The sequence below is a fragment of the Rhodococcus sp. IEGM 1366 genome, assembly GCF_033142425.1.
GTDB lineage: Bacteria > Actinomycetota > Actinomycetes > Mycobacteriales > Mycobacteriaceae > Rhodococcus_F > Rhodococcus_F globerula.
Genome location: NZ_JAWLRZ010000008.1, coordinates 393163 through 506258 on the forward strand (window position 1 = coordinate 393163; position 113096 = coordinate 506258).

The following is a 113096-nucleotide window of genomic DNA, read 5'->3' on the forward strand; positions in this document are numbered from 1 at the left end:
GCAAGGTGAGGAGTGGATCGATGACCGAACAGGTACTAGTCGACGCGAGTGTGGGGCTCGGATTCCAGCGGTACATCCAGTCGGTGGCCGAGGGCGTCGGCGCAGGAATCGAGCAATGGTGCTGCCGGGGTGAGCATCCGATGGAGGCGTACATCGCCCTCGATCGAGAGGTGCCACGTTTCCCCGGCCGGGAAGTTGCATTGCTGTGGGAGGAAACATGTGGTTGGGCGTTGGCAGTGGAAACCCGATCGGGTGAGGATCTGATCGTTCTCGGATACTTCGGGGACGACGCAGTGCCCACTGCGGACGTGGTCGCGGCATTCGGCGCGAGCGTCGGCACTCCTGACGCCCGGATGCGTCGACGCGCGTCGTGGACCAACGATCGTCCGCTGGCAGATTCCGATCGGACTGCGCGCCTGCTCCGTCAATACGGTCACGACGCGAACTGATGGAATCCGCTAACTCACTACGTTCAGATCAACTAGTTCACTACGTTCAGAACAACTAATTCACTACGTTCAGTGCCGGATCCAGGACCGGCGCTGACGCCGCCTCTGTGTCCAGATCATCCATCAGTCGGAACACGATGTGCCCGCCGATTGCGCCGCCGACACCGATGGCGCTCAGCCCGACCAGTGAAAGCAACCGCGCTAGTAGCGGCGGCGGGGAATCGTTGCTGCGCAAGAAGTACGACACCAGGAAAGCGTCGATGCCTACCGCATTGCTCGCGGCGTGGACGAGCCCGACCCGGCGCGCGATCGTGTCGCGTTCAGACCAATCGAGCCAGCCCGTGATGAGGGCGGGCGGTGTTGTGACCAGTCCGAGAAGGATCAGGTTGCGCACTGTTTTCGGGTCCCGCACAACATAATCGAACACAACGGATGCAGTCCACGCTCCGATGGGGACGGCCACCAGTGCGGGATGTAGCGGGTGCTCGACCGGTGATCCACGAAGGATCGACGCAACTTTGCGCGTAGCCGGTGAGCGTGAGGTCGCGTCGAGGATTCTGCGTTGAAGCCCTGTGGACGGACCGTCCAGTTGGTCGGCGGATTCGATTCTGCGGAAAAGGTTTCCGATATTCATGTAATTCGGCTACCCCAGGTGCCGCCGGGGAAACCCGCTTGTCGGGCTGTGTGCTCAGGCGTACGGTCGAATCGAAAGAGATCCGATCCGAGGAGCCAACATGAAGCTCAATCTCTTTGCGGCCTGGGCGTCGTACTTCCTGGTTCTAGTCACTGTGGTCTGTCTGGGCGGATTCCTCTTCGCAGCCGGATCAGGCAACGCCGGCTGGGCGCTGGTTTCGGGGTTGGCGGCAGCGGTGTCCATAGGCCTCATGATCGCGCTGTACAGCGGAACCGTTCGGCACGATCACAAGGTGCATCGGGAAACGCCCCACTTGTTCTGACTCTCCATCAGGCTGTCCTGATTATCCATCAGGACTCGGCGAGTCGAGCCTTCTCGATCTCGACGTCGAAATCGGCTGGTGGCCATGACAGGTCGAGGCTCTCGAATGCGTCGATCAACAGTTCGGTGACGGCGATGCGGCTGTACCACTTGCGATCACACGGCACGACGTACCACGGGGCGTGCTCGGTGGACGTCTTGTCGAGCATCGCCTGATAGGCCTCTTGATATGCGGGCCACAGTTTCCGTTCGGTCACGTCGCCCGGGTTGTACTTCCAGTACTTCTCCGGCCGGTCGAGTCGCTCCTGCAGACGTTTCTTCTGCTCGTCGAGCGATACGAACATCGCGACCTTGACGATGGTGGTGCCGGCGTCGACCAGTTCCTTTTCGAACTGATTGATCTCGTCGTAACGTGCTCCCCAGACATCCGGCGGCACCAGATCGTGAACTCGCACCACAAGAACGTCCTCGTAGTGCGAGCGGTCGAACACCCCGAGATAACCGCCGCGGGGGAGTTGCTTCTTGATCCGCCACAGGTAGTGGTGCTGCTTTTCCTCGTCTGTCGGAACACCGAAGGACGCGTGGTCGACACCCTGTGGATCGACGTGCCCCACGACGTGGCGGACCATTCCGCCCTTGCCCGAGGTGTCCATTCCCTGCAGGACGAGGAGGACTGACCGCGAGTCACCCGAGCGACCGTTGGCGTACAACAGTTCCTGCAAGCCAGACAGCACGGCGCCGCGTTCTTCGAGGAGACGCTCGCCGTCAGCTTTCTTCCCGGTGAATCCCGGAGTGCTGTTGCGGTCGAGACCTTCGAGATCGAAGCCAGGCTGTGATCGAAGGATCGTCACGGCCGGTGTTTCCCACAGCGAGTCGTCTGTCATACCCGGAGACTGTGCCACAGCCGAGGTGGCCTCCGTGGGAACTTCAGGCTCAGTCGTTTTCGGGAGCGATCAGCGGATGCGGCATGGATTTGAACTTGGCCGGCGAACCCTTGACGGCGGCGATACCGGTGATGCCGCCCCACGTCATCATCGTCAAGTAGTCGATCAAGGATTCAGCGGACATCGACTTGTTGGAGATCCACCAGTGCGTCGCCAACTGAATACCGCCGACGATGCCGTACGCCCACGGCAGAGATCCGCCGGAATCCATTTCCATCTCGCGCAGGCGATTGCCCAGCACCGTGGACAGGAGTTCGGCGATCATTCGCTCCGACTCGGCGACGACGTCACGACTTGCGCCGGCTCCGTTTGCCATGACATAGAGGTAGATCGCCGGGTCCGACGCGACAGTCTCGACATACGCGGTGATCGTTGCGTGTGTCAGTTCGAAATCGTCGAGTTCGTCGCTGATTGCCTGATAGATGCGCGGCGCGAGAATTGTCTCGACGTACCGCATCATCGTGGCCGTCGTCAGGTCGCTCTTATCGGTGAAGTAGCGATAGAGAACAGTCTTGGACACGCCGATTTCGGACGCGATCTCATCCATACCGATTTCACGGCCACGCGCCCGGATCGCTGCGATGGTGCCGTCGACAAGCTCCTCACGTCTGGCGATCTTGTGTTCGCGCCAGCGTCGTTTGCGTCCGTCGGACTTCTCGGGCTTCGTGTCAGCGACAACTGGGCCGTCTACCTGCTCGTTGTCCTGCACAGCGTTCTTAGCCACGGGGTATCTCATATCTGTGGTGCGATCCACGTCCGAGCGGTCTCATTCCGTTTCAGCTTAGTGTCCGGGGAATTACGGTGGGCACGCACCTGCGGCTTCGACGCACCAGCGACAAGCTTTCGGCACAATGGCAAGGGTGCAGCAATTGAGCCCTAACGCTTTCGACTCGACTTTCGGCGACGACGCCAAGCGTCGGGACCTCCGCAAGATGAAGTTCTTCGCGACCGGTCTCCTCGGTTTCGCGACGGTCGTCTATCTGTTCTGTCGATGGCAGGAATCACGAGGCGCGGGCGAGTGGGTCGGGTACGTGAGGGCTGCGTCCGAGGCAGGAATGGTCGGCGCGCTGGCGGACTGGTTTGCCGTCACGGCGCTGTTCCGTCACCCGATGGGCATACCGATTCCGCACACGGCGATCATCAAACGCAAGAAAGACCAGCTCGGGGCCAGTTTGAGTTCGTTTGTCGGTCAGAACTTCCTGGCCCCGGACGTTGTGTCCGCGAAGGTGCAGCAGGCACAGATCCCGCTGCGGCTCGGGACGTGGATGGCAGAGCGAGACAACGCTGCGCGTGTTGCAGCGGAGACGTCGACGATCCTGCGGGGACTGGTAGAAGTGCTGCGCGACGAGGACATCGCGCAGGTCATCGACCACACGATCGTCAAGCGGTTGGCAGAACCGATGTGGGGCCCGCCGATCGGCCGGGTACTCGGTGAGCTTCTGAAGGAGAACAAGCAACTGCCGATCATCGAACTGCTGGCCGAACGCGCTCATCAGTGGGCGCTCGGCAGTCAGGAGACCATCGACCGGGTGATCGTCCGGGACTCTCCCGCGTGGTCGCCGAAATTTGTCGATGCGATGCTCGGCGAGAAGATCTACAAGGAACTGGTCGAGTTCACGTGGAAGGTGCGGGCAAATCCCGAGCACGAGGTTCGGCTGGCGGCCAATCGCTTCCTGATCGATTTTGCGGACGATCTCCAGAACGATCCGGAGACGATCAAAAAAGCCGAGGGCATCAAGGCCGAGATCATGGGGCGCGAGGAAGTCACCGGACTCGCGTCGGCGACGTGGAAGGTCGCGAAGCGGCTGATCATGGAATCGGTCGACGATCCCAACAGCACCCTTCGGGCCAAGGTCGCCGAGAACGTCGTCGGATTGGGCATCCGCCTGCGCGACGACGAGTCGATGCGAGGGAAGGTCGACGGGTGGCTGGCCGCCGGTACGACGTACATCGCGGAGAACTACACCGACGAGATCACCGGTGTCATCAGCGACACCGTCGAGCGCTGGGACGCCGAAGAAGCAAGTCGCAAGATCGAGCTTCAGGTCGGTCGTGATCTTCAGTTCATCCGCATCAACGGCACGGTGGTCGGCGCGATAGCCGGTCTGTTCATCTACACGGTGTCGACGCTGATCTTCGGCTAGTAGTCGGCCCTCGAATGTGACGTGCACCCCAGTGCTAGCAGTAGTGCTTGCAATAGTTAGCACCCTCTCCTACTCTGGGAAATGTCCACAGGAAAGGGAAGACGCAATGTCTGCGAAGTCGACGAACTCCGATGAAGGAGAACGTGAATCATCCGGTGCCGCAGCCGGAGCCAGCGACTTGGCAGCGCGCGTCGTCAGCTCTGCGGCACACGACATCGGGGGATTCATTCGTGCGCAGCGCGAAGCCGCACAAGTCTCGATGCGCCAACTTGCACAGCTCGCCGGTGTAAGCAATCCGTACCTCAGCCAGATCGAACGAGGACTACGGAAACCGTCTGCCGACGTGCTCGCGCAAATAGCAAAAGGGCTCCGAGTGTCTTCGGAAGTCCTCTACGTCCAGGCCGGATATCTCGAACAACGGCCACATAGTCCGATCCGTGACGCCGTGCTCGCAGATACCTCCATCAGCGAGCGACAGAAACAAGTGCTGCTCGAGATCTACGACTCGTTCTGTCGGGAGAACGATTCGACGCGGCCCGCTGCAGTAGCCCAGAGCGCAGCCCCCACCACAATTCCGGACTCAGACCTCCCAGAAGGAGAACAACATGACCGATAAGACCGCCATCGACAACGTCAAGACCTCGATCTACGCCGCAGTCGGCGCCGGCGACCTCGTCGTCCAGGCCGTTGCCGACGTTGTTGCCCAGGTTCGTGAGCGCGCCGAGACCAGCCAGGACGAGGTCACCGGCCGCGTCGACGGTGCACGCGAAAAGTTCGCCGCAGTGCAGGGCGACGTCGTGGAAAGCGTTGAGGCTCTTCGTGAGCGTCTCGCCGGCCTGCCGTCCGAGCTGCCCGAGGAGCTTGCCGAGCTGCGCGAGAAGTTTGCACCCGACGAGCTCCGCAAGGTCGCCGAGGCATACCTCAAGGTTGCGGGCGATCTGTACAACTCGCTGGCAGAGCGCGGCGAAGATGCAGTTGAGCGCATCCGCAAGCAGCCGGCCGTCGAAGAGGGCATCGCCGCCGCGGAGTCCGCTCTCGGTGACGCTGTCGAGCTGACCGAAGACGCACTCGGAACCGTTGCCCGTCAGACGCGCGCCGTGGGCGAGCAAGCTGCCAAGCTGGCCGGCCGCGCTGCCGGACGCATCTCCGACACCGCCGAAGAGGTTGGCGAGAAGATCTCCGACGCCGGCGAGAAGATCGCCGATGTGGGCGACGAAGCTGCGCTCAAGGTCCTCGACCTCGGCGACCAGGCAGACGAGGCTTCCAAGGAAGCTGCAGCTCGCGTGACCGCTGCCGCATCCGATGTCCAGGAGCGCGCAACGGCCGCTGCCAAGAAGGCTGAACCCGCCAAGGCTGCACCGGCCAAGGCTGCGCCGGCGAAGGCTGCTCCCGCGAAGGCTGCTGCCGCACCAGTGAAGGCTGCTCCGGCCAAGACCGCTGCACCGACGAAGGCTGCACCGACCAAGAAGGCTTGATCGGCCGGCTCGACAAGTGAGAAGGCTCCTGCGCTCTCGGGTGCAGGAGCCTTCTGTTCGTGATGTCGGACTACGGAAACTAGGATGTAAGACGTGGTAGCTGTGGATGGCATTATCGGCCTGATTTTTCTCGCACTGAAGTTGCTTGCCTTGGCAGGTGCTGTCTTCGCGATCGTGCATGCCGTGCGGCAGCGCCCCGACGCGTTCACCGCAGTCAACAAGCTGACCAAGCCGATCTGGCTTGGCATCCTTGTCGTCGCGGCTTTGGTGCTGTTGGTGACGTCTCCGGTGGGAATGCTGGGCATCATCGCGGTAGTCGCAATCTGCGTCTATCTCGTTGACGTGCGGCCTCGCGTGGACGACATCCAGCGCGGTCCGCGCTGGTAGCGCGTTTTTCGCAGTTCGTCCCCACCGGGGTGGCACTATGCGGTGCTATTGTGGGTTAACGGCAGTCACACATAGATTGCCGGTCCTCGTGGGGAGTGAACTGCGATGTCTGTCGAGCATGGCCGATCGACGAACGATCGGCGCCCATCCCGACTGACGCGTGCCGGTGACCGCCAGGAAACAGCGTCCAAGCTCCTTGCCTCGGCTGCCCGCACGTCCTACGACCCGTTGATCGAAATCGACTGGGAAGCTCCCGTCCCCGACGACCTGTACGGGATGAGCCCCGAATGGTGCAGCCTCTACGGCACGCCGATGTGGGACGAGATGACGCAGCAACAACGCATCACGCTCACCATCCACGAGGCCGCCAGCATCGCCGGCACCGGCATCTGGTTCGAAATGATCCTCATGCAGATGCTCGTCCGCGACATCTACTTCCACGATCCTTCCACGGCGCACGTGCAATTTGCGCTCACCGAAATCGCCGACGAATGCCGGCACTCCACGATGTTTGCGCGCTCCGCAGCCAAATTCGGCGTCCCGTCCTACCGCCCGAAGACCTGGATCCGCACCGCCGCGCGCCCGTTCAAGGCCACGGCTACCGGATCCCTGGCATACGGCGGAACACTCTTCGCCGAAGAAATCCTCGACATGATGCAACGCGAATTCATGCGAGACACCCGAGTGCAACCGCTCACCCGAACCGTCAGCAGAATCCACGTGGTCGAAGAAGCCCGCCACATCAGATTCGCCCGCGAGGAAACCGTCCGACGAGCAGCCAACATCACCCGGTTCCAGCAAGCCCGCGTCCGGTTCGTCCTTGCCGTCACCGCTTACTTCGTGGTCACCAGCCTCGTGAACAAGAACGTTTACGCAGCCGCCGGACTCGACGCCGAAGCGGCAATCCACGCCGCGAAGAACAATGTCCACTACCACGACATGGTGCGTCGAGGATGCGCGAATACCGTCGAATTTCTTACCGAGGTCGGCCTGATCGGCGGCCCGTCAACGATGTTGCTGCGCCGAGCGCACATCATCTGACACCCATCATCCGTATCGATTTTCTTTCGAATTCAGTCAGGAGTACATGCATGTCCAGCAGTTCGCGAACCACCACACTCCGGGTATTGGCCGGAGTTGCCGGAGCCGGAGCGTTTGCGGCAGCCGTCGCCGCTATCCGTCGTCGTAGCTCCACCAGAGGGCTCACTCTCGTTGCCGACGTCGAACCGAACGCACTCTTGAAGACCCCGACGTTCAAAGCGGACATCAGCGAACTGACCACCGAAGACGGCGCGATCATCAACATCCGGGCATACGGCCCCGTCGACGGTGATCCCATTGTTCTCAGTCACGGCTGGACCTGCTCAACCGAATTCTGGTACCCACAGGTCAACGCGCTGGCCGGCGAGTACCGGGTCATCACGTACGACCAGCGCGGACACGGACGCAGTACTGTCGGCACCCTTCCGCTTGGGCCCGACGTACTCGCCGACGATCTCTCGGCAGTGCTCGGAGCGACCGTCCGTGAAGACAAGAAAGCCGTCATCGTCGGACACAGCATGGGCGGCATGAGCATCATCGCGTGGGCCGGAAAGCACCCCGGCGACGTCAAGAAGTACGCGTCGGCGGTAATGCTGGCCAGCACGGCAAGTGACCGTCTGATTGCCGAAACCACCGTGATTCCGCTGCCGGAACGCTTCCCGCGGGTGCCGGTTCCGGTCGGCCGCGCCATCCTCAGCTCGCCCGTGCCATTCGTGTCCTCGGGCGCGATGACCAAGGCGATCCAGTACGTCTCGATGTCGCCCAACGCAACCAAAGCCGAAGTTCAGTTCTGTGAGAACATCGTTCGAGAGTGCAAGCCGCGCATCCGCGGCGGTTGGGGAGCGGCCCTGAGCACTCTCGACATTCACGAGGGACTCGACAATCTCGAAGTGCCGACCACCGTGCTCGTCGGATCACTCGACCGACTCACGCCACCCGTCCACGCACGCAAACTCGCGCAGGTGCTCGACGAAGCAGGCAACCTCGAACGGCTGATCGTGATTCCCGGTGTCGGTCACATGTCGTCCATCGAGAGCATCGACGAATTCGACCGCGAGATCGTGCGGTTGCGCAATCTCTAGCTGAACACCACAGTCTTGCGGCCGTGCACCAACACCCGATCTTCGAGGTGCCAGCGCAAACCGCGGGAAAGAACAAGCTTTTCGATATCGCGACCCTGGCGGACCATGTCGGCAACATCGTCGGCATGGTCGACGCGGATCACGTCCTGCTCGATGATCGGGCCGGCATCAAGTTCCGCGGTGACGTAGTGGCATGTCGCACCGATCAGCTTCACACCCCGAGCAAAAGCCTGGTGGTACGGGCGGGCCCCGATGAACGACGGCAAGAAGCTGTGATGGATGTTGATCGCGCGGCCCGCCCAGTGCTCGCACAGTGACTGCGGCAGAACTTGCATGAACCGAGCCAGGACAACCGCGTCCGGGTCATGGGCGTCGACCAGGGCGCGCACCTTCTCGAAGGACGGTCCGCGTTCGGCCGGGTCCTTGGGGAAGGGAACGTGGTGGAAGTCGATCCCGTGGCGCTCGGTCACGCTGCGCAAATCCTCGTGGTTTCCGATGACGGCGCTGATTTCGGCTGGGAGTTCGCCGCCGGCCGCGCGTCCGAGGAGGTCGTGAAGGCAGTGACCTTCTTTGCTCACCAGCAGGACGATTTTCTTGGGAGCCCCCGAATCGTGCAACGTCCACTCGGTTTCGGGTCCGATCTCGGCGGCAACGGCCTTGAAACGCTCACGCAGTTCCTCGATGCTGATACTCACCGACGATGCCCGCACTGCCTGACGAGTGAAGAACCAACCGGTGTCCGCGTCAGCGTGATACGCCGCTTCGACGATCCAGCCACCGACATCGGTGAGGAAAGACGAAATGCGCGCGACGATGCCCGTCGTGTCCGGGCAGCCGAGGGAGAGTACGTAGCGTCGATCATCAGTCGAGGGTGCAGCGGTCATACCGCCTAGTCTCTCAGGTGTCGCAGTGCCGCTCGACGCATGGTCGTATGCCAAGCTTTCTTTCATGGCCCACGCTGCGCTCACTCGTTCACAGGTTGCCGCAATGGTCGACCACACCCTGCTCAAACCCGAAGCCACGGCCGCTGACGTCACGGCGTTGATCGACGAGGCCCGGGAATTGGGCGTTCTCGCTGTGTGCGTCTCACCGTCGATGCTGCCGATCCGGGCCGACGGTCTGATCACCGCCGCTGTGGTCGGCTTTCCGTCCGGCAAGCATCACTCCTTGGTGAAGGGTGCCGAGGCTCGTCTTGCTGTTGATCAAGGTGCCCGCGAGATCGACATGGTCATCGATGTCGGGGCAGCACTCGCCGGTGACTACAACGCTGTGCTTGCCGATGTACTCACCGTCCGTGAAGCCATGGGCGAGCACGCGGTGCTGAAGGTGATCCTCGAGACTGCGGCACTGCCCGACGAAGCGATAGTCGAATGCTGCCGCGCGGCAGTACATGCGGGCGCGAACTTCGTGAAAACTTCCACAGGTTTCCATCCCGCCGGCGGGGCAAGCGTCGAGGCTGTTGCGTTGATGGCCAAAACCGTCGGGCCGTCGGTGGGAGTCAAAGCCAGCGGTGGAATCCGCACGACGCAGGCAGCACTCGACATGATCGCTGCCGGTGCCACCCGCCTCGGGCTTTCGGGAACCCGTGCTGTGCTCGACGGTCTGGGGGAGTAGCACTGGATTACCCGATTCGGAAGTGATTCAGACCTGATTCAAAACGGTGGCGGGTCGTTGCCGTAGTCGACGGGTTTGTGGGGCACCTGCTTTCGGGGCACATGTTTTCGGGGTGTGGAGATCGGGAAGGTTTGCCGCCGTTTGCGTTCCGCATTCTTCGCCGCCCGGTTTTGAATCTTGACGCGGCGGTGTTTGCGTTCACTTCGGATGCGGGCAGCTTTGTTTTCCAGCCGAGTTCGTCGCGGTTTGCCGCCTTCCGGTGGCGGTGGTTCCTGCATCCCCGCGAGTAGTCCGGCATCTCTGGTGCGGTAGCAATGGCCTGTCTGCGAGGTCAGGGTGACGCTGCGATCCGGGTTCGGATCGAGCTGCCACTTCCCGGAGTGCTTGAGGCGGTGGTGGTTGCGGCAGAACGCGTTCAGATTCGACGCGACCGTCTTCCCACCCTTGGCGGGGTTGGTGTGGTTGAACGGATCGTTGTGATCGAGGTCGCAATTCCAGGCCGGGACATCGCAGTGCGGCCATTGACAGCTGCCCGCGAAGACCCGCAGCCACGTGTCGAGTGCCGCCCGGGGGCGGTAGACCAACGCCGAAGCCGGCTCAGGTGTCGGTTCAGGTTCAGCATCTGCCGGGACTCGCACTTCCCGAACGTCTGCGTCTTTCGCGATGTCGCGGGCATGCTCAGCACTGATCACCCCGTACCCGTCGAGATGCGCAGGTTCATCCGATCCTGCGTGCAGTGCGGAATCGTGTATCACCACATGCACGAGTGGCCGGCGAATGATGACAACACCGCTACGGTCCTGCGGGCAATCACCGCGGTCGCAGTCGCACACCAACACCGTCGAACCACTCACCAGAGCGCCCAACGCGTCGGCTCTGCGCTGCTCGTACGTGCGGGAATCATGGCGGCACACCGACATCGCCAATTCCCGCAACCGGCCGTCGAAGGCGCGGGCTTGCTCCGCCGGGATACTGCCGAGGATGCGGGCCATGCCGTCCTCGGCGGCGCTGACTCCGACAAACCTGTCGGCGAGGGCGCGGCGTCGTCGTTCTCGCATGCCTTCCGGATCGACGCGGGCGACGATCCGGTCGATCGCCGCGGTCAACCGGCGACCCGTCAACCCGGTACCGCCGTCCACGGGTGGAGCGAGCACCTGCTCGAGCAGCAAGCGTTCGACCTCGTCGATCAGCTCGTCGCTGACATTCGCGGTCGCGGACTCGATCAACGTGACCCGGTAGAAGTCGAGTTCGCCGCGGGCCATCGCGGCCCGTGTGCGATGCAACCGCGTCTTCAAAGCGAAACCCAACCCGATGAGCTTCCCGGCAGCGGCACGGCCCATCGTCAGGACTGCGCCGACCTCGGATTCGGCCAACTCGTGCGCCGACGACGTCCACGTACCGCCCTCGACATGCTCGGCACTACGACGGGTGAAAAACTCCGCCACCACCGCCAGCTTCCGCTCGACCAACATCGCTTCACACGAATGCAACTGGGCCATCAAATCAACCAGGGCGCAATCAGTTTCGGTACCACTCAGCTGTGCCGAGATACCGAAACTCCCCACCCCCGGATCGAACATTCCCCAACCGTAATCGAAATTCTGTTCGAATAGAACGGTTATTCGAAATCAGTCGGAAAAGTCCGATAACAGGTAGAGATCAGGTGAGAATTCCGCAGCTGTCAGGGACTGCGGATGCATTCTGGGCCGAGGCATTGGCAACGGGCATCGCGTAGGCGCCGCCCTCGAGTGAAATCTCGATCGCGTCATCGGTAACGGTGAGCTCGGTGGGCTTCATGTCCAACGGGTAGGTCTGCAGGCTGTCGGTCAGAGTCTGGACGATGCCGTCGACCAGGTCGGTCGGAAGTCCGAATCCCAGGATCTCGGCGCCGACGGTTTGTACGTCGACAACTCCGTTCGAGATAGTCGGCTTGACCGTGAGCTTCGCGAGACCTGCCGGTCCGACGTCGAAGGCCAAAGTTCCCGCGGCGGAATCAGCCGTGACACCGGTGACAAGTCCGCCGAAGGTCTGTTCCTGGAGGGTGGCCAGGATTCCGGCAGTGGACCAGGTGACATCGGCGCTCGAGCTTTCGATGGTTCCGCTGTTTCCGTCGGACGGTTGGAGATTGATGTCGTTGACCTTTGCGTGGACCTGCATTCCCGTTGCCGGCCCGAATGACGAATCGTCACTGTCGATGGTGATGTACGGGACCTTCTTGTCGATGGCCTGAAGCAGGACAGGCTTCCAGCTCAAGCCCACGTCTACCTGCGAGCCGAGTTCACTCTGAAACTGGTCGGCCATGCAGCTTTTGACTTGATTGCGAACGTAGAGTTCTCCGCCGACAAGCGCTGCGACCAGTACAGCGATCACGACGAGCAGGATGATGAGCACACGATTGCGCGGGGGCGCGTTGTTTGCTGCGACAGTCATCTCAGGGATTCTTCCCGACGACTCTGAACGAACTCTGTGAATACGCGCCCATCCGATACTGTGATCTGAAACACAGAATGCCGTAGCCTGGCGGAAAAGCGCTCCAGACGGTCACCGGAGGTGGTCATGGCTCCAGACTATGAAGCACTCGAATTGTTGGCACTGCGCCAATGTGGGTTTGTTGCGACTGATCAGGCCGCCGCCCTGGGTTTTTCCGGCAGTGACTGGGACTGGCTCTTGGAATCCGGAACCTGGATTTCGGAGTGTCCGGGGCTGTTCCGACTGGATCGGGTGCGCCGCACCGCGATGGACGAGTTTGCCAAATGGTGTACGTGGTTTGCCGGCCGAGCAACCGTTTCGCACTACAGCGCTGCCGAACTTCACGGTCTCGGCCACTTGCAACCACGGTTCCTGCACTTGTCCGTCGGAGTGCCCGTTTCGGCGCCGACTCGTCAGCTTGCTCTGCACCGATGCTTGCTCGCGGAATCGGAATGCGAGCAGTTCGGAGCCATTCGAATTACGACGCCGGTGCGTACTGTCCTCGACATTGCGTCGGGTGGCATTTCCCAGGACCTGCTCAACGAAGTGGTGTCCGACGGCGTCGCGATCGGTCGACTCGACGCCCATGAGTTGTACCGCTCGTGCGAGAACGCCGCCGTCGACGTGGCTGTTCGCGTGGAATTGGCGCTCACCGCAAGCCTGTAGTCGTAACCGACCTTGTGCCAAATGCACCAATTTGGCGAAAAGGGTAGTTGCGTTACAGGCAAAGGGATAACGTCACGGCATCAAAGCAGATGGACACTTGTCCTAGACACCTGTACTGGACGCCTGTCTGCTCCGTCGTCGAGAGGGATGTCTGTGAGTGGTGTTCGCCGTGTTGTCGGTGGTTTGAGTGTTTTTGCTGTTGCTGCGGGTTTCGTGGCGGTTGCGGGTGTCGGGGTTGCGGGGGCTGCTCCGGTGACGGCTGAGTTCAATTCGAGTGGTTACAAAATCACTCGAACAATCAGTGACGGGACGCCGTCCGAAGGTGATGTGATCACCTCCACCACGGTATTCAAGCGGACCGACTTTGTGGTCAATTATCTGTACGCGGTTCGGGATTTTCATCCGTCGTGCATGACGTATGTCGAGGGTTCGGCGAAGGTGAACGGGAAGGCGTACGCGCCGGAGACTCCGGTGAGCACTGACTCGGTGCGCGTGAGCGCGAGCATCACCGATTGGCCGTTGTATCAGAACAATACGAAGTCGTTCGAGTTTCAGTATCGCGTCGGCGCAGGGTGTGAGCGCGGTAATGATTTGGCGAGCACCGTGCATTTCGACGGTTCGGCTTGGGTGAATGACACGACAAACGGTCGTGGTCCGTCGATCAATGTTCGGAAGAACGTGTCGTCGACTGTCGTGTCGCCGGTGAGCGGTGCCCAGGTGGGTCAACCGGTGACGTTGAGCGCGACGGTGACCGGTGGTGCCGACGGTGATTCGGTGGAGTTCTTCGACGCCGGTTCCAAGATCGGCGCCGGCACGCTCGCCAATGGTGTTGCCACACTTGACTGGACACCGACCACTCGTGGGAATCACTCGATTACCGCGAAGTTCGCCGGCACCGCGCGAGCTGTCGAGTCGACATCGGCGGCGCTGAACGTGAACGTCTCGCAGGCTGATTCTCCGTCGACCACCGCGCTGGCGCCGATCTCGGGCGCTCAGGTGGGTAAGTCGACCACCCTCAAGGCGACGGTGTCCGCGCCGGGAACGGGTGGGACGGTGACGTTCAAGGTCGGTACGACGGTTCTGGCTTCGGTCCCGGTCGCCGGCAATGGCGAAGCCACTTACGCCTGGGTTCCGACGGTTGCGGGCGCGCAGACGGTTGAAGCTGTGTTCGCGGGCCGATCCGGTGTCACCGGGTCGAGCACCACAGCGAGTACGACAGTTGCCGAGCAACCAGTCGGAACGACAAATTCCACAACAGTTCTCAGCGCTGGAGCGGGTCAAGTCGGTGTTGCGCAGACCGTTTCGGCTCAGATCAACCCGGCGAACGCCGGTGGCACAGTCACCTTCAAGGACGGTGAGTCGGTCATCGGCACAGCAACGGTCGATTCTTCCGGCAAGGCCGGCATTTCGTGGACGCCGGCAACTCAGGGCCAGCGCGTCGTAACGGCCGAGTACTCGGGCGCCGGAACAGTGACGGCTTCGGCCGATCAGGTCTCCGTTCAGATCGCAGCACCCGTCGACGGCGGAGGGCCCGGTACCGGCGGAACAGGTTCGCTCGGCAACCTCGGAAACATCTTCGGCTCCTAAGGCATTCGACACCTGGTGATGCCCCGTCCGCGTGAAGCGGTGGGGCATCACCCATATCGCTCGCTTCTCGAGAAGGAAAATCTATGTCTGTTGGTTCTGCACGCCGTGTTGTCGGTGGTGTGAGTGTGTTTGCTGTTGCTGCGGGCTTCGTCGCGGCTGCCGGTGTCAGTGTCGCGGGGGCTGCTCCGGTGACGGCGGAGGGAAATGTGCACGGTTACCAGGTTGTGCGCACGATTTCGAACGGAACGCCCAGTGTGGGGGAGACGATTACCGTGAAGTCGGTACTGACTCGAACTGGTTCCCTCGAATACTTGCAGCAGGTCAAGGATGTTCATCCGGATTGTCTTACCTATGTGACGGATTCGGCCAAGGTTGACGGTTCGGTGATCGGCCGTGACAAGGTCGAGGTTGCTGCCGACTACGCGAAGATCTCTGGCAGTTGGGCGGTTTACTGGGATGGTGGTCTGATCAATCCGAAGTACCGAACGGTTGAGTTCAGTTATACGGTCGGTGCGGGTTGTGCTCGTGGTGTGGATTTGACGACTGAGTTGCATGTGAGTGGGACTTTGGGGTCGGGGCAGCTCAAGGGTGTCGGTCCGTCGATCAGCGTCGCGAAGAACGTGTCGACGACGACGCTGTCCCCGGCCAATGGCGTGCAGTTGGGGCAGTCAGTTCCGCTGAAGGCGACGGTTACCGGTGGCGGCGACGGTGATTCGGTGGAATTCTTCGACGCCGGTTCCACGATCGGCACTGGCACGCTCGCCAATGGTGTTGCCACACTTACCTGGACGCCGACCGGCGTCCGCACACACACCGTGACGGCCAAGTACCTCGGCAACACGAAGGTGGCAACCTCGACGTCGTCGGCAGTCGACGTCGTTGTGTCCGAAGCGGACAAGTCCACGGCAACCACGATCACCGGCCCAACGACTGCGGACGCAGGTGAGTCCGTGACTCTCGAGGCTTCGGTCTCGCCTGTGCCGGTGGGCGGCACGGTGCAGTTCAAGGACGGCACAACCGATCTCGGTAGTGCAGTTACCGTCGACGCCAACGGCAAGGCCTCGCTGACGGATTCCTATGCAGCCGGTGAGCATTCGATCGTGGCGGTGTACTCCGGTTCCGGTCTTTACCAGACCTCGACGTCGACGCCGCATACCTTGACGGTCGCTCCCGTCGTGGTCGAGCAGAGCACCACGACCACCCTCGTCGGTCCGTCGAGCGCTTCGACAGGAGAGGAATTGTCGTTTACTGCCACGGTGTCGACCGGCGCTGCGGGCGGCACGGTGCAGTTCAGGGAAGGGGCCAGAGATATGAGCTCGCCGATTCCCGTAGACGCCTTGGGTAAAGCCACGATCACACCGACGTTCAACGACGCCGGTGAATACAACATCACCGCAGTGTTCTCCGGTTCGGGGAACTTCCTGGGTTCGACCTCGAGCGTTCAGACTGTGAAGGTCGCCGCGCCGGCTCCCGTCGATCAGCAGACCCAGACGGTCTTGACTGTTCCCGCGAACGCAAAAACCGGTACGGCAGTGGGTCTTTCCGTGACGGTCACGCCGGCTCCGTCAGGTGGCACGGTGCAGTTCAAGGATGGTTCGGGCACTCTCGGCCTGCCCGTGGTGGTTGTCGACGGCAAGGCGTCGATGCTGCATGAGTTCGGCAGCGTCGGTACTCACGACATCACGGCGGTGTACTCGGGTGCGAGCGGATTCCTCACGTCTACCTCGGTCGTGCAAGCGATTTCGGTCACGGCTCCGGCCGCAGAAGATCAGGAAACGTCCATCACCGTGAGCGCTCCGGCGTCCGCCACGAAGGGCGCAAAGGTAGATCTGGCTGCTGCCGTTGTACCTACGCTCAACGGCGGGACGGTCCAGTTCATGGACGGCGCCACCACGATCGGCGGACCGGTTGCGGTAGTGAACGGTAAGGCGACACTCTCGCATGCCTTCACCGAGGTCGGCGATCGTCGGATCACCGCGGTGTTCAGCGGAACTGACGGATACCTCGGTTCCGAGACGCAGGCCGGCGTCACCGTCAAGGTCACGGCAGAGCCCGGCACCGGCGCTCCGACCGGTTCGCTCGGAGACCTGGGCGCAATCTTCGGTTCCTAGCTCGAAGCAGCATTGACGAAAGGCCCCGCCGCGGAGAACACCTCCGCGGCGGGGCGATTCGTGTCTGTGAGATCAGGGGTTCGGGGCTACAACGTGCCAGGGCACGGTCAGGATGCAGTCACGCACGCGTCGCCGCGCCGGTTGAACCGGAATGCCCTGCCCACGAAGTATTTCCAGTGCCGCAGCCCAGCGGTGTCTGGGGCCGAACGACGCGTGGGGCGCCGCAGTGGCCCATGCGCGATCCGCGGCCGTGAGTAGCGCGTGAATCGGTTCTCCCGGAACATTGCGGTGAATGAGGGCCTTGGGCAACCGTTCTGCGATGTCCGACGGTTTCTCGATGTCGAAGGGATCCCACGCCAAGGTGAGGCTCAGGGGTCGGTGCGCATCGAGCAGCACCCAGGCGCACCGACGCCCCAGCTCGTCGCACGTCCCGTCGAGGATCAAACCGCCAGGCGCCAAACCGGACTGAATGTGCGACCACGCCGATTCCACCGCGTCTTCGGGGTACTGGCGCAAAACGTTGAAAGCGCGAACGAAAATCGGTGACAGGCCGGCCAACTCGAACCCGCCGCGCGCGAAACTGACTCCGTTGCGGCTTTCCACCACGCGGGCGGGGTCGATTTCGAGTCCGATGACCCGGCGGTCGCGTCGTACCGCGGTGAGGCGGTCGGCCATCTCGAACGTCGTGTCGGGGCGGGCGCCGTAGCCGAGATCGACGATCAGTGGGTCGGCAGCGTCGTGCAGTGCCCGTTGAACGGCCCGGTTGTGCACGAGCCAGCGGTCGCTGCGCCGCAGACGGTTGATGCCGGTTGTGCCGCGTGTGATGACACCCTCGATCTTCGGGGGTGGAGCAGTCCTCACCGGGGGTCAGCGAGCGGCGAGCCAGGTCGCGGTGACCTGAGCTTCGGTGCGGAACAGGTCGACAAGATTGGTGAGCATCAGCTCTTCCAACTTCCCGCCGACAAAGGGGATGTGCACTTTGGCTTCCGACGACGTCCGCAAGGTGCATCCTGTTTCGGTGCCGAACAGTTCCATGGTTCCGGTGAGACTGCCCGGTCCGGCCGGGATGGAGGCCTCGTAGGTTCCGGTTACCGTGTCACCGAACGGGCTGTACGACTCGGTGCGCGTGATGATCAGATCGTTGCGCATGACGGTCTGCGCGATATCGGGTAGATCGGTGCGGGGCAGGACGTGGTGCAGGACGAGTTCGATTCCGGAATCGCTGACCTCGAAATGTTCCACCCGATTTTCGGAATGCTTGCGCATCTCTTCGACCCGGGCGTCCCAGTATCCGCGATCGGTCAGTGCTTCGTAGACCTGTTCGGGGGAGTGCTGGTAGCGGGCGGAGTAGTCGATGCGTCGAGCCATGATCGCAAACGATACCGGCTACCTGCTGTTACAGAAAAAACCTACCCCGCCCGCAATGCCCTATTTTGCGATCCAGTCCCGCGTGAAGTCCTGCTCCGCCTCGATCAGACGGGTGACCTCGTCGACGATCGCGCTTTCGATCTTGCCGCCGAAAATCGGGATCTTGACCTCGACCTCACCGGTGGCACTCAAGGTGCAACCCGTGTCGTCTCCGCTGAGCACCTGGGTGCCCTCGATGCGGGCAGGGACGCCGTCGACGTGCGCCGAGAAGGTTCCCGTCGCGGTTCCGCCGTTGAGCGGTGCGATGGTCTCGCTGCGCTTGATGACGATGTCACCCTTGATGAAGTTGGAGACCATGGAGGGAAGGTGCTCGGCCGGAATGACCTGCGACATGGTGACTGCGACGGTTTCGTCCCGGACAGTCAGTTCGTCGATGGTGGCGCCAGGGCCACCTACTGCGGCGATACGGTCACGCCAGTACTGCTCCGACGTCACCGCCTCATGGACCTTGGCGACGGGGACGGTGTACTTCGATGAATGCTCGATGCGACGGCTCACGATTGTGGAGGCTACCGTTTACCGATGTGTGGGACGTAACCATTGGCCAACGCGTCGTAGATTCCGGCGCTTTCGTGTCCGAGAACATTGACCTGTCCGGATTGACGACGCTCCGGGTAGGAGGACCTGCGCGGCTGCTCGCGGAATGCCCGACGACGCAGTCTCTGGTCGACGTCGTTCGGCTTCTCGATCGTGAAAACGTGCCGACGCTGATCTTGGCGGGCGGGTCGAATCTCGTCATTTCGGACGAGGGTTTCGACGGAGTTGTGGTTCGTGTGGCGAACACCACGGTGACCCTCGACACGGATCGTGTTGTCGCCGAGGCCGGCGCCGTGTGGGACGAGGTGGTCGGTCAATCCGTCGCCGCGGAATTTGGCGGACTCGAAGCCCTGTCGGGAATCCCTGGTTCGACGGGCGCAACCCCGGTGCAGAATGTCGGCGCATACGGCGTCGAGGTGGGCTCGCGACTTCGGCGGGTCCAGTTGCTCGATCGCCGCACCGGAGAGGTGTCCTGGGTCGATCCGTCGACTCTGCAACTCGGCTACCGCTCGAGCGTCCTCAAGCATTCGGACGCAGCGCTGGTTCTGGCGGTCGAACTCGACGCGACAACGGATGGACTGAGCGCGCCCCTGGCTTACCGGGAACTGTTCACGGCACTCGATGCTCAGGAAGGTGATCGATTGCCGTCGTCGCAGGTCCGCGAAGCTGTTCTGGGTTTGCGCGCCGGTAAGGCGATGGTGCTCGACCCTTACGATCACGACACGTGGAGCGCGGGTTCCTTCTTCACCAATCCGGTTGTGCCCGAGGATCGGTTGCCCGCAGTTCTTTCCGCTATTACGACGCAGCTCGGGGATGTGACTGTCCCGCAGTATCCGGGGGTCGGCGGAACCAAGCTGTCGGCGGGGTGGCTGATCGAACGAGCCGGCTTTTCCAAGGGATACCCGGGCGAGGACGCGCCGGCTCGGTTGTCGACTCGTCACACACTCGCCCTGACAAACCGCGGCGACGCGAAGTGCTCGGACATCGTGGCTCTCGCCCGCACCGTGCGAGACGGCGTGGACGCCGCGTTCGGTGTGCGTCTCGAGCCGGAACCGGTCACCGTGGGTTGCCGGATATGAGCTGACAATCGTTAGCGCGGGTAGCCTGTTGAGGTGCATCAGCTGGGTATTCGGAGAAAACGTTCGCGTCTTGCTGCTTTGGTAGCTGTTCTGCTTGCGGCGATGCTCGCTGTTGCGGGATGCACCATCGGTGGCGCCGAGACGGCCGGCGAGGCATCACCAGCTGACAAGGCACCCGTTGCGCAGGTTGTCGAGACGCCGGTTGTCGGTGCCAGGGACGTCAGCCCGATCGCCCCGGTATCCGTCACAGTCACCGGCGGCACTCTCGACGAGGTCGCGCTGAACAACTCGGCGGGTACCCCCGTCGCAGGTCAGCTGTCTGCGGACCGGACGTCTTACGTCGTCAGCGAGGCTCTCGGGTACGCGGCCACGTATTCGTGGTCTGGTTCCGCCACCGGCACGGACGGAAAAACCGTTCCTGTCGAGGGCAGTTTCACAACGTTGGCACCCGATTCGCAGACCGGCGGCACCCTCAACATCGCCGACGGTCAAGAAGTGGGCATAGCAGCGCCGATCACCCTCCAGTTCGACAACTCCGTCGTCGACAAAGCAGCAGTGGAGAAGGCGCTTGTTGTCACGAGCGTTCCGGCGACCGCAGGTTCATGGGCGTGGCTGCCGGACGATAACGGGGGCTCGCGCGCGCATTGGCGTCCCGCCGAGTACTGGGTCCCGGGAACCGTCGTTCATCTGGACGCGAAGCTGTACGGACTGAACTACGGCGGCGGCGCGTACGGCGATCAGGACCTCACTCTCGATTTCACTATCGGTCGTAGTCAGATCGTGAAGGCAAACGCGCCCAGCCACCGTATGCAGGTCGTCCGCGACGGCCAGACGATCATGGACATCCCCGTCAGCTACGGCGAAGGCAACGAGGCCCGCAACGTCACGCGTAGCGGCATCCACATGGTGACCGAGAAGTACGAAGATTTCCTCATGTCCAATCCGCCGTTCTACGAGAACGTCCGCGAACGGTGGGCCGTTCGCATTTCCAACAACGGTGAGTTCATCCACGCAAACCCGCAAACCACGGGAGTTCAAGGTTCGTCGAACGTCACCAACGGATGTATCAATCTCTCGATGTCGGATGCGCAGGAGTATTTCGGAACCGCGCTGTACGGCGACCCCGTCGAGGTGACCGGGACGTCGATCGACCTCTCCGCCGCCGACGGCGACATCTACGACTGGGCGATCGATCTCCCGACCTGGAAGTCCATGTCCGCGCTCGCCTGAGCCGCAAGAATCTTTTCTGTCGGCGGAACCCCTGGCATCACCGATGCGTCTATCCAGGTAGACACGGATGAATTCGGGGGATAGTCGTGAGTCTTCATGATGTTGTGGCGGATGGTCTCGCCCTTGTGGCATCGGTGCCCGGTCGTGTCGCCGATGTGGCATTGGCCCCGACCGCTGTGCTCCAACATTTCACCGACGATCGCGGCGAGTTCGACGACACAATCGCCGAAGCATCGAAGGTCGCCGACCTGGAACGCGAAGTGAACTGGGCAATCCGCGATGCACTGACTCCGCGGGCGACGGCGTTGGAGTACAGCGAACACGCCATTCTTGAAGACGATCCCTTCGACGCGATGTCTCATGCTCAGATTTTTGCGCATGTCGACGAGATGAAGCCCGAAATTCTTGTCGCGATCAGTAAGGCCTGGACCGAGATATCGGAGCGGGTTGTGAATGGAATCTCGGCCTTCAACCTCGCCGTCGGATCGGCAATCGGTGACGGCTGGCAGGGCAAGGGTGGATCTGCGGCCTTGGAGGCTGTTCTTGCGTACTCAGCTGACGGCCAGGAACTTCAGACACGAGTGCAACTGGTAGCCAACAAAGTCGAAGAAGCAAAGATCGCACTGGGACAGGCAAAACAGTCGATACCGCGTCCAAGCGACGCATCGCTTGGGGAACAGCTCATCAGCATGATTCCAGGGGAGTCGTGGCGTCAGGCGCAACATGAAGCCGAAGAAGCGGAGCGACTGGCGCGCCAGGTCATGAAGGAGATGTACCTGCCGTACATGAAGCGCGCCGATGATCAGGTTCCCGTCCTGCCGCCCGCATTCAATCCCATCACCTCCGGCGGCGGAACCTCCGGCGGCCGTAGTCCGTTCCAGACCGGTACCGATCAGATGTCGTACGAGCAAGCGGCATCCGCCGCGGGCAACTACCAAACATCTGGCGGTGGTAGCGGATTGGAACAGCGCACAGCTGATTCGCCAGGTGGCGCCGGGACTGACCCGACGGTCGGCGGCGCGGGTGACGGTGCTTCGGCTGGTGGATCAGGTGCGACGCCAGGCGCTGCGCTCGGCGACAGCGGACGGGTATCCGGGTCGGGAATCGGCCGGAGTGAAAGTGGTTCCGGGCCGGCGACTACCTCGGCGGCGTCCGCTGTGCCGCAGTCTGTCGGCAGTGGGTCCATCCCTGGTGTCGGACATGGCGCCGGACTTGGTGGAGGTACCGGTCTCACCGGCGGACCTGGGAGTGGCGGATTTGGCGGCGGCGGATCTGCAGGTGGGGCAGGTGGCGGCATCGCGGGCGGTGGATCAGGCGCCAATGGATTGGGCGGCAGTGGTTTGGGTGGCAGTGTGGCAGGCGGCGGCCTGGGCAGTGCCGGCGGCAGCGGTGCCCGCGGCGGTGCGCCAGGCAGTCTCGGAGCAGCCGGTAGCCGGGGCATGATGGCCGGCGGAATGGGAGGCATGGCAGGCGGCCGCGGACAAGGCGACGACGACAAGATGCACGAGACGCCGGGCTACCTCATCACTCTCGACAACGGAAACGAACTGATCGGGGACCTGCCGATGGTCACGCCGCCGGTGCTGGGGCAGTGAACACTGGTGCTGAAGCAGTGAACACTGGTGCTGAAGCAGTGAACACACAGTCACAGTGGCGCTTCACCGGAATGGAATTCCAGATTCTGTGGGAAGCCGTAGGTCGGGACAGATTGCCGTACCCATTGAAATTCCGTCCGGCGGCCGAAACCATGACCGAACTGACTATGCAGCGGAAAAACGCGGCACTGCGGATCCGGCAGATTCTCGACGAGAGTATGACCGACGCGTTGCAGATACTGGCGGAGCCCACCGTACGCATCGAAGTGTCAGGATTTCACGGCGCCCGGATGAACATGGTGACACGGCTGCACGGTGCGATCGCCGGCGAGTGGGGAGTGCTGGTTGAGCAGTTGCCAGGTGCGGCAGCTGATTCCGGCTCCGATGTTGTTCTTTCGGTGCAACGGGCGTCGGTGCTGGTGTCCGCGATGGTGACGCACCTGCCGCAATGCCCGGCGGGGAAGGTTCGGGTCGCGTCGGCTCGGAACACGAAACATATTCCGGGAGAGTCGATCCTGAGTCGAGCCGACGATCCGCGACCAGCGCAGGAGCTGGTGAGGTTCTTTCGTCGGCCGCGCACGTCGATCGGTGAAATCACCATCTCGTCGGGCAGTGCCATAGACAGCAGACCGAACCGGGGTGACGTTGTCTTTCAATGGAACGACTTTGCCGACGACGGTAGGTACATCGTGAGAGGTGGTGAAACGCTCAGCGCTGTTGCGGCTTCCGCCCTCGACGTGGAAACGGCGATCATGGCCGCCGTTTCCACGAAGAGGCAACAACGCTAGGTGGTTGGGCTGTGCTAGGTCGTAGTGCGGTGGAAGCGTCCAGCACCTGCCTGATCGCGAGGACGCACGACGATCTGATCCAGGTTCACATGTGACGGACGTGCCGCGACAAAGCCGATGATCTCGGCGATGTCCTGAGCCACAAGCGGAGTGATGCCTTCGTACACCTTGTCGGCCTTCTCCTGATCGCCCTCGAAACGGACCAGGGAGAATTCGGTTTCGACGGCGCCGGGAGCGATCTCCGTCAACCGAACGGGCTTGCCCAACAATTCGCCGCGCAGGGTCCGATGCAGAACGGCCTGAGCATGTTTGGCGGTGGTGTACCCGGAACCGTTGTCGTATGCCTCGAGTGCGGCGATCGAGGTGATGGTGACCACCAAACCGTCGCCGGAGTCGATGAGCTTGGGCAGCAACGCTTTTGTGACCCGCAAAGTGCCCAGCACATTGGTTTCCCACATCCAGCGCCAGTCGTCGAGATCGGCCTCCATGACTGTCGCCAGGCCCTTGGCGCCGCCCGCATTGTTCACCAGGACGTCGACGCGGGGCAGGACCGCGGCAAATGCGTCGACGGAATCCTCGTCGGTGACGTCGAGTTCGAGCGCGGTGCCGCCGATCTCCTCGGCGATCTTCTCGAGGCGATCGAGGCGCCGGGCCCCGATCACCACGTGAAATCCCTGATCGGCAAGCGTGCGGGCAGTGGCCTCGCCGATTCCGGAGCTGGCTCCGGTGACAACAGCGACGCGGGCATCGGAAGAAATGGTCATGACGCAATCGTAGGGCTAGTCGGCCGCGTACTCTGCCTCCCGCTCGATGGATTCGATGTGACGGGCCGGGACCTGGACGGTTCCCGGGGTGTACGTGACGGCTCGGAGCGCGCCGCTGTAGCGGAAGCTGCCGCGTCGACTGTGCAGGTCCCATGACACCGGTCCACGCGCATCGACGCCGACCGAGATGCCGGTCCACGGCGCCATGCCCACAAGTTGGACCTGATCGCGGAGGTGGCCGGCCGGAACGCCGTCGACGCTGACGTCGAGGTTCCAGCGCAGGCGCGGCGCGACTCTCACCGCAACGTCGATGCGGGTGCTGCCCACCGCGAGCGGCCCGGTGTCGATGCTTCGGTAGTCCCCGAACGCGTTGTATCCGAGATGGAGATGGCCGTCTTCGACGTACAGGATGTACCCGCCTTGGGGGTCGCCGTGCGCTACGAGGACGCCGGAGTCGCCGCCCTGGTAGCCGCTCAGTTCTACGGTGATGTCGAAGTCGCGGAAGGCGATGAGCCGAGTCGATCGGTATCGCTCGAGGGTTGGGGTGCCTGCCAGGATTCGCACCGGCCGCGACAGCGCTTGTTCTTCGGGCCGACGCACCGCTCCGACGCCGTTGCCCAACAGCGGGAAGACGGTGTTCGCCCACGCCGAGTTGTCCCAGGCGTCGGCAAGTTCGCGGACCTTGTCCGGGTACTGCGCGGCGAGATTGTTCAGTTCGGTGGGGTCTGCGGTGACGTCGAACAGTTGCCAGTCGGGTTCGTCGATGTTGTCGGGTGCCAGCGCCAGCAGTTTCCAGCCGTCCTTGTAGTACCCGCGGTTGCCGGTCATTTCGGTGTATTGCTCGGTGTGGGAGCTCGGTGCCACCGGTGAGTGCAGAACGTAGGCAGCCGAGACTCCGTCGAACTCCTTGGCGGGAAGGCCATGACGCACGGTCGGAACGTCGATGCCTGCAAGATCGAGGAGGGTGGGGGTCAGATCGGTGACGTAGGCAAACTGGTCTCGAATGCCGTTGTCGGCCGCAGCCGGTTTGATACCGGCCGGCCAGGACAGGACAAACGGCACTCGGACGCCACCGGCAAACGACTGGCCCTTGTAGAACCGGAACGGGGTGTTGGACGTCTGTCCCCATCCGCGAGGGTAGTGAACCCCCAACTGCGGACCACCGATCAACGATTCGTCGTGCGGGACGTCGCCTACCCACTCGGGATCCTGCACGTGCGCGAATTGCGCGAAGTAGCTGCGCGTGCCGTCCGAACCACCCTCGGCCGTGCCACCGTTGTCGGAGGTGAAGACGATGATGGTGTTGTCCAACTCTCCGAGTTCTTCGAGCGTCTCGACAATGCGGCCAACGCTTTGATCAACCGAATCCACCATGCCTGCATAGACTTCCATGTAGCGGGCAAACCGCGACTGTTGCTCCGATGTCAGGGAATCCCATTCGGGAACGTCGAAGCCAGGCTCGGAATTACGCGGTGCTTGCCGCGTACCTTCGGGGAACAGTCCCGCCGCGAGCTGAGCAGCAAAGCGGGATTCGCGGATTCGGTCCCAGCCTTCGTTGTAGCGGCCCCGGTACTTGGCTTGATCTTCGGGTTTGGCTTGCAACGGCCCGTGCATGGCGACGTGCGCAAAGTAGAGGAAAAACGGCTTCTCCGCATCGTGTGCCCGAAGATCCTTGATGTAGCTGACAGCTTTGTCGGTGAGATCGTCTGTCAGATAGTAATTCTCGGGATACTCGTCGACGTCGACGACGGAGTTGTCGGAGATCAATTGATTGGGGTAGTAGAAGGAATTGAGGCCTTCGAGTGATCCGTAGTAGCGGTCGAATCCGCGCTGCGTCGGCCAGGAGTCGCGGCTGCGACCCGGCGCGAGGTTGGCGTCACGCACAAGGTGCCATTTACCGACTGCGTATGTGGCGTAACCGGATTCGCGAAGGATCTCGGGCAGGGTCAGGATGTCGTCACCAAGCTCGAGCCGTAAGCCCGGGTAGCCGGGGTCTGCGTTTGCCACGAACCCGTATCCCGCCCGATGTGGATTGACTCCGGTCAGGAGCGCTGCCCGAGAGGGTGAGCACAGCGGCGTCGTGTGATAGTTGGTGAGCCGAACACCTTGTGCAGCAAGTCGGTCCAGGGTCGGTGTCTCGATCTCCGATCCGAACGGGCCGATGTCGCTGTATCCCATGTCGTCGATCAAGACGACCACGATGTTGGGGGCATCCGACGCCGGTGACGCTGTCGACGGCCAAGACGGGATCGAGTCGGCTGCGGTACGGCCGATCCGGCCACCGAACCCCTCGTAGCCGCGTGCGTGTGGTGGGGGAGTGGTGTCTGCGCCGGTCATGTCAGCACTAAAACAGCTGTATTTGCGGTTGGCCATAGTTGCATTCACTGTGATCGTTACCGCACCCGATTTGTGAAACTGGACAGAGCTGCTATTTTTGGATCTATGTCGACCGACCAGCCTGCCGCTTTGCGCGTCACCTATGTGACCGCTGCGTTGGGGTCGCGTCTGCCTCTGGCACGCGAACTGTGTTGTTGCCGCCGTTCTTTCTGCAGCTAATTTTCTGCGCCGCTCTCCACCCTTTCTTCCTTGACCAGCATTGATGCCGGTCCGAGGGCTGAAGTGTGCGCTTTCTCCTCCTTCTGCAAGGGACTGCCATGTCGACCCCCACACTTACTGCCCCGCAGCTTCGATCACGAACCGTCCTCTCCGGACCGCGGCCTCAGGTTGTTGCACCTGAGCTGCGCATCGCCGACGGACCGGCGGCAACGGTCCTCCGCATCGCTCGGCTGAGAGGCCCGATTTCGCGGGACACTGCTGCCAAGGCCTCCGGGTTGAGCATTGCAACCGTCAATCGGCAGGTCACGAGCCTGCTCGACCTCGGAGTGGTCCGTGAGCGAGCAGATCTGATTGCCTCAGGTGCCATCGGTCGCCCCAAGGTTCCGTTCGAGGTGAATCACGAGCCGTATCTGACGGTCGGCATCCACATCGGTGCAGCCGTCACCAGCATCATTGCCAGCGATATTCGGGGCCGGGTGCTCGGCGCCGTCGAAATCCCGACGCCCACCACCAATTCATCTGTTGCACTCGCGACTATCGCGCGTTCGGCAAAATCGTTCACATCCCGGTGGCACAAACGTCGACCGCTGGCTGTCGGCGTTGCGATCGGTGGACGCGTCGACTCTGCTACCGGTGTGGTCGACCACCCCCGATTGGGATGGAAGGGTGCAAAGGTCGGTGCAGTCATCGGAGCCGGATTGGGCTTGCCGGTTTCGGTTGCCGCGCACGTCGAGGCCATGGCCGCATCGGAATTGCTGCTGAGCGCCGATCGCACCGAGACACCGGCTACCGGGACCACTGCGCTGTACTTCTATGCGCGCGAAACATCAGGCATTGCGATCACTTTCGAGGGTCGCGTGCACACCCCGTCCAGCGGACCGGGCTCGATCGCGCACCTGCCGACGGGGTCGTCGGCCCGGTGCGCCTGCGGTTCCGTGGGGTGCTTGGAAGCGACCATCAGCGATCGAGCGATTGTGACGCAGGCACTGTCGAGCGGCGCGGTGATTCAGGGTAGCGAGCGCATCACCATCGCCGACGTGTACGCGGCGGCCTCTGCCGGTTCGGCTGCGGCACATGAACTCCTGGTCGAACGAGCACGGGTGCTGGGTCGCACGGTGGCGCTGTTGCGTGATCTGTTCAACCCGGATCGTGTGATCCTCGGCGGCCAGGCTTTCACCGACTACCCGGCCGGCGCGCCGTATGTCGCCGAGGCTTTCTCGACGACATCGTCCCTGGAGCGTAAGGACATTCGGATCACCGGCTTCGGGAATCGGGTGCAGGAATACGCGTCGACCGTGGTGTCGCTGAGCTCGCTGTTCGCTGATCCGGCCGCAGCGATGCGCCGGGCCGCCGTAATCTGACTTCGTCTGTGCCGGTTACAGCTCCGGCCGGTCGAGTACCCGCAACCACCGTCCGTCGGGCTGGCGGCGCGCAACCTGAGTGCGTCCGCCGGTACCGTCGGCCGGCGCAGTGGAGGTCATCGCGAGATCACCGCTGACGACCGTCGGCAGCGCCTTCTCGACGGTGAACGTGGGTGCGGCAGCGAGCATCTGTGCGATCACGTCGCGGATGGCCGAACGCCCGACGGTAAGCGAACCGGGCGGAAATGCCATCACGGCGCCCTCTTCGTAGAGTCCCGCTACTGCGTCGGCGTCACCGGCGTTGGCGAACTCGACAAAGAGGCGAGCGAGGTCTTCCGGGGTCCGGGCTTCTCGAGTTGTGTCTGTTGTTGTCATGCCTCCATCGTGCTGCGATCCTGATGATAAGTCCAAGATCTGGTTTGTCTCGTAGCTAGAATCAAAAGTTATGGAACTTCGGCAACTCGAGTACTTCGTCGCAGTGGTCGACGAAGCGAATTTCACCCGCGCGGCCGAGCGTCTACACGTCGCTCAACCAGGTGTGAGTGCGCAGATCAAACGCCTCGAGCGGGAGCTGGGGCAGGAACTGCTCGATCGAAGCGGCCGGACCGTACGTCCCACTGAAGCGGGGCGCGCTGTGCTGCCCCACGCTCGCGCTGCCCTGGCCTCCGTGGACAGCGTCCGCGACGTCGTGGACGCGCTGAAAGGTTTGGTCCGAGGCTCGGTTTCCGTCGGGATGGTGACGGCCTGTGCTTCGGCTGACCTGACAGATCTGCTGGCTCGGCTGCACCTCCGACATCCGGGTCTGGATATCTCTCTGGCCGAAGATGATTCACGCAACCTTCTTGCCGGTGTCGCGGACGGAACCTTCGACATAGCGGTTGTCGGGGTGGCGGGGGAGCTGCCCGAGGGCCTCGAATCCCGCGTGATCACCGATGAGCGACTGGTGGCGGGAGTGGCCGCGAATCATCCACTTGCCGAACGGGATACTCTGCCGTTCGCGGAACTCGGGACGCGGTCCGTGATCTGCCTTCCGTCGGGAACCGGTATCAGGACGTGCCTCGACGCGGCCTGCGTGGCGGTAGGCGTCGCCCCCACAGTTGCGCTCGAGGCCAGCAATCTCGGGATTATCGTCTCACTGGCAGCGCAGGGGTTGGGGATGGCGGTTATCCCGGAATCCGCAGTGGGACAGTTGCATCGGATCAACCTCGAACCTGAGGCCCGGTCCCGCTTGGAAATGGTGTGGCGCGCCCGCGGCGGCAAGAATCCGGCGGCGTCGGCGCTCATAGATCTGGCGCGATCTGCTCCCGTCTCGTGACTTCCGATTGGGCGCGGTCCAACCCGCCGTGCTCGAGGGCCGCGAGGTGAGAAGTGTCGGTCCAGTACACAGTGCCTCGCCGACGTACGGTCACAGTCAACGTGGCACCCAGATGTTCCAGTGCGCCAGGAACGTTGCGGCGCTGCGCGGGAAGAGGTACCGGGAGGATATGGGCGTCCGACAGGGGAGCGCTGCCCTCGATCTCGACACTCCAGAGGTGATTGCGGCCGCGTAGTGTCCAGCGGTCGTCGGCAACCACTGTGGTCACGGGCGAGGTGACCGGGTTTCCCAGCCGGAATACGGTTCCGTCGGGCAGTGCGACAACAACGGCGGTGACTTCGGTGCGAAGCGGCCCCGCGCTGATCTGCCCGCCGGCGAAGGCGATACATGCATGCGGGTCGGTGAACCCCTGAGCCTGGCCCCACCACCAGGATTCGGGGAAACCACCCTTGCCCCAGTTCTTCTCGCCGTACACCTGTGCTCCGGTGAGATCCCAGGTCTCGCCGTCGATGATCGCGGCGCCCTCGGCTCTGCCACCGAGAAGCCACGGATGCCAGTACTGATTGAGAGCGGGAACAGACTGGAAATAGCTGGAACCGCCGAAGCGTCGACGCGGCCAGAATCGCTGGCTCGAGATGCGAACGTCCAGACGCGCGGTCTCGAGATCGGCGTGTACCTGATCCGTCGTGCCGCGAAAAGCGTTGTCCGCATAGGCCCCTAGCCGGTCAGGATCGGCATATCCGCCGGGATACTCTGTGTCGCTGAGGAACCCGCCGGGATGCGCGGCTACCGCGAGTGTCGACCAATGGCCGTCGGCCGCTCGATTGATTCCGGCCAGTGCAATGACAACGCGGCCGCTTTCCGGCAGCGTGAACCGCCAGAAATAGCCCTCCATCGCAACATCGTGCGAGGCAAGTAGATTGCCGTACGGCGCGGTGGCGCCGGATGACCGGTACCCGGGAAGGTTCACGGCCCCAACACTGCCTGGGATGCCGTGACCTGAGCGACCAGACGGCCCTCGTCGTCCCGGAGTTCGGTGACTATCGCGATGGTGCTGCGGCCGGCATGCAACGGCCGGGCAGTTGCAGTGACGGTGCCCTTGCGGACACCCCGAGTGAAGACCGCCGACGAACTGGTAGTCGAGGTGCCGGCGCCGGGTGGCAGGTTGAGGAATGCACAGACGGCGCCGACGCTGTCTGCCAGCGTCATCAAGGCGCCGCCGTGCATTCCGTTACCGGCGGTGGTGCGGTGGTTGTCCCAATCGAGGTGCCCGACAACCTCTTCGGAGGTCGCACTGTCCAACTGCACTCCGGTATGAACGGCAAAAGGCATGCTCGCGACAAGCTGTTCGAGGTCCATGCCTACCGATGCTAACCAGAAGTCGAAGCCGATGTGGAGCTTCGGCTACAGCGGAAGCGCAGTTTCCGACAGGCCGTCCGGGGCGTTGCGTCGACGGAACCACTCGGTACCGAATGCCGCGGTGAGCTGCTCGGTGGGCATTTCGAGGAACGGCCCGAAATCCCCGACCTGTGTGGCGTGCGCGTACATGGCCGCACGCTTCGAGCTGATCACCGAACTGACGTCGACGGCCGTGGTGAGCTGTTCGGCTGGAAGGCCGAACGTCTCGATGTCCGGTGGCTGCGCTTCTTCCGTCCACTCCGGATTGGCCAGCATCAACATCTTCATGTGATCGCGGTTGGTGGACGCCTCGTAGACGAGCGGTGTGCCCGCGAGCTCAGCCGCCCGAATGCCGACGTAGTGCACCTGAATGTGGTCCGGGTGACCGTAACCACCATTGGCGTCGTAGATCGTCAGGATGTCGGCGTTCTCCTCGCGAAGAACTTCTGCCAGACGTTCGGCCGCCTCGTCTACTTCGGCATTGCAGAAAGCGTCGGGGTTCTCGTTCTCAGGGGTGCCGACCATTCCGGAATCCGGATAGTGCAGCGACACGACACGGCTGGCACCGAGGGCGTCGGTGGACGCCTCGAGTTCGCGGCTGCGACGCTCCGCCAATGATTCGTGCTCGTCCAACAGGCCGTCGGGATACTCACCCAGCGCACCGTCGGTGGCCGTGACGACAACAACGCGATGACCCGCGTCGGCAGCCATTCTCATGACGCCACCCGTGATGAATACTTCGTCGTCGGGATGGGCGTGGAAACACACCAGGACACTCATTCGCGCAATCGTAGGGCAAGCTACCGACAGGTCAACTCGACCCGGGATTTGTGGTGGCTGCACATATTCTGTGAACCTTGTGTGGTGCACGAGAATCAGTCATGACCAGTTCCGACGATAAAGGCCTGATGGGGGCATATCGCGAGATATTCGCCGCCCCTGGCGCGGTTGCCTTCTCCGCCGCCGGTTTCATCGCGCGGTTGCCGATCGCGATGATCGGCATCGGAATCGTGACGATGATCTCGCAACTTCGTGGTGACTACGGGCTTGCCGGCGCGCTCGCCGCAGTATTTGCGCTGTCCTGCGCCGTCATAGCGCCGTTGGTGTCCCGCACCGTGGATCGATTCGGGCAGCGCGCGGTTCTGCCCCTGGCCGCTGCGGTCAGTGCAATCTCGATCGGTGCGCTGCTGCTGTCCGTGAGATTCGAAGCGCCGGACTGGCTGCTGTTCGCTCTGGTGATCCCGGCCGGTGCGACCCCGACGATCGGTGCGATGGTTCGCGCCAGGTGGGTTGCGATCTACGTCGGAAAACCTGAGTTGCGCACAGCTTTTGCGTTCGAATCCGTCGTCGACGAACTCTGTTTCGTGGTGGGGCCGGTGCTCTCGGTCGGTCTGAGCATCGGGTTGTTTCCCGAAGCCGGTCCGTTGGCGGGAGTAATTCTTCTTGTGGTCGGCACGCTCCTACTGGTGGCGCAGCGATCGACGGAACCCAAGATTCATCCGCGCATACCGGGCCGGGGACGCTCGGTTCTCGCGAACCCGGCGATGTGGATCGTCATCATCGTGATGGTGATGCTGGGAACCATGTTCGGCGTCATCGACGTCGGTGCCATCGCGTTCACCCAGGAACAGAACTCGCCCGGGTCGGCGACCGTTGTCCTCGCCTTGTTTGCCGGAGGATCGGGGATCGTGGGGCTGGTGTTCGGGTCCCGGCACCCGACGCGCTCGCTACGCGGACAGCTGATGATCGCGTCCATTGCCGTCACCGTGCTGAGTATTCCGCTCCTGCTGGTCGGCAGCGTCGCGGGACTGGCAGCGGCCTACATCCTGGCCGGCGCAACAATCGCGCCGACGCTCATCATCGCCACAGCTCTTGTCGAGCAGATCGTCCCACCCGAGAAACTCACCGAAGGTATGACGCTGACGGTGACCGGCCTGGGCGTCGGCGTGGCGCTCGGATCCGCGCTGGCGGGGCAGCTGATCGACCGCTACGGAGTCTCGTCGGCGTACACGCTTGCCGTCGGCGCAGCGGTCACAGCCTCTATCGTGACGGCATGTCTATTCGTGAAGCCGTCAGCGTCGACGGCACGTCCATCGTCTACCGAGTAACCGGAAACCCGGAAGCAACCCCGCTGGTCCTGCTGCACGGCTGGGCGCAGTCCTCGCAGTGCTGGGGTGAGCAGGTTCTGAGCGAACTGGCGTCCTCGCACCGGTTGATCGCCGTTGATCTACGCGGCCACGGATACTCCGACGCCCCCGAAGACGGTTACGACAACAGCGCGAACTGGGCCGGCGATGTTGCCGCTGTCCTGGCAGCCGAGGGCATCACCGAGAAAGCCGTGTTGCTCGGGTGGTCGTACGGCGGGCTCGTGATCTGCGATTACCTGGCAGCGCACGGAACGCACGCTGTGGCCGGCGTTGTCCTGGTCGGCGCGATCACGAGCATCGGACGCGGTGAGAAGGGCGGCAAGGTGGGTGCGGCGATGCGCAGCGCTGTTCCCGGTGCCATGTCGGAAGATCCCCGCGAGGCGATTCGGGCACTCGGCGCGTTCGGCAACGCGCTCACCGGCCCGCCGGAAGGCAAAGGGGCCCAGTCGCAGGCCCTGTTCGGTGCGAGCCTCGCGACCCGCCCGCGCGTGCGGGCGGCACTGTTCAACCGTGCGGTCGGTCACGACGAACTGCTCCGTTCCCTCGACATCCCGGCGCTGGTTCTGCACGGCACCGAAGACTCCGTTGTCGACGTGAGTGCAGGTAAGCACGCCGAAGAGCTGATTCCGAAGTCGCAGGCGTCGTACTGGGACGGCTGCGATCACGGGCCGTTCGTGGAGGATCCGACCCGATTCGTGTCCGAAGTGAGAACGTTCGTCTCCAGCCTCGGTTAGAGTTCGCGCCCGGTGAGGGGGCACTATGGAGTCGTGACACCCACGCACACTTCGCGCCCTCGCCGGGTGGCCGTACTGTCGGTCCACACCTCGCCCTTGGCGCAACCAGGCACCGGTGATGCAGGTGGGATGAACGTCTACGTCCTGCAATCCGCGATTCAGTTGGCAAAACGTGGTGTCGAGGTGGAGATTTTCACCCGCGCGACGTCATCGGCAGACGCTCCCGTCGTCGAAGCCGCACCGGGGGTTCGGGTGCGCAACGTCGCCGCCGGTCCGTTCGAGGGCCTCGACAAGGCAGATCTCCCGACGCAACTCTGCGCGTTTGTCGCCGGAGTCCTGCGAGAGGAAGCGCGTCGTGAACCGGGCTATTACAGCCTGATTCACTCGCACTACTGGCTGTCCGGGCAGGTCGGCTGGTTGGCTCGGGACCGCTGGGGCGTTCCGCTCGTCCACACCGCGCACACTCTTGCCGCCGTCAAGAACCTGTCGATGGCAGAGGGGGACACGCCCGAACCCGCCGCTCGACAGATCGGTGAGCAACAGGTTGTGGCCGAGTCCGATCGACTTGTTGCCAACACCACCGACGAAGCCAAGGCTCTCCACGAGCTGTACGGGGCCGACCCGACGCGCATCGACGTCGTCGCGCCTGGCGCGGATCTGACGCTCTATCGTCCGGGCGATCGTGATCGGGCCAGGGCGTCGTTCGGCCTGAATCCCAACGAAGTGATCGTGACGTTTGTCGGTCGCATTCAGCCCCTCAAGGCGCCGGACGTCCTTCTGCGTGCAGCTGCGGAAGTCATCAGCCGCCATCCCGGATTGCCGCTGCGGATCCTGGTCGTCGGTGGTCCCTCCGGCACCGGGTTGGCTCAGCCGGACGTCTTGATCGAGCTGGCACGCGCCCTCGGCATCACAGCGCAGGTGACCTTCCTGCCGCCGCAGGCGCCGACGCGGCTGGCCGATGTGTATCGGGCGTCGGATCTTGTTGCGGTACCGAGCTATTCGGAATCATTCGGCCTGGTGGCCATCGAGGCTCAAGCCTGTGGGACTCCGGTGATTGCCGCTGACGTCGGTGGTTTGGGTGTTGCCGTTCGCAACGGTGAGACGGGCCTACTGGTGCAGGGGCACAAGACTCAGGATTGGGCAGGCGCTCTCGAAGCGCTGGTCACCGAACCCGCGCGTCTGGAAACTCTTGCGGAGCGCGCTCCGCGTCACGCGGAGAACTTCTCGTGGGAACACACCGCGGACGGACTTCTCGAGAGCTACCGCAAAGCCGCCGTCAACTACAACAACGGAACCGGTCCCAGTGACTTCTCGCCCCGCCGCGCGCGGGGACTGTGGCGTCTGCGGCGGACCGGAGGAGTGCGTACATGAGCAGTGTTTCCGACATCATCGAGCAGGCCCTCACCGAGCGTGAACTCGAATTCACGAAGCGCGACGGCACTCATTTCATCGTCGAACTTCCCGGTGAGCACAAACTCAAGACGTCGACTTTGCTGACCGTCGGGAACCACGGTGTGCGGGTCGAAGCTTTTGTGTGCCGCAAGGTCGACGAGAACTTCGAGGGTGTCTACAAGTTCCTGCTCAAGCGGAACCGTCGCCTGTACGGGGTGGCGTACACACTCGACAAGGTCGGGGACATCTACCTCGTCGGCAAGATCTCCGAACATGCGGTGACCGGTGACGAACTCGATCGGGTTCTCGGCCAGGTCCTCGAGGCTGCGGACGGCGATTTCAACGTCATCCTCGAACTCGGATTCTTCTCGTCCATCAAGCGGGAATGGGCGTGGCGCGTCTCGCGTGGGGAGTCGCTGGCGAACCTGCAACCGTTCAAGCATCTGATCGAAGAAGCGGACGCAGAGAAAGCGGACGCTGAAGAATTGGACACTGCCGCCGAGAAGTGATGCGTGAGACATATCGGCGATGTGTCCCGTAGGGTGTTCTTTACTTTGTGACTACCATCACGGAATAATGCTGTTTCCGTAAGTCACAGTAAATTGTTCGTCACCTTGCCGCGCAACCTTCACGAGGAGCACCGTTGAGCTTCAAGAGTCCGTTCCCCGACGTCGACATCCCCAACGTCAGTGTCTACGACTTCCTGTTCGGAAACATCGAACCCGCTGATCTCGACAAGACTGCGTTTGTCGAGGGCGCTTCGGGCACCGTCACCACGTACGCCTCGCTGATCGCGCAGATCAACGGCGTCGCTGGAGCCCTCGCCGCGCGCGGACTCGCTGTGGGGGACGTCGTCGCTCTGCATTCACCGAACGTCCCGGCGTTCGGATCCGTCTTCCACGGCATCTTGCGTGCCGGTGGCGTTGCGACCACCGTCAACGCTCTCTACACCGCCGAGGACATCGCCAAGCAACTCACCGACTCGAAGGCCACGTTCCTCTTCACGGTCTCGCCGCTGCTTCCGCAAGCCAAGGCGGCGGCCGACGAGGTCGGCATCCCGGCCGAGAATGTGATCGTCTTCGACGGCGCCGAAGGTCACCTCTCGCTGCGCGATCTGCTCGGTGAAGGTGCGACGCCGCCCGAGGTTTCCTTCGATCCGGCCACCCAACTCGCGGTGCTGCCGTACTCGTCGGGCACGACCGGTCGACCCAAGGGGGTCATGCTCACCCATCGCAACCTGGTCGCGAATGTCTGCCAGATCATGCCGCGGATGGGCATCGGCTCCGACGACAAGATTCTCGCAGTCCTGCCGTTCTTCCACATCTACGGCATGACGGTGCTGCTCAACGCCGCGCTCTTCGCCCGCGCGAGCCTGATCACGATGCCGAAGTTCGATCTCGTCGAATTTCTGCGGATCGTCGCCGAGCAGAAATCGACGTACATCTTCGTCGCGCCGCCAGTCGCGGTCGCGTTGGCGAAACATCCACTGGTCGACCAGTACGACCTGTCGAGTGTGCACACGATTTTCTCCGGCGCCGCCCCGCTCGATGCCGCCCTCGGCAAGGCCGTCGCCGATCGCCTGAACTGCCGGGTCCGTCAGGGCTACGGCATGTCCGAGATGAGCCCGGTCAGCCATGCAATTCCGTTCGACCGGGACGACATGCCGCTCGACTCGTGCGGCCCGACCATCGCGAACATGGAATGCAAGCTCGTCGATCCGGGCACCGGTGAAGAGGTTGCATACCCGGTGGCCGGTTCCGGTGAGGTCAGTGCGCCCGGTGAGCTGTGGTGCAAGGGCCCGAACATCATGGCCGGGTACCTCGGGAACGAGCAGGCAACCAAAGACACCCTCGACGCCGACGGTTACCTGCGTACCGGCGACATTGCGACCGTCGACGCCGAAGGTGTCGTCACCATCGTCGACCGTCTCAAGGAACTGATCAAGTACAAGGGCTACCAGGTTCCGCCGGCCGAACTCGAAGCGTTGCTGCTCACCCACCCGCAGATCGCCGACGCCGCCGTCATCGGAGTACTCGACGAGGAGGGCGAGGAAGTGCCGAAGGCGTTTGTCGTCCTGCAGGACGGTGCCGCGTTGTCCGAGGCCGACGTCATCGCTTTTGTCGCCGAGCGCGTCTCACCGCACAAGAAGGTTCGCAAGGTCGCCTTCATCAGCACGGTCCCCAAGTCCGCGGCCGGAAAGATTCTCCGCAAGGATCTGCGCACCGCAGAAGCAGGCTGACCCTCAAACAGGTGAGCAGTCCCGCTGCGAAACGGTCATCGTCAATCCGTCGTAGCGGGGCGGCTTTGCCCACCCTCGGTGGTGGTTGTGTTTGTTTCACACCGATGTGTGTTGCTGCTCGGAGCGTCATTTACGTCAGGGTCGGTCGACGTGGCACTACTCAAGTCGAGATTGTGTGTGATAGCGGCCCACACAGGTGTGGCAAACCAACTGAGCCAGCGCAGTCCCGGTCGTACGCGGGTGATCGACAAAGCAGCCCAGACAAAGACAGTCGGTCCGAAGAGGAATACGCCGACGAGAACACTCACGATCCAGCTGTCACCGAGTGCGAGTATGCCCAGAATGCAGAAAAGCGTCCCTCCGACTCTCAATATTGCGGACTTCACCGTGAGTTGCCAACGCGGAAAACGAGTGTCGTAGGTAGACCACCGAACTACGGAGAAGTACCCGGTTGCCAATACGATGCCGGCGAACACTCCAACAGATGCGAGCAATTCCAACGGATTCGGCCACTCGATCGCGATAGAGCGACTTCTCACGATTTGAACAATCGACAAACTTAAGTGCATCGCGATTGTCACCACAATTCCGATTACCAGCGAGCGCCATATATACCCACAAACAATTCTTCGAAATGGAGAGTCCGATCGCACATCAGGGACGGTGTATCCGATCTTGTTTCGCCGTTCGGTTCGTCTGTCGGCAGCCTGTTTTTCAGCATTCTCGCGAAAAAGCTGATCGGCTCGGGTGCTTTCCCCTGAGATGGACAAAACCATGAGTAAACACATCATCGCGAAGACACAGGTCATGAGCGAGATACCCGACGTTTCCCGTACCTCGGGTCCGATCCACGCTGCCCCTGCCAACAGCACGGCACCCACCGCCGCCAGCAATGCGGTGATCTCCAACAAGATCCGCCACTGACTGTGAATGGCCTGTTCTTGTACGGTCAGACTCGAGGCCTTACCGATTGCCAACGCCACTGTGATGGTGGCGCATCCAGCGAACAGTGCGATCGCACAAGTCAGTGTGTTTGCCGGTGTAATTCGTCCGCTCAATTCGGCGTGCAATGCGGGTAACCATGTTCCGGGGGTGACGAGACGGGCATCAGGTGCTGATTCCTCGATTGACGGCCATGTCGTAAGGCCGATGAGGACGAGGACGAGTCCCGAAACTACAGCGATGGAAACCAGTCGATTGACTACCACAGTCCAGAATCGATGTTTGGCTTCGAGTGCATCGGCCGCATCGTTGTTGCCTGGGGCATCGAGATCGGCGGGTGACTCGGGTGGTACGTGAATGTCGTCTTGAGGATTGTGCTTTCGCACCGAATCGACGGTCAAGAGTTCGGCTCCTCTCATATCGGGACATCCGATCTAGCGGGATCCCGAAGCTTGACAGCGCTGGTCGCTGTTGAAGTGAACCGACAGGATAGGTCAATGTTTGACGGATATCGGGATCGCCGAGGTTCGCGGCGGTGGACTGAATGAAACTGTAGTTTTATTGCGGGATTTGATCGAGGGCCGATCACTCATTCAGCCACGGAGCCAAGCATTATTCGATCGGAGCTCACATTTTGCCGAAACGAGAGCGAATGTCCGTAATCTTCGGGCTGGGCGTGGTGACGAAGGTTCGCAAGGTCGCCTTCATCAGCACGGTCCCCAAGTCCGCGGCCGGAAAGATTCTCCGCAAGGATCTGCGCACAGCAGAAGCAGCGCAAAGCTGATTTCGCGGCAGGGTTGATCAAGACGTGTTCCGGTACTCATGCCAGGATGAACGGCATGAGTATCGGAACACTGGTCCTGCTTCGCCACGGCGAGAGCGAATGGAATGCACTCAATCTGTTCACCGGCTGGGTGGACGTACACCTGACCGACAAGGGCATGGCCGAAGGCAAGCGCGCCGGCGAACTGCTCGCCGAGCACGGCCTGCTGCCCGATGTCCTCTACACCTCGCTGCTTCGCCGCGCGATCAGCACCGCCAACCTCGCACTCGATGCGGCCGATCGCCACTGGATCCCCGTCGTCCGCGACTGGCGCCTCAACGAGCGCCATTACGGCGCCCTGCAGGGCAAGAACAAGGCTCAGACCAAAGAGGAGTACGGCAACGATCAGTTCATGCTGTGGCGTCGTAGCTATGACACGCCGCCGCCGGCCATCGAAGCGGGCAGCGAATACAGCCAGGACACCGATCCGCGTTACGCAAACCTCGACGAGGTGCCGCTGACCGAGTGCCTGCTCGACGTCGTCAAGCGGTTGATCCCGTACTGGGAAGACACGATCTCCCAGGAACTGCTCGCAGGTAAGAACGTTCTGGTCACCGCTCACGGCAATTCGCTGCGCGCCTTGGTCAAGCACCTCGACGGTATTTCCGACGAGGACATCGCCGGTCTCAACATCCCGACGGGCATTCCGCTGCGTTACGACCTCGACGAGAACCTGCAGCCGCTCAACCCGGGCGGCACCTACCTCGATCCCGAGGCGGCCGCCGCAGGCGCTGCCGCAGTGGCGAATCAGGGCGCGAAGTAGCGCCATCATGATGACTTCCGAAGCCCCTCGAACTGACTGTTCGGGGGGCTTCGGCGAACAACAGATGAACGGCGCGCCAACGCCGCCCACCGGGCGGATGACGTGGGCGGAAATGCTCGAACCCGCCGTAACCCACTCGACGCGCGAACGTACGATTGCGCCGTGAGTGTCGCAACTGCAGTGCTGCTGATCGTGGTTGGCGGCTTGATCGGATACCTCGTCGGAGGTGTGCTGATTCCGAGGCTGAGCTCACGGCACCGGGAACGTGCTGCAGAACAGACCGGGTTGACAATGTCGCAGGTCCTGGACCTGATCGTGCTGGCGTCCGAGAGCGGTATCGCCGTTGTCGACGGCTATCACGACGTGGTGCTGTTCAATCCCCGCGCGGAAGAGTTGGGGCTTGTCAAGAATCGCCGCGTCGACGAGCGGGCGTGGCAGGCAGCCCTGAAGGTGCTCGAGACCGGGCAACCCGTCGAAGTGGATCTGACGGCCACAACCGTCCAACGCGGACGCGACAAGATCGCGGTTCGCGGGGTGGCGCGTCTGCTCAGCAAGGACGAGCGCAATTTCGTGGTCCTGTTCGCGGACGACGATTCCGAGCAGGTTCGCATGGAGGCGACGAGACGCGACTTCGTTGCGAACGTCAGTCACGAACTCAAAACCCCGGTCGGAGCGATGAGTTTGCTGGCAGAAGCACTGCTGGAATCCGCCGACGATCCGGAATCGGTGCGGCACTTCGGCGAACGAGTGCACAGCGAGTCGATTCGCCTCGGCAAGATGGTGACGGAACTGATCGCGCTTTCACGATTGCAGGGAGCCGAGAAACTTCCCGACCTCGATGTCGTGGACGTGGATACCGTTGTCTCCGAAGCGTTGTCGAGGTCGAGGTTGTCGGCCGAGGCGGCCGAGATCACCGTCACCACCGATCATCCGAGTGGACTCGAAGTTCTCGGCGATCAGACGTTGCTCGTTACCGCACTGTCCAATCTCATCGAGAATGCGATTGCATACTCGCCCAAGGGTTCTCCGGTGTCGGTCAGTCGCTCGATGCGCGGTGGCAACGTCGCCATCGCCGTGACCGATCGCGGCGAGGGAATCGCAAAAGCCGACCAGGAACGCGTATTCGAGCGATTCTTCCGGGTCGACAAAGCACGATCGCGCCAGACCGGAGGCACCGGACTGGGGCTCGCGATCGTCAAGCACGTAGCGGCCAATCACAACGGCTCCATCGACGTATGGAGCAAACCAGGAACCGGGTCCACCTTCACCTTGCAGATACCAGCGCATGTGGAGGAGACCGACGACCTCGACGACGGCGACGCGGGAACACTCGGTTCCGGGCGACGCGGTAGACGAGACTCAGGCAGTAAAGACACAGGCATGGAGGCCAAACGATGACGAGGGTGCTGATCGTGGAGGACGAGGAGTCGTTGGCGGATCCGCTGGCGTTCCTGCTCCGCAAGGAAGGGTTCGAGACCACCATCGTCAACGACGGCCCGTCGGCCTTGGCGGAATTCGATCGTTCCGGCGCAGACATCGTGCTGCTGGACCTCATGCTGCCCGGTATGAGCGGTACCGACGTGTGCAAGGCGCTGCGCACTCGTTCCGGTGTGCCCGTCATCATGGTGACGGCACGCGACAGCGAGATCGACAAGGTTGTCGGCCTCGAACTCGGTGCGGACGACTACGTGACCAAGCCGTATTCGGCCCGCGAACTCATTGCCCGTATCCGGGCCGTGCTGCGCCGCGGTGTCGAGAACGAGGCAGACCTGGGTTCGGAAAACGGTGTGCTCGAAGCCGGACCGGTCCGGATGGACGTCGAACGCCACGTCGTCCAGGTGGGTGGGAATCCGATCACGTTGCCGCTCAAGGAGTTCGATCTTCTCGAGTACCTGCTCCGCAATTCCGGACGCGTGCTCACCCGCGGCCAGTTGATCGATCGTGTGTGGGGAGCGGACTACGTCGGCGACACCAAAACCCTTGACGTGCACGTGAAGCGGCTACGTTCCAAGATCGAAGCGGACCCGGCCAAGCCGGAACATCTCGTGACCGTACGTGGCCTGGGATACAAGCTCGAAGCCTGAAAGAACGACGAAAAAGTTCAGCCGCCCCACACGTCGTGTGGGGCGGCTGAAGTCGTTTTTACGCCTGAGCTTTGTTCTGAGCGATCGTGGTTGCCGGGTGGACTGCGATAAGGCCGAGCCCGGCCCGGCGCCTGCAGAGGCGAGCCAGCTCGTCGTAAACGGCCTTCCCGAGTAACTCGGTCAACTCCGGGGCGTACGACTGCCACACCTGCTTCTGGCCGACATGAGCGTCGGGCGAGCCCGAGCAGTACCAGGACAGGTCGTCGCCGCCCTCGCCCCAGCCGCGGCGGTCGTACTCGGTGATCGTGGTCTTGAGGATCTGAACCCCGTCCGGGCGGTCCACCCAGTCCTGGGTACGACGGATCGGAAGCTGCCAGCAGACGTCCGGCTTCACCTCGAGCGGCTCGATGCCCTTCTTGAGCGCCATCGAGTGAAGCGCGCACCCCTGGCCGCCCGCAAAACCCGGCCGATTCAGGAAAATGCACGCGCCCTTGTAGCGGCGGGTTCGCAGCGCCGGCTCGTCCTCGAGGTCGTCTTCCTCGACGTAGCCCTTCTTGCCGAGACCCTTCTCCATGAACTGCCAGTCCTCGGCTGTGAGCAGTTTCACTGACGCATCGAGCTTGTCCTGATCCTCCTGATCGGAGAGAAAAGCGCCGTGCGAGCAACATCCGTCGTCGGGACGATCGCCGAGAATTCCCTGGCATGCCGGAGTACCGAACACGCAGGTCCAGTGCGAGAGCAGCCACGTCATATCGGCGGCAATGAGGTGTTCGGAGTTGTCGGGGTCGACAAATTCGACCCACTCGCGCGGGAAATCGAGGTCGACCTCGGGGCTTGGAGTCATCTTGTGGGACCGGTCTGGGTTACCTGCTGTCACAAGGGCAGACCGTAGACCCAGTAACGTGGCGATGTGCGACTAGGGGTACTCGACGTCGGAAGCAACACCGTTCATCTACTGGTAGTGGACGCCCACCGTGGCGGCCACCCAACACCCATGAGCTCCACCAAGGCGACTTTGCGGCTCGCGGAAAACACCGACGACCGGGGCGACATCACCGTCGTCGGGGCTGATCGGCTGGTCTCCACGGTCGGGGAATTCGCCGGTATCGCCAAAATGTCCGGATGTGAGGAAATGATGGCGTTTGCCACCTCCGCCGTGCGTGACGCCAACAATTCCGAAGCCGTGCTCGCCCGGGTGCGCGCCGAGACGGGCGTAGGGCTCGAGGTGCTCTCCGGTGTCGACGAAGCCCGATTGACTTTCCTTGCGGTCCGCCGTTGGTACGGCTGGAGCGCCGGACGCATCCTGAACCTCGATATCGGTGGAGGTTCGCTCGAGCTCACCGCAGGCGGCGACGAGGATCCGGACGTCGCGTTCTCACTCCAACTCGGCGCAGGCCGGCTCACCCGGGACTGGCTCCACGCCGACCCGCCCGGCAAGCGCCGCGTCGCCGTGCTTCGCGACTGGTTGGACGCAGAACTGCTCGGACCAGCCAAGGAACTCCGCAGCGCCGGCGACTGGGACCGGACCGTCGGCACCTCGAAGACCTTCCGTTCCTTGGCCAGGCTCACCGGCGCGGCACCGTCCGCAGCCGGGCCGCGTGCCAAACGGACCCTGACCGCCAGCGGACTCAGGCAACTCATAGCCTTCATATCCAGGATGACGGCGTCAGACCGTGCAGAATTGGAAGGAGTGAGTGCAGATCGGTCACAGCAGATTGTGGCCGGCGCACTCATCGCAGAAGCAACCATGCGAGCGCTCGGAGTGGACGAACTCGAAATTTGTCCGTGGGCATTGCGCGAGGGTCTGATTCTGCGGAAGCTCGACACAGAAATGGGCGGTGAATTGGTGGTGAGTGCTTGATGACCGAGGACAGTCAGCAGATTTCCGTAGCGGAACTGCTCAAGCGGAACGGTCAGACGGTCGAGTCCCGCGGTGGGCGTCGTCGTAGGGGCGTGGCCGGAGGTATCTCCGTAGCTGAACTCACCGGCGAAATTCCGATCGTTCGGCCTGCCGGTTCACGTTCGGTAGCCGAATCGGACGCACCCTCGGCACCGCCTGAAACCAAGCCTGCCGAGACCGAGATCGTCGAGACCAAGACCGTCGAGACCAAGACCGTCGAGACCAAGCCTGAGTCCACTCAGGCTCCGGTGACCGAGTTCACGCAGTCGGTCGAGAACGACGATTCGGACGACACCAAGATCGACCTTCACAAGCCGATCTCCAAGAGCGCGCCGGGGCAGTGGGTCAGCCGCGCACCCGTCGAGCCGAAGAAGGCTGCGCCTCTCGCGCCGACACAGGCTGTGCCGGTTGTGTCGACCCCGGCTGTGCCGGTTGGGTCTCAGCAGGCTGTGCCTGAGACCACGACCAGGAAGCCGGTGCCGGCTGGGCCACCGAAGGTGACGCAGGAGCCTGCTCTGCTGTCCGGTCAGACGTTGGCAGGTGACCTGATGCGGCAAGAACGCGAGGTTTCCCAGAATCCGTCGATGCGCTCGCCGATCCTGCCTCCGCGAGTCGCGCCAAGCTCGGCTGACGCTGATGTCAGCACCGAGATGATGGCCTCGATCAGCGACGAACCCGCCGAGAATGCCGGTTCGACGGAGCCGACCGCCGCTGCGCCGGAGCCCTCGCCTGCTTCCGTGGAAGAGGTTGCACCGACCGAGCCTGCCACTGCAGAAGACACCGGCGATCGGAACTCGATCCGTGAATGGGCGATCCTGGCCGGACAGGTTGTGGTTGCGCTCATCATCGGCGGCGCGATGTTCAAGGGTTTCGAGAAGCTCTGGGACATGCTGCCGTGGGTGGCGCTGGTACTTGCCCTGATCGTTATCGTCGGTCTGGTGGCGGTTGTTCGAGTTCTGCGGAAAACGGACGACATCACGAGTTTTGTGATTGCGGTCGTTGTCGGCATGATCGTGACCTTGGGTCCGCTGGCGTTCTTGTTGACCTCGGGTTGATCCGACGATGATCGCTGTGGGCTTGTCGACGGCATCGGTTTATCCCGAGAACACCGAAGCCGCGTTCCGCTACGCGGCCGATTTGGGATACGACGGCATCGAATTGATGGTGTGGGCCGAGTCGGTCAGCCAAGACGTCGGTGGCGTTGCGGCGTTGGTGCGCAAATACGGGATTCCGGTGCAGGCCGTTCACGCGCCGTGTCTGCTGATTTCGCAGCGTGTGTGGGGCGCCGATCCGATCGAGAAGCTCGAGCGGTCCGTCCGCACTGCCGAAACGTTGGGCGCCACCACTGTGGTTGTGCACCCGCCGTTTCGGTGGCAGCGCAAATACGCCGACGGCTTTGCGGATCAGGTCGTCGACCTGGAATCGCGAAGCAGCGTCGTCGTAGCTGTGGAGAATATGTTCCCCATGCGTGCCGACAGCTTTTTCGGCGGCAAGGATCGCTCGGCCGAGCGACTGCGTAAGCGCGGCGGTCCAGGTGCGGCGTTGTCGGCGTTCAGTCCGTCGTACGATCCCACCGATTCCGATCATTCCCACTACACACTCGACTTGTCGCACACCGCAACTGCCGGCATGGACGCATTCGAACTGGCTGCGAGAATGGGCAAGGGACTCCAGCATCTGCACCTCGCGGACGGGCGAGGCGCGTCGATGGACGAGCACCTGATTCCCGGCCACGGATCACAACCCTGCGCCGAGATATGCCGACACCTGGCCGCAACAGGTTTCACCGGCCAGGCCGTCCTCGAGATCAATACTCAGAATGCTCGCACGCGGCGGGAAAGATCCTCGATGCTGGCGCAGGCACTCGCGTTTGCACGCGAGCACCTGGCCTGAATCTTTGGTGGCTGTCAGCGATGTCCGATATTCAGGGATGCCCGGCAGTGAGCGCTGCGTCGAACTGTGAGCGCACTTCCTCGATGTGAGAATCGAGGTCGTCGAGTTGCCATCCTGTAGTGGAGATGGGGTCGAGAACCGAAACGTAGACCGGGCCCGGATGGGCGACAAGAGAATTACGCCACATGCGTTCACCGGCATTGTGGATCACAACCGGCACGATGGGAACGCCCGCTTGCATGGCCAGGTGGAACGCGCCCTTCTTGAATGCCCCGAGTTTTGGTGTGGCGGAACGTGTTCCCTCGGGCGCGATGACTATCGAGACGCCGTTTTTCAGCTTGTCGACGGCCGGTTGCAATGCCGCCTTGGCCTTGGCGGTGTTGGATCGATCGATGTACGCGACGTCCAACAGGGCGCCGATCGGAATGAAGCGAGGATCGTTTGCCGCTTCCTTCTTCGCCACTCCGGTCACGTCGCGTTTGATGACGGTGCCCAGTACCAGCAGGTCCAGCGAGCTTTGATGATTGAACATGAAGACGGCTGGGCGGTGATCCCATATATTGTGCTCACCGTCGATTTCGACGTCGATGCCCAGTAGCGACAGGGAGATGTCGGGGCCGTAGGTGCCCACGAGGTTGGCTCCCAATTGCCGGTTGCCGGTGACCAAACCGGCCGAGAAGCCCACCACAGCAGTGGCAGCCAATGCGCCCATCGCGGTGGCGGTGCGCACCGTCGAGAGGGGAGTTGCTCCGCGTTGTGGTTTACGCAGCGTGACGGAGGGCCAGCCCTTGCGCCTCGCGACACTCGCCAGGGTGCGATCCGGATTCAAGGCGACGGGGCGGCCGACGGATTCGAGCATCGGAACATCTTCGGCACCATTGGAATACGCAAAGGCATTCCGCAGATCGACGCCGCGCTTCTCGGCGTAGGCCGCGAGTGCGTCGGCCTTCGCGGGACCCCATAGTGCCGGCGCCGACAGGTCGCCGGTGAGCATGCCGTCGATCACTTCGATTTCCGTGCACAGCACGTCTTCGATGTCGAGATCCGCGGCAACCCCTCGGGCCTGGAACGGCGTGGCCGATGTGGCCATCACAACGGTGTGACCGGCCTTTCGATGCGCCGCGAGAATCTCGCGAGCGTCGGGGTAGATCATCGCGGCGATTTCCTGCCTGAACAGCCGCTCGCCCCAGTCGTTCAGTTCTTCCTCGGTGCGGCCGGTAAGCGCGCGGACTGCGATGTCCATGAGCGCGCCGACGTCGGCACCGCGAAACTGGGTGTCGATGGCGGCGCCGGTGGTCCGCAGCAGTTCGCCGAGGCTGATATCGAAGCGCCGCAGTCGATCACGGTAGACAACGCTGGCGGAGTACCCGCTGATGAGGGTGCCGTCCAGGTCGAACGCGGCAATGGTGTCGGGTCCGGCTGGGGCCGCTTTGATCGCGGCGTGCAGACGCTCGAGTCCGGTCACGGTCCTGCTTCCTCGTGAGGGGTGGGATTGGGAGTGGCTGCGGCGCCATAGGATCTGGTTGCCGCGTCGAGGCGGGAGTGGGCGAGTTCGCGGATCCGCCGCAACCGGTCGACCAGAACCCGCAGTTCCTCGGCGAAGGCAATCCGACGCGCGGTGACCCCGTCGTCCACGGCTTCCACGAGATTGCGATTGCGTGCCAAATTGAGTGCGGTGGCAAACAATTCGCCGGATACCGATTCGCTGCTGGCGATCTGCTGGCGCAACCGACGCTCGTGGGCCACGTCGATGCAGTTGCGGGTGAACGACTTTTCGTCGAAGGACTTCGACACCGGCGCGAGGACCAATTGGTCGGCCACCACCTGGTACGCCTCGAGGAACGGTTGCAGTACACGGTGGGCTAGGTAAGGGCGAACGCCTTCGATGATGTGCGCGGTGCGGTTCGGGTCGGCGGTGACCGAGCTCCAACTGGGGTCGATCAGGTCTAGTTCGGTGCGCATCTCTTCTTCGAAGGTGTCCCGGTCGCTGAAGAAGAACTCGAACTTCATCAGGTCCCGAATGCGTTTGGCCTCATTCCAGCCGTCGAGGATCGGGTCGGTGAACTGCTCGTCTACCGCCGCCTGCAGAACCAGTTCCGCGATTGCCCGGGCAACGAGGAAATGAATGGTGTTGTTGCGGTAGAACGCTGCAACAAGACCTTGATCCTTGCCCAGGTAGAAGACCTTTTCGCCGCCCTTGTCGAAATGCATCAGCACGCCCGACTCGACATGCGTCTGCAGTGCCTTGTCGATGACGTGCGGATCGTCGAGTTCCACATCGCCGGCGAGCGGCAGTTTGCGCGCCGTGATGTATTGGAACAGGGGCGTGAGGATGAGGGTCAGTTCCGTGACGGTGAGCGCGCGATCCTCGATTCCGAGGAAGGGGAGCATCGCGAGAGAGGACACCGTAATCGGTGTCACCTCGTTGATGCGGTGGCACACCTCGATCGCCGCCTTCTGAATGGCCAGGCGCTGGTCGGGTTCTTGCCGGAGTGCTTCGGCAAAGGAAAGCGGCCGCCCGATCGTGACGTGCGCGACGCCGTTCCTCTTGCCTTGCGCCCGAACGTATCCGAACATCCAGCGCAAGCCTTCGGGCTTCTTCTCAGCGCCGAGGGCTTCGGCGGCCATGGCACCGACTTCGTAGAGTTGGTCGTAGCTCAGCGCTACCGGCACCAGGTAGACGTCGGAGGCGCCGCTGACGTGAAAAGCCTTGGCCAGATACGTCATCAACCCGAAACGCGGCGGACGCAGTTTGCCGGTGCGTCCACGTCCGCCTTCGATGTACCACTCGAGGTTGAATCGTTTGGTGAGCAGGTACCGCATGTACTCGTGCATCGACCACTTGTAGACCTCGTCGTCGCCGATGCTACGACGGATGAAGACGGTGCCACTGCGCTTGAGGATCGACCCCATTGGCCAGAAACTGATGTTGAGTCCGCCCATCACGTGATTGAGCGGAAGGCCGTTGTTGATCAGTGCGGGGCGGAGCACTAGTGGATCGAGATACGAGCGGTGGCTGGGAAGGAAGACAAGTGAATGTTCCTTGTTGAGCTCCCGCAGTTCGTCGAATCGGCTGGTGTCGACATCGATCGTGTACGCGCGAGCGAAGTAGCGTCCCAAACGATCCCACACCGCGATTGCCTGGCGGCTCTGGGTGGCAACCATTTCCTCGAGTGCTTCGCGCGCACGCCGGTCCACTTCGGCAACGGCGATGCCGAGACGGTCGGCGAGGGCCATGGTCTCGGTGGTGAAGCGCCGGGTGTCGGTGATTTCGTCGACGACAAATCGCGACACCTTGTACTGCCCGCCGATCAATTCGAGTTCTGCTCGCTCGAGGGAGAGGGCAGCCTGACGGCGGATGAACTCGGGCAAAGATCCGCCGCCGCTTTCGTCGAGACGGCGTGACAGGTCGCTGAGCGGGGCGGGTTGGCCTTCGATGACCTGACAACGGTCGGGATCGGTGCGCAGTGTGCGGCGCTGCGCGCTCCGGCCGGGGTGCAACGGATCTCGTGGGGCGAGCGCATTACGAACGCGCCCTGCTACGTTCTGTTCGGTTCGGTTGCTGGGTAGCCACACCACTCGCAATGGAGCGAGCATCGGGTCGTCGGTTCGGCGGGACAGTTCGCCGAGCGTGCGATCGGTGATCGCGACGGTAGTCGACCGCTGTGCCGTGCCGCGAGCTTTGTCGGCCAACCACTTTCGCAGAACGCCGGCTTCGGCTTCGGTCATCGGCTCGGTCAGGTAGACATTCTGGCGGGTCACGTCTGCGGTCATGACTCACGCACCTTCCGCAGTGGTTCCGAGGGCCACGATCTCGTCGAGGCTGTCTTGGATGCACTGCATGAGTAATGCAGGTTTGGTGACGGCTGCAGTGTCGATGTTGATTCCGATGCAGCAGATTCCGACGTGCGAGACCAGCGTTGCCATCACGGCGCAGCCAGGGGCGGGACCGAATGGGAACATCCGCTCGATCTTCGCGCCGGCAAGATAGACCGGGACGGGAACGCCCGCAACGTTGCTCGCTTGCAGGTCGAGTCCGGTGGACTGGGACAGATACCAGCTCGCGAGGAGCTGATTTGGCAGGCGAGCGAGGACGGGCGCAGCCAGGTCGAGGGCGTCGAGCGCCGGCTCTTCGCGAAGGTTCAGAACGATTTCGCGGACCTGCCGGATTCGTTTGGCCGGGTCCGTCTCCGAGATCGGGCCGCTGAAGCGAACGGCGGCAAATCTGTTGCCGCCGGATGGATCCGAACCGGTGCGCATGCTGACCGGCATCCCCATGGGAACACTGTCGACCGATTGACCGAACGCGTCGTGATAGCGACGGAATCCGCCGAGCAGAGCTGCGACGTACGCGTCGTTGAGTGAGCCGCCGGCCGCTTTTGCGCCCGCTTTGAGTTCGGGCACACCAACTTCCAAGGTTCCGAACCAGCGACCGAGACCGCGTTCACGTAGGAGTGGAGAACCGGAACTGGCGGGCGGAGTGACAATTCGGCGCAGCGAGTTGGCGTAGTCCAGGACCTCGGTGGTTGTGGTGATCGGTTGTGTGATCGCGGTGGCCGCGATGTTGGTGACGCCGCGCAGCAGTCGTGCCACTCGCGACGGCGCCCGACGGATCTCGCCGATAACTTCTTCGCCGAAAGCACCGATCGAGGACAGATGCTCTGCCGGCGGCGGGGTGCGATCGGGCTTGTCCGGCGTGGGATCGGCGCGCCTGCTGTGCAGGAGCGTCATCATCTGGATTCCGCCCATGCCGTCCGTGATGGAGTGGTGGGTTTTGACGACAAAAACCGCTCGGCCGTCGTCCAGTCCCTCGATGAGCAGTGCGCTCCACGGCGGGCGAGCCTTGTCGAACGGTTCGGTGGCGAGGTGGCGGCACATACGCAGTGCGTGATCGAAATCGGCAGGTGCGGGTAAGCGGACGCGTCGCAAGTGGTACCCGATGTCGAATTCGGGATCTACCGACCAGACCGGGTTGCCCAGGTTCAGCGTGGGTTCGACAGCTCGCATCCGGATGCGGGGTACGACGTGCGACGCCCATTCGACGGCCCCGCGTAGACGATCCCAATCGGGCGCCTGGTCGAGGACTTCTACCGCGACGATCGGCGAGCGCAATTGTGGTTGCGCTTCTTCCATCCGCCACATCCCGGTCTCGAAATCGGACATCGTCCGGTTCGCGCCCCACGCGACCGCAGAGAGGTCGACGTCGACCGCACTAGGAGGAACAAATGGATTGTTGTCGGCCATACTTCAAGAACTCCCTCGGTCTTCGGGTCCACCCCGTCGTTCTGTATCTAAGTGTGGACCCGAGACCGTCGGCGCGTCCCGGTTTCGGTGGCAGTGAACAGATGTGACGTTCGACTGGACCGGTCAAATCAGACAGTGGCGACGGCGCCCACTGCGTTGAGTGCGATTTCTCGATAGAAGACACTGACTTCGTGCGGTGTCTGCGGACCGTCCGGCCGGAACCAGAGCGCCACCGATTGGCACATGCCCAGCATGGCGCGCCCGGTGCCGGCGATGTCGGTGACGGTGAAGTCGCCTTGTTCGACACCTGCTGTCAGGACGTCGGCCAGAAGGTTCTCGAGGTGCTTTCGCTTGGCCGCATAGGCTTTTCGCTCTGTGTCTTCGAGGTAGCGCAGTTCGGAATCGAGGAATGCGATGTCGGTTCGGCTGGTCATGTGCAATACAACGGCCTCGACAAGGTTTCCGAATTGTCGGGTAGGGGAGGGTCCGGCAGCGTCGACCGCTTCGCGTGCCCGGACGGTGACCGCTTCGATGCCGGTCATCATCAAGGCGACAAGAATGCCCTGCTTGTTTTCGTGGTGGTAGTACAGCGTGGGAACTGTGACGCCGGCGCGTTTGGCGATATCGCGGACGGAGGCGCCGTGGTATCCGAATTCGTGGAAGGTGGCCAGGGCTGCTGTGAGGAGCGGCGTCAGTGTCAGCGGTTCGACGGTGCGCCACCCTTCGTCCTGGGGCAGTGCAGCGTCCTGGGGCGGTGCAGAAGGTTTTCTTGCCATTGTGCCTGTGAGCTCCGCTCGACAATCGTTTCTTAGTGTTCGCTAGAACGTCCGAGGATAGTCCACGCAGGGGTGGGATCACGGGCGCATTTCAGTTGGATAGTATCGGTATCTAGTGAGGGGGCGAGGAGAGCGATGAAGATTTCCGAACTGTCGGCCAGATCCGGCGTGGCACTGCCCACTGTGAAGTACTACCTGCGTGAGGGTCTGCTGATGGCGGGCGAACCCACCAGTGCGACCGGCGCACAGTACGGCGACGATCACATTCGTCGCCTCGGGCTGATCAGAGCGCTCTCCGGGGCGGGCCTCTCCATTCCGCGCATACGTGCGATTCTCGATCTCGTCTCGGCGACGGACCTCTCCGAATTCGAGCGGATCGGACGCGCCATCGCCCAGTTGCCACCCCACGTCGACAACGATCCGGTGCACGAATTTCCGCGGGCGCAGAAGGTGCTGGAGTTTCTCGGGCAGGTGTACGACCCGCGGTATGTCGCCGTCGCTCATCTGGAACAAGCGCTGATCGGTCTCGAAGGAGCAGGTCTGACGTTGAGCGAGGAACGACTGCGGGCTTACGGAGAACACATTCGAGGAATTGCCGAAGTGGAAATCGATCTGATGCCGCTCGGTTCGACGGAAGAGGCAGTTCGGTACGCGGTCCTCGGGACCGCGATGTACGAACCGGTCCTGACAGCACTACGACGCTTGGCGCACCAAGACCTAGGATCCGCAAAGTTCACGTCACCTGCGGAGCACACGACAAACCGGATGAAGGAAAATTGATGAGCACCAGCCCTTTTCGTGATCTGAACCGACTGGAATCGCTCGGTGGCGGCCGTTTCCGCGCAACGATCGACCCGATCTGGACCATCGGACCCAAGGTTCACGGCGGGTCGATGATGGCAGTGTGCGCGGCGGCTGCGAGAGCGGCGTTGCGCGACGGCGCTTCCGACAACGACGGCGGCAGCAACGACGGTGTGCGTGCGATGCAACCTATCGCCGTGAGCGCGAATTACCTTGCCGCACCCGATCCGGGTGACGTGGAATTGGCAGTGACAGTGCAGAAGCAGGGGCGCCAGGTGTCGCTGGTGGACGTCGAGTTGAGTCAGGCTGGAAGGGTTGCCGTCCGCGCCGCGGTCACACTCGGCATTCCCGACGGCGACGTGCCTGCCTTCGTGAGCACCTCGTCGATCGACGACATGCCCGCGGAACCGTCGGAGCACGCCGCCGCGGTAGAGGGTGATCATCCGATGGCGCAGATCGTGCATGTCGGTCAAGGCTGCGACATGCGGATCGACACGACGTCCGCGCACTTTCTCACCGGCGCTCAGGGGGAGCCGGAGGTGCGGATGTGGGTGCGCGCTCGGCCCGATGACGAAGCGGATGTCGACACCGCGGTGTTGTTCGCGATCATGGCGGGAGACATCAGCGCTCCGGTCACGATGAACCGTGGACTGTTCGGCTGGGCGCCGACCGTGCAGTTGACGACGTACCTGCGCAGGCTGCCTGCACCGGGCTGGCTGCGGGTTCGGGCGAGTTCGGATGTGTTGGGCAGCACGTGGTTCGAAGAGGATCACGACATTCTCGATTCCACCGGGGCAGTGGTGGTGCAGAGTAGGCAGTTGGCCATGATGCCCCGGTAATTCCCCTCGATGTCGTCGTGGCAGGCTTGACGGCATGACAAGAATTGCGATTATCGGTGGCGGCAAGATCGGCGAGGCGCTGATCTCCGGGTTGCTGCACGCAGGCCATGCGATCAAGGATCTGGTTGTTGCCGAGCAGTATCAGCCGCGCGTGGAGGAACTGATTGCCGAGTACTCCATCCGCGTCACCACGATCGAGGACGCGGCCGACGGTGCTGACGTTATCGTGATCGCCGTCAAGCCGAACGACGTCGAGGCAGCTCTGACAGCGCTGTCGAAGGTGGATCTCGACGGTGATCTCGAGCAGTTGATCGTCTCGCTCGCCGCCGGTATCCCCATCGGGTTCTACGAAACGCGGCTTCCCGCAGGGTTCCCGGTGATTCGGGTCATGCCGAATACACCGATGCTGGTCGGCGAAGGCGTCAGCGTTCTGGCGCCGGGCCGACACGTCAAGCCGGAGCACCTGGAATTGGTGCGCGGAATTCTGGGCAGCGTCGGCAAGGTCGTCACGGTGCCCGAATCGCAGATCGATGCTGTCACGGCCGTATCCGGTTCTGGTCCGGCATACATGTTCCTGGTGGCCGAAGCGATGATCGATGCCGGTGTCAGTCTCGGCCTCACTCGTGCAGTGGCGTCTGAATTGGTTGTTCAGACGATGGTCGGTTCGGCCGCGATGCTCGATCGCACCGGAGACAGCGCCGGCGATCTTCGGGCTGCCGTGACCTCGCCAGGTGGCACGACAGCCGCAGCGCTTCGCGAACTAGAGGCAGGCGGTCTTCGAACCGCGTTCTACAACGCTCTCGAGGCCGCTAAGACGCGTTCAGTCGCAATGGGTGCCGCTGTCGAATAGTCGCCCATTACGCCACACCCGTCGCTTTAACCCCACAAGTACAGCTAAGCTCGGGTTAGTACGTACGTGTCTGTTCCGCCGGAGGGGAAGCCGGCGGCGCGAGTCGTACTGGAGGTATGTGGATTTATGGTGTCTGCAAACAAGCCGTCCATGGGTTCGTCCCACGACGGGAAGCCGGCTGTGGCCGGAACACAATTCCTCACGGTTGCCGAGGTGGCAACGTTGATGAGGGTGTCGAAGATGACTGTGTACCGTTTGGTACACAGCGGCGAATTGCCCGCTGTTCGAGTGGGACGTTCGTTCCGTGTACATGCGAAAGCGGTGCACGATTATCTCGAAACCTCGTACTTCGACGCAGGCTGACCAGCCGATTCGGAGAGGACGAGCTCGGCGTAAGCCCTGTCGCGGGCACAGCAGAAGCTGTGCCGGAGGCTCGGTTTATGTCGAGTGAGTCCGCACCGGTACGATAATCAACTGTCGTACCAGCAAGCTGGTGTCGTAAGGCGCTGAGCTAGTTAAAACGAGGGCCAGGCGCCAGTTGCTTGGCGCAGGCGTACGTGACCGGCGTGCGCAGGAACGCTATAGAAGAACGTGAGGGACACCCGCTATGGGTTCAGTGATCAAGAAGCGTCGCAAGCGCATGTCCAAGAAGAAGCACCGCAAGTTGCTTCGTCGTACCCGAGTGCAGCGCAGGAAACTCGGTAAATAAGCAGTACTGTGCACTAAGCGTCGATGCCCGCCACTTCTTCGGAAGCGGCGGGCATCGTTGTCTGTTCGGGGCCTGTTCGGGGGGTTATGGACACGCCGTCCCACTCCGTGGGAGATATGTCTTGAATGAGTGTGATGCGGGTAAACAGCGCGAGACCCCGACTGGCCGTATGGTGGGGGAAACTTGTCACAAAAGTGATTCGGGAACGATCGTTCGTCCTGGATAGGGGGGTACTTGGTGGTAGTTCGTGACACAGCAGCCGACGAAAAATCAGCAGGCGACACGAAATCGGACAATGTAGTTCCCCGCGTGGTTCTCGTAACCGGCACAAGCCGATTTCTGGGCGGTTACCTGGTAACCCGACTGGCGCAGAATCCGGCAATCGAGCGAGTGATCGCCGTTGACTCCGTGAGCCCGAGCAAAGACATGTTGCGCCGAATGGGCCGTGCCGAATTCGTGCGCGCCGATATCCGCAACCCTCTCATCGGCAAGGTCATCCGAGGCGCCGAAGTTGATACCGTCGTACACGCGTCGACCCTGCAGAAGGCCCCCAAATCAGGCTCACGCGCAGCGATGAAGGACATGAACGTCATCGGTGCAATGCAGTTGTTCGCCGTGTGCCAGAAGGCCCCTACCGTTCGCAAAGTCGTTCTCCGATCCGCGTCGGTCGTGTACGGGTGCAGTGCCAAAGATCCCGCCCAGTTCACGGAAGAGATGAGTGCGCGTCGGCGCCCGCCCGGAGGCTACGCCAGGGACACCCTCGAAATCGAGGGGTATCTCCGAGGCATGGGACGTCGCCGGCCCGACATCGACGTGGCAATTCTGAGACTTGCTCCGCTGATCGGCCCCCAACTCACCGCAACGGTCGGGCACTACATCAGTGCACCGGTGGTTCCCACCATTGCCGGACGTAACGCACGTCTGCAGTTGCTGCACGCCGAGGACGCGCTTGCCGCGCTCGAATGCGCCACCGTTACCCCGGTGGCGGGAACGTACAACATCGCAGCAGACGGGGTTGTGATGATGTCGCAGGCCATCAGGCGAGCCGGACGCATCGAAGTTCCGATGCCGCTGGCGCTGTTCCGCAGCGTCGGCAACGCTTTGGTGGGTTCGTCCATGCGGTTGTACACCGACGAACAACTCGAGTACTTCCGGTTCGGGTGCGGTCTGGACACCACACGAATGCGCAGCGAGATGGGATTCGAGCCGAGGTGGACGACGATGCAGGCGCTCGACGACTTCGTCCGGGCCATGCAGACGCGGCGGATCATCGGGTCCGAGTGGATCGACCGGGCGGAGAAAACGTTGACCGCGATAGTCGGCGGCAACGGAGCCGTGGCGTCACCGAGCGCCGACGTGATGTCGATGACGACCCCGGACCGAGGTGTGGTGGAGCGATGAGTGACGTGGCAAAGGTAATTCCGTTGCGGCCGCACCCAGCCCGAAGCGAAGCAAGCTCACGTGAATCGGTAACCGGCGCACAACGATTGGTGCGAGAGCAGAGCGAGCGCCGGCATCCCTCGAGTGGGGCGTTGCCACCCAAGACTCCGAACGACGGGTCGTTTGTCGACACCGTCCGCTCGGGACTGGTCGATCAGATCGCGTCGACGGCGGAGTTCCTACGGCGCCGGATGGCCGGTGACTACGAGGTCGACGAGTTCGGGTTCGATCCGCACTTCGCGGACCACATCGTCATGCCGATGCTGCGGCCACTGTTCGAGAAGTGGTTTCGTGTCGAGGTCAGCGGAATCGAGAACATCCCCCTTACCGGCGGCGCTCTGGTGGTCGCGAATCATGCCGGCGTGATTCCGATCGACGGGTTGATGACGTCCGTTGCCGTACACGATCACCATCCGGCGCACCGGCCACTGCGAATGTTGGCTGCGGACATGGCATTCGAGATGCCGCTGGTCGGCGGACTTGCGCGCAAAGCGGGGCACACACTGGCTTGCAACCCGGACGCCGAGCGACTTCTGCGTGAGGGTGAAGTGGCGGCGGTCTTCCCCGAAGGGTTCAAGGGAATCGGAAAACCGTTCAGTGAGCGCTACAAGTTGCAGCGGTTCGGGCGCGGCGGATTCGTTTCGGCCGCAATGCGTACCGGAGTTCCGATCATCCCGTGCTCGATAGTCGGCTCGGAAGAGATCTACCCGAAAATCGGCGACTTGACGACGCTGTCACGGTTGTTGGGCCTTCCGTATTTCCCGGTCACTCCGTTGTTTCCGCATCTGGGACCGCTCGGGCTGGTTCCGCTGCCGTCGAAATGGCACATCGAATTCGGGACGCCGATCGTCACGGACACGTACGACGCAGGTGCAGAAGAGGATCCGATGGTTCTCTTCGAAGTGACCGACCACGTGCGCGAGACCATCCAGCAGACGCTCTACCGACTGCTGGCCAAGCGCCGCAACATTTTCCTGGGCTGAAAGCTGGGCTGAACTGAAAGCGGGGCTGAACTGAAAGTCCGGATCGGATTCGATCCGGACTTTCGATTCCGTCAGGCGTTCTGTTCTTTCCGACGCGCAAGGATGACGGCGAGTGCACCACTGATCGCCCCGAGCACCAGCGCCGTGGGAACACCGATCTTGGCCGCTTTGCGCGCGGTGCGGAAATCACGCACTTCCCAGCCGCGGTTCTTTGCGAGTTCGCGAAGATCGGCGTCGGGATTGATCGCAACAGCGGTACCGACGAGGGACAGCATCGGGACGTCGTTGTGAGAGTCGGAGTACGCGGAGCACCGCTTGAGGTTGAGGCCCTCGCGAACCGCCAGCGTGCGGACGGCATGCGCCTTGCCCATTCCGTGCAGGATGTCACCGACAAGACGGCCGGTGAAGACGCCGTCCTCACTTTCCGCGACTGTGCCCAAGGCTCCGGTCAGACCCAACTTCTCGGCGATGACCTGCGCGAGTTCGACAGGGGTAGCCGTCACCAACCAGACCTGCTGGCCCGCGTCCAAGTGCATCTGAGCCAACGCACGGGTGCCAGGCCAGATCTTGTCCGCGATCACCTCGTCGTAGATTTCCTCACCGAGTCGCGCGAGTTCGGCCGTTGACCGGCCGGCGACAAACGAGAGAGCCTTCTCGCGGCCCTCGGCAACATCGTCACTGCTCTCGCGTCCGGTTACCCGGAATTTGACCTGTTTCCAGGCGAAATCCACCAGGTCCGACGTTTTCAGGTATTTCCGGGCGGCCAACCCACGTGCGAAGTGAATGATGGACGCACCCTGAACCATGGTGTTGTCGACGTCGAAGAATGCCGCAGCAGTGAGGTCTCGCGGCACCGCCGGTACAGCGTCGTCGGCCGTGGGCTCTTCCGCTTGGGCGGCCGCGGTGAGTGCCAGGGCCGCGTCCGCACTGGCCTCACCGGCGAGGTTGGCTCGAACTTCCGATTCGCTCGGTCCCAGCGGATTCTTGACCCGGCGACGACCGGGGAGAATGACCCCGGCCAGCCCCGACCCGAATCCGGAACCGTTCGGTAGTGATCGCGCAGGCACCCGCACCTCCCGTGTTGCACCGTTGAGCAGAGAACTCTTGAAGTCAGCCTATCCTCCGCGGTGAGGCTCCAAGGCGTGGATGGCGATGAGTGTCGGTGTGTGTGACCTTCCTCTCGGGCGATTTGGTATCGGGGTGGGCACAAAAGGCACACTTGACCGACTGATAGATGAACATCGCGCCTGAGGAAGGGTCCTTACTCGATGACTGTGAACACCCATGAAGTGACCTTGTTGACCCGTGCGGGATGTGCCTCCTGTGTAGGCGCGGCGGAGGTGCTGGCGCGGGTCTGCAGCGAGTTCGAGCTTGAAGTGACGTGCATCGACGTGGACGAAGCCGCAGCAAGCGACCCGGAACTGAGGGCCGAGTACGGAGACCGGCTACCGGTCATTCTTCTCGATGGGCGCGAGCATGGTTACTGGGAAGTCGACGAAGAGAGACTTCGAGCCGATTTACGCAAGTAAGGCAATGCTAAATTTGGGGAAATCTGCCGCTCTGCAGGTTAAAGGCACATCGAACCCGTTCCAAGCAACTTTGTGCATGGGTTCACAAGCGGTTACCGTGGTGTGAACATTCCCCCCGGAGCATCGTGGAGGTCGACAACTGTGTCGGTCGGACGAGGAGCCAACGACGTGACCGAACCGCACCAGACGCACGAGCCATCGGCTCAGAGCGTCACCGGCGCTGCGGGCCGTCCTGTCACCACTGCTGCTCCAGTCGCTGCTGAGGTCGATTCCGCAACTACGCAGGATCGCGTCATCCCCCAGGCTACGGTGACCCGGTTGGCGGCATACCTGCGGGTCCTCGGAGTCATGTCCGATCGCGGTACGTCCATCGTCTCCAGCGAAGAACTGGCGCAGGCATCAGGCGTCGGATCAGCGAAGTTGCGCAAGGATCTTTCGTTCCTCGGTCCCAACGGTGTTCGCGGCGTCGGGTACGACGTCACCAAACTTCGCATCCGCATCGAGCGTGCGCTCGGGCTGGACCGCGGACACAAGGTTGTTCTGGTGGGCGTCGGAAACCTCGGGAAAGCACTGGTCGGCTACGGCGGGTTCAGCCGTCGTGGATTCGAGATGGTCGGACTCTTCGACAGCGACGCCGCTCGCGTCGGAACCCAGGTGGGGGATCTGACCGTGCGGGACACCACCGAACTCGAATTCGCGTGCCGCGAACTGAAGGCCACCATCGGCGTCATCTCCACTCCGGACGAGGCCGCGCAGGACGTATGCGATCAGTTCGTTCGCGCCGGCCTCCTCTGCATCATGAGTTTCTCGCCGATCGCTCTCGACGTTCCGGATCACGTGGAACTGCGACGGGTCGACTTGGCAGTCGAAATGCAGGTTCTCTCGTTCAACAGTGCACGCAACGCAGATCAGGCGTCAGCTGCACCAAGAGTGCGCGTCGCTCATGCGGCACCCGCTTCGTCCCGTCCCTCCACAAGTTCACCCGCTCCGGTCGGAGCAGGTTCGACAAGAAACGGATCAGTGATCGCGCCGTGAGTGTTTTGCTTGTCGGGGTTTCGCATAGAACTGCGCCCGTGCCGGTTCTCGAGCGAGTGGCGGTGACCGACACCGACCGTCCGAAGTTGATCGACAAGCTTCTGGCGTCGTCGCACATCACCGAGGCGATGATCGTCTCCACCTGCAACCGGGTCGAGGTCTATGCAGTCGTGGACGCATTCCACGGCGCTCTCACCGAGGTCGGCGAGATCCTCTCCGACCATTCCGGTCTGGACCTGACGGCCCTGCATGCCCACGCCTACGTGCGGTACAGCGAAGCTGCCGTCGAGCATCTCTTTGCCGTCGCGAGCGGACTCGACTCGATGGTGATCGGCGAGCAGCAGATCCTCGGCCAGATTCGTACTGCCTACGCGTCGTCCGACGCGCAGCAGGCGGCAGGGCGGGTTGTGCACGAGCTTGCCCAGCAGGCACTGCGTGTCGGCAAGCGGGTGCACTCCGAAACCGGAATAGATTCTGCCGGAGCATCAGTGGTGTCGGTGGCGCTCGACCGCGCTGCCGGAATCCTCGGTGACGGTGGATTGGTCGGACGCACCGCAGTGGTTGTCGGCGCAGGTGCGATGGGCGGACTGTCGGTCGCGCACCTGACCCGCGCCGGAATCGATCGCATCATTGTGGTCAACCGCACCCGCGAGCGTGCCGAGCACTTGGCGGACACCGCTCGTTCCAACGGCGTCATCGCCGAAGCTGTTGATTTCGAGCAGCTTTCAGCGGTCATGGCGCAGGCGGACGTGTTGGTGACCTGTACCGGCGCGGTCGGAGCAGTAGTCACATTGGCCGACGCGCACCGCGCGCTCGCCGAACCCGATCGCAACCCGAACAAGCACCTTGTCATCTGCGACCTCGGTCTGCCCCGCGACATCGACCCTGCAGTATCGGGTCTGCCCGGCGTCACGGTCCTGGACATGGAAGCGCTGCAACGGGATCCGGCTGCCGGGGCCGCGGCATCCGACGCCGACGCTGCCCGCGCCATCGTTGCCGGTGAGTTGGCGATGTACCTGGCCGGTCAACGACTCGCCGAGGTCACACCCACGGTAACGGCTCTGCGGCAGCGCGCCGCAGATGTCGTCGAATCCGAACTGATGCGCCTCGATTCGCGGTTGCCCGATCTCGACGATCCGCAACGCGACGAAGTAGCACGCACCGTACGACGCGTCGTGGACAAACTGCTTCACGCACCTACCGTGCGCGTCAAGCAACTGGCGTCGGCGCCTGGCGGAGATTCATACGCGGCCGCGCTGCGTGAACTATTCGAACTCAGCCCGGCATTGCCCGCGGCAGTGGCCGCACCCACCGATCGGGTGGACGGCGATCGCGGTGGAAGGGACAAGCAGGTATGAGCACCACACCACTGCACTCCGAGGGCACCCTGCGGATCGGTACTCGCGGAAGCCTTCTCGCCACCACACAAGCCGGAACCGTGCGCGACGCACTCATTGCGGCCGGGCACCCGGCTGAACTGGTCATCATCAAGACCAAGGGCGATCAGTCCACCGATCCAGTGCAGAAGATCGGCGTCGGCGTGTTCACGGCGGAGCTTCGAGAAGCGTTGGCAGACAACCGCGTCGACGTTGCCGTGCATTCGTACAAGGACTTGCCCACTGCGCAGGACGAGCGTTTCGTGATCGCCGCGATCCCGCCTCGCGAAGATCCGCGTGATGCGCTGGTTGCCCGTGACGGCCTGGTGCTCGGTGAACTTCCGGCGGGATCCAAGGTCGGAACCTCTGCGCCGCGACGAGTGTCACAGCTCGCGGCCCTCGGTCTCGGTCTCGACATCGTGCCGCTGCGCGGAAACCTGCAGCGCCGGCTCGGCAAGGTCGAATCCGGTGAACTCGATGCCGTGATCCTCGCTCGCGCCGGTCTGTCCCGCATCGGCCTCCTTGATCTCATCACCGAGAACATCGAGCCCGTTCAGATGCTTCCGGCGCCGGCGCAGGGTGCGCTGGCAGTCGAATGTCTCTCTGCCAATGAAGAATTGGTGGCGATACTCGCAGAGCTCGATCACGCGGACACACGTGCGGCGGTCATCGCCGAACGCGCCCTGCTGGCCGAACTCGAAGCGGGATGTACTGCCCCCGTAGGGGCACTCGCCGAAGTTGTCGAATCAATCGACGACAACGGCAAGATTTTCGACGAACTGTCGATCCGCGGCTGCGCAGCCGCATTCGACGGTTCGGACGTCATCCGTACCGGTGCAGTCGGTGCACCGGACAACGCCGAGGAACTCGGCAGAGCGGTGGCCCGAGAGTTACTCGAACTCGGCGCCCGAGAGTTGATGAACGTGACCACAGGCGAGGCCGCCGATGTTTGACACAACCTATTGCACTTGCACCAAGTTCCCATTTCGATACAGCGCACTGGAGAATCACCGATGACCCGAGTCCGAAAGAACACTCCCGGACGGATCCTGTTCGTGGGATCGGGACCGGGCGACCCCGCCCTGCTCACCGTTCGCGCACGCGACGTCCTCACCGGCGCAGCCTTGGCATTCACCGATCCTGATGTGGACAAGGGCGTCGTCGCTCTCGTGGGCATCGACATGGGTCGCGACGAGGAAACCGGCGAACTGATCGCCGACGTGCGTCCCGCACTCGGGGAACCGGCCGAGGTCGCCAAAACTCTTGTGCACGAAGCCAAGAACGGCCACGACGTCGTCCGTCTCGTCTCGGGTGATCCGCTTACCACGGATTCCGTGATCGCCGAGGTCACCGCGGTGGCACGCACCCAGGTTCAGTTCGAGGTCCTGCCAGGACTGCCCTCCGGCTCAGCGGTTCCCAGCTATGCCGGCATGGCACTGGGATCGGGACACACCGAAGCCGACGTGCGCGGCGAGGTCGACTGGGCGGCACTGGCCGCAGCACCGGGACCGCTGGTCCTGCACGCAACCTCCGGACACCTCGCCGAGACCGCCAGCGCGCTGGTCGAGAACGGCATGGCTCCGCAGACCCCCGCAGCGATCACCGTGCGCGGCACCACCCGGCAGCAGCGCACCGTCGAAGCAACGTTGGCGACGCTCAACGAGGCCGGCTCCGAAATGGTCGGCTCCTTGGTCATCACGGTCGGCAAGGTTGTCGCCCAACGCAACAAGATGTCCTGGTGGGAATCACGCGCACTGTACGGCTGGACCGTCCTCGTGCCGCGCACCAAGGATCAGGCCGGCGAGATGAGTGACCGTCTGGTCACCCACGGCGCCATCCCGATCGAGGTCCCGACCATCGCCGTCGAACCGCCGCGCAGCCCCGCTCAGATGGAACGCTCCGTCAAGGGACTCGTCGACGGCCGCTACCAGTGGGTCGTCTTCACTTCCACCAATGCTGTTCGTGCAGTGTGGGAGAAGTTCGAAGAATTCGGCCTCGACGCCCGCGCGTTCTCCGGTGTGAAGATTGCTTGCATCGGCGAAGCCACCGCAGCCAAGGTCCGCTCGTTCGGTATCAACCCCGAACTGGTGCCGAAGGGTGATCAGTCCAGTGAAGGGCTGCTGGCCGAATTCGCGCCGTACGACGACGTTTTCGATCCGGTCAACCGAGTTCTGTTGCCCCGCGCCGACATCGCAACCGAAACCCTCGCCGAAGGCCTGCGCGAACGTGGCTGGGAAATCGACGACGTCACCGCGTACCGCACGGTGCGCGCCGCACCGCCTGCCGCCGAGACCCGAGAGATGATCAAGACCGGCGGATTCGACGCTGTGTGCTTCACCTCGTCCTCGACGGTGCGCAACCTTGTCGGTATCGCCGGCAAGCCGCACGCTCGCACTCTGGTTGCGTGCATCGGCCCGAAGACGGCCGAAACTGCCATCGAGTTCGGACTGCGCGTCGACGTGCAGCCCGAAACCTCGCAGGTAGGGCCGCTGGTCGAGGCACTGGCCGAGCACGCCGCTCGCCTGCGCGCCGAGGGTGCATTGCCGCCTCCGCGCAAGAAGTCACGTAGGCGCTAAAGCGCCTGTGCGCCTTTCTGGTAGTGCCCACTACCAGAAAGGCGCACAGCAACGTCCGACGAAGGAGAACCCGTCTCGTGTTTCCCACCCATCGTCCGCGCCGACTCCGGCGAACCCCTGCGCTTCGGCGACTGGTAGCGGAGACGACCCTCGAACCGCGGCACCTCGTGCTGCCGATGTTCGTTGCGGACGGTATCGCCGCCCCGCGTGAGATCTCCTCCATGCCCGGCGTGTACCAGCACACTCTCGACTCGTTGCGAGCAGCGGCTACCGAGGCGGTGAGCGCCGGGGTCGGCGGTCTGATGCTGTTCGGTGTGCCCAAGCCTGAGGACAAGGACGCACAGGGATCGGGCGCCATCGACCCCGACGGAATTCTCAACGTCGGATTGCGAGCTCTCGCAGACGAACTCGGTGATTCGACGGTCATCATGGCTGACACATGTCTCGACGAGTTCACCGATCACGGGCACTGCGGAGTGCTGACACCGGCCGGCGCCGTCGACAACGACGCGACCTTGATTCGATACGTCGAGATGGCGTTGGCTCAAGCAGATTCGGGTGCTCATCTCCTCGGACCGAGCGGAATGATGGACGGGCAGGTCGGGGCGATTCGCGGCGCACTCGACGCGGCGGGGTACACCGAGGTCGGTCAGTTGGCGTACGCAGCGAAATACGCGTCGGCGTTCTACGGTCCGTTCCGTGAAGCTGTGGGATCCTCGCTGCAGGGTGACCGCCGCACCTATCAGCAGGACGCGGCGAACCGTCGTGAGTCGTTGCGCGAAGTTGATCTCGACATTGCCGAGGGCGCGGACATGGTGATGGTGAAGCCCGCCATGTCGTATCTCGACATCCTGCGCGAGACTGCGGACCGTTCACCGGTGCCGGTGGCTGCGTATCAGATCTCGGGGGAGTACTCGATGATCACAGCGGCTGCGCAAAACGGCTGGATCGATCGCGACGCCGCAGTTCTCGAATCACTGACCAGCATCCGACGTGCCGGTGCCGACGTCGTTCTCACGTACTGGGCGTCCGAGGTCGCCGGTTGGTTGTGAGCTCGGACCAAGCCGGATGATCATGAAGTGCCGGACAGATAGGCTGTCATCATGACCGAGCCGTGGCAGCCTCCTCGCCAGGAACCGCCGTACGACAACCAGCCGTCGTACGACAACCAGCAGTATCAGAACCAGCAGTTCCAGAATCAGTTCCATCCGCTGGGCCCGATGCCGACCAATCCGTCGTCGCATCCTTCGGGCACGCAGAAGTCCGAGCCGCCGACGGACGTGGTGACGGCGATTCAGCTGTGGTGGGCAGTGGCTGTGCTCGGTGTGGTGCAGGGCGGCGCGATGATCGCGATGATGCTCGGTCAGAAGTCGTCGTTCATCGACGAGATGATGAGCAATCCCGCCGCCGCCGACGCGGGTCTCACCCGCTCGGACATCGAGAGTGTTTTCCCGATGGCTGTGGTGGTGTCGGTGATCATGATTTTGGTGTTCACCGCGCTTTTCCTGCTGGTCGTGCGATCGATGAGCCGCGGCAAGAACTGGGCGCGCATGCTGTTGACCTTTGGTGGGGTCTTCATGGTCGTCTCTGCGATTCCGGTGATTCTCGGTCTCGGTGGGGGCGGTGACGGTGCCACCCTGCTGTTCGGCGGCGCGCAGATCCTGCAAGCTGTCGCGGCCGTCGGTGCCATCGTGATGATGCATCGCAAGGAGTCGAATCCGTACTTTCTGAGGTTCCCCCCACAGTCCCGGTGAGGCGCCATGCGGGGTAGTGTGAATCAGGTCACGACGGTAGTTGGGAGAGGCAAGCGCAGTGCATTCTCGAGACGCTTTGAACGCCGAGGGCACACATGACGCCCCACGACCGCGACGCAGCTCGCGAACCGAAATGATCGTATTTCTGCTGTTGGGTATATCCGTGATCGCCACTGCACTCCTGGTTGTCGTGCCAGGAGTCGTGAGTGGCTAGCGCGGACTCGGCACCTGTGACGACGTCGAAGAAAGTCCGGCCCCCCACCGCTGTCAACGCTGCCTTCTGGTTGTGGATAGCAAGTGCATTCCTCCTGATCCTGTTCGGCTTGATCAGTATGTCCAGCGCGTCGTACGAGCTCCGCGAACAGTTCGCCGATCAGGGGGTGTCGGCGGACAACATCGATACCTATGTCACGTTCGTTCGTGTGTCCGGTGTGGCGCTGTTGCTCAGCGGATTGATCATCGGCGGCTTGGCCGGACCGACGCGGCTCGGCCGGAGGTTGTGTCGACGGATACTCGTCATCTATTCGGGAGTCTTTGTGTGGCTCCAGCTGGCACTGGTGATTACCGGTATCAGCACCGCTCTGGCGTTGGTTGTTCCGGTGATGCTGATCAGCGCGGGGGTGTCGATTTATCGGGGCTCGACGCGCAGCTGGTTTGCTCATGGCTGACAACGCGTCCGAGGTTCTGTTCTACGAGCCTGGTTCGCGGATGTCGGCTGTTGCCCTCGGTCCGGCGTTCTGCCTGGTGGCTCTGGTGATCGAATTGTTCACCGGGCCGGTGGTGCACTGGTTCGGATTGGCAATGTTCGCGGTGATTCTGACGGGCTTGGTCTACGTGCAGGTCACCGCCGCGCGCCGGCATGTGAGCGTCGAGTTGACCGACGCGATGCTTCGTCAGGGCACCGAGGAGGTTCCGGTCGACGAAATCGCCGAGGTGTTTCCCGAATCGGACGACTCCGCCTACGAAGACGAAATGGAGCCGTGGGAAACCGCCCGAGCGCTCGGCGAACTGTCCGGAGTGCCACGTCGTCGTCACAGCATCGGCTTGCGGCTGACAACGGGTGGTCTGGTCCGGGCCTGGGCGAAGGACGACATCGCGTTGCGTGAGGCGTTGAATCAGGTAATGGCGCGCCGCGGCGAAGCGGAAAGTGCGCGAGATTCCGAGAGGGTGTCCGATGACTAGAAAAGTCGATGCCAAGACCTTCGTTGGTGTTCTCGGTATGGTCGCGGCGCTGACGCTGGCGCTCGTGTGCTGGCGATCAGGGCTGACCACGTCGACCTTCGGTCCGATTATCGAGGGCGCACCGTCGTTCGAGGGCACCCACTACGACGGACTGTGGATCTCCGGTGCCGGTCTGGCTCTCTTGCTGGCCGGGCTCATGGCGATCGATGTTACGCGTCGGCTCCGTATGGCATACGTCGCATCCGACTAAGCACTATACGGGTAGGGGGTATAGTGGCCTTATGAGTGGTTACAGCCCCGAGCAGGACGATCTGCTCAAACGTCTTCGCCGCATCGAAGGTCAGGTCGCGGGTATCTCGCGCATGGTTGCCGACGATCGGTACTGCATCGACGTCCTGACGCAGGTTTCGGCCGCAACCAGCGCGTTGCAGTCCGTGTCCCTGAAGCTTCTCGACGCGCATCTTGCCGGCTGTGTTGTCGAAGCCGCCAAGCAGGGCGGTCCGGAAGCCGACGCCAAGATCAAGGAAGCTCAGGCAGCGATCGCTCGCCTCGTTCGTTCCTGAGTAGCTGTTCGGTTCACTCCGTGATGGCCCGCGCGAGCGCGCGGGCGGAGAAGTTCACGAAATGCTCGGGTGTGATTTCTTTGGCGACGTTGATGACGATGGTGTCCGACAGGCCTTTGAGTCCGGAGAGCACAAGATGGATGAGCGCGGGGTCTTCGATCAACCGGCTGCCTTCGGCTGCAGCAGATTCGGTGAGCGCTCGAATCAATGCCGAGTTGAAGACCGCCACTGATGCGTGAAGTTCCCGCATACTGTCGCGGTCGGATCCGGCCATTCCCTCGATGTCGCGCCACGTGGTGGTGAGTCTGCCGACTCGCGCCCAGTGCCGCGCAAATTCGGGAATCATGGACTCGAGTAGCGGCGTCAGTCCTTGCTCGCGGGGGAGCGAGCTCACAAAGTCCGCCATTTCCAGTTGGCTCTCGCTGAGCAGGGCGGCAAAGATGTCCTGCTTGTCGACGAAGTACTGGTAGATCAGGCCGGTGCTCGTTCCCGATCGTTTTGCCACCGCGCGAATAGTGAGCGCGGAGTAGCCGCCTTCGTCGAGGAGTGCGATCGCCGCGTCCAAGGTACGGCGTCGGCGCGCTTCGGCGTCGCCGTAGATCGAGTTAGTGCTGGTACTGCTCATTTGATCACCGTAGTCGGGACAGGCCGCAACCTCAATTGCAAATGAACGTCGTTCATTCTTGACCATAGGGTTTGCTGTTCAGTGATACCAATCACAGAAAGAACATTGTTCGAAATAGAATGAACATCGTTCATTCTGGTGCTACGCTATGGCGCAGACCACATCGAGACCAGTGCGTAGCGCTGGACACTCTGCGGCCGGCCTGACGTTTCTTCCCGTATCCATCGGGAGGTCTACACAGTTGTGGAGTACCTATGACACGCACCAACGATGAACGCGCGGCGATCGAGATCGCCGCTGCGGCTGGAGAACTTCTGCTCGAACACCGGAAATCCCTCGGTGCGAACGACGTCGATGCCGCGACCTTCAAGGACGCTGCCGATCGGCTCAGTCACGACTTCATCGTCGCCGAACTTGCCCGACGCTTCCCTGCGGATGCGGTGCTGTCGGAGGAAGGCGCTGACGACCTCGCGAGGTTGAATGCGGATCGGGTGTGGATCGTCGACCCGCTCGACGGCACCCGTGAATACGGAGAAGCCGGCCGATCGGATTGGGCCGTGCATGTCGCACTGACCGAAAACGGTGTCCTCACAACAGGTGCGGTCGCGATGCCTGCCCTCGGCGTCACCTATGCAAGTAGTGATGATCGAACCGATCGCGGCGCTACGACGCCGGTACGCGTCGTCGTGTCGCGGACGCGGCGTCCGGAACCGGTCATGCGAATGGCTGACTCGATGGGCGCGGAGCTGATCGAGATGGGCTCTGCCGGCGCCAAAGCGATGGCGGTTGTATCCGGAGAAGCAGATATCTATGCACATGCGGGTGGGCAGTACGAGTGGGATTCGGCGGCCCCTGTTGCCGTCGCACGCGCTGCGGGACTGCATGTTTCGCGTATCGACGGCAGCGAACTTCGCTACAACCAGGAAAACCCGTGGCTGCCGGATCTGCTGATCTGCCGACCCGAACTCGCCCCGAAAGCACTGGAGGAACTGGGCCGATGACCACGACACTGACGCACCTCGAACGGCTCGAAGCCGAGAGCATCCACATCATGCGTGAAGCCGCCTCGCAGAGCGAGAACCCGGTGATGCTGTACTCGGTGGGCAAGGACTCCGCCGTGATGCTGCACCTGGCGCGCAAGGCTTTCTACCCGTCGAAGCTGCCGTTTCCGCTGCTGCACGTCGACACCACGTGGAAGTTCCGCGAAATGTACAAACTTCGTGACAGTACCGCTGCTGCAGGCGATCTCGATCTGATCGTCTACACCAATCCGGACTGCGTGAAGCAGGGGATCAACCCGTTCACTCACGGCTCGGCCGTCCATACCGACATGTGGAAAACCGAAGGCCTCAAACAAGCCCTCGATCACTACAAGTTCGACGCGGCGTTCGGCGGCGCCCGCCGTGACGAAGAAAAATCCCGGGCCAAGGAACGGATCTTCTCGATCCGATCGGCTGCGCACCGCTGGGATCCGAAGCAGCAGCGACCGGAGCTGTGGCGGATGTACAACGTCCGCAAAGCGCCGGGTGAAAGCCTGCGCGTCTTCCCGCTCTCGAACTGGACCGAACTGGATGTGTGGGAATACATACGCCAGGAAGAGATTCCGATCGTTCCGCTGTATTTCGCCGACAAGCGTCCCGTCGTCGAACGTGACGGCGCCCTGATCATGGTCGACGACGACCGGATGCCCTTGTTGCCGGGAGAAACTCCGGAACTCAAGAGCGTCCGGTTCCGCACCCTCGGCTGCTACCCGCTGACCGGTGCCGTCGAATCGACCGCCACCAGCTTGACCGAGATCATCTCGGAAATGTTGCTCACCACCACCTCCGAACGCCAGGGACGGGTCATCGACCACGACTCGAGTGCGTCGATGGAAAAGAAGAAGCAAGAAGGGTACTTCTGATGACTGTTTCCTCGGATCTGATCGCCGACGACATCGAGGCATACCTCGAGCGCCACGCGAACAAGAGCATGCTGCGATTCATCACGTGCGGCAGCGTCGACGACGGCAAGAGCACCTTGATCGGCCGTCTGCTCTACGAATCGAAACTCGTCTTCGACGATCAGCTGACGGCACTCGAAGCGGATTCGCGCAAGAGCGGCACCCAGGGTGAAGGGCTCGATTTTGCGCTCCTCGTCGACGGTCTCGCAGCCGAACGTGAGCAGGGCATCACGATCGACGTCGCCTACCGCTACTTCACGACAGAACGTCGCAAGTTCGTTGTTGCCGATACTCCCGGGCACGAGCAGTACACCCGCAACATGGTGACCGGCGCATCGACAGCCGATCTCGCGGTGATCCTTGTCGACTCACGCAAAGGCATCCTGACGCAGACGCGTCGGCACTCGTATCTTGTGTCGTTACTCGGGATCAAGCACGTGGTGCTCGCGGTCAACAAACTCGACCTCGTCGACTACTCGCAGGAGGTCTTCGACGCCATCATTGCGGACTACACGAGCTTCGCTCACGAGATCGGTCTCGACGGGTTTGTCGCCATTCCGATGTCGGCATACAAGGGCGACAATCTCACCGAGCGCAGCGCGAATACCCCGTGGTACTCCGGGCCCAGCCTGATCGAACATCTCGAATCCGTGGACATCGACGATGCCGCCGCCTCGGCTCCGTTCCGGATGCCGGTGCAGTGGGTCAACCGGCCGGACCTCGACTTCCGGGGATTCTCGGGCCAGATCGTCTCCGGGACAGTCTCTCCCGGTGATCCGATCCGCGTGCTCCCCAGCGGAAAGACGTCCACCGTCGAGCGCATCGTGACGATGGGCGGCGATCTCGATGTGGCCGGTGCGGGCCGCTCGGTCACCATCACACTCACCGACGAGATCGACATCAGTCGCGGCGACGTGCTGTCCATCGGCGACAATCCGCCGGCCGTCGCAGACCAGTTCGAGGCCCACATCGTGTGGATGGGCGAGGCGCCCATGCTGCCCGAACGGCCGTTCCTGTGCCAGATCGGTACCGTCACGGTCACTGCGCGCATCACGAAACCGAAACACAAGATCAACGTCAACACACTCGAAAAGACCGCAACGACAACCCTCGAGCTCAACGAAATCGGTGTGTGCAACATCAGTTTCGATCGCGCGGTCCCGTTCGACCCCTACACGGGAAACCGTGACACCGGCAGCTTCATCCTCATCGATCGCCTCACCAACGGCACAGTCGGCGCCGGCATGATCACGCACTCGCTGCGCCGATCCGACAACATTCACTGGCAATCCGTCGACGTGGACGAGGCCGCGCACACCAGGCTCAAGGGACATAAACCCGCCGTTCTGTGGTTCACCGGGCTCTCCGGTTCGGGTAAGTCGACCATCGCCAACGACGTCGAGCGCCAACTGCACGCTCTCGGCGCACACACCTATCTCCTCGACGGAGACAATGTCCGTCACGGTTTGAATCGAGACCTCGGGTTCACCGAAGCCGACCGCGTCGAGAACATCCGCCGCGTCACCGAAGTGACCCGCCTGATGGCGGACGCCGGCCTGATCGTTCTCGCGTCGTTCATTTCGCCGTTCGAGGCCGAGCGTCATGCGGCCCGTGAATTGATCGGGGACAGCCAGTTCGTCGAGATCTTCATCGATACCGCTCTTGCCGTCGCAGAGGAGCGAGATCCCAAGGGGCTGTACAAGAAGGCTCGACGTGGGGAGTTGGTGAACTTCACCGGCATCGACTCACCGTACGAAGCGCCGCAGAGTCCCGATATTCACATCGACACCAGTGTCACGACGACCGAGGATGCTGCGAGCGTCATTGTCGACTATCTCCGCGCCCGCGGAACCATTTCTTGACCCGCCTGAACATGAGGAGCCTTCATGCCTGACAGGGCTGAAATCATTTCTGTCGTAGAAGATTACGTCAAGTATCTCGGAAGCCACGATGTTGACAATCTGGTTGCGCTGTTTGCCGCCGACGCCGTTCAACACGAACCGTTGGGTGTCAAGACCTATCGCGGGGTCGACGAGATTCGCGCATTCGACACGGCAAACGCGCAGGTCGACTTCACGGTCAGCCTGCTCGGTCCGATTTCGGTGACGGGAAAGTACGCAGCAATGCAGCTTCGGGTGCAGCGCGTCGGTATGGCCGACTTCGCTGCCTCCGACCTGTTCGAATTCGACGACAACTGCAAGATCGTCTCGTTGAGTGTGGTTCTCGATCCGCAGGCACTGTGTTGAGCGCTCAGGGCCTGCTGGCCGGAAAAGTAGTCGTGGTCTCGGGAGTTGGCCCGGCACTGGGTCGTTCGATCGCAGTGCAGAGTGCGGCGGCCGGTGCGAAGGTTGTCTTGGCCGCCCGCACGTCCGAGCGTTTGGAATCGGTGGCAACCGAGATCCGTGATCGCGGTGGAATCGCTTTGGCGGTACCGACGGATCTCACCGACGTCGATTCGATTGCGTCGCTGGCGCAGACTGCCGTTGCTGAGTTCGGTGCCGTGGATTGCCTTGTGAACAATGCCTTTGTCCAACCGGCGCAGGTCCCATTGCTTGAAGCCGACATGGCTTCCATCCAGTCGGGCATCGACATCAACTTGCTTGCGGCGTTGAACGTCACACGCGCATTGGTGCCGGCATTGACCGAGGCGCAGGGGTCCGTCGTGATGGTCACGTCCATGGTGCTGCGCAATCAGCTTCCCGGGTTCGGGGCATACCGCGTGATGAAAGCCGGACTTCTGGCAATGGCCCGCAGTCTGTCGATCGACCTCGGTCCCAAGGGGATTCGAGTCAACTCCGTTGCCCCCGGCTATATCTGGGCGGACTCGGTCAAGAACATGTTCGAGAAGAAGGCTGCGGCCACCGGAGTCGACCCCAAGGTCATTTACGACGAGATCGCAGCGGGCGCCGATCTGCGCCGGCTACCAGAACCCGATGACATTGCCAACGCTGTCGTCTTCCTCCTGTCCGATTCGGCCAGGGCCATCGCCGGGCAATGTCTCGACGTCAACTGCGGTCACACGCACCACTGATCAACTCATACAAGACCGATCAATTCTCAAAGGACGTGTCATGACACAGGATTACGACGGCATTGGTTCCATCGAGGACCTGCACCAGGCTGCGCGCGAGGTGGCCGGTTACGAAGATTTCGGCAGTGACGGTTACCTCGATGGCCTTCGAGTTCTGCTCGAGTCGTTCCAGCAGGAAGCCGACCTCACTCCGCACGGCAAGGTGATTGCTCGCAAGATGATCATCGGAGCGCTCGCGGGACGACTGACCAGCGAGGCCGGATTCGCGAAATACCCCGAGCACGTCGATGTTCCGATCGAGCGTCCGATCTTCGTAGTCGGGTTGACTCGGACCGGCAGCACCGCGCTACACCGGTTGCTGGGCGCTGACCCGGCACATCAGGGTGCCGAGATGTGGCTTGCCGAGACGCCGCAGCCGCGCCCCGAGCGCGACAAGTGGTCGGAGAACGAAGATTACGTTCGCTCAGACGCCTTTTATCGAGCCCGTCAGCGCAACGAGGCTGACCTGATGAAGGTGCATTTCATGGGGGCGGAGGAGGTCGAGGAATGTTGGCGTCTACTGCAGCAGACGATGCTCTCGACCGCGTTCGAGACCGTTGCGTACGTACCGAGTTACACCCGGTGGCTGGCGAAGCAGGACTGGACCGAAACGTATGCGCGGCACAAGAAGAACCTGCAGCTGATCGGGCTGCACGATTCGGATCGACGATGGGTGCTCAAGAGTCCGAGCCACGTCTTCGCGATCGACGAGATCATGTCGGTCTATCCGGATGCGTTGTTCGTTCGCACATTCCGGGACCCGCTGACATCGATGGCGTCCACTTTCAGCCTTGCGGAGCAGGGCGGACACGATATGTCGAAGGCCTTCGACCGTCCGGCCATCGGACGCACCCAACTCGACCTGTGGGCGCGCGGTAACGCGAACTTCAACAATGCCCGTACCCGTTACAACTCCGATCAGTTCATCGACGTCGACTACAAGGACTTCATCTCCGACGCTGTCGGCACCGTCGAAAAGATCTATGCACAGTTCGACCTGCCATTCACGGACGAGGCTCGCGCCGCGGTGGATGCGTCGCATCAGGCGAGCCTCGCAGAACATCGCCGTCCGTCGCACCGGTATTCGCTCGAGGAGTTCGGCGTGAGCGCCGCCGACGTCGAAGCGAAGTTCGCCGCCAGCTGATTGCTCGAAAAATCTACTAGAACAAGGAGACTCATATGAACGCTACTTGGGAAAAGTTCTGCGCAGATCTGCTCGAGGTCGGGAAGGTCCTGGAGGACGAGATCGTTCCTCAGGATCCCCTGACGCAGGCCGAGGGCGTCCGCTACCTGAGTCGGTTGCTTCGATACGGCACGATCAACTGTGTCGAGTACACCGATCCGCGGTGGCCGCAGTTCACGTCCGCACCGAACCCGAACATGATGACGAAGATCGGTGCCGACAACCCGGACAACGTTTACATGCGCGCCAACATTTCCGGTAAGTACAGCTACCGGATCATCGGCAGCCGGGGCACGGTCCCGCTGATCACGTTCGGTTCACGCATCAATCGGTACCACATCGACGGCACGATGCTGCAGACCGGCGATCTGCACATCCACGACCTGGAGGTTGACGAGAACGGCCGTTTCGAGTTCATCGCGAGCGTGGACAAGCCTGCTGAGGGTGCCTGGCTGCCGCTGGCAGCCGACAGCAATCTCATCTCCGTTCGACAGACGTATCGGGATCGACGCAACGAGGTACCCGGTGAGCTGAGTATCGAGTGCCTGAACCCGGACGGCGACTTCGAGCCGCTGAGTCCGGAAGAGTTGGGCGTGCGCCTGGGCAAGTCGGTCGGGATCGTGAAGGGGATGGCGGAGACCTTCCTCGAATGGTCGCGCAAATTCCAACCGCACACCAACGAGATCTTCGACTGGGGACAGGACTACTTCCAGAACGCCGGCGGCGATCCGACGATCTTCTACTTGCACGGGTACTGGAAGCTCGCCGAGGACGAGGCGTGGGTCATCGAGACCGAAGTTCCGAACTGCGAGTACTTCAACTTCGTGCTGCAGAACTTCTGGGTGGAGTCGCTCGACTACAACCGGACGAACATCTACATCAACAACCACACCGCAAAGCTCAACGACGACGGAACCCTGACAATCGTGGTGGCGGCAAAGGATCCGGGTTACGGCAACTGGATCAACACCGATTCGCACGCGGAGGGGACCTGGGCGATGCGCTGGATCAAGGCGGACTCCCACCCGATTCCGAAGTCGAAGGTAATCAAGCTCTAAGGCAGGCAGACTCACTCGGTCCTGTGTGAATCGTCGTACTACGTGGTCATATCGGCCGCGTAGTACGACGTTCGCTGCGCGGGATAATGTCACTGGTTCATCTTCAGCAGGGGAATCGTATGCACACCACAGTAATTCGGTCCACTACCCGCCCGGTTGCGCTCGGTATTGCCGGCGCACTTCTGTTGACCGGCTGCGCGTCGAGTAGTGGCGACTCCTCGGATGCGAATCCCCAGACGCGCAGTGGTGCAGCTGGGTACGTCAGCGCACAGGACACCGGGGAGCCGATAGGCGGGGGTGCTCTCACCTTCGGGTCCTATTCGTTCCCTTCCTCGCTGGATCCCACCAAAACTCAGGCTGCCGGCTCGACCGGCGGGACCGAAATGGCCGCAATCTACGACACGCTTGTGCGCAGCGACTCCGCAAGCGGGAGCTTCGTGCCACAGCTGGCGAAGTCGCTGACGAATAATGCCGACTTCACCGCGTACACGGTCACCCTGCCCGAGGGCTTGACCTTCAGCGACGGAAGCCCGCTCAACGCGGAAGCGGTGAAGTGGAGCATCGGTCGATTTGTGGCGGGCAAGGGGGATGTATCGCAGTCTTGGCTGAACATTGTGGAGCGGGTCGATACGCCGAACGAGACCACGATCGAGTTTGTGCTCAAACGGTCGTGGCGTCAATTTCCGGCACTGTTGTCGCTCGGCCCCGGAATGATCGTCGCGCGAAGTTCCGACGCAGGGGGAGCGTTCACTCCGATCGGGGCCGGGCCGTTCACCTTGGCCAAGTTCGCGCCGCATGAAGAGTTGATACTCGCAGCGCGCACGGACTATCAGGGAGGCAAACCTCCGCTGGACACGGTGCGTTTTGTTCCCACCTCTGGCGCCCAGGCTCAGTACGAATCGCTGAAGAGCGGTCAGATCGACATGACGTACATCCTTCGCGACGAGGCCGTAATCAAACGTGCTCTCGACGACGGATACTCCGGCTATCTCAGTCCCACCGGTCAGAACGGGATCGGCACGATCAACAACCGCGACGGCAGGCCAGGAGCCGACGTCCGCGTCCGCCAGGCAATCGCGTACGGGGTGGACCCGGAAGCCGTCAATACACGTGCGAACAACGGATTAGGCACTGCCAGTTCCGAACTGGTACCGGTGTCGTCGCGGTGGTTCAACAACACCGAAGGCATACCGTTCGATTCGTCGAAGGCAAAGACCCTGCTCGATCAGGCGAAGGCGGACGGATACGACGGCAAGCTCCGCTACCTCACGACCTCGGAGCCTGGCCAACAGGCCACGGCATTGACGGTGCAGGCGTCGCTGAACGCCATCGGTTTCGACGTCACCATCGACTACGCAACCGACGTCACGGATCTTGTTCGCAGGGTGTACAAAGATCACGATTTTGACATGACCAGGGGCGGCGCTCCGGTCGGGGAAGAAGCGCCGTACATCAATTTGTACAACAGTATGGCCAGTGATTCGAAGAACAATCCTTCCGGTTTTGCAGACCCGGAAATGGACACGCTGCTCACAGCCGTGCAGACTGCGCCCACCGACGACGCTGTCCGCGACGCCATCAGCAAGGTGCAGGATTACGCCAACGTAAGCGTGCCTTACGTAATCTGGGGCCCGGCAGCGGTATTGACGGCGTGGGACGACAACATTCACGGCGTCACACGCAACCTCACGGACATCATGTTCTTCGACGAAGCCTGGATTTCACCGAAGTGAGTTGACTGCGCGAGACGATCCGGATGGCCGTCCCGGTCATCAGGATCAGTCGAGTGATTGCCTGCTGCAAGGCATTACGGTCGGGTCTGACATGTCAGTCGAGTAGCGATGAAAATGGTGGAACGATGAAGTGGTCGTTGGCGGGCGCGATGATCGACGCTCTGGAACTGTGCGAGTTGGCTCAGGTTACCGAAGAGGCGGGCTTCGACGGTATCGCAATGCCGGATTCCGTGTTCTATCCGGAGCAGGTGTCGGCGCCGTATCCGTACACCGCTGACGGCAAGCGGATGTGGGCCCCCGAGACGCCGATGCCCGATCCTTTCATAGCGATGACGGCAATGGCTGCGGTGACGTCTCGAATTCAGTTTTACACCAATGTATTCAAGCTTCCGCTTCGTGATCCGTTGTTGACGGCCAAGCAGGTTTCGACCATGGCGGTGATGTCGGGAAACCGCATCGCGATCGGCGTCGGGTTGTCGTGGATTCCCGAGGAGTTCACCTTCACCGGTACGGAGATGCGTACCCGTGGCGCGCGGACCGACGAAGCGATCGCGATCATCAAGGCCGTATGTGCCGGCCGTGGCCCGCAGTGGGTTGAATACCACGGCAAACACTACGATTTCGATGCTCTGATGATCAGTCCGGCTCCGGAGATTCCCGTACCGATCTACATCGGCGGGCACAGCGAACCGGGATTGCGCCGCGCCGCGAGGCTGGCTGACGGGTGGATGTCGGTGAACACCACCAAAGCTGAATTAGCCTCTGCCATCGACCGTCTGACGAAGTTGCGGGCCGAGTTCGGCCGTGCCGACGTCCCCTTCGAGATCAACATCTCGCCCACCGACGTACGCGACATCGATGGATACCGCGAACTCGAGGAGTTGGGCGTCACGGAAATCAGAGTGTCGCCGTGGTATCGCTACGGCGTAGACCCCGGAGATCGTCAGGGAAGACTCGACTCGATTCGACAATTTGCCGACGAGGTCATTTCCCAGTACTGATCTGCTCAATACTGATCTATCAGCGTCTGCATCGCCCGGCCGTAGAGTTTTGCCACCTTGTCCCGATCTGCGGTCGGCGCGATGCTCTCGGTGCTGAGCGCGCTCAGCAACCCCGACACCTGGGCGGAGACGAGCAGTGCCCGGGTGTAGGCGTCGTCGCCCGGTAAACGGGCGGCGAGGTTGGTGGCAAATGTGCTTGTCATTTCCCTCAATCGTCCGCGGATGCGGGGACTGTCGGATGCGCGTGTCAGCGCCGTGAACACCGACAGCATTCGGGCGTCTGCCTTGCCGAGCAGAAACGATGCGATCTGCTCGCCGAGCGTGTCGAGCGGGCCGTCGAACTGGCCCTCGAAGTAATCCTCGACCGGTGTGGTTTCCAGGAACAGTGCTTCCTTGGATCCGAAATGCCGGATGACCAGAGCCGGATCGATACCGGCAACCTTCGCGATTGCCCGAACGGATGTGCCGCCGAACCCGTGCTCGCCGAACAGTTGGAATGCTGCGGCGCGAATCGCCTCGGGCGTCGAGGGATGATCCGCCTCAGGCGTCTGTCCACTGGGTGTCACGCTATCGACCTCTGTGCTCGCTCTCACGCCGACCTCGTTGTCAACACCGTTGACTCTATCGTGTCAACGGTGTTGACTGTTGAGTCTGTCAACGGTGTTGACAGCTAGATGCGGTTAGCGAAAAGAGTGTGAAATATGACAGATACCGACGTCAGGGTCCCGAGCGAAGCGGCGAAGGCGATTGAGCCACCCACAAACTGGAAGATGGTGGGCGGCGGACTCGCGTTTCCGCTTTTCTTCGTCATCATGTTCTGCCTGTGCTACGTCAGCGCCTTCCACTCACCGACGCCGAACAACGCGCCGATCGTGGTGGTGGGACCAGCGTCGGTGACCGCGCCCTTGATCGACGGAATCGAAAAAACGTCCGGCGGCAAATTCGACATCGTTGCCACGGATAACGCAGCCGATGCGATCGCTCGGATCGGCAACCGTGACGCCATCGGCGCCATCGAAATCGGTGACACCGTGACCGCGCACATTGCAACCGGTGCCGGTGCCTCCACGGTGTCGGTAGTGACGGGACTGGCCCATTCGATCGCGGATCAGACGGGGCAACAGGTGACCTCGGTGGACTCGGCTCCGGTCACCGCGCGCGATTCCTCGACCGTCGGACTGTTCTACTTCCTGATCGTCTGCACCCTCGGTGGTTACCTGACCATGACTGTGCTCAGTCAGGTCGCGCCGAGAATGCGACTGAGAGAGCAATATTCGATTCTCGCCGGCGCGGCAATCCTCACCCCGCTCATCGCCTTCGGAATCACCAGCATCTTCATGCATGCATTTGGCGCGTCGTTCGGTGAGATCCTGCAACTGCTGGGGATTTCGATGGTCTACACCTTCACCGTGGGTGCAGTGTGCATTCTGCTCAACAAACTGCTGGGTCAAGCCGCGATCTTTGCGGTGTTGACGGTACTGGTCTTCATCAACTTCCCGAGTTCGGGCGGCGCTATTCCGGTGTCGTTCCTGCCGGGGTTCTGGCAGCACATTCATTCGTTCTGGCTCGGATCGGCGGCCATGGAGCCCATTCGGTCCGTCATCTACTTCGACGGCAACGGCGCCGGCCCGCACCTGATCGTTCTGGGTGTCTGGTTGGTTGCGGCTCTCGGGTTGACCGGCCTGGTCGCTGCCCGTCAGTCGAAGAAGGCGGCAGCGCAATAAAATTGGTGGGGCCGGGTGCTCCCAGCCCCACCAGATTTCTACTTCAGTCGTACTGCGTCCGTGCCGTCTCCGTCGAGCATCGCCGAACCCAGCAGAGATTCCGGGATTCCGAACCCGTCGATCAAGGTTGCGACATGCGGGCGCAGGGTGCGGCAGCGTTCGTTGATGCCGCGCGTGACGGCCTTCGAGCGCTCGACCGACAGATGCCGGTGCTCCATGAACCAGGCTTTGTCTGCTTCGATGACGGAGAGCGCGTAAAGGTCGCACACCTCGCCGAGAAGATCCTTTGCTGTCTCGTCCTCACATGAATCGATGCCGGCAACAAAGGCTTCCAGGATGACGCGCTCGATGTGCGCCTGCGCGGCTTTCAGCACGTGGTCCTGCACGAAGTTGAAGGCGTCGAACGGATTCTCCTCCCTCTTCTGTGCGGCCTGCAATCTCCGTGCGGCGGTGGAAAGCAGGTACTCTTCGCGGTCCTCGAACATCTTCATCTGAGTGCCGCGATTGAAGAGGCTGCCGTCCTCCTCGTTGTCCTGCCGAGTGTCGACAATCGTCTGCAGGATCTGTTGGGCCGCAGTACGTTTCTTGACCACATCGGAGACCGTCGTAGCGGCGAAACGCATCCAGTCGACCGGGCTCATGCCGCGAACTTCGTCGGCGTACGAGGTGAGCAGTTCCTTGGCGACCAACTGTGTCAGCACATGGTTGTCGCCTTCGAAAGTCGTGAAGACGTCGGTGTCCGCTTTCAATGCCGTGAGACGGTTCTCCGCGAGATAGCCTGCGCCGCCGCAGGCTTCGCGTGCCTCCTGAATGGCGCGAGTGGCATGCCACGTGTTGGCGGCCTTGAGTCCGGCGGCGCGACCCTCGAGTTCGCGCTGCTCCTGAGGATCAGGGTTCTCGCTGCTCTGGATGTCATGCATCGCGGCAACCAGTTCGTTCTGTGCGAACTGCAATGCGTACGAGCGGGCGATCAGCGGCAGCAGGCGCTTCTGATGGACGAGGTAGTCCATGATCAGGACTTCATCGTCGCTCTTGGGGGCGCTGAATTGCCTGCGCTGCAGGGCGTACCGACCCGCGATGGCCAAGCCGACACGTGCTGCCGCTGCTGCGGAACCGCCAACAGTGACGCGTCCGCGAACCAACGTGCCTACCATCGTGAAGAAGCGGCGGTTCGGGTTGTCGATTGCGGAACTGTACGTGCCGTCCTCGGCAACGTCGGCGTAGCGATTGAGAAGGTTGTCGCGGGGGATACGCACGTGATCGAACATGATGCGCCCGTTGTCGACTCCGGGCAGTCCGCCCTTGAAGCCGCAATCCGACGTCGTGACGCCAGGAAGGTCGTTTCCGGCGGCATCGCGGATCGGAACGACGAAGCAGTGCACGCCCTGGCTTTCGCCTCCGGTGATGAGTTGCGCGAACACTGCTGCGACGGTGGCATGTTCAGCGGCCCCGCCGATGTAGTCCTTACGCGAGGACGGAGTAGGGGAGTCGATGACGAATTCGCCGGTGGCCGCGTCGTAGGTCGCGGTGGTCTCGAGTTCCTGGACATCGCTACCATGACCGGTTTCGGTCATGGCAAAACACCCGAGAAGTTCCAGGTCGATGAGGGGTTTGACGTAAGCCTGGTGGTGGCGTTCGGTGCCGAGGTTCTCGATGGCTCCGCCGAACAGTCCCCACTGGACGCCGGCCTTGACCATGAGAGACAAGTCGGACATTGCGAGCATTTCGATACTGGTGACGGCGCCGCCCGCATCTCCGGTTCCGCCGTGCGCTACCGCGAAACCGTTTGCGGCATAACCGAGATCGGCAAGAACTCGCATCTGTTCGAGGGTCTTGGCGCGGGCGATGGCGAGATTCGGAGTGAAATGCGGAGCAAAACGCTCGTCGGACAGTTCGCCGCGAACTCGCTCCCGCACCTCCCGCCAGCGTCCGTCGAGAGTATTCCTGAGGTGGTCCGCTGTGGTGGCCATGGGATCGACCCTAGCGCGAGGGTGCGACCTGTCAGCAGTTTCCTCAGCAGTTTCCAGCGGCGCCGGCTTCGATTCCTTCTCGGAACAGTTGTTTGTCGGCTTCCGGCATCGCTTGATACGACGGGTCGTTCTCCACGATTTTCAGGAAGTCCGCCGCAGCGTCCGGCGGGGCTCCGCCGCTCTGCGTTTGCTGCGTGACGTAGACCGACACAGCCGAGCAACCACCGAGAAAGGCAGGCTCGGTCCGGGGCACGGCGGGGACCGAACTGACGGACGAATTGGCAGCGGAAGTCACCGTCGTAGCGCTCGGGGCCTCGGTTTCCCCGTCGGAGCTGCAGGATGTGACAAGAATCGCAACTGGAATCAACAGCGTGGTCAGCAGTCGCCTCATAGCCCAAATAGTCCCATAATTGGCCTGTTGGGGCCGGAAAACGCACTTCGGCGCCGTAACTCCTACACCCTGTCGTTGTCAGATTCGACAGAACTGGGACACTGGAGGTCGTGACTGTGTCTTCCGGTGATTTCGACGTGCATGCAACGAACTCGGCTCGGCTCTTCGAGCGTGCCGGCAAGGTTATTCCAGGCGGCGTCAATTCGCCGGTCCGAGCGTTCGGTTCGGTGGGTGGAACACCCCGATTCATCCGTGAGGCGTCCGGTTACACGCTGACCGACGTCGACGACAACAAGTACGTCGATCTCGTGTCGTCCTGGGGGCCGATGATCCTCGGACACGCCCATCCCGCAGTCGTGGAAGCCGTCCGCGAGGCAGCCCTCGGCGGACTGTCCTTCGGTGCTCCCACCGAAGGTGAAATCGCGCTGGCCGAAGAAATCGTTGCCAGGGTCGCCCCCGTCGAGAAGGTTCGCCTCGTCAACTCCGGCACCGAGGCCACCATGAGCGCCGTGCGCCTGGCTCGCGGATTCACCGGTCGCACCAAGATCATCAAGTTCTCCGGTTGCTATCACGGTCACGTCGACGCATTGCTTGCCGACGCCGGATCGGGTCTTGCCACCTTCGGACTGCCCACATCACCCGGTGTGACCGGCGCACAGGCCGAAGACACCATCGTGGTCCGCTACAACGATCTCGACGCCGTCGCCGCGGCATTCGCAGCCAACCCGGACGCCGTCGCGTGTGTCATCACCGAGGCCGCTGCCGGAAACATGGGTGCCGTCGCGCCGCTGCCCGGTTTCAACGAGGGACTGCGCGCGCTCACCCGCGAGCACGGCGCTCTGCTGATCATGGACGAGGTGATGACGGGATTCCGCGTCAGCGCGTCCGGTTGGTACGGCATCGACAACGTCGCCGGCGACCTCTACACCTTCGGCAAGGTCATGAGCGGCGGTCTTCCGGCCGCGGCATTCGGCGGTCGCGCCGACATCATGGGCCATCTCGCACCGGACGGCCCGGTCTACCAGGCAGGCACCCTCTCCGGTAACCCGGTTGCCGTCGCTGCCGGTCTCGCCAACCTTCGCGCTGCCGACGCCGAGGTGTACGCCAAGCTCGGAAAGAACGCCACCACCCTCGGCACGCTCATGTCCGATGCGCTCGCCGCAGAAGGCGTCGTCCACCAGGTGCAGTACGCGGGCACACTGGTCAGCGTGTTCTTCTCCGAAAACACCGTCACGAACTACGACGAGGCGAAGGCCGCGCAGACGTGGCGGTTCCCCGCGTTCTTCCACGAACTGCTCGCTCGCGGTGTGTACGCGCCGCCGAGTGCGTTCGAAGCGTGGTTCGTCTCGGCCGCGCTCGACGATCGGGCATTCTCGATCATCGCCGACGCTCTGCCGCACGCAGCAAAGGCTGCCGCGGCAGCCGTCAAGCCCTGAGACATGCACGATCCCGCTATTCCTTCAGCCCGTACCTACTTCAGCTAGGACTCTCGACTGTGACCGACGTCGACCATCCAGACCACACGTCCACCCGCACGATCGTGCATGTGCTTCGCCATGGTGAAGTGCACAACCCGCGCGGGATCCTGTACGGACGGCTACCGGGATTCCGGTTGTCGGTGGCGGGTGAGGCGCAGGCACGGGCGGTCGCGGCTGTTCTTGCCGATCACGACATCACCCATGTTGTCGCGTCGCCGTTGCAGCGGGCACAGGAAACCGCGACTCCGATCGCCGAGGCTCACGGCGTCGACATCACGACCGACGACAACGTCATCGAAGCCGGCAACGAGTTCGAAGGCCTCAAGGTTGCCGTCGGTGACGGCGCACTCTCGCGCCCGCGGCACTGGTGGAAGTTGCGCGATCCGTTCACTCCGTCATGGGGCGAGCCCTACCTGCAGGTTGCGCATCGCATGCTTGCTGCCGTGAATGCCGCTCGCGTTGCTGCCGTCGGACACGAAGCTGTCATCGTCAGCCATCAGTTGCCGGTGTGGACTTTGCGACGGTTCCTGCAGGGCGAGCGCCTGTGGCACGACCCGCGTCACCGCCAGTGCGGCCTGGCGTCGCTCACATCGCTCGTCTACGAAGGCGACACTCTCGTCGACATCATCTACTCCGAGCCGGCAGGCGCATCCGATCCGAGAGTGACTGGAGCATGATTTTCCGCAAGGTCGCAGTAGCAGTCGCCACGGCTGCTGCAGCGATGCTCGTTCTCTCGTCCTGCGCGACCGGCGACGACGCCGTCGCAACGGGCGGCACGTTCGACTTCGTCTCGCCGGGTGGCCAGACGAAGATCTTCTACGATCCGCCGTCCGATCGCGGCACCATCGGAAAGCTCACCGGGCCGGATCTGATGACTGAAGACGCAACTGTCGCCCTCAGCGATTTCGAGGACAAAGTTGTCGTCCTCAATGTCTGGGGCCAGTGGTGTGGCCCGTGCCGCGCCGAAGCCGACGACTTGGAGCAGGTCTACGAGCAGACGCGTGATTCCGGAGTGCAGTTCCTCGGCATCAACGTTCGCGACGACACCAAGAACAAGGCACAGGACTTTGTCGTCGACAACAAGGTCTCGTACCCGTCGATCTACGACCCGTCGATGCGATCGCTGATCGCACTCGGCAAGGGATACCCGACATCGGTCATCCCGACCACCATCGTCCTCGACCGCCAGCACCGCGTTGCCGCTGTGTTCCTGCAGGAATTGCTTGCCGAGGATCTTCTGCCCGTGGTCGAACGAGTGGCAGCGGAAGAGCCTGCGCAGCAATGACACTCGCAAGTACTGAAACACTCGGCGCCGGCGTCGGTGAAGCATTTCAAAATGCCGCCTCGTCCGGGCCGCTATTTCTTGCACTGGGCGCGTGCCTGCTCGCCGGTCTGGTCTCGTTTGCCTCACCGTGCGTAGTGCCGCTCGTTCCCGGTTACCTGTCCTACCTGGCCGGGGTGGTCGGTGCGGACGCTCCGGCAATCACGGCAGACGAAGCCAGGACGCGAACTATTGCCCGCAGTAGCCGTCTGCGGGTGGCAGGCGCCGCCGGACTGTTCGTGGCCGGCTTCACCGTCGTCTTCGTGTTGGCGACGGCTTCCGTGTTCGGGGTCATCTCCACCCTGCTGATCAACCGCGACGTGCTGATGCGCGTCGGCGGCGTAGTGACTATCGCGATGGGTCTCGTGTTCATCGGCTTGGTGCCCGCGCTGCAGAAAGACGTCCGCTTCGAGCCGCGTCGAGTGTCCTCCCTGGTGGGCGCTCCGCTACTCGGGGGTGTTTTTGCGCTCGGCTGGACGCCCTGCCTTGGCCCGACGCTTGCCGGTGTGATGTCCGTGGCCGCCGGAACCGAAGGTATGACCGCGGCTCGCGGTGTCACGTTGATCGTGGCGTACTGCATCGGGCTCGGCTTGCCGTTCATCATTCTGGCTCTCGGGTCGGCTCGCGCCTTGAACGGTGTCGGTTGGCTGCGCCGCAACGCGCGAACAATTCAGATTTTCGGCGGAATCATGTTGGTGGCGGTGGGTATTGCCCTCGTCACGGGCGCGTGGGACCAGTTCGTCGGCTGGGTTCGTGACGCATTTATCTCGGAGGTGACGCTGCCGATATGACAGCTGACGACAATCACGACAACTCGACTTCGGCATTGCCTCGGCAGTCGACGATCGGCCGAGTCATCGCGCTCGGACGCAACACGTGGCGCGGTCTCACCTCGATGAAGACGGCGCTCGTGCTGCTGTTCCTCCTCGCAATCGCCGCTATCCCCGGCGCGCTGTTGCCACAGCGTTCCCTCAACGAGGGCAAGGTGGCCGAATACATCGCCGCGCGGCCCACCTTGGGTCCGTGGATGGACAAGCTCGAACTGTTCGACGTGTTCAGCAGTTTCTGGTTCACCGCGATCTACGCCCTGCTGTTCATCTCACTCGTCGGCTGCATCCTGCCGCGCTGCGTCGAACACGCAAAGGCTCTGCGTACCCGCCCGGTGGCGGCGCCGCGCAACCTCTCCCGCTTGCCGCACCACACGTCGGCCGTCGTCCCTGGCGAGACGCCCGAACAGTTGGCGGCGCGTCTGTCCAAGGAACTCAAAGGATGGCGCGTCGAAACCCGCACCGACGACGGGCGGTCGAAGCGCGACGGTGAAATCACGATCTCGGCGGAGAAGGGGTACCTCCGTGAATTCGGTAACCTCGTATTCCACCTCTCGCTCGTCGGGCTCCTGATTGCCATCGCCGCCGGAAAGCTGTTCGGCTACGAGGGCAACCGCATCGTGATCGCCAACGACGGACCGGGATTCTGCACGACGTCGCCTGCCGCCTTCGACTCCTTCATCGCCGGACTCGAGCTCGACGGCACCGGGATGACGCCGCTGTGTTTACGGGTCAAGAACTTCCAGGCTGACTACCTCGAAACCGGACAGGCCGAGATGTTCACCTCGGACATCGCGTACCAGTCGGGCGATGACATCGACTCCGACACCTGGCGCGACACGACCATCGCGGTGAACCACCCACTGCGCATTGCCGGTGATCGCGTGTACCTGCAGGGCCACGGTTACGCACCGACCTTTACGGTCACTTTCCCCAACGGGGAGACCCGCACCGAGACTCTGCAGTGGCGACCCGACGATGCCGTCACCTTCCTGAGCAGTGGTGCGATGCGCTTCGACCCGCCAGGCGGCATGTACCCGGATGCCGACGAGCGACGCAAGAATCAGATCGCCATCGAAGGACTGTTCGCGCCGACGGCACTGTTCCACGGAAATCTGCTGTCGTCGAGCTTCCCGGCGATGAACGATCCGGCCGTTGCCATCGACATCTACAAGGGTGACACCGGACTGGACACCGGTAATCCGCAGTCGCTGTTCGAGCTCAACACCGAACTCATCAATCAGGGCCGACTGGTCAAGCAGGAACGTGTCAACCTGATGCCCGGCGAGAGCGCAACATTGGCGGACGGCACGCAGGTACGATTCGACGGCGCCGTCGACTTCGTCAACCTGCAGGTTTCGCACGACCCGGCTCAGCAGTGGGTCCTGGTCTCGGCACTGACGATGATGGCGGGGCTACTGGTTTCGCTGCTGATCAAGCGTCGCAGAATCTGGGCCCGTATCTATCTCGACGACGAACGACGTACGGTAGTAGAGCTCGGCGGACTTGCCCGTACCGACCACGCCGGCTGGGGCGACGAGTTCGATCGTCTCGCAGATCGACTACTAGACAGCCACTCGACTAACTCGGTGACCACACCGCACGTGCAGGAGAATGCCCGATGACAACCAACGAGACTCTCGCTCAGTACAGCGACTGGGCCTTCAAATCAGCCTTCACAGTGCTGGTTCTGGCGTTTGTGCTGCTGATCGTCGAGTACGCGTCGGCTCGCGCCAAATCCGTTCAGGAGAAGGAACTGGTTGCCGCAGGTGGTGGGGACGCCCTCACTCCGGGGCGCGTGACCGAGCAGCCGGTCAAGCCGCTCTCCGAGCGCTTCGGCGGGATGGGCCGCGCAGTCCTGGTTGTCGGCACCGTTCTGATCATCGCGTCGATCGTGCTCCGTGGATTTGCCACCTCGCGATTCCCGCTCGGCAACATGTACGAGTTTGTTGCCATGGCGTGTGCTGCCGCGTTGTTGGTCGGTCACGTTCTGCTGGCCAAGGCAACGTACCGATCGATGTGGGTCTTCCTGCTCGTACCGGTGCTGATTCTGATGTTCCTTGCCGGAACAATCCTCTACGCCGACGCCGCTCCCGTGGTTCCCGCACTGCGGTCATACTGGCTGCCGATTCACGTGACCATCGTGAGCGTCGGATCCGGCATCTTCATGATCGGTGGCATCGCCAGCATCCTGTTCCTGCTGCGCCTCAAGTTCCCGCCCGGTGAAGAAGGTTCTGGCATCGGTGGCCGGATCGCCGAGCGGCTTCCCGACGCACAGACACTCGACCGCCTGGCGTACAAGAGCACCATCATCGCCTTCCCGCTGTTCGGTGCCGGAGTCATCCTGGGTGCTATCTGGGCGGAAGCGGCCTGGGGCCGGTTCTGGGGCTGGGATCCAAAGGAAACGGTGTCGTTCATCGCCTGGGTGATTTACGCCGCGTACCTGCACGCCCGCGCAACATCCGGTTGGCGTGAGACGAAAGCCGCCTGGATCAACATCGCAGGTTTTGTGGCAATGCTCTTCAATCTGTTCATCATCAACATGGTCGTGTCCGGCTTGCATTCCTACGCGGGGCTGACCTGAGTCGATCCGGTACGGTGGGTTGTCGCCGACCGGTCGGGTTTTGTGCCCGCCCAGTGCAGCTGCGGCAGGGTACACGGTAGCCGGGTACCAGCCACGAAACTAGCTACGCGATAGCTGTATGGTCGTGTCTGTATCGGGCTGGGTGATCGACACGGAACAGATTTCGACAGGGGCGGACATGGCTGACAAGAAGGACGACGCGGGAGCGGGGATCTGGGAACCGGTGCGTCCGGCGCCTGCTCCGCATCAGCAGGCCGCACCGAAGCCTGTTCATGCACCGACTCCTGCATCGCCGAAGGATGTTGATCCGGGAATGCGAAGCTTGTTCGTCGCACCGACGGACAACACAGCGCCGCGCCCCAACGGCCATGACTCCGTACCGATGTACCCGGCGCCGCCGACGCCCCCGCCCGCTACTACTGCCCCGCCTGTAGCGTCGAATCCGATGCCGGCCCCGAACTCGATGCCTGTCCCAAATTCGACGCCTGCCCCCAACGCGGGGCGTGTGCCTGCTATTCAGTACCCCGGTGGGCCTCCCGGGCCGGCAAATGGACACTTTGCGTCCGGGCCATTCGCGGCCTCACTGCCGCCGCAAACCTATGAACCGTCGCCTGGGGTCGGCCGGACGAATGGTGCAGGCAATCCGGGTGCGGTGAATCCTGTTGCGGCGCAACAAGCTCCGGTGCCCCGACCGCAGTTTCCGGCTGCGCCCGCACCTTCAGGTCAGATGCCGCCTGCTGCTCGGGTTCCTGTTTCGCCACCCGTGCCCAACCCCCAGATGCCCAACCCCCAGATGCCCAACCCGCAGATGCCCGTCCCGCGTCCGCCTGCTGCGGGGCCGGCGTCGATCGTGGGAACGCAGCCCGCGCCCGGTCGGCCGGAATCATCACTGCCGATGTCGGCGCAAGATCTCTCCAACGCGCTGTTGCTCAAGCCTGTGAAGCCCGCTCCGGTCGGCGGGTGGCGCAAGGCGGTGTACACGTTGTCGGGACGGAGTCTCAACCTCGGTAACGGCGCCAAAGATCAGCAGATACTCGAGTTGACTCACAAGATCAATCAGCCCATGCAGGGCTGCTACAAAGTTGCGGTACTCAGCCTCAAAGGCGGAGTTGGGAAGACAACGACAACAGCGACTCTCGGCTCGACGTTTGCATCCGTGCGCGGTGATCGCGTCATCGCAATCGACGCGAATCCGGATCGTGGAACGCTCAGTCAGAAAGTTCCTCTCGAAACCCCGGCCACAGTCCGTAACCTTCTGCGTGACGAAGCGACCATCGAGAAGTACAGCGACGTTCGTGGTTACACGTCACAGAGTCGGCACCGTCTGGAAGTGCTTGCCTCCGACAGTGATCCGGCGGTTTCCGAAGCATTCAGCGGGGAGGACTACACCCGCACGGTCACCATGCTCGAAAAGTTCTACAGCATTGTTCTCACCGATTGCGGAACCGGATTGATGCACTCGGCAATGACAGCGGTTCTCGAACAGGCAGATTCGTTGATCGTCGTCAGTTCCGGTTCGGTCGACGGCGCTCGTAGTGCCTCAGCCACCTTGGACTGGCTCGACGCACATGGACACAGCGCGCTGGTCTCCAACGCCGTCGCCGTCATCAATGCGGTACGGCCTGGTTCGGGAAAGGTTGATCTACCCCGGGTAGTCGAGCATTTCGAACAGCGGTGCCGCACCGTTCGGCTGATTCCGTTCGATCCGCACCTCGAAGAAGGCGCCGAGGTTGACCTCGATCGACTTCGGTCCGGGACCCGTGACGCTCTCTTCGAGCTTGCTGCCGCGGTTGCCGACGACTTCCCGCGTTCGCACTACGGCCGTCCGCTGCAGCGCTGAAACTTGCACAGGGCGACCGCCCTACTGCTGTAGGGACAATCGCCCTGGCATGGGACCTACTGCGACGAATAGGGCCTACTGCGACGAATCAGTCGGAGCGCCGTCCTGGCCTCCCTGCTGCTTGCGTCGAGTTTGCTGATTTACGTTCCACAGGAACTCGGGATCGTCGTCAGGCCCCTTCACGCCGCCACCCGAGGCTCGGGAAGTGGGGGACGGTCCGAATGCTTTCCACATCAGGACGACCAATGTCACCAAACCTACTAACGCCAACAGATACAGCACGGCGCACCTCCTTCAAGTACAAGGAAGAGCCTACTCAGTCTCGGGTCTGGATCACCAGAATCCCTGGGACGTGGGTGCGGCTTGGTGCGCCGTGCTGTATTCGGGTAGAGCATTTGGGTAGAGCGCGAGCTCCGGTATTCAGTTGGCTTCGGTGGTCAGCGAGCGCAGAAGCTGCATGACCTCGGTCTCGCGGAAGCGACGGTGTCCGCCCGGAGTGCGAAGTGATCCGAGTCGGCCGGCGTGCGCCCAGCGGGTCACGGTCTTGGGATCTACGTGAAACAGAGCCGCGACCTGGCCGGGTGTCATGAGTGCGTCTGCGGCTACGTTGTATGTTGGTGCGCTCATCTGATGTTCCTCCGTCTTGGCGTCGAACATGTGTTTCGAAACAGTAGCTCAAAACCTACGCCGAGTTTGTTTCGGCGGCCCCTGTCCACGTTCGACCTTTTTTGGATTGGTAGCGCAATGTTTGCACAGAGTTGCCCAGTTAGTCGATCCTTAATATTTAGGTAAAGAAAAAGTAAAGGACAAACCGGATAAAGCGGGCCGATTATTTTAGTCGCCCGGAGTAGGTAACCTTGCAGTGTGAGTAAGTTGCCTGAACGTCCGGAAAACCAGCCTTCTACGCCCGACCTGGCCAAGTCGGAGCCCGTTAACTCTGGGCAAGCAATTGCCTCTGGTGGGGTTGTCACGAAGGGGCAATTGGCGAGAGATGTCGTGCTGTACTCAGTTGCCCGACTCGTGCTGGTAGTCGTAATCGGTGCCGTCATCATGTTCGGTGGAAAGGCTGTCGGTGCAGAGGTTCCCCTGCTCGTAGCTGCCTTGTTTGCCGTGTTGATCGCGCTTCCGCTCTCGCTTCTGCTGTTTGCCAAGTTGCGTAAGCGCGTCAATGTCGGCATTGCCGCAGTTGACGCTCAGCGTCGCGAAGATCGCGACGATTTGCGCGCCAAACTGCGTGGTGACCAGCGGTGACGTCGGAGGTGGTCGACGTCTCGCGCCGTAGTGCGAGAAGTTGGGTCGACAACGCGGTCCGACTGATCGAAGCCGACGCTCAGCGCAGCGCCGACACCCACCTCCTGCGGTACCCGCTACCGAACGACTGGCCCGTCCAGCTCTATCTCAAAGACGAGTCGACGCATATCACCGGCAGCCTCAAGCACCGTCTCGCGCGCTCGTTGTTCCTGTATTCCATCTGCAACGGTTGGGTTACCGAACACACGCCCGTTATCGAGGCTTCGTCCGGATCGACGGCCGTCAGTGAGGCGTACTTCGCGAAGTTGCTGGGGCTCGAATTCGTGGCTGTGATGCCCGCTCACACCAGTCCCGCGAAGATCGCCCTGATCGAAGCGCACGGCGGACGTTGCCACTTCGTCACCGACCCGTCGTCGATCTACTCCGAATCCCAGCGGCTCGCGCGCGAGTCGGGTGGGCACTACATGGATCAGTTCACTCATGCCGAGCGCGCAACGGACTGGCGTGGAAACAACAACATCGCCGCGTCGATCTTCACTCAGCTCGAACGTGAGGAAAACCCGGTCCCGGAGTGGGTTGTCGTCGGCGCAGGCACCGGTGGAACGGGCGCGACCATCGGCCGCTTCCTGCGCTACGGCAAATTCGACACCGGGCTGTGTGTCGTCGATCCCGAACACTCGGTGTTCTTCGACGCCTGGTGGGCCGGTGATCCGTCCATAGTCGGTACTCGCGGCTCGCGAATCGAAGGCATCGGTCGACCTCGCGTCGAGCCTTCGTTTGTCGGTCAGGTCGTCGATCGGATGATCAAGGTGCCCGACGCCGGCTCCATTGCTGCCGCACGTCACGCCAGTGACGCGTTGGGGCGCAAGGTCGGTGGTTCCACCGGAACAAATCTGTGGGGCTCCTTCGCCTTGATTGCGGAGATGATGGCGGCAGGACGAAGCGGCAGCGTCGTCACCTTGCTCTGTGACGGCGGAGAACGCTATTCGGGGACGTACTACAACGATGATTGGGTTGCGTCCGAAGGTATTTCACTCGAGACGCCGACAGCGGTTCTGGACGAGTTCATCCGATCCGGGACGTGGACGGCCGGCGCCTGAGCGTTGGACGGCTCATCGTGATCCTGGGCCATGAATCGAGTCCGGCCGCTTGCTCGTGCGTGCGGATCCGGATGAGATCCGGGGACATCGTGCTCTCGGGTATGCGCTCGAATCCGAGTCGCTCGTAGTAGGGCGCGTTCCAGGGGACGTCGGCAAACGTAGTCAGGGTCACCACGTGGTGATGGTGTGCTCCAGCCCAATCGGCGATGGAGTCGATCAACTGCGCGCCGAAGCCTTTGCGTGAGTGCAGGGGGTGCACTGATACCTGCTCGATATGAACCCCGACGTCGATGATGTCGACAAGGGCGTATCCGAGAATTGTGTTCGCGGCATCGGTCATCACCCAGATGTGATCGGCTTCGAGGTACTTCGTGAGTTCGTCGAGAGTCGGGGGCGGATCGTCGGCGATGGCGTCCATTCCAACGTCTCGGAAGGGCTCACCCGCGGCTGTTTCGATCAGTTGCAGTGCAGGTAGGTCATCGGGGACAGCCAAGCGAATCACAGAATCCGTTGTACCTCGAGTGTCGAATTTCGCCCCAACCGAGTCGCCCGGAATCCCAAACCTACGCAACCGTAGGTTGTGTATCGTTTGGCCTATGGACGCTCCCGAGGTTTCGCTCGACAACTACGAGGCTGTGTACGAGTACTACCGCGGTCACCAGCAGAATCGGTTCGTGGCCAAGCTTGCCTATGCCGCGCTGGCACTGAAATATCGTCCGCGAATTGCTTATGCACCTGGCGCGGAAGCCGCGTTGGCGGCTCTACTCGGGCGTGGGACGCAACTGGTGGTTGCGGTCAATCACCTTACGGAGAGTGACCAATTCACGCTTGCGGCGACGGCGTGGCGCACCCCACTGCGGCGTGTGATCGGGCGGACTCGCGTGCTGGCGAAGGATGAGCTCTTCGTTGATCCAGCTCAGCGCAAAAAGGTCGACATGATGGGCAGCATTCCGGTGTTCCGCAGCAAGAATCACGGACTGCGGGCCGTGTCGGACGCGGGCCGCGTGATGATGGACGTTGCGGCGCAGCGCTTGAGCGAGGGGGACTGTCTGGCGATTTTCCCCGAGGGAACCTGCAATACCGAGGATCCCCGGACGCTGCAGCACGTCAACAGCGGAATCGGCCACATCGTTTCGCGCGCAGAGAAATTGGGATGCTCGCCTGCGCTCCTGTCGGTTGGAATCAGCTACGGGCCGGATGCGGGTCAGGTCAAGAGCGCCCGGGTTTTCATCGGCACTCCGGTAGTCGACCTGGGTGGAAAACCGATGGACATCGCTCGCGTCGTACAAGGCGATCTGCAGCGTGCGGTGGACGGCGCCGTGGCGAGTTACTGATCACTGGCTGCCATTCGCCCCAATGTGTCAACTTTGGTTGACGCCCGCCGGTTGTCAACCTATATTGACAACATGACCGAAGCGACCTCACTCGCCACCGCCGCAGGCAGTCCCGATCCAGCGGAGGGCCTGCGGGCCGTTCGGGCGCTGCGACGACTGCTCGAACGACTCGAAGCCATCCAGGTTGCCAACGCGCGCAAGCAGGGATGGTCCTGGCAAGCGATTGCCGAGACTCTCGAGGTGAGCCGTCAGGCCGTCCACAAGAAGCATGCAAGCGCAGAGTCGCAACGAGGGAAAGGCAGGTAGGGAAATGTTCGAGAGGTTTACCGCAGACGCCCGCGCGGTTGTCGTCGACGCGGTCGGCAGTGCCGATCAGGTGACTCCCCAGGAATTGTTGGAAGCACTTCTGGCCACCGACCGTGGCATCGCCACCACGACCCTGCGCGAGTGCGGTGTCACCGCCGAATCGCTGCACAGCGAGACTCCGACGAACGATCTTGATCAAGACGCCGATGTGCTGGCGTCGATAGGCATCGACCTGGCCGCCATTCGGGAGAGCCTCGAGCAAGCGTTCGGGAAGGGAGCGCTCGACGAGCCTGCCGTGCCTGCCGGGATCGGTTCGCGTCGTAGCAGATTCGCCTTCCCGCGCTCGAGATTTGAGAAGGACGCGAAGAAGGTTCTCGAACTGTCACTGCGGGAAGCGATTGCGCACAAGAGCAACCACATCGGCGCCGAGCACATACTCCTCGGCATCCTGCGTGTCGCCGATGGTCCGACGCGCACGGCACTCGAAGCGCAGGTCAGCATCCCCGAGATCCGTAGCCGGCTGGAATCGGCGATGCGCCCAGCGGCCTAGACGCCACGACATGACGGGATCATGTGCCAGCATTCAGACATGACATTTCTGGCACGTCTCATAGTCAACGGAATAGCTATCTGGCTCGCCTCCATGTGGGTCACCGGAATCACCATCGACAGCAATCAAGACGATACGTGGGGAAACATCCTGGTCATCGCCATAATTGCGCTGATCTTCACCGTCGTCAACGCGTTCATCAAGCCGTTGCTGAAGCTACTGTCCCTCCCGCTGTTGATTCTCACGCTCGGGTTGTTCACGCTCGTCATCAACGCGCTCATGCTGATGTTGACGGCCTGGATCTCGACGTCACTGGACGCCGGCTTGACCGTCGACGGATTCTGGACCGCTGTCTGGGGCGCACTGATCATCTCCGTCGTGAACTTCGTCCTCAGCGCGTTTGTGCCCGAGAATCGCTGATCAGGGCCTTCGCTGATCAAGCTTTCGCTGATCAGGCCAGGCTGAGCGCAACTGCCGTCGCGGCACCCCAGACAAGCATTGCGAGTCCGGTGTCGCGCAGGGCAGGAATGAGAGCCATGCCCTGACCGCCCGAGCGCAGTGGTGCGTTGGCTCGGACTGCAAGTGGCAACGCGAGCAGTCCGAGCAGCGCCCACGGTGTTCGTAGAACAAGCAGCAGTGTTGCGATGAACGGAACAGCCAGCAGGACGACGTGCAACGTGCGGGTCTTCGCGTCGCCGAGGCGGACGGCGAGTGTGATCTTGCCGGATTCGGAGTCCGTCGGGATGTCTCGCAAGTTGTTGGCCACAAGAACCGCGCTAGAGAAGGAACCGATGGCAACGGCGCCGGCAAGTCCGGCAAGATCAATGCGTTCCGCCTGCACGAATTGAGTTCCCAGAACTGCGACCAGGCCGAAGAACACAAACACGGCGATCTCGCCGAATCCGCTGTACCCGTACGGCTTCTTGCCGCCCGTGTAGTACCAGGCGCCGATGATGCAGAACACGCCAACCGCGACCAGCCACCACGCCGTCGTAGCGGCCAGGGCAAATCCGGCAACAGCCGCGACGGAGAAGCAACCGATGGCTGCGGCCTTGACGGTGCCGGGGCTGACCAGCTTCGATCCGACCAGGCGAATCGGCCCGACGCGATCGTCGTCCGTCCCGCGAATTCCGTCGGAGTAATCGTTCGCGAAGTTCACCCCGATGATCAAAGCCAGGGAAACGATCAGCGCGAGGAGCGCCTTCCACCACACCGCGTGATCCAGTGACGCCGCTGCTCCGGTGCCGACCAGCACCGGGGCAATCGCATTCGGGAGGGTGCGCGGTCTCGCGCCTTCGATCCATTGAGCAGCTGTAGCCATACAACGATCTTTGCACTGTGCAATACCATCGAACGCGGTGGATCAGGACAAGACTCGAGACGTGACTGGCATAACTCTGCTCGGCCCCGTGTCGATCGGGGCGGCGAATCGGTGGGTCGGAGTGCCCGGGCCGCGAGCGCGCGCCCTGCTCACCGCGTTGGCGCTCGATCCGGGGCATCCATGTTCGCCGCAGAGCCTGATCTCCGACATCTGGGGGTCGGAGCCGCCGCGTTCACCGACCAATGCCCTACACACGCAGGTGTCCAGGCTGCGATCCGCGCTCCCGGAAGGCGCCCTGGAGGTGACGTCGGCGGGCTATCGGCTCACGGTGACACGGGATCAGGTTGATCTCGCGCGAGCCGAAGACGAGGTCCGAGCGCTTCGCGGTATTGACGCACACCCGCGCGAGTTGCTGACGAGAGTCACTGCAGCTCTGAATCTCTGGCGGGGGAGCCCGGGCGACGATGTTGTCGGGCCGGCGGGTGAGCAGTTGGCTTCGCGTGCCAAGAGCCTGCGCCGCGAACTTGTCACACTGCGACTGCGCTCGCTGCTCGAGCTCGGGGATTTCTCCGAGGCACTTCCTCTTGCGCGAGAAGCTCACGCCGACAATCCTTTCGACGACACCGCTGCCGGGAACCTGATGCGATCGCTCGCAGGCTCGGATCGTGTCAACGAGGCGCTCGAGATGTTCGCGGTGCACCGCGAGCGCCTGGCTGACCGGTTGGGCGTTGATCCATCGCCGGCTCTGGTGGCGCTGAACGCGGACTTGCTCGCTGCGCCGACTGCGTCGACTGCGGCGGCCCGGAGTTCCCGCGCGATCGGTTTGCGCGCGGCACCCAACGCCATGTTCGGCCGCCGAGACGATATCGAGAGAATCGAGGCACTCCTCGAACGGTCTCGCGTCGTCACGATCCTCGGACCCGGCGGCGCGGGAAAAACCCGTCTGGCACACGAATTGGGGTCGCGGGCCTCGGCCCGCACGTCCGTTGTTCTGGTCGAACTGGCGTCGTTGCGAAGCAGCGACGACGTGATCGCGGCGATCGGTAGCACCCTCGGAATCAGTGAAGCCGATCTGGCACCAGGTCGCCTGACAGTCGGGCGAACGCACTCCGCCCGCGAGCGGTTGGTCGAGGTTCTTTCGGCCGGTCCGATGACGTTGATTCTCGACAACTGTGAACATGTACTCGGGGCGTGCTCGGACATCGTTGCCGAGATGATTGCAGCCAGTGCTCAGTTGACCGTTCTGACGACAAGTCGATCACCGCTCATGCTCAGTGCAGAGGTCGTCTATCCGTTGCCTCCGTTGGAGATTCACGGTGATTCCGGGTCTGCGGTGGAATTGTTCACGGCTCGGGCCAGAGCCGTGCGACCGTCCGTACATCTCGATTTGGTGGCCGTCGGAAAGCTGTGCGCGACGCTCGACGGCTTGCCGTTGGCCATCGAACTCGCGGCGGCCCGCGTGCGGACGATGAGCGTCGAGGAAATTTCGGCGCGCCTGAGTGATCGCTTCGCGCTCTTGCGATCCGGTGACCCCACGTCGCCCGATCGCCATCGCACTCTGCACGCGGTGATCGACTGGAGTTGGAATCTGCTCGGCCCCGAGCATCGAGTGGCACTAGCTCGATTGTGCCGATTCCCGGCAGGTTTCACATTGTCTTCGGCGCGAGCGGTCGCCGAGTGGGACGGCGTGGATGACATAGCCGACGCGATCGAGGCTCTGGCCAACCAGTCGTTGCTTACCGTCGTCGACGGGCCGGACGGGTTGCGCTACCACATGCTCGAGACGGTTCGCGAATACGGCGAGGAGAAACTCGGCGATCTCGGTGAGGGGACGGAAGTTCTTCGGAGACTTAGTGGCTGGGCCGTCGCGATCGCCGGGGACGCTCGCCGACGGGCTCGTTCCGATCAGCTGCGCCTTGTGGGCGAGATCGACGCCGAACATGACAATCTCCTTGCGGTGCTGCGTTGGGCAGCCGACGGCAAAGACGGCGTGACCACAGCGAGTGTCTTCCCGGTTCTCGGAGTGCTCTGGTCGATTCGGGGTGCACACACGGAAGTAGCGAACTGGGCACCGAAGGTAATCGAAGCAACTCGAGATCACGACCTACGTGACGTCGACGGCGACTTGGCGGCCACGACGTTCATGCTGGTGGCGATGCATCTATTGTTCGCCGAACTCAGTCGCGATCACGTTCGAGCAAGGGTTCGCCTCCGAAAGATGCTGCGCGAGCGCGGCGATCTGCGGCCGATGTTCGTGTTTTTCATCCGATTGCTGAATAGTCCCCGCTCCGGGTACGGCGTTGCGCGGTTGTTGGCGGAAGGAGTCCGCAGCGCTGACACCGAGACCCGGACGGCCGCGTTGTTCGCGCGGTCGAACTTGCGCGAGAACATCGGCGATGTGCGGGGTGCGCGTAGTGATGCCGAGGATCTTCTGCGGTACGCCCGAGAGATCGGAGACGAGTGGGGCGTCGCGATGGCCGCTCAACACGTCGGCTCGGTCCACAGTCAATCGACGAGATATGCCGAAGCTGCCGAGTACTACGCGCTGGCAGCGGCGGCCAGCGAAAGTCTGGGAGCTCACGAAGAAGCGGTGCAGCTCATCGGATTTCAGGCAAGCGCGCTGATTGCCGACGGCGATTCCGCGGGCGGCCGCGCGCTGCTGGACCAACTGCGGCCCGCGCTGGCGCAGGTCGGCGCCAGCTCTGCGATCGAAAATCATCAGCGGCGGTCGGCGATGTCGGCCAATCTTGCCGAGGCAGACCTGGCGGAGGGCCATGTCGAACTCGGTCTACGCCAGTACCGAGAGGCGCTGGATCTGCTCGGCGACGCGATGGGCAATGTGTACGGAGATCCGTTTGTCATCCTGCTCAGCGCTGCCGCGGTATGCGCACACGCGCTGGCAGGGCAGTCGCCGAAGGTTGCGGATCACGTACACCGGATGGTCGAGTCGAGTCTGATCAAGTTGCATCCCAACGGATATACCGACCTGCCACTGACGGGTTCGGTCGCAGCGGCCGTCGGTGCCTATGATCTGTCGACCGGGAACGTCGGGCCCGGCATCGAACTGTTGGCCCTGGCCGTCGTGATGCGGGGACGGCAGGATTTTGCCTCGCTGCAGCATGCACGGCTCATCGCATTCGCGCGCGGAATTGTCGGTGACGAACAGTGGTTTGACGCGGTGAACACGGTTTCGAGATACCCACGCGCCACGACCCGCGAAGCAGTTCTTGCCGCGCTTCGCGGGTCGCGTGGGTAATCGTCTCTCTTTACGTCTTGCGCATGTACATCCGTACGGTCAGCGGTGCCATCACGGCCACGATGACTGCCGCTCCGACGAGCGACCACACCACGTGAATACCGAAGTGGCCTTCGTTCGCGAGTTCGCGAACTGCGGTCACCAATTGTGAGACCGGATTGACGTTCACGAACTTCTGCAGCCAGCTCGGCATGGTGGCGGGATCGACGAACGCATTCGACATGAACGTCAGGGGGAATAGCACGAGCATCGAAACGCCCTGCACCGTAGACGCTTTGTTCATCATCACGCCCATGAGCGCAAAGATCCAACTGATCGAGAACGCGCACACCATCACCAGAATCGCGGCAGACAGGATGCCGATCGCACCGCCGGCCGGGCGGTATCCCATGGCAAAACCGACGATGAACGTAATGGTGGTGGCGATGCCGTACCGAACGACGTCCGCGAGCAAGGCGCCGGACAGCGGAGCGATACGGGCGATCGGCAACGACTTGAAGCGGTCGAACACACCCTTGTCCATATCTTCACGAAGCTGAGTGCCGGTGACGATGGAACCGGTGATGACCGTCTGGACGAGGATGCCGGGGATGATCGTCGGCAAGTACGCCGTGACGTCGCCGGCGATGGCGCCGCCGAAGATGTACGTGAACATCAGAGTGAAGATGATCGGCTGGATGACAACGTCGAACAGTTGCTCGGGATTGTGCTTGATCTTGAGAATGCCGCGGTACGCCATCGTGAACGTATTCGCGAAACTCTGCTCGAGACTGATCCGCCGCGGAGCCGAAGTGAGATCGGCGACTGGCGATTTGGTAGTGGTGAGAGTAGTGGTCATGCGGGAATCCGATCGGAGTTGTTGTCGGAATCGGCGTCGTTGCGTCCATGGTCTTCGGGTTGATGCCCGGTGATGGTGAGGAACACTTCGTCCAGACTGGGCTTCTGCACGTTGATCTCGTCGACGGCGATGCCGCGCTCCCGCAAACGGATCAGGAGATCGGCGGTTACGGATGGGTCGCTCAGCGGGGCGGTGATCCGGCCGACCTCGGGAGTGACACCTACCTCGACACCGAGCATCGACGCGATAATGGATCGGGCTTCGTCGGTTCGATCGCGCTCGACGAGTTTGAGATGCAACGACGAAATGCCCACCGACGCCTTGAGCTCGTCGGCTGTGCCGTTTGCGATCACTCGGCCACGGTCGATCACCGCGATCCGATCGGCCAACTGATCGGCCTCGTCCAGGTATTGCGTGGTCAGCATGACCGTCGAACCCTCGGCGACCAGTCGCCTGATCGTCTCCCACATCTGGGCGCGGGTACGCGGATCGAGGCCGGTCGTGGGTTCGTCGAGGAACAACAGAGGCGGGCGGGCGATCAGGCTGGCCGCGAGGTCGAGGCGTCGACGCATTCCGCCGGAGAAGTTCTTGAGAGGTTTGGCTGCGGCTTCGGTGAGGTCGAATTCCTCGAGAAGCTCGAGTGATTTCTTGCGGGAGTCCTTGCGGCTCAGACCGAGCAGACGGGAGAAGATCACCAGGTTCTCGGTGGCCGTCAGGTCCTCGTCGACGGACGCGTATTGCCCGGTCACGCCGATCAGGGATCGCACTGCCACGGGTTCGCGGCTGACATCGCGGCCGAAGATGCGGGCCTCACCGCCGTCGGGGCGCAGGAGGGTGGCGAGCATGCGAACGGTGGTGGTCTTGCCCGCGCCGTTGGGGCCGAGCACGCCGAACACCGATCCAGTGGGCACGGTGAGGCTGACTCCGTCGACAGCGCGTTGCTCACCGAACATCTTGACTAGGCCCTCGGCCTCGATGGCAAGAGGTGAAGCTGTGTGGTTCATGGGATCAAGCGTGACAGAGTGCGCTTGCATTTGCCTTGCGTGGAACTTGCGCAGCCGTGCGAGGGTGACAGCGGGGTGCGCCGCAGGGCGATTATGCAGCCGCAGCCCTGATCGAGCGCGCGTGTGCTGATTCTGCGCGCGGCAGTGTTATCCATAGCGGCCGCCTTCTCCACAGTGCCAGCGTTATCCCCAGCCCAACATTTGTTGCTGACGTACGCCGATAGAGGCGGCACGCTCGCCACATGGGAATTCTCACGCGGGCACAGGCCCATCGGGACGGCATCAGCGACGCGCAGTTGCAGCGGGCCGTCAGGTGCGGAGAGCTGCACCGAATCGCAGCGGGAATCTACATGCGGGCCGATCACTACCGTGAACTCGATGCGCGAGCCCGTCACCGCCACACCGCCCTCGCCACCGCTGCAGCCTGCGGACCAGGCGCAATCGTCAGCTATGTATCCGCGGCAGTGATGCACGGTCTGGACTGCGGCGGGTTAGGCCTGAATGTTGTGCACGTGACGCGGAACAGAAGCTCGGGTGGGCGAAAGAGTGCCACCTTCCACCTTCATCCGGCACCGCTGGTTCCGGAGGAGATCGTGCTTGTCGACGGTGTGGCAACGACGTCGCTGGCGCGCACGATTGTCGATATCGCGCGCACGACATCGTTTGAGAATGCCGTGGTGATCGGCGACTGTGCACTGCGCCGGGGGATGAGACGTGACGATCTTGCATCCGTGCTCGAACGTTTGCACGGCCGCCGCGGAATGAGCCGGGCGCGGGTGGTTGCCGAGTTCATCGAACCCGGTGCCGAGAGCCCAGGGGAGTCCATCAGCCGGGTGCGCATGCGCGCCGACGGATGGCCGATGCCGACCTTGCAGCAGGAGATCCGCCTCGGCGGACGGTTCATCGGGAGGGTCGACTTCTTCTGGGAAGAATTCGGGGTGGTGGGCGAGTTCGACGGCATGGTGAAGTACCGCAGCGAGAATCCGGGTGCGGTGGTGGAGCGCGAGAAACTGCGCGAGGACGCAATCCGAGATGCGGGGTTCGAGGTATTCCGCTGGGTGTGGGCGGATCTGCGGGACTTCGAACGGGTGCGGGAGCGGTTCGATCGGGCGTGCGTGCGCGGCGTCGCGCGCTGAATGTTCGGCCGCGCGGGTGATCAAGCCTGCGGCTGAACATTCAGCCTGCGGGAGCTTGTCGAGCCGTGCGCGAACCAGGCAAAACGTAACATTGCATAGCGCTCCGTAACGTAATTTCGCGAAACCGCCCTTACGGAGCGACTCGCTCTAATACGCTGCTGCCAAGTCGGACGGACTGGCGCTTCCTCGGCTGAGTAGTCGCAGCTCAGTGGATCAGGCCAGGGCAGGGCGTCCGAAACATCGCTGTCTACACACAAAAGGACGCGCACGTGAACTTGAAGAGAATGACCCCAGCAATCGCCGCGCTCGCGGCTGTAGGACTGCTCGTGTCGAGCTGTAGCAGCGATAGTGGTTCGGACCCGTCCGAGAACGCCGCGACCGGAGATCCGATCAAGGTAGGTCAGATCGCTCCGATCGAGGCGCCGGGGCTCGGCTCCGCCGCTTACGCCGCCGGCATGGTCGCATCGGTCGACGCTTTCAACGATCGGGGCGGCGTGAACGGACGCCCCCTCGAGCTGATTCAGTGCGACTCCATGGGTGATCCGAACAAGGAGGTCGACTGCGCGAACAAGATGGTCTCCGAGGGGGCCGTCGCGACGCTCGCGGACTTCACTCCGGTTTCGTCGGAGGCATCGTCGAAGATCCTGCTGGACGCCGGAATCGCCCGCATCGGGCTGAACCCGGTGAACATGGCCGACTTCACCGCGACCAACGTCTACACGCCGTTCTCCGGTTCACTGCTCAACCTGTACGGAATGATCGACATGCTGGTGGCACAGGGCAAGACCAAGCTTTCCTTGATGCGCCCCGACCTTCCGGTAACCGCCCAGCTGGTCGGCTTGCTGACCCCTGCGGTGCAGGCCAAGGGGGCGGAGATCGTCAACGACGTCGCAGTGGGTACCGGTGCGACCGACTACACCCAATTCATCGCGGCGGCAGAACGAAACGGCGCGCAGGGCGTGATCATGGCGCTGGGCGCGGCCGACGCGAACCCGATCGCGCAGTCGTTCGAGCAGCTCGGATCGAAGCTGACTTTCGCGTTGGGGTCGGCGGGCTTCTCCCAGGCGGACCTGCAGGATCTCGGCACCTTCGCCACGTCCTCGACGTACACCGGCCCGACTCCCGCAGCGTCGTCGAGCACCGACGACTTTCCCGGTCTGAAGGATTTCCTGGCAGACATGGAGAAGTCCGGTAAGGACGAACTGGGGCGCGAGAACCTCAACGGCGACGCGATGAACCCGTGGTTGACGGTGCGCGCATTCGGTGAGGTCGCAAAGGATCTCAAGGATGTCAACAAGAACACGGTCATGCAGGGATTCGAGAATGCCAAGGCCCTTGACATGGCGGGCCTTGTGCCCGCTTGGACGCCGAGTGCGGTCGAGCCGTTCGGGATCTTCCAGCGCGTCTCGAACTCGATGATGTACCGGATGACGTTCGACGGTGACGTTGTCATCACCGATCCGGTTCAGTACGACCTGCGCAACCCTACTGCCTGAGCTGAATTCACCCTGGAGATTGACGAATGACTGAGTTCCTACAGTTTGCGATTCTCGGCCTGGGGGCGGGCTCTGCCTACGCGCTCCTGGCGCAGGGCATCGTGCTGGTTTATCGCGGTTCCGGGGTGGTGAACTTCGCGCAAGGCGCGATCGCCATGGTGGGGGCCTACTTCAGTTTGGAAACCCTTCAGCGCGATCATGATTGGGGCCTGGTTCCGGCTTTCCTCGTGGCAACGGTAGTGGCTGGACTGATCGGACTGGCATTTCAGCTGCTGGTGTTGCGGTGGCTCACCAATGCTGCGCCGATCGTCCGGCTGGCCGCCACCCTCGGCTTGATGGTGATCCTGCAGGCCGGGGTGCAGCAGTACTACGGCAGCACCCCGATCCGGGTGCGTGCCTTCCTGCCCGACGACGCGTATCACTGGGGAGGTGTTGTGGTACAGCAGGATCGGATGATCCTGCTGGGTATCGCGGTGCTGTCGACGGCGGCGCTGTGGGCCTGGACCACGTTCACCCGGGTGGGCTTGGCCATTACCGCGGCCGCCGAGCACGAGCGAGCGGCCGCTGCGCTCGGCTGGTCTCCGCAGCGTCTGGCAACGTTGACCTGGACCGTTGGCGGAGCGCTCGCCGGCGGCGCGGGAATCCTGGTGGCGCCCTTGACCGGGCTCACTCCGTCGGCGTTTGTGGTGATCGTGACGGTCTCGGCGCTTGCCGCGGCTTTGCTCGGTGGTTTCCGCTCCTTCCCACTCACTCTGCTCGGCGGATTGTTGCTGGGTGTGGGTGAGAGCCTGGTCGTCCTGTATCAGGACGGCCTGCGGGATCTCCTCGGGATGGAGACGCTCACCGGCGTCAATCGGGCAGTGCCGTTCGCGGTGATCCTGGTGGTGCTCGTTGTGCGGGGGAAGGGGTTGCCGCTGCGCAGTCATGTTTCCGAGCGGCTGCCCAAACTCGGATCAGGCGAGATCCGTTGGGCAGGTGTCATACTCGGAGTTCTGGTGGCTGTCGGCATTATTGCGGCCGGTGGCGACTGGCTGCGGTCCTTGACGCTGACTCTGGCTGCGGCGGTGTTCCTGCTCTCGATCGTGGTCCTGACGGGTTTTGCCGGCCAGCTCTCGCTCGCCCAGTACACCGTCGGTGGCCTTGGTGCGCTGTTCGCCGCGCGGCTCGTCGGGCAGGCCGGTTGGCCACTGGTGCCGGCGGCGCTGGTGAGCGTGGTGGCGGTGATTGTGATCGGGGTGGTGTTCGCGCTGCCGGCGTTGCGAACGCGGGGTGTGAATCTGGCGGTTGTCACACTGGGGCTCGGGTTCACCATCCAGGAGATGGTGTTCAACAATCCGACCTTCACCGGCGACAAGCTCGAGGGTTCGGTGAAGATCAACCAGCTGAGCCTGTTCGGGCTGGAGGTGACGCCAACGCGTTACCCCGAGCGGTGGGCTCTGCTGTGCCTCGTAGCGCTGGTGCTGTGTGCACTGATGGTCGCGAATTTGCGACGCTCGCGCACCGGCAGACGGCTGATCGCTGTGCGGACCAACGAGCGTGCCGCGGCGTCGCTCGGGATCAGCGTGTTCGCGGTCAAGATCTACGCGTTTGCGTTTGCGGCCGGTTTGGCTGCTGTGGCAGGGATTCTGCTCGGTCTACGCAACACCGCGGTCACCTATCTCGAGTTCAACGTGTTCGCGTCGATCAATGCCGTAGTCCAGACGGTGACCGGCGGCCTCGGCTTTGTACTGGGTAGCGTCATCGGTGCGGTGATGGCGCCGGGAGCGCTGTTCAGCCGACTGCTCTCGGGCTTGGCTCTGGCCGCACTGCTCGGCGGTGTGATCCTCATTGTCACTCTGCTCACCAACCAGAACGGTATCGCCGACATGATTTCGCGCGGGCTTCGGTCGGTTCCAGGGCTGAGCACGCTCGGCACCCGCAAAAAGGGCCGTGGTCATCAACTTTCGGATGAATCGCCAACTGGTTCGGTAACCCCGACGCCATTGATCGTACGGGGATTGACGGTGCGATTCGGCGGCGTGGTCGCCGTCGACGGTGTCGACCTCGATGTTGTGCCGGGGCAAGTGGTAGGTCTGATCGGACCCAACGGGGCCGGGAAGACCACGGTGATCGACGCGATCACCGGATTTGTCAGCCCAGCGGCGGGGCAACTCACCCTGGGGGACAACAACATCACCGGGTGGTCCACTGCGCGCAGGTCCAAAGGTGGGCTCCGCCGCTCCTTCCAGTCGCTCGAGCTGTTCGAGGACGTCACCGTCGGGGAGAACATCCATGCCGGCGCCGACGAATCGACTTGGCGCACATGGGTTACCGACCTGATTCGCCCCGGCCGTCATCCACTCTCACCGAGTGCGTCGACGGTTGTGCGGGACTTCGAGTTGGAGAACGATCTGGACAAGTTACCGGGCGAACTGTCGTACGGTCGGCGACGGCTGGTGGGCATCGCCCGAGCGGTTGCCTCCGCACCGTCCGTCATCCTGCTCGACGAGCCGGCAGCCGGACTGGACGACGCCGAGAGCCGTGAACTCGCAGTTGCCATCCGGCACTTGGCCGTACAACGCGGCGCGGGGGTGCTTCTCGTCGAACACGACATGGGACTCGTGATGTCCACGTGCGATCGGATTGTGGTGCTCGAAGCCGGCCGGGTGATCGCGTCCGGAACACCGGACGAGATTGCCTCCAGCCCGGCTGTCCGCGACGCCTATCTGGGTACCGACATCGAGACGACAACGGAGGCAACACGATGACAAGCACCAGTGAGAAGACGGTGGCGGCGGACGTTGTCCTCGAATGCCGTGGCCTGAGTGCGGGTTACGCGGGGGCGGTGGTCTGCCGTGACCTCGACATCACGGTGCGATCGGGGGAGGTGGTGGCACTTATCGGCGCCAACGGCGCCGGCAAGTCCACCACCATGCTCACCGTGGCCGGAGAACTTGCCCCGATATCGGGCGAGATCTCGGTACTCGGCTCCAGTCGGCGTTCGTCCCTGTCGTCGTTGGCGCGTCGCGGTCTGAGCTACGTGACCGAGGAACGGTCCGTGATCATGGGCCTGACCGGGGCCGAGAACCTCCGCCTGGCAGGTGTATCCGCAGACGCCGCCTGCGCGATATTCCCCGAGTTGCGCGCTCTCCTGAAGCGTCCGGCAGGCCTACTGTCAGGTGGTGAACAACAGATGCTGACGCTGGCCAGAGCGCTGGCCCGGGAACCTCGTCTCCTGCTGGCCGACGAACTGTCGCTTGGGCTTGCGCCGCAGATCGTGCAGCGCCTACTCGCCGTGGTGCGGGAGGCCGCGGACCGCCAGGGTCTCGGTGTACTCCTCGTCGAACAACACGTGCGGCAGGTGCTCGCGGTAGCGGATCGGGTGTACGTCCTGCGCCGAGGCGCAGTGATGATGGAAGGCACCGCAGCAGAGATCGGTGCGGACCTCGACGCCGTGCAACGTGCCTATCTGGCGCAGGGTCCAACGAGCACAGAGCAATAGGCTTCCAGCGCGCAGAGCTTCAGCCGAACCTGGCCACCAGAGCCGCCCGGTCGAGTTTGCCTGGGCCACGGAGGGGGAGTGCGTCCACGACGAACAGCTCGCGCGGCGCTGCGGTCACATCGAGAGTGCGCTGAGCGTGGGCGCGCAATTCCTCGAGCGTCGGGGGTGCGCCTTCGGGTACAACGCACACCACTACCCGTTGGCCGAGGCGCGGATCGGCGACGCCGATGACAGCGCACTCCCGAACAGCGGGATGATCAGCGAGTGCGGCTTCGACGACCTGCGGCACCACTGTCAGTCCGCCGGTGGAGATCGCTTCGTCGAGGCGTCCGCTGATGCGCAGTACGCCGTCGACTACCGATCCGGCGTCGTCGGTGCGAAACCAGCCGGGCTCGGAAAAGGCCGGGTGATCCGGGAGCCCCCGATACCCGGACGCGAGCATCGGCCCGCCCAGCAGCACCCGGCCGCCGTCGATGCGAATCTTTGCCCCGGACAACGGGATTCCGTCGTACACGCATCCGCCGGCGGTTTCGCTCATGCCGTAGGTTCGCACAACTTCGATGCCCGCCGCGGTGGCTTGCTCGAGAACCGGTGCGGGAGTTGCGGCTCCACCGAGCAGTACGGCGTCGAGGGAGGCAAGCGCGTCGACAGCACTGGGATCTGACAGCGCTTTGACCAACTGTGTCGGGACCATCGACGTGTACTTTCGCGGGCCACTCATCGCGGCAACCGCAGCGGGAAGCGCGGCGGGATCAAAACCCGAGCTGACGTCGACGACAACGGGTTCTGTTCCGGCGAGAGCGCTGCGCAGCAGAACCTGCATGCCCGCGATGTGGTGCGGCGGAAGGACGAGTAGCCAGGAACCGGGCCCGCCGAGGTACTCGTGGGTGGCCTCGCCGCTCGCGCGTAGTGCGTCGGCGCGCAGCATCGCTCCCTTCGGAGTCCCGGTGGTTCCCGATGTCGCCACAACCAGGGCAATGCCGTCGTCGATGGGTTCGCCGGGATGCAGAGCGTCGGAGAGCCTGGCTCTCTCGCGCGAATCAGCGGCCGGGACAGGGAGAACGGCGGGGCCTGTGCCGTCGAGTATCCGGGCGATGTGCGGCAAGACTTCGAAGACGGACGCGCCCTGCGGAATCGGTAGTGCTTCGAGGGTATTCATCGTCGAACGTCGGGTCCGGCCAGCGGCCAACCGCCGGTAGCAAGATGACTGCGGACACGATCGACGTCGGTCTCCAGCGGCATCTCGTTGGTGATCTTGGTGATCAGGACCTGGATGTCGGTCTTCTCGATCGGGAGATCACCGTCTTCGATCAACGCGTCGGCAACCGCGTCGACTTCCGTTTCCGAGAGTCGACGCGTCAGCAGAGCAAACAACGGAATGTAGTCCTGTTCGGGAACGCCGTTGGGATAGCCGGCCCGCAACCAACCGACTATCGAGGTGAGGAAGGGCGGAAGGGCCATGACGTCAGCTCACATCTCGAACTTCATGTTCGGCGTTGTCGTCGGTGACGGGCCACCCGCCTGCGCGCAGACGCGCAGTCACACGTTCGACGTCCTCTTCGGAGGATTCCTCGTGGAGGATCCCCTCGATGATCGCCCGGAGCGTGTCGTAGTCGACGTGCCGATCCGGAACTTCGTGCGCGGATTCGATGGACATCGCGACGACCTGTTCGATTTCCTCGTCGGTCAGGCGTCGACGCAATACGGCGAGCAGCGCAAAATGATCTTTGTCCGGGATTCCTTCGGGGTATCCCGCCCGCAGCCAGTCGAGCACGCTGCGCAATGAATACTTGCTCAAATCCTCGGCCTCTTTTTCGTTTCGGTGGTGGAGTCGGATCGCCCTTGCGCCGGATTCAGAAGACGTTGATTCCGAACGTGCTGGCCAGGAAGTTCTTCATCAGCAGCAGTATCCCAGCGAAGATCGTGATCAGCACGACGGCAAAGCACAGATAGGCTCCGGCTTTGCCGAGTGGAGTGGGCCCGTCGGAGCCGTCGGCGTTCTGCAGACTCAGCGATTTGAGGCCGAGCGCAAAGATCGCGGGCAATCCGGCGCCGAAGAGCAGGCCGACGGCAACTACCTGCCAGAGTGATTCGAGAGTGTCGGTGAGGAGATGCATTCTCGTCTGCCCTTCAGGAGTTGTGGGTGGTCTCGGGGGTCGGTGTCGGATCTGCGACGGGCACAGCTTGATTCTCGTCCCACTCAGCGGTCACGTTGGCCGCGTCGACAGGTTCTTTACGCGAACGCACGTACATGAAGATCGCAAACGAGATCAGTGCGGCGAAGACGACCAGAACACCGGCGAGTCCGCCGATGAAATGTGCGATGGCCCAGCAGATCGCGCCGACGATTGCGGCCGACGGGAGAGTGATCAGCCACGCGGCACCCATGCGTCCGGCGACGCCCCAGCGAACTTCGGCGCCCTTGCGGCCGAGGCCGGTGCCGAGGATGGATCCGGTGGCAACGTGAGTCGTGGACAGCGGGAGTCCGAGGTGGCTCGACGTAAGAATGATTGCGGCCGAGGATGCTTCGGCAGCTAGTCCCTGAGGTGCGGAAATCTCGACGAGACCCTTGCCGAGTGTGCGGATGATTCGCCATCCGCCGAGGTAGGTACCCAACGCAATTGCGACGGCACACGTGAACTTGACCCAGAACGGCATCTCCGTCTCGGCGGTGATGGATCCGTGAGCCACCAAGGCCAAAAAGATGACGCCCATTGTCTTCTGGGCGTCATTGGTGCCGTGCGCAAGGGAGATCAGTGAAGCGGTGCCGATCTGACCGAAACGGAATCCGCGCTCACGCTCGTCTTCCTTGACGGACGCGGTGATCCGGTAGACGAGCTTGGTGCCGACGCCGGCAACCAGTGCCGCCACCACGGGGGCCAGGAGTGCCGGAACGACAACCTTGGTGAGTACGCCACCCCACTCGACGCCGCCCATTCCGATGGACGCGATCGCCGCGCCGATCAGACCGCCGAACAGCGCGTGGGACGAACTCGACGGGAGGCCGAGCAACCACGTCGCCAAGTTCCAGATGATGCCGCCGACCAGACCGGCAAAAACGATCAGAAGAAGGTCCTGTCCGCTGACCGCGCCCAGGTTGACGACGCCTTTGGCGACCGTCGCCGCAACCTCGACGGACAGGAAGGCACCAACCAAGTTCAGGATTGCGGAGAGTGTGACCGCGACCTTCGGTTTGAGTGCGCCGGTGGCAATGGATGTGGCCATTGCATTGCCTGTGTCGTGAAATCCGTTCGTGAAATCGAACGCGAGGGCGGTGACAACTACCACCAGGAGGATTACGAGCTCTGCGGTCACAACGTGAATTGTGCGTATCGAACGCGTAAATGTACAGCCAACGAGATGTGACCTTCCGTGACATGAGGTAGAGGCGGGCGCGTGGGCTGCGCTACCGCAGCTGAGGGCGTGTTCAGTGACACTGCTCCGAACTCTTGTGTTGCGTTTCACTTTTCCGTCTCACTGACCGGGAAAGCACATTCGTCGCGTTTTGATCGCTGATTACCTACGGCACTGAGCGCGCTGTTCGGCAGCGCACGTGTGTGAGAAGGAGAGTTTCGAAGTGAAGCCCAACAAGACCGCGAAGCTGGTTGTGGCACTGGCCGCAACTGCTGCATTGGTCTCTGCCTGTGCAGGCGACCGCGGTGACGACCCGTCGGCAACGTCGAACGGTGCATCCGTTGCGACGGCCGACGTTGCGTCGAAGAGTTCCGATGCCAAGTTCGGAACCCTGGATTCGCCGTGCGGCGACGGAGATGCGAAGGGCGCGACGGATCAGGGTGTCAGCGACACCGAGATCAAGATCGGCTTCGGCGACGACCGCGGCTACGTGAAGTCGCCAGGCCTCAACAAGGAGATGAGTGACGCGGTCAACGCCCTCATCTCGTGGTGCAACGATCAGGGCGGCATCAACGGCCGCAAGGTTGTCGGCACCGACTACGACGCGGCGATGACGCAGGCCAACTCGGTCATGCAGGAAGCCTGCGCCAGCCAGTTCATGATGGTCGGCCACGGATTTGCAATGGACCAGACAGCAGAGCAGACCCGTGTGGCCTGCAACATGGTTGCCGTTCCCGGATTCACGGTGTCGCCCGACGCCGCCAACGGACCGATGACGTTCCAGGGTGTCCCGTTCCCCGTCGACTACGCCAACGGTTCGCAGTGGTTCCAGATGGCCGAGATGCATCCGGACCTGCTGAACGACTTCGACGTCGTCAACAGCACGATGCCGACGATCATCACCTCCACCAACAAGATTCGGTCCATCGCCCAGGCTGCGGGCTTCAAGCTCAAGGACTGCGGCGTGACCCTCAACTACGAGGGCGAATCCAGCTATGTGCCGTTTGCCGAGAAGTTCAAGGAATGCGGTGCCAAGGGCATCTGGACCTCGCGTTCGGCCAGCCCGGCCGAGCTGAACTTCGTCAAGTCTCTCGATCAGGTCGGGATCGATCCGATCTTCTTCGGTGAGGCCACCTGGTACGGCGAGTCCATCGCGTCCTGGAACAAGGACACCGGCCTGCTCGACAACCTGAACGCCGGCATGACCTTCCAGATGCTCGAGAACGCGGACAAGGTTCCCGCTGTCAAGAAGTACGTCGACCTGGTCAACGAGCAGGGCGGCAAGACGGCACTTCTCGGTATGCAGGCTGCATCGTCGTTCCTGCTGTGGGCCACCGCTGCGGATGAGTGCGGCAGCGATCTGACGCGCCAGTGCATGGTCAACGAACTGTCGAAGATCGACGACTGGGACGGCGGCGGATTGCATGCCGCTACCGATCCGGGCAAGAACATGCCGGCCACCTGCGGCCTCATGACGTCACTGAAGGGCGCCGAGTACTCACAGGCGTTCCCGACGACGGCAGGCGAGTTCAAGTGCGACCCGAAGTACATGGTTGCCACGGACAAGAGCACGTGGGGCACCGATCTGGATGCCGATCGCATCTCCACGAAGTACCAGAACGCGAATGTGATCAAGCCGCAGTCCTGATCCACCTGAGGAAGGTGGCGCGCTCCGCGTATGCGCGCAGCGCGCCACCTTTCCTCCCCTAACGAGGGTTCAGTTATGAACACTTTTGTCACTTTCACGATCCTGGGGTTGGTCCTGGGATCGGTGTATGCGATCGCCGCTTCCGGGTTGGTGCTCACGTACAACACGTCCGGAATTTTCAATTTCGCGCACGGCGCTCAGGCGATGCTCGGCGCGTTCATCTACTGGCAGTTGCGGTACGGCTGGGAACTCCCGACCGTGGTTGCGCTGTTGATTTCTTTGGTTGTGGTCGGCCCGTTGATGGGGCTGGGCCTGTATGTGTTCATCATGAAGGGTCTGCGCGATACGGCGGAGGTCACCAAAATTGTTGTCACGGTGTCGATCCTGCTGGGTATGCTCTCGATCTCGCATTGGTTCTGGCATCCGGAGACGGCGCGCACGATGCAGATGTTCTTCGGTGATCAGTCCAAGATCACGGTGTTCGGTGCGAGCATCCGTTACCACGAGTTGATCTGCATTTTGGTCGCGATCGGTATCGCGGTGGGTCTGCGGATCCTGTTCACCAAAACCCGCGCCGGTGTCGCGATGCGCGGTGTCGTCGACGATCCGGATTTGTTGCGTCTGAACGGTCATAACCCGGAACGCTTGGCGGCGTTGTCGTGGGCGATGGGATCGACGTTGGCGGTGTTGGCGGGTATCTTGATCACCCCGATCAGCGGCGGCAC

General features: G+C 62.5%; 115 protein-coding genes and 1 pseudogene (1 of these 116 running past the window's edge). 79 read left to right on the top strand and 37 right to left on the bottom strand.

Annotated elements, in window-relative coordinates:
* The first annotated feature begins 20 nt into the window (after positions 1–20).
* Positions 21–449 carry a DUF6292 family protein gene (locus R4P64_RS25375; protein ID WP_045063918.1) on the top strand — a complete coding sequence of 143 codons (429 nt, stop codon included), beginning with the start codon at positions 21–23 and terminating at the stop codon, positions 447–449.
* A gap of 55 nt (positions 450–504) precedes the next feature.
* On the opposite strand, the gene R4P64_RS25380 is transcribed toward R4P64_RS25375, so the two are convergent.
* Complete coding sequence (locus tag R4P64_RS25380) at positions 505–1083, bottom strand: DUF2231 domain-containing protein (RefSeq protein WP_045063917.1); 579 nt, start codon at positions 1081–1083, stop codon at positions 505–507.
* A 100-nt stretch (positions 1084–1183) separates the two neighbouring features.
* Between R4P64_RS25380 and R4P64_RS25385 the strand changes: the two genes are divergently transcribed.
* Entirely contained in the window at positions 1184–1405 is a 222-nt protein-coding gene (locus tag R4P64_RS25385) for a hypothetical protein (RefSeq protein ID WP_033235535.1), read from the top strand.
* 28 nt (positions 1406–1433) lie between these two features.
* Here R4P64_RS25385 and R4P64_RS25390 read toward each other — a convergent pair whose 3' ends face one another.
* On the bottom strand, positions 1434–2288 hold the full coding sequence (locus R4P64_RS25390) for a polyphosphate kinase 2 family protein (protein WP_045063916.1): 855 nt from the start codon (positions 2286–2288) through the stop codon (positions 1434–1436).
* 49 nt (positions 2289–2337) lie between these two features.
* Positions 2338–3072 (bottom strand): TetR/AcrR family transcriptional regulator, encoded by a 735-nt coding sequence (locus tag R4P64_RS25395; protein ID WP_033235533.1) that lies wholly within the window; start codon positions 3070–3072, stop codon positions 2338–2340.
* A 136-nt stretch (positions 3073–3208) separates the two neighbouring features.
* Here R4P64_RS25395 and R4P64_RS25400 point away from each other — a divergent pair, with 136 nt between their 5' ends.
* The 6 genes from R4P64_RS25400 (at position 3209) to R4P64_RS25425 (ending at position 8477) form a co-directional block, all read left to right on the top strand.
* A complete protein-coding gene (locus R4P64_RS25400) occupies positions 3209–4492 on the top strand; it encodes a DUF445 domain-containing protein (protein WP_317823177.1) in 1284 nt (427 codons plus the stop codon).
* A 106-nt stretch (positions 4493–4598) separates the two neighbouring features.
* Positions 4599–5108: a helix-turn-helix domain-containing protein gene (locus tag R4P64_RS25405; protein WP_033235532.1), complete on the top strand. Its 510-nt coding sequence runs from the start codon at positions 4599–4601 to the stop codon at positions 5106–5108.
* The gene (locus R4P64_RS25410) at positions 5098–5967 is read left to right on the top strand and encodes a heparin-binding hemagglutinin (protein WP_045063914.1); all 870 of its coding nucleotides are present in this window, start codon (positions 5098–5100) and stop codon (positions 5965–5967) included. Before R4P64_RS25405 ends, R4P64_RS25410 begins: the two co-directional genes overlap by 11 nt.
* A 93-nt stretch (positions 5968–6060) precedes the next feature.
* Entirely contained in the window at positions 6061–6354 is a 294-nt protein-coding gene (locus R4P64_RS25415) for a DUF2516 family protein (protein ID WP_033235530.1), read from the top strand.
* 105 nt (positions 6355–6459) lie between these two features.
* The gene (locus R4P64_RS25420) at positions 6460–7395 is read left to right on the top strand and encodes an AurF N-oxygenase family protein (protein ID WP_141484838.1); all 936 of its coding nucleotides are present in this window, start codon (positions 6460–6462) and stop codon (positions 7393–7395) included.
* A 50-nt stretch (positions 7396–7445) separates the two neighbouring features.
* Positions 7446–8477 (top strand): alpha/beta fold hydrolase, encoded by a 1032-nt coding sequence (locus R4P64_RS25425; protein ID WP_033235528.1) that lies wholly within the window; start codon positions 7446–7448, stop codon positions 8475–8477.
* Here the strand turns inward: R4P64_RS25425 and purU are convergent.
* Positions 8474–9361 carry a formyltetrahydrofolate deformylase gene (gene purU, locus R4P64_RS25430; protein WP_033235527.1) on the bottom strand — a complete coding sequence of 296 codons (888 nt, stop codon included), beginning with the start codon at positions 9359–9361 and terminating at the stop codon, positions 8474–8476. The genes R4P64_RS25425 and purU overlap by 4 nt on opposite strands.
* A gap of 64 nt (positions 9362–9425) precedes the next feature.
* Here purU and deoC point away from each other — a divergent pair, with 64 nt between their 5' ends.
* Entirely contained in the window at positions 9426–10091 is a 666-nt protein-coding gene (gene deoC / locus R4P64_RS25435) for a deoxyribose-phosphate aldolase (RefSeq protein ID WP_033235526.1), read from the top strand.
* A 38-nt stretch (positions 10092–10129) separates the two neighbouring features.
* Here deoC and R4P64_RS25440 read toward each other — a convergent pair whose 3' ends face one another.
* A complete protein-coding gene (locus R4P64_RS25440) occupies positions 10130–11671 on the bottom strand; it encodes an HNH endonuclease signature motif containing protein (protein WP_317823178.1) in 1542 nt (513 codons plus the stop codon).
* A gap of 79 nt (positions 11672–11750) precedes the next feature.
* The gene (locus R4P64_RS25445; RefSeq protein WP_317823179.1) at positions 11751–12521 is read right to left on the bottom strand and encodes a DUF2993 domain-containing protein; all 771 of its coding nucleotides are present in this window, start codon (positions 12519–12521) and stop codon (positions 11751–11753) included.
* A 126-nt stretch (positions 12522–12647) separates the two neighbouring features.
* Between R4P64_RS25445 and R4P64_RS25450 the strand changes: the two genes are divergently transcribed.
* From R4P64_RS25450 to R4P64_RS25460, 3 genes are all read left to right on the top strand, one after another.
* Entirely contained in the window at positions 12648–13226 is a 579-nt protein-coding gene (locus R4P64_RS25450) for a hypothetical protein (RefSeq protein ID WP_092803323.1), read from the top strand.
* Between the two features lie 147 nt (positions 13227–13373).
* Complete coding sequence (locus R4P64_RS25455) at positions 13374–14813, top strand: Ig-like domain-containing protein (RefSeq protein ID WP_317823180.1); 1440 nt, start codon at positions 13374–13376, stop codon at positions 14811–14813.
* 83 nt (positions 14814–14896) lie between these two features.
* Entirely contained in the window at positions 14897–16924 is a 2028-nt protein-coding gene (locus tag R4P64_RS25460) for an Ig-like domain-containing protein (protein WP_317823181.1), read from the top strand.
* A 72-nt stretch (positions 16925–16996) separates the two neighbouring features.
* Here R4P64_RS25460 and R4P64_RS25465 read toward each other — a convergent pair whose 3' ends face one another.
* Genes R4P64_RS25465 through R4P64_RS25475 form a run of 3 tightly spaced genes read right to left on the bottom strand, consistent with a single transcriptional unit; the run spans position 16997 to position 18850 of the window.
* A complete protein-coding gene (locus R4P64_RS25465) occupies positions 16997–17785 on the bottom strand; it encodes a class I SAM-dependent methyltransferase (RefSeq protein WP_317823182.1) in 789 nt (262 codons plus the stop codon).
* 6 nt (positions 17786–17791) lie between these two features.
* Positions 17792–18292, bottom strand: a complete 501-nt coding sequence (locus tag R4P64_RS25470; protein WP_045063896.1) for a DUF2505 domain-containing protein — start codon at positions 18290–18292, stop codon at positions 17792–17794.
* A 60-nt stretch (positions 18293–18352) separates the two neighbouring features.
* Positions 18353–18850 carry a DUF2505 domain-containing protein gene (locus R4P64_RS25475; protein ID WP_033235518.1) on the bottom strand — a complete coding sequence of 166 codons (498 nt, stop codon included), beginning with the start codon at positions 18848–18850 and terminating at the stop codon, positions 18353–18355.
* A 74-nt stretch (positions 18851–18924) separates the two neighbouring features.
* On the opposite strand from R4P64_RS25475, the gene R4P64_RS25480 reads away from it, so the two are divergent.
* From R4P64_RS25480 to R4P64_RS25495, 4 genes are all read left to right on the top strand, one after another.
* Positions 18925–19968: a UDP-N-acetylmuramate dehydrogenase gene (locus R4P64_RS25480; protein WP_317823183.1), complete on the top strand. Its 1044-nt coding sequence runs from the start codon at positions 18925–18927 to the stop codon at positions 19966–19968.
* A 33-nt stretch (positions 19969–20001) separates the two neighbouring features.
* Positions 20002–21198, top strand: a complete 1197-nt coding sequence (locus R4P64_RS25485) for an Ig-like domain-containing protein (RefSeq protein ID WP_033235517.1) — start codon at positions 20002–20004, stop codon at positions 21196–21198.
* 86 nt (positions 21199–21284) lie between these two features.
* Entirely contained in the window at positions 21285–22793 is a 1509-nt protein-coding gene (locus R4P64_RS25490) for a hypothetical protein (protein ID WP_317823184.1), read from the top strand.
* A gap of 38 nt (positions 22794–22831) precedes the next feature.
* Positions 22832–23581, top strand: coding sequence for an ESX secretion-associated protein EspG (locus R4P64_RS25495; RefSeq protein ID WP_317823185.1), 750 nt, complete (start codon positions 22832–22834; stop codon positions 23579–23581).
* Positions 23582–23595: 14 nt separating this feature from the next.
* Here the strand turns inward: R4P64_RS25495 and R4P64_RS25500 are convergent, their stop codons facing one another.
* Positions 23596–24345: an SDR family NAD(P)-dependent oxidoreductase gene (locus R4P64_RS25500; protein ID WP_033235516.1), complete on the bottom strand. Its 750-nt coding sequence runs from the start codon at positions 24343–24345 to the stop codon at positions 23596–23598.
* A 15-nt stretch (positions 24346–24360) separates the two neighbouring features.
* Positions 24361–26682, bottom strand: coding sequence for an arylsulfatase (locus R4P64_RS25505; protein ID WP_317823187.1), 2322 nt, complete (start codon positions 26680–26682; stop codon positions 24361–24363).
* A 317-nt stretch (positions 26683–26999) separates the two neighbouring features.
* On the opposite strand from R4P64_RS25505, the gene R4P64_RS25510 reads away from it, so the two are divergent.
* Positions 27000–28262 (top strand): ROK family protein, encoded by a 1263-nt coding sequence (locus R4P64_RS25510; protein WP_033235783.1) that lies wholly within the window; start codon positions 27000–27002, stop codon positions 28260–28262.
* Between the two features lie 15 nt (positions 28263–28277).
* Here the strand turns inward: R4P64_RS25510 and R4P64_RS25515 are convergent, their stop codons facing one another.
* A complete protein-coding gene (locus tag R4P64_RS25515; RefSeq protein ID WP_033235515.1) occupies positions 28278–28637 on the bottom strand; it encodes a YybH family protein in 360 nt (119 codons plus the stop codon).
* Between the two features lie 70 nt (positions 28638–28707).
* Here R4P64_RS25515 and R4P64_RS25520 point away from each other — a divergent pair, with 70 nt between their 5' ends.
* Positions 28708–29577 carry a LysR family transcriptional regulator gene (locus R4P64_RS25520; RefSeq protein WP_317823189.1) on the top strand — a complete coding sequence of 290 codons (870 nt, stop codon included), beginning with the start codon at positions 28708–28710 and terminating at the stop codon, positions 29575–29577.
* On the opposite strand, the gene R4P64_RS25525 is transcribed toward R4P64_RS25520, so the two are convergent.
* The 3 genes from R4P64_RS25525 to R4P64_RS25535 are packed head-to-tail and all read right to left on the bottom strand — an operon-like array spanning position 29543 to position 31755.
* Positions 29543–30547 carry a tocopherol cyclase family protein gene (locus R4P64_RS25525; RefSeq protein ID WP_317823190.1) on the bottom strand — a complete coding sequence of 335 codons (1005 nt, stop codon included), beginning with the start codon at positions 30545–30547 and terminating at the stop codon, positions 29543–29545. The two genes, R4P64_RS25520 and R4P64_RS25525, sit on opposite strands and share 35 nt — an antisense overlap.
* The gene (locus R4P64_RS25530; RefSeq protein ID WP_172936325.1) at positions 30544–30936 is read right to left on the bottom strand and encodes a PaaI family thioesterase; all 393 of its coding nucleotides are present in this window, start codon (positions 30934–30936) and stop codon (positions 30544–30546) included. The genes R4P64_RS25525 and R4P64_RS25530 overlap by 4 nt, the downstream gene beginning before the upstream one ends.
* A 45-nt stretch (positions 30937–30981) precedes the next feature.
* Positions 30982–31755: a PIG-L family deacetylase gene (locus R4P64_RS25535; protein ID WP_033235511.1), complete on the bottom strand. Its 774-nt coding sequence runs from the start codon at positions 31753–31755 to the stop codon at positions 30982–30984.
* Between the two features lie 101 nt (positions 31756–31856).
* Here R4P64_RS25535 and R4P64_RS25540 point away from each other — a divergent pair, with 101 nt between their 5' ends.
* From R4P64_RS25540 to R4P64_RS25560, 5 genes are all read left to right on the top strand, one after another.
* Entirely contained in the window at positions 31857–33083 is a 1227-nt protein-coding gene (locus R4P64_RS25540) for an MFS transporter (protein ID WP_317823195.1), read from the top strand.
* The gene (locus R4P64_RS25545) at positions 33029–33856 is read left to right on the top strand and encodes an alpha/beta fold hydrolase (RefSeq protein WP_045063884.1); all 828 of its coding nucleotides are present in this window, start codon (positions 33029–33031) and stop codon (positions 33854–33856) included. Before R4P64_RS25540 ends, R4P64_RS25545 begins: the two co-directional genes overlap by 55 nt.
* A gap of 12 nt (positions 33857–33868) precedes the next feature.
* Complete coding sequence (mshA, locus tag R4P64_RS25550) at positions 33869–35227, top strand: D-inositol-3-phosphate glycosyltransferase (protein WP_317823196.1); 1359 nt, start codon at positions 33869–33871, stop codon at positions 35225–35227.
* Complete coding sequence (locus tag R4P64_RS25555; RefSeq protein WP_092802156.1) at positions 35224–35757, top strand: YbjN domain-containing protein; 534 nt, start codon at positions 35224–35226, stop codon at positions 35755–35757. The genes mshA and R4P64_RS25555 overlap by 4 nt, the downstream gene beginning before the upstream one ends.
* A gap of 134 nt (positions 35758–35891) precedes the next feature.
* Positions 35892–37487 (top strand): AMP-binding protein, encoded by a 1596-nt coding sequence (locus R4P64_RS25560; protein WP_317823198.1) that lies wholly within the window; start codon positions 35892–35894, stop codon positions 37485–37487.
* Positions 37488–37528: 41 nt separating this feature from the next.
* Here the strand turns inward: R4P64_RS25560 and R4P64_RS25565 are convergent, their stop codons facing one another.
* Entirely contained in the window at positions 37529–38026 is a 498-nt protein-coding gene (locus R4P64_RS25565; RefSeq protein WP_317823199.1) for a hypothetical protein, read from the bottom strand.
* A gap of 235 nt (positions 38027–38261) precedes the next feature.
* Between R4P64_RS25565 and R4P64_RS25570 the strand changes: the two genes are divergently transcribed.
* The 5 genes and pseudogenes from R4P64_RS25570 to R4P64_RS25590 all read left to right on the top strand — a co-directional run bounded on the left by R4P64_RS25570 (position 38262) and on the right by R4P64_RS25590 (position 42099).
* Entirely contained in the window at positions 38262–38411 is a 150-nt protein-coding gene (locus R4P64_RS25570) for a hypothetical protein (RefSeq protein ID WP_317823200.1), read from the top strand.
* Positions 38412–39114: 703 nt separating this feature from the next.
* Positions 39115–39213, top strand: a pseudogene (locus R4P64_RS25575) (4-coumarate--CoA ligase); the annotation flags it as partial.
* A gap of 46 nt (positions 39214–39259) precedes the next feature.
* Entirely contained in the window at positions 39260–40015 is a 756-nt protein-coding gene (locus R4P64_RS25580; RefSeq protein WP_172936322.1) for a phosphoglyceromutase, read from the top strand.
* Positions 40016–40177: 162 nt separating this feature from the next.
* Positions 40178–41413 carry a sensor histidine kinase gene (locus R4P64_RS25585; RefSeq protein WP_317823202.1) on the top strand — a complete coding sequence of 412 codons (1236 nt, stop codon included), beginning with the start codon at positions 40178–40180 and terminating at the stop codon, positions 41411–41413.
* On the top strand, positions 41410–42099 hold the full coding sequence (locus tag R4P64_RS25590; protein ID WP_033235505.1) for a response regulator transcription factor: 690 nt from the start codon (positions 41410–41412) through the stop codon (positions 42097–42099). The genes R4P64_RS25585 and R4P64_RS25590 overlap by 4 nt, the downstream gene beginning before the upstream one ends.
* A gap of 58 nt (positions 42100–42157) precedes the next feature.
* Here R4P64_RS25590 and R4P64_RS25595 read toward each other — a convergent pair whose 3' ends face one another.
* Entirely contained in the window at positions 42158–42943 is a 786-nt protein-coding gene (locus R4P64_RS25595; RefSeq protein ID WP_033235504.1) for a hypothetical protein, read from the bottom strand.
* A gap of 66 nt (positions 42944–43009) precedes the next feature.
* Here R4P64_RS25595 and R4P64_RS25600 point away from each other — a divergent pair, with 66 nt between their 5' ends.
* The 3 genes from R4P64_RS25600 to R4P64_RS25610 are packed head-to-tail and all read left to right on the top strand — an operon-like array spanning position 43010 to position 45892.
* Positions 43010–43960, top strand: a complete 951-nt coding sequence (locus tag R4P64_RS25600; protein WP_033235503.1) for a Ppx/GppA phosphatase family protein — start codon at positions 43010–43012, stop codon at positions 43958–43960.
* Positions 43960–45054, top strand: coding sequence for a hypothetical protein (locus R4P64_RS25605; RefSeq protein WP_317823204.1), 1095 nt, complete (start codon positions 43960–43962; stop codon positions 45052–45054). Before R4P64_RS25600 ends, R4P64_RS25605 begins: the two co-directional genes overlap by 1 nt.
* A 7-nt stretch (positions 45055–45061) precedes the next feature.
* Entirely contained in the window at positions 45062–45892 is an 831-nt protein-coding gene (locus R4P64_RS25610) for a sugar phosphate isomerase/epimerase family protein (RefSeq protein ID WP_033235501.1), read from the top strand.
* A 31-nt stretch (positions 45893–45923) separates the two neighbouring features.
* On the opposite strand, the gene R4P64_RS25615 is transcribed toward R4P64_RS25610, so the two are convergent.
* From R4P64_RS25615 to R4P64_RS25630, 4 genes are all read right to left on the bottom strand, one after another.
* Positions 45924–47357 carry an HAD-IB family hydrolase gene (locus tag R4P64_RS25615; protein ID WP_033235500.1) on the bottom strand — a complete coding sequence of 478 codons (1434 nt, stop codon included), beginning with the start codon at positions 47355–47357 and terminating at the stop codon, positions 45924–45926.
* Complete coding sequence (locus tag R4P64_RS25620; RefSeq protein ID WP_317823205.1) at positions 47354–49666, bottom strand: glycerol-3-phosphate 1-O-acyltransferase; 2313 nt, start codon at positions 49664–49666, stop codon at positions 47354–47356. Before R4P64_RS25620 ends, R4P64_RS25615 begins: the two co-directional genes overlap by 4 nt.
* 3 nt (positions 49667–49669) lie before the next feature.
* Positions 49670–51136: a wax ester/triacylglycerol synthase domain-containing protein gene (locus tag R4P64_RS25625; protein WP_287164639.1), complete on the bottom strand. Its 1467-nt coding sequence runs from the start codon at positions 51134–51136 to the stop codon at positions 49670–49672.
* Between the two features lie 128 nt (positions 51137–51264).
* Positions 51265–51912 (bottom strand): TetR/AcrR family transcriptional regulator, encoded by a 648-nt coding sequence (locus tag R4P64_RS25630; RefSeq protein WP_317542426.1) that lies wholly within the window; start codon positions 51910–51912, stop codon positions 51265–51267.
* Positions 51913–52047: 135 nt separating this feature from the next.
* On the opposite strand from R4P64_RS25630, the gene R4P64_RS25635 reads away from it, so the two are divergent.
* The 7 genes from R4P64_RS25635 (at position 52048) to R4P64_RS25665 (ending at position 57534) form a co-directional block, all read left to right on the top strand.
* Positions 52048–52692, top strand: a complete 645-nt coding sequence (locus R4P64_RS25635) for a MerR family transcriptional regulator (protein WP_033235497.1) — start codon at positions 52048–52050, stop codon at positions 52690–52692.
* Complete coding sequence (locus tag R4P64_RS25640) at positions 52692–53552, top strand: thioesterase family protein (RefSeq protein WP_092802133.1); 861 nt, start codon at positions 52692–52694, stop codon at positions 53550–53552. The genes R4P64_RS25635 and R4P64_RS25640 overlap by 1 nt, the downstream gene beginning before the upstream one ends.
* Positions 53553–53586: 34 nt before the next feature.
* On the top strand, positions 53587–54402 hold the full coding sequence (proC, locus tag R4P64_RS25645) for a pyrroline-5-carboxylate reductase (protein ID WP_033235495.1): 816 nt from the start codon (positions 53587–53589) through the stop codon (positions 54400–54402).
* A 126-nt stretch (positions 54403–54528) separates the two neighbouring features.
* Positions 54529–54765 carry a helix-turn-helix domain-containing protein gene (locus R4P64_RS25650; protein WP_003941845.1) on the top strand — a complete coding sequence of 79 codons (237 nt, stop codon included), beginning with the start codon at positions 54529–54531 and terminating at the stop codon, positions 54763–54765.
* Between the two features lie 244 nt (positions 54766–55009).
* On the top strand, positions 55010–55111 hold the full coding sequence (locus tag R4P64_RS25655; RefSeq protein ID WP_003402602.1) for a 30S ribosomal protein bS22: 102 nt from the start codon (positions 55010–55012) through the stop codon (positions 55109–55111).
* Between the two features lie 309 nt (positions 55112–55420).
* The gene (locus R4P64_RS25660; RefSeq protein WP_045066581.1) at positions 55421–56512 is read left to right on the top strand and encodes an NAD-dependent epimerase/dehydratase family protein; all 1092 of its coding nucleotides are present in this window, start codon (positions 55421–55423) and stop codon (positions 56510–56512) included.
* The gene (locus R4P64_RS25665; protein WP_317542424.1) at positions 56509–57534 is read left to right on the top strand and encodes a lysophospholipid acyltransferase family protein; all 1026 of its coding nucleotides are present in this window, start codon (positions 56509–56511) and stop codon (positions 57532–57534) included. The genes R4P64_RS25660 and R4P64_RS25665 overlap by 4 nt, the downstream gene beginning before the upstream one ends.
* Before the next feature lie 71 nt (positions 57535–57605).
* Here R4P64_RS25665 and R4P64_RS25670 read toward each other — a convergent pair whose 3' ends face one another.
* Positions 57606–58601, bottom strand: coding sequence for an HAD family hydrolase (locus R4P64_RS25670; RefSeq protein ID WP_033235493.1), 996 nt, complete (start codon positions 58599–58601; stop codon positions 57606–57608).
* A gap of 201 nt (positions 58602–58802) precedes the next feature.
* Here R4P64_RS25670 and R4P64_RS25675 point away from each other — a divergent pair, with 201 nt between their 5' ends.
* The 11 genes from R4P64_RS25675 to R4P64_RS25725 all read left to right on the top strand — a co-directional run bounded on the left by R4P64_RS25675 (position 58803) and on the right by R4P64_RS25725 (position 67549).
* Positions 58803–59063, top strand: a complete 261-nt coding sequence (locus tag R4P64_RS25675) for a glutaredoxin family protein (RefSeq protein ID WP_033235492.1) — start codon at positions 58803–58805, stop codon at positions 59061–59063.
* A gap of 141 nt (positions 59064–59204) precedes the next feature.
* Entirely contained in the window at positions 59205–60098 is an 894-nt protein-coding gene (locus R4P64_RS25680; protein ID WP_317823206.1) for a redox-sensing transcriptional repressor Rex, read from the top strand.
* Complete coding sequence (locus R4P64_RS25685) at positions 60095–61456, top strand: glutamyl-tRNA reductase (RefSeq protein ID WP_033235490.1); 1362 nt, start codon at positions 60095–60097, stop codon at positions 61454–61456. Before R4P64_RS25680 ends, R4P64_RS25685 begins: the two co-directional genes overlap by 4 nt.
* The gene (gene hemC / locus R4P64_RS25690) at positions 61453–62427 is read left to right on the top strand and encodes a hydroxymethylbilane synthase (RefSeq protein WP_033235489.1); all 975 of its coding nucleotides are present in this window, start codon (positions 61453–61455) and stop codon (positions 62425–62427) included. Before R4P64_RS25685 ends, hemC begins: the two co-directional genes overlap by 4 nt.
* A gap of 60 nt (positions 62428–62487) precedes the next feature.
* On the top strand, positions 62488–64050 hold the full coding sequence (locus tag R4P64_RS25695) for a bifunctional uroporphyrinogen-III C-methyltransferase/uroporphyrinogen-III synthase (RefSeq protein WP_317823207.1): 1563 nt from the start codon (positions 62488–62490) through the stop codon (positions 64048–64050).
* 77 nt (positions 64051–64127) lie between these two features.
* Positions 64128–65102 carry a porphobilinogen synthase gene (gene hemB / locus R4P64_RS25700; RefSeq protein ID WP_033235487.1) on the top strand — a complete coding sequence of 325 codons (975 nt, stop codon included), beginning with the start codon at positions 64128–64130 and terminating at the stop codon, positions 65100–65102.
* 51 nt (positions 65103–65153) lie between these two features.
* Positions 65154–65804, top strand: a complete 651-nt coding sequence (locus R4P64_RS25705) for a hypothetical protein (RefSeq protein WP_033235486.1) — start codon at positions 65154–65156, stop codon at positions 65802–65804.
* 206 nt (positions 65805–66010) lie between these two features.
* Positions 66011–66472 (top strand): hypothetical protein, encoded by a 462-nt coding sequence (locus tag R4P64_RS25710; protein ID WP_230590253.1) that lies wholly within the window; start codon positions 66011–66013, stop codon positions 66470–66472.
* The gene (locus R4P64_RS25715) at positions 66465–66986 is read left to right on the top strand and encodes a hypothetical protein (RefSeq protein ID WP_045063842.1); all 522 of its coding nucleotides are present in this window, start codon (positions 66465–66467) and stop codon (positions 66984–66986) included. The genes R4P64_RS25710 and R4P64_RS25715 overlap by 8 nt, the downstream gene beginning before the upstream one ends.
* Positions 66979–67236 (top strand): hypothetical protein, encoded by a 258-nt coding sequence (locus tag R4P64_RS25720; protein WP_317542422.1) that lies wholly within the window; start codon positions 66979–66981, stop codon positions 67234–67236. Before R4P64_RS25715 ends, R4P64_RS25720 begins: the two co-directional genes overlap by 8 nt.
* Before the next feature lie 31 nt (positions 67237–67267).
* On the top strand, positions 67268–67549 hold the full coding sequence (locus tag R4P64_RS25725; RefSeq protein WP_033235483.1) for a metal-sensitive transcriptional regulator: 282 nt from the start codon (positions 67268–67270) through the stop codon (positions 67547–67549).
* Positions 67550–67562: 13 nt separating this feature from the next.
* Here R4P64_RS25725 and R4P64_RS25730 read toward each other — a convergent pair whose 3' ends face one another.
* Positions 67563–68174 (bottom strand): TetR/AcrR family transcriptional regulator, encoded by a 612-nt coding sequence (locus R4P64_RS25730; protein ID WP_033235777.1) that lies wholly within the window; start codon positions 68172–68174, stop codon positions 67563–67565.
* Between the two features lie 254 nt (positions 68175–68428).
* Between R4P64_RS25730 and R4P64_RS25735 the strand changes: the two genes are divergently transcribed.
* From R4P64_RS25735 to R4P64_RS25775, 9 genes are all read left to right on the top strand, one after another.
* Positions 68429–69175, top strand: a complete 747-nt coding sequence (locus tag R4P64_RS25735; RefSeq protein WP_033235482.1) for a 3'(2'),5'-bisphosphate nucleotidase CysQ — start codon at positions 68429–68431, stop codon at positions 69173–69175.
* Positions 69172–70077 (top strand): sulfate adenylyltransferase subunit CysD, encoded by a 906-nt coding sequence (cysD, locus tag R4P64_RS25740; RefSeq protein ID WP_045063838.1) that lies wholly within the window; start codon positions 69172–69174, stop codon positions 70075–70077. Before R4P64_RS25735 ends, cysD begins: the two co-directional genes overlap by 4 nt.
* On the top strand, positions 70077–71978 hold the full coding sequence (gene cysN / locus R4P64_RS25745; RefSeq protein ID WP_045063835.1) for a sulfate adenylyltransferase subunit CysN: 1902 nt from the start codon (positions 70077–70079) through the stop codon (positions 71976–71978). Before cysD ends, cysN begins: the two co-directional genes overlap by 1 nt.
* Positions 71979–72002: 24 nt before the next feature.
* On the top strand, positions 72003–72362 hold the full coding sequence (locus R4P64_RS25750) for a nuclear transport factor 2 family protein (RefSeq protein WP_033235479.1): 360 nt from the start codon (positions 72003–72005) through the stop codon (positions 72360–72362).
* Complete coding sequence (locus R4P64_RS25755) at positions 72356–73147, top strand: SDR family oxidoreductase (protein ID WP_033235478.1); 792 nt, start codon at positions 72356–72358, stop codon at positions 73145–73147. The genes R4P64_RS25750 and R4P64_RS25755 overlap by 7 nt, the downstream gene beginning before the upstream one ends.
* A gap of 40 nt (positions 73148–73187) precedes the next feature.
* Positions 73188–74330 carry a sulfotransferase family protein gene (locus tag R4P64_RS25760; RefSeq protein WP_033235477.1) on the top strand — a complete coding sequence of 381 codons (1143 nt, stop codon included), beginning with the start codon at positions 73188–73190 and terminating at the stop codon, positions 74328–74330.
* 35 nt (positions 74331–74365) lie between these two features.
* The gene (locus R4P64_RS25765; protein ID WP_317823208.1) at positions 74366–75427 is read left to right on the top strand and encodes a DUF1214 domain-containing protein; all 1062 of its coding nucleotides are present in this window, start codon (positions 74366–74368) and stop codon (positions 75425–75427) included.
* 119 nt (positions 75428–75546) lie between these two features.
* The gene (locus R4P64_RS25770) at positions 75547–77160 is read left to right on the top strand and encodes an ABC transporter substrate-binding protein (protein WP_317823210.1); all 1614 of its coding nucleotides are present in this window, start codon (positions 75547–75549) and stop codon (positions 77158–77160) included.
* 125 nt (positions 77161–77285) lie between these two features.
* The gene (locus R4P64_RS25775) at positions 77286–78161 is read left to right on the top strand and encodes a TIGR03619 family F420-dependent LLM class oxidoreductase (protein ID WP_317823211.1); all 876 of its coding nucleotides are present in this window, start codon (positions 77286–77288) and stop codon (positions 78159–78161) included.
* A gap of 5 nt (positions 78162–78166) precedes the next feature.
* Here R4P64_RS25775 and R4P64_RS25780 read toward each other — a convergent pair whose 3' ends face one another.
* Complete coding sequence (locus R4P64_RS25780) at positions 78167–78727, bottom strand: TetR/AcrR family transcriptional regulator (RefSeq protein WP_045063826.1); 561 nt, start codon at positions 78725–78727, stop codon at positions 78167–78169.
* A gap of 135 nt (positions 78728–78862) precedes the next feature.
* On the opposite strand from R4P64_RS25780, the gene R4P64_RS25785 reads away from it, so the two are divergent.
* Positions 78863–79885: a hypothetical protein gene (locus tag R4P64_RS25785; RefSeq protein ID WP_317823212.1), complete on the top strand. Its 1023-nt coding sequence runs from the start codon at positions 78863–78865 to the stop codon at positions 79883–79885.
* Between the two features lie 38 nt (positions 79886–79923).
* On the opposite strand, the gene R4P64_RS25790 is transcribed toward R4P64_RS25785, so the two are convergent.
* Positions 79924–81855 carry an acyl-CoA dehydrogenase gene (locus R4P64_RS25790; RefSeq protein WP_317823213.1) on the bottom strand — a complete coding sequence of 644 codons (1932 nt, stop codon included), beginning with the start codon at positions 81853–81855 and terminating at the stop codon, positions 79924–79926.
* A 43-nt stretch (positions 81856–81898) separates the two neighbouring features.
* Positions 81899–82246 carry a hypothetical protein gene (locus R4P64_RS25795; protein ID WP_317823214.1) on the bottom strand — a complete coding sequence of 116 codons (348 nt, stop codon included), beginning with the start codon at positions 82244–82246 and terminating at the stop codon, positions 81899–81901.
* A gap of 110 nt (positions 82247–82356) precedes the next feature.
* On the opposite strand from R4P64_RS25795, the gene hemL reads away from it, so the two are divergent.
* The 7 genes from hemL (at position 82357) to R4P64_RS25830 (ending at position 90296) form a co-directional block, all read left to right on the top strand.
* Positions 82357–83682, top strand: coding sequence for a glutamate-1-semialdehyde 2,1-aminomutase (gene hemL / locus R4P64_RS25800; protein WP_317542408.1), 1326 nt, complete (start codon positions 82357–82359; stop codon positions 83680–83682).
* Between the two features lie 59 nt (positions 83683–83741).
* Positions 83742–84401 (top strand): histidine phosphatase family protein, encoded by a 660-nt coding sequence (locus R4P64_RS25805; protein WP_317823215.1) that lies wholly within the window; start codon positions 83742–83744, stop codon positions 84399–84401.
* Positions 84398–85009, top strand: coding sequence for a TlpA disulfide reductase family protein (locus R4P64_RS25810; protein ID WP_033235468.1), 612 nt, complete (start codon positions 84398–84400; stop codon positions 85007–85009). The genes R4P64_RS25805 and R4P64_RS25810 overlap by 4 nt, the downstream gene beginning before the upstream one ends.
* Positions 85006–85836, top strand: coding sequence for a cytochrome c biogenesis CcdA family protein (locus tag R4P64_RS25815; RefSeq protein WP_033235467.1), 831 nt, complete (start codon positions 85006–85008; stop codon positions 85834–85836). The genes R4P64_RS25810 and R4P64_RS25815 overlap by 4 nt, the downstream gene beginning before the upstream one ends.
* On the top strand, positions 85833–87497 hold the full coding sequence (locus R4P64_RS25820; RefSeq protein WP_141484817.1) for a cytochrome c biogenesis protein ResB: 1665 nt from the start codon (positions 85833–85835) through the stop codon (positions 87495–87497). Before R4P64_RS25815 ends, R4P64_RS25820 begins: the two co-directional genes overlap by 4 nt.
* Positions 87494–88456 (top strand): c-type cytochrome biogenesis protein CcsB, encoded by a 963-nt coding sequence (gene ccsB, locus R4P64_RS25825; RefSeq protein ID WP_045063821.1) that lies wholly within the window; start codon positions 87494–87496, stop codon positions 88454–88456. The genes R4P64_RS25820 and ccsB overlap by 4 nt, the downstream gene beginning before the upstream one ends.
* A 178-nt stretch (positions 88457–88634) precedes the next feature.
* Entirely contained in the window at positions 88635–90296 is a 1662-nt protein-coding gene (locus R4P64_RS25830) for a MinD/ParA family protein (RefSeq protein WP_317823217.1), read from the top strand.
* Between the two features lie 75 nt (positions 90297–90371).
* Here the strand turns inward: R4P64_RS25830 and R4P64_RS25835 are convergent, their stop codons facing one another.
* Together R4P64_RS25835 and R4P64_RS25840 are read right to left on the bottom strand one after the other, a co-directional pair.
* Positions 90372–90578 carry a hypothetical protein gene (locus tag R4P64_RS25835; protein ID WP_033235464.1) on the bottom strand — a complete coding sequence of 69 codons (207 nt, stop codon included), beginning with the start codon at positions 90576–90578 and terminating at the stop codon, positions 90372–90374.
* A gap of 138 nt (positions 90579–90716) precedes the next feature.
* Complete coding sequence (locus R4P64_RS25840) at positions 90717–90923, bottom strand: BldC family transcriptional regulator (RefSeq protein ID WP_033235774.1); 207 nt, start codon at positions 90921–90923, stop codon at positions 90717–90719.
* Between the two features lie 237 nt (positions 90924–91160).
* Between R4P64_RS25840 and R4P64_RS25845 the strand changes: the two genes are divergently transcribed.
* Positions 91161–91547, top strand: a complete 387-nt coding sequence (locus tag R4P64_RS25845; protein ID WP_033235463.1) for a DUF4229 domain-containing protein — start codon at positions 91161–91163, stop codon at positions 91545–91547.
* A complete protein-coding gene (locus tag R4P64_RS25850) occupies positions 91544–92647 on the top strand; it encodes a PLP-dependent cysteine synthase family protein (protein ID WP_317823218.1) in 1104 nt (367 codons plus the stop codon). Before R4P64_RS25845 ends, R4P64_RS25850 begins: the two co-directional genes overlap by 4 nt.
* Here the strand turns inward: R4P64_RS25850 and R4P64_RS25855 are convergent.
* Positions 92613–93149 carry a GNAT family N-acetyltransferase gene (locus R4P64_RS25855; RefSeq protein WP_172936301.1) on the bottom strand — a complete coding sequence of 179 codons (537 nt, stop codon included), beginning with the start codon at positions 93147–93149 and terminating at the stop codon, positions 92613–92615. The genes R4P64_RS25850 and R4P64_RS25855 overlap by 35 nt on opposite strands.
* A gap of 94 nt (positions 93150–93243) precedes the next feature.
* Here R4P64_RS25855 and R4P64_RS25860 point away from each other — a divergent pair, with 94 nt between their 5' ends.
* The 4 genes from R4P64_RS25860 (at position 93244) to R4P64_RS25875 (ending at position 95257) form a co-directional block, all read left to right on the top strand.
* Entirely contained in the window at positions 93244–93981 is a 738-nt protein-coding gene (locus R4P64_RS25860; RefSeq protein ID WP_233365671.1) for a lysophospholipid acyltransferase family protein, read from the top strand.
* A gap of 72 nt (positions 93982–94053) precedes the next feature.
* Positions 94054–94287 carry an HTH domain-containing protein gene (locus R4P64_RS25865; protein WP_033235460.1) on the top strand — a complete coding sequence of 78 codons (234 nt, stop codon included), beginning with the start codon at positions 94054–94056 and terminating at the stop codon, positions 94285–94287.
* Between the two features lie 4 nt (positions 94288–94291).
* The gene (locus tag R4P64_RS25870; RefSeq protein WP_317823220.1) at positions 94292–94837 is read left to right on the top strand and encodes a Clp protease N-terminal domain-containing protein; all 546 of its coding nucleotides are present in this window, start codon (positions 94292–94294) and stop codon (positions 94835–94837) included.
* 39 nt (positions 94838–94876) lie between these two features.
* Positions 94877–95257: a phage holin family protein gene (locus tag R4P64_RS25875; RefSeq protein WP_033235458.1), complete on the top strand. Its 381-nt coding sequence runs from the start codon at positions 94877–94879 to the stop codon at positions 95255–95257.
* Positions 95258–95288: 31 nt separating this feature from the next.
* Here R4P64_RS25875 and R4P64_RS25880 read toward each other — a convergent pair whose 3' ends face one another.
* Entirely contained in the window at positions 95289–96158 is an 870-nt protein-coding gene (locus R4P64_RS25880) for a 1,4-dihydroxy-2-naphthoate polyprenyltransferase (protein ID WP_045063810.1), read from the bottom strand.
* Positions 96159–96219: 61 nt separating this feature from the next.
* Between R4P64_RS25880 and R4P64_RS25885 the strand changes: the two genes are divergently transcribed.
* Positions 96220–99414: a BTAD domain-containing putative transcriptional regulator gene (locus tag R4P64_RS25885; protein ID WP_317823221.1), complete on the top strand. Its 3195-nt coding sequence runs from the start codon at positions 96220–96222 to the stop codon at positions 99412–99414.
* Positions 99415–99424: 10 nt separating this feature from the next.
* On the opposite strand, the gene R4P64_RS25890 is transcribed toward R4P64_RS25885, so the two are convergent.
* Positions 99425–100252 carry an ABC transporter permease gene (locus R4P64_RS25890; RefSeq protein WP_033235455.1) on the bottom strand — a complete coding sequence of 276 codons (828 nt, stop codon included), beginning with the start codon at positions 100250–100252 and terminating at the stop codon, positions 99425–99427.
* Positions 100249–101256, bottom strand: a complete 1008-nt coding sequence (locus tag R4P64_RS25895) for a daunorubicin resistance protein DrrA family ABC transporter ATP-binding protein (RefSeq protein WP_033235454.1) — start codon at positions 101254–101256, stop codon at positions 100249–100251. Before R4P64_RS25895 ends, R4P64_RS25890 begins: the two co-directional genes overlap by 4 nt.
* 242 nt (positions 101257–101498) lie before the next feature.
* Here R4P64_RS25895 and R4P64_RS25900 point away from each other — a divergent pair, with 242 nt between their 5' ends.
* The 4 genes from R4P64_RS25900 to R4P64_RS25915 all read left to right on the top strand — a co-directional run bounded on the left by R4P64_RS25900 (position 101499) and on the right by R4P64_RS25915 (position 107369).
* A complete protein-coding gene (locus R4P64_RS25900) occupies positions 101499–102392 on the top strand; it encodes a hypothetical protein (RefSeq protein WP_317823223.1) in 894 nt (297 codons plus the stop codon).
* Positions 102393–102661: 269 nt separating this feature from the next.
* Positions 102662–103888 (top strand): ABC transporter substrate-binding protein, encoded by a 1227-nt coding sequence (locus R4P64_RS25905; RefSeq protein WP_116538726.1) that lies wholly within the window; start codon positions 102662–102664, stop codon positions 103886–103888.
* Between the two features lie 26 nt (positions 103889–103914).
* The gene (locus R4P64_RS25910) at positions 103915–106635 is read left to right on the top strand and encodes an ABC transporter permease subunit (protein ID WP_317823224.1); all 2721 of its coding nucleotides are present in this window, start codon (positions 103915–103917) and stop codon (positions 106633–106635) included.
* A complete protein-coding gene (locus R4P64_RS25915; RefSeq protein ID WP_051730611.1) occupies positions 106632–107369 on the top strand; it encodes an ABC transporter ATP-binding protein in 738 nt (245 codons plus the stop codon). Before R4P64_RS25910 ends, R4P64_RS25915 begins: the two co-directional genes overlap by 4 nt.
* A gap of 19 nt (positions 107370–107388) precedes the next feature.
* Here the strand turns inward: R4P64_RS25915 and menE are convergent, their stop codons facing one another.
* From menE to R4P64_RS25940, 5 genes are read right to left on the bottom strand one after another with little or no spacing between them, the layout of a single operon-like run.
* On the bottom strand, positions 107389–108528 hold the full coding sequence (menE, locus tag R4P64_RS25920; protein ID WP_317823225.1) for an o-succinylbenzoate--CoA ligase: 1140 nt from the start codon (positions 108526–108528) through the stop codon (positions 107389–107391).
* Positions 108525–108830 carry a DUF3349 domain-containing protein gene (locus R4P64_RS25925; RefSeq protein ID WP_092801997.1) on the bottom strand — a complete coding sequence of 102 codons (306 nt, stop codon included), beginning with the start codon at positions 108828–108830 and terminating at the stop codon, positions 108525–108527. The genes menE and R4P64_RS25925 overlap by 4 nt, the downstream gene beginning before the upstream one ends.
* A 4-nt stretch (positions 108831–108834) precedes the next feature.
* On the bottom strand, positions 108835–109167 hold the full coding sequence (locus R4P64_RS25930) for a DUF3349 domain-containing protein (RefSeq protein ID WP_092801994.1): 333 nt from the start codon (positions 109165–109167) through the stop codon (positions 108835–108837).
* A gap of 55 nt (positions 109168–109222) precedes the next feature.
* Positions 109223–109486, bottom strand: a complete 264-nt coding sequence (locus tag R4P64_RS25935) for a hypothetical protein (protein WP_033235448.1) — start codon at positions 109484–109486, stop codon at positions 109223–109225.
* Between the two features lie 13 nt (positions 109487–109499).
* Positions 109500–110684, bottom strand: a complete 1185-nt coding sequence (locus R4P64_RS25940) for an inorganic phosphate transporter (protein WP_317823226.1) — start codon at positions 110682–110684, stop codon at positions 109500–109502.
* 262 nt (positions 110685–110946) lie between these two features.
* Here R4P64_RS25940 and R4P64_RS25945 point away from each other — a divergent pair, with 262 nt between their 5' ends.
* On the top strand, positions 110947–112371 hold the full coding sequence (locus tag R4P64_RS25945) for an ABC transporter substrate-binding protein (protein WP_317823227.1): 1425 nt from the start codon (positions 110947–110949) through the stop codon (positions 112369–112371).
* 75 nt (positions 112372–112446) lie between these two features.
* Positions 112447–113096 carry the start of an ABC transporter permease gene (locus R4P64_RS25950; protein WP_317823228.1) on the top strand. Its footprint extends 1603 nt past the window's final position, so the window shows 650 of its 2253 coding nt (coding positions 1–650); its start codon is at positions 112447–112449; the stop codon falls past the right edge of the window.

Coding starts and splice junctions, on each gene's coding strand:
- R4P64_RS25570 (WP_317823200.1), top strand. CDS start 38,262: ATGAGTAAACACATCATCGCGAAGACACAGGTCATGAGCGAGATACCC.
- R4P64_RS25765 (WP_317823208.1), top strand. CDS start 74,366: ATGAACGCTACTTGGGAAAAGTTCTGCGCAGATCTGCTCGAGGTCGGG.
- R4P64_RS25880 (WP_045063810.1), bottom strand. CDS start 96,158: ATGGCTACAGCTGCTCAATGGATCGAAGGCGCGAGACCGCGCACCCTC.
- R4P64_RS25775 (WP_317823211.1), top strand. CDS start 77,286: ATGAAGTGGTCGTTGGCGGGCGCGATGATCGACGCTCTGGAACTGTGC.
- R4P64_RS25820 (WP_141484817.1), top strand. CDS start 85,833: ATGACAGCTGACGACAATCACGACAACTCGACTTCGGCATTGCCTCGG.
- R4P64_RS25470 (WP_045063896.1), bottom strand. CDS start 18,292: ATGGCTCGACGCATCGACTACTCCGCCCGCTACCAGCACTCCCCCGAA.
- R4P64_RS25500 (WP_033235516.1), bottom strand. CDS start 24,345: ATGACCATTTCTTCCGATGCCCGCGTCGCTGTTGTCACCGGAGCCAGC.
- R4P64_RS25720 (WP_317542422.1), top strand. CDS start 66,979: ATGACTAGAAAAGTCGATGCCAAGACCTTCGTTGGTGTTCTCGGTATG.
- R4P64_RS25790 (WP_317823213.1), bottom strand. CDS start 81,855: ATGGCCACCACAGCGGACCACCTCAGGAATACTCTCGACGGACGCTGG.
- R4P64_RS25620 (WP_317823205.1), bottom strand. CDS start 49,666: ATGACCGCAGACGTGACCCGCCAGAATGTCTACCTGACCGAGCCGATG.
- R4P64_RS25610 (WP_033235501.1), top strand. CDS start 45,062: ATGATCGCTGTGGGCTTGTCGACGGCATCGGTTTATCCCGAGAACACC.
- R4P64_RS25650 (WP_003941845.1), top strand. CDS start 54,529: ATGGTGTCTGCAAACAAGCCGTCCATGGGTTCGTCCCACGACGGGAAG.
- R4P64_RS25405 (WP_033235532.1), top strand. CDS start 4,599: ATGTCTGCGAAGTCGACGAACTCCGATGAAGGAGAACGTGAATCATCC.
- R4P64_RS25770 (WP_317823210.1), top strand. CDS start 75,547: ATGCACACCACAGTAATTCGGTCCACTACCCGCCCGGTTGCGCTCGGT.
- R4P64_RS25895 (WP_033235454.1), bottom strand. CDS start 101,256: ATGAACCACACAGCTTCACCTCTTGCCATCGAGGCCGAGGGCCTAGTC.
- R4P64_RS25890 (WP_033235455.1), bottom strand. CDS start 100,252: ATGACCACTACTCTCACCACTACCAAATCGCCAGTCGCCGATCTCACT.
- R4P64_RS25605 (WP_317823204.1), top strand. CDS start 43,960: ATGACCGAGGACAGTCAGCAGATTTCCGTAGCGGAACTGCTCAAGCGG.
- R4P64_RS25520 (WP_317823189.1), top strand. CDS start 28,708: ATGGAACTTCGGCAACTCGAGTACTTCGTCGCAGTGGTCGACGAAGCG.
- menE (WP_317823225.1), bottom strand. CDS start 108,528: ATGAATACCCTCGAAGCACTACCGATTCCGCAGGGCGCGTCCGTCTTC.
- R4P64_RS25695 (WP_317823207.1), top strand. CDS start 62,488: ATGACCCGAGTCCGAAAGAACACTCCCGGACGGATCCTGTTCGTGGGA.
- R4P64_RS25705 (WP_033235486.1), top strand. CDS start 65,154: ATGACCGAGCCGTGGCAGCCTCCTCGCCAGGAACCGCCGTACGACAAC.
- R4P64_RS25840 (WP_033235774.1), bottom strand. CDS start 90,923: ATGAGCGCACCAACATACAACGTAGCCGCAGACGCACTCATGACACCC.
- R4P64_RS25715 (WP_045063842.1), top strand. CDS start 66,465: ATGGCTGACAACGCGTCCGAGGTTCTGTTCTACGAGCCTGGTTCGCGG.
- cysD (WP_045063838.1), top strand. CDS start 69,172: ATGACCACGACACTGACGCACCTCGAACGGCTCGAAGCCGAGAGCATC.
- R4P64_RS25935 (WP_033235448.1), bottom strand. CDS start 109,486: ATGCATCTCCTCACCGACACTCTCGAATCACTCTGGCAGGTAGTTGCC.
- R4P64_RS25750 (WP_033235479.1), top strand. CDS start 72,003: ATGCCTGACAGGGCTGAAATCATTTCTGTCGTAGAAGATTACGTCAAG.
- ccsB (WP_045063821.1), top strand. CDS start 87,494: ATGACAACCAACGAGACTCTCGCTCAGTACAGCGACTGGGCCTTCAAA.
- cysN (WP_045063835.1), top strand. CDS start 70,077: ATGACTGTTTCCTCGGATCTGATCGCCGACGACATCGAGGCATACCTC.
- R4P64_RS25675 (WP_033235492.1), top strand. CDS start 58,803: ATGACTGTGAACACCCATGAAGTGACCTTGTTGACCCGTGCGGGATGT.
- R4P64_RS25865 (WP_033235460.1), top strand. CDS start 94,054: ATGACCGAAGCGACCTCACTCGCCACCGCCGCAGGCAGTCCCGATCCA.
- R4P64_RS25915 (WP_051730611.1), top strand. CDS start 106,632: ATGACAAGCACCAGTGAGAAGACGGTGGCGGCGGACGTTGTCCTCGAA.
- R4P64_RS25665 (WP_317542424.1), top strand. CDS start 56,509: ATGAGTGACGTGGCAAAGGTAATTCCGTTGCGGCCGCACCCAGCCCGA.
- R4P64_RS25540 (WP_317823195.1), top strand. CDS start 31,857: ATGACCAGTTCCGACGATAAAGGCCTGATGGGGGCATATCGCGAGATA.
- R4P64_RS25555 (WP_092802156.1), top strand. CDS start 35,224: ATGAGCAGTGTTTCCGACATCATCGAGCAGGCCCTCACCGAGCGTGAA.
- R4P64_RS25635 (WP_033235497.1), top strand. CDS start 52,048: ATGAAGATTTCCGAACTGTCGGCCAGATCCGGCGTGGCACTGCCCACT.
- R4P64_RS25455 (WP_317823180.1), top strand. CDS start 13,374: ATGTCTGTGAGTGGTGTTCGCCGTGTTGTCGGTGGTTTGAGTGTTTTT.
- R4P64_RS25910 (WP_317823224.1), top strand. CDS start 103,915: ATGACTGAGTTCCTACAGTTTGCGATTCTCGGCCTGGGGGCGGGCTCT.
- R4P64_RS25925 (WP_092801997.1), bottom strand. CDS start 108,830: ATGGCCCTTCCGCCCTTCCTCACCTCGATAGTCGGTTGGTTGCGGGCC.
- R4P64_RS25795 (WP_317823214.1), bottom strand. CDS start 82,246: ATGAGGCGACTGCTGACCACGCTGTTGATTCCAGTTGCGATTCTTGTC.
- R4P64_RS25900 (WP_317823223.1), top strand. CDS start 101,499: ATGGGAATTCTCACGCGGGCACAGGCCCATCGGGACGGCATCAGCGAC.
- R4P64_RS25510 (WP_033235783.1), top strand. CDS start 27,000: ATGTCGACCCCCACACTTACTGCCCCGCAGCTTCGATCACGAACCGTC.
- R4P64_RS25505 (WP_317823187.1), bottom strand. CDS start 26,682: ATGACCGGCGCAGACACCACTCCCCCACCACACGCACGCGGCTACGAG.
- R4P64_RS25445 (WP_317823179.1), bottom strand. CDS start 12,521: ATGACTGTCGCAGCAAACAACGCGCCCCCGCGCAATCGTGTGCTCATC.
- R4P64_RS25595 (WP_033235504.1), bottom strand. CDS start 42,943: ATGACTCCAAGCCCCGAGGTCGACCTCGATTTCCCGCGCGAGTGGGTC.
- R4P64_RS25830 (WP_317823217.1), top strand. CDS start 88,635: ATGGCTGACAAGAAGGACGACGCGGGAGCGGGGATCTGGGAACCGGTG.
- R4P64_RS25375 (WP_045063918.1), top strand. CDS start 21: ATGACCGAACAGGTACTAGTCGACGCGAGTGTGGGGCTCGGATTCCAG.
- R4P64_RS25515 (WP_033235515.1), bottom strand. CDS start 28,637: ATGACAACAACAGACACAACTCGAGAAGCCCGGACCCCGGAAGACCTC.
- R4P64_RS25535 (WP_033235511.1), bottom strand. CDS start 31,755: ATGAGTGTCCTGGTGTGTTTCCACGCCCATCCCGACGACGAAGTATTC.
- R4P64_RS25385 (WP_033235535.1), top strand. CDS start 1,184: ATGAAGCTCAATCTCTTTGCGGCCTGGGCGTCGTACTTCCTGGTTCTA.
- R4P64_RS25590 (WP_033235505.1), top strand. CDS start 41,410: ATGACGAGGGTGCTGATCGTGGAGGACGAGGAGTCGTTGGCGGATCCG.
- R4P64_RS25760 (WP_033235477.1), top strand. CDS start 73,188: ATGACACAGGATTACGACGGCATTGGTTCCATCGAGGACCTGCACCAG.
- R4P64_RS25870 (WP_317823220.1), top strand. CDS start 94,292: ATGTTCGAGAGGTTTACCGCAGACGCCCGCGCGGTTGTCGTCGACGCG.
- R4P64_RS25625 (WP_287164639.1), bottom strand. CDS start 51,136: ATGGCCGACAACAATCCATTTGTTCCTCCTAGTGCGGTCGACGTCGAC.
- R4P64_RS25545 (WP_045063884.1), top strand. CDS start 33,029: ATGTCTATTCGTGAAGCCGTCAGCGTCGACGGCACGTCCATCGTCTAC.
- R4P64_RS25410 (WP_045063914.1), top strand. CDS start 5,098: ATGACCGATAAGACCGCCATCGACAACGTCAAGACCTCGATCTACGCC.
- R4P64_RS25730 (WP_033235777.1), bottom strand. CDS start 68,174: ATGAGCAGTACCAGCACTAACTCGATCTACGGCGACGCCGAAGCGCGC.
- R4P64_RS25640 (WP_092802133.1), top strand. CDS start 52,692: ATGAGCACCAGCCCTTTTCGTGATCTGAACCGACTGGAATCGCTCGGT.
- R4P64_RS25860 (WP_233365671.1), top strand. CDS start 93,244: ATGGACGCTCCCGAGGTTTCGCTCGACAACTACGAGGCTGTGTACGAG.
- R4P64_RS25630 (WP_317542426.1), bottom strand. CDS start 51,912: ATGGCAAGAAAACCTTCTGCACCGCCCCAGGACGCTGCACTGCCCCAG.
- R4P64_RS25380 (WP_045063917.1), bottom strand. CDS start 1,083: ATGAATATCGGAAACCTTTTCCGCAGAATCGAATCCGCCGACCAACTG.
- R4P64_RS25390 (WP_045063916.1), bottom strand. CDS start 2,288: ATGACAGACGACTCGCTGTGGGAAACACCGGCCGTGACGATCCTTCGA.
- R4P64_RS25420 (WP_141484838.1), top strand. CDS start 6,460: ATGTCTGTCGAGCATGGCCGATCGACGAACGATCGGCGCCCATCCCGA.
- R4P64_RS25450 (WP_092803323.1), top strand. CDS start 12,648: ATGGCTCCAGACTATGAAGCACTCGAATTGTTGGCACTGCGCCAATGT.
- R4P64_RS25815 (WP_033235467.1), top strand. CDS start 85,006: ATGACACTCGCAAGTACTGAAACACTCGGCGCCGGCGTCGGTGAAGCA.
- deoC (WP_033235526.1), top strand. CDS start 9,426: ATGGCCCACGCTGCGCTCACTCGTTCACAGGTTGCCGCAATGGTCGAC.
- proC (WP_033235495.1), top strand. CDS start 53,587: ATGACAAGAATTGCGATTATCGGTGGCGGCAAGATCGGCGAGGCGCTG.
- R4P64_RS25530 (WP_172936325.1), bottom strand. CDS start 30,936: ATGGACCTCGAACAGCTTGTCGCGAGCATGCCTTTTGCCGTTCATACC.
- R4P64_RS25655 (WP_003402602.1), top strand. CDS start 55,010: ATGGGTTCAGTGATCAAGAAGCGTCGCAAGCGCATGTCCAAGAAGAAG.
- R4P64_RS25460 (WP_317823181.1), top strand. CDS start 14,897: ATGTCTGTTGGTTCTGCACGCCGTGTTGTCGGTGGTGTGAGTGTGTTT.
- R4P64_RS25580 (WP_172936322.1), top strand. CDS start 39,260: ATGAACGGCATGAGTATCGGAACACTGGTCCTGCTTCGCCACGGCGAG.
- R4P64_RS25440 (WP_317823178.1), bottom strand. CDS start 11,671: ATGTTCGATCCGGGGGTGGGGAGTTTCGGTATCTCGGCACAGCTGAGT.
- R4P64_RS25785 (WP_317823212.1), top strand. CDS start 78,863: ATGACAGATACCGACGTCAGGGTCCCGAGCGAAGCGGCGAAGGCGATT.
- R4P64_RS25810 (WP_033235468.1), top strand. CDS start 84,398: ATGATTTTCCGCAAGGTCGCAGTAGCAGTCGCCACGGCTGCTGCAGCG.
- R4P64_RS25735 (WP_033235482.1), top strand. CDS start 68,429: ATGACACGCACCAACGATGAACGCGCGGCGATCGAGATCGCCGCTGCG.
- R4P64_RS25875 (WP_033235458.1), top strand. CDS start 94,877: ATGACATTTCTGGCACGTCTCATAGTCAACGGAATAGCTATCTGGCTC.
- R4P64_RS25425 (WP_033235528.1), top strand. CDS start 7,446: ATGTCCAGCAGTTCGCGAACCACCACACTCCGGGTATTGGCCGGAGTT.
- hemC (WP_033235489.1), top strand. CDS start 61,453: ATGAGCACCACACCACTGCACTCCGAGGGCACCCTGCGGATCGGTACT.
- purU (WP_033235527.1), bottom strand. CDS start 9,361: ATGACCGCTGCACCCTCGACTGATGATCGACGCTACGTACTCTCCCTC.
- R4P64_RS25725 (WP_033235483.1), top strand. CDS start 67,268: ATGAGTGGTTACAGCCCCGAGCAGGACGATCTGCTCAAACGTCTTCGC.